Origin of the sequence: Vibrio sinaloensis (genome assembly GCF_023195835.1) — a bacterium.
Lineage (GTDB): Bacteria > Pseudomonadota > Gammaproteobacteria > Enterobacterales > Vibrionaceae > Vibrio > Vibrio sinaloensis_C.
The window spans coordinates 403,401-518,743 of the sequence record NZ_CP096199.1 but is presented as its reverse complement, the minus strand read 5'-3'; the positions used below and the strand labels follow the sequence as shown (position 1 = coordinate 518,743).

The window sequence follows — 115,343 nt, the reverse complement described above, 5'->3', positions numbered from 1 at the left end:
ATCGGAAGGGAAGTTCTCGACCCTCACCTCTTTATTACCTGAAGGTATTTTACTGGTTGAGGACGACTGTATTATCTCAGTCAACCCAGCCGCACTGAGATTGCTCGGTTTTGATTCAGCACAAGATGTCCTTGGCGAAAGCCTGTCTAGACTGTTCGTCGATGAAAAAACCAAAACCGTGTTCTCAGAGTCGCTCACCAACAGTTTGTGTGAAGCGCCGCTGGTTTGTTTAACCAGCCCGCGCTGTGGTTTCGAGCGCAAAGTACAGCTACTGGCCGATGCGACGATGATTTTAGGCAGTGACTCTCAGTTGGTTCTGATTCAAGATGCAGAGTCAGCGCCCAAGGCGCTGAGTGTCAATACCGCTGAAGATGCACATATAGACTCGCTCACCGGCCTCTATAACCGCTTCGGTTTTACTAAACGTTTGGAGCAGCTGATCCACAACGAAACGCCGTTGATCATGCTCTACCTCGACATTGATAATTTCAAAAACATCAATGACTCACTCGGCCACCATATTGGTGATAAGGTGATTAAAGAGGTCTCGTCTCGTCTTAAGCGACTGCTACCACAACAAGCGGTACTCGGGCATTTAGGCGGCGATGAGTTTGGTATTATTCTCCCTGAGCCGGAGAACAACCGGATGGCGGAGATTCTGTCCGAGCGAATCATCTCTTTGATTAACCAGCCGTTCGATCTACACCACTTCAGTAAGCGTCTTGCTTGCTCGGTCGGCAGTGTCGCCTACCCGGGCGATGGAAACGACGCGCGTATCCTACTGCAAAATGCCGATACCGCGATGTATGAAGCCAAAGACCGCGGCCGCAATCGACTGATCAAGTTCAACGATCAGATGAACAAAGAAGCGCGGATGCGTTTATGGCTAGAGATTGAACTGCAAAAAGCCCTGCAGCAAAATGGCCTTGAGGTCTGGTATCAACCTAAGGTCAATGCGCGTGATTTTAGTATTAACGGCGCAGAAGCTCTGATCCGCTGGAAACATCCTGTTGAGGGCTATATCAGTCCTGGCGCCTTTATCCCTGTCGCTGAACGCGCTGGGTTAATTGAGCATCTTGGCCGTGTGGTGATGCGCGACGTATTCACTACGGTCAAGCGCTGGAAACTGCAAGGCATCTTGCCCGGCCGCGTCGCCATCAACCTCTCTCCAGAGCAGTTTGGTAATCCTAAACTGATTGATTATATGGAGAAGCTGCTCCGCACCACCGAGCTAGACCCTAGCTGCATCACTTTTGAATTAACCGAAAGTGCCGTAATGAGTGACAGTGAACATACTTTGCAAATGCTTAACGCGATCAAAAAGCTTGGCTTTGCACTCTCTATTGATGATTTCGGTACTGGTTACTCATCGTTATCGTATTTGGCTCGCTTCCCTCTGGATGAACTCAAAATTGACCGTGCCTTTATTTCTGATATTGATAGCTTGCCCAAGCAAGTGACTGTCATCGAAAACATCATCAACTTAGGTAAGTCACTCAATCTTACCGTGGTCGCAGAGGGGGTCGAAACACAGCAACAAGCGACCCTGCTTTCCAACCTAAATTGTAACTCTATTCAAGGGTTCCACTTTTATCGCCCCCAGCCTCGCCAGGAGGTTGAGGAACTGTTTGCGCAAAACCGCCGCCACAAGAACTAACCCTATTTAAGTAATTGAGTGATAAACTCACTCAAACCTGCCTTACATCAAATTTGCCGTTCACATTTCTTCATAAAATGCTCTGCACTTTATGAAAGACTGTATTGGTAACTGCAATGGAACTCCTATGCCCAGCCGGCAACTTGCCAGCATTGAAAACTGCCATCGATTGTGGCGCGGATGCGGTATATATCGGCTTTAAAGATGACACCAATGCGCGTCACTTTGCTGGTTTAAACTTTACCGGCAAGAAGCTTGAGAAAGCGGTGCAATATGTTCATGATCACCACAAGAAGATCCATGTTGCACTCAATACCTTTGCTCACCCTAGTGGATTTGAGCGTTGGACCGAGGCGGTTGATCGCGCCGCAAACAGTGGGGTGGACGCGCTGATCGTCGCCGATATCGCAGTATTGGAATACGCGGCCAACAAATACCCTCATCTTGAACTGCATTTATCTGTACAAGCCTCTGCGACCAACGTCGCGGCGATTGATTTCTATCATCGTCACTTCAACGTCAAACGTGTGGTACTCCCTCGGGTGCTGTCGATACATCAGGTCAAACAGCTCTCACGCAACATGACAAGCGATGTGGAGCTCGAGGTGTTCGCTTTTGGCAGCCTATGCATTATGTCTGAAGGGCGCTGCTATCTCTCTTCTTATATGACTGGCGAGTCACCAAATACTGTTGGTGCTTGCTCTCCAGCCAAATTTGTTCGCTGGCAAGAGACCGAGCAGGGGCTTGAATCTCGCCTCAACAACATTCTAATTGACCGTTACAGCGAGGGTGAGAACGCCGGCTATCCTACCCTATGTAAAGGCCGATTCACTGCCGACCTTGAACAGCAAACCACGGCTTACCACGCGCTAGAAGAGCCGACAAGCTTGAACACATTGTCAATGCTCCCTGAGCTGTTCGCCGCCAACGTCGCATCAGTCAAAATTGAAGGCCGTCAACGCAGTCCCGCCTATGTTGAACAAGTTACCCGCACTTGGCGTGAAGCCATTGACCGCTACCAAGCGAGCCCGGAAAACTATCAAGTAGAGTCCAAGTGGGATGCAACTCTGGCCAATGTATCCGAAGGAAGTCAAACCACTCTCGGTGCTTATCACCGCAAATGGCAATAGAGCTTTCGTTGTGGAGAACAGCATGGAAAACAATATGAAATACGCACTTGGCCCACTACTCTATTTCTGGCCAAAACAAGATGTGGAAGATTTCTATCAGCAGGCGAAAAACAGTTCGGCTGACATCATCTACTTGGGTGAAAGCGTCTGCTCAAAACGACGTGAAATGAAACCCAACCACTGGTTCGAGATCGCTAAAGAGTTAAGCGCTGCAGGTAAACAGGTGGTGCTCTCTACCATGGCACTTCTCGAAGCGCCCAGTGAAGTCAATGTGATGAAGAAGTACATCGACAATGGTGATTTTGCTATCGAAGCGAATGACGTATCTGCGATTCAACTCGCTAGTGAAGCCAAGGTTCCTTTTGTGGTAGGCCCTGCGATCAATGCTTATAACGCTCATACGCTAAAGCTATTCCTAAAACAGGGCATGACACGCTGGTGTATGCCGGTCGAGCTGTCGCGTGAATGGCTGTCTAACGTGCTGACTCAGTGCGATGAAATAGGCATAAAAGGACAGTTTGAAGTGGAAGTGTTTAGCCATGGCTACCTTCCTTTGGCGTATTCCGCGCGCTGCTTTACCGCCCGAGCAGAGAACCGAGCCAAAGACGACTGCGAAACCTGCTGTATTAAGTACCCAACAGGGATCCAAGTCAGCAGCCAAGAGGGGCAGGAGGTGTTCAACCTAAACGGCATCCAAACCCAATCGGGCTACTGTTATAATCTGATTAACGATTTGCCAAGCATGAAAGGTCTGGTTGATGTAGTGCGTTTAAGTCCACTAGGGGTTGATGCCTTCTCGCAAGTCGATAGGTTCAGAGCAAACGAAAACGGCCAAAGCCCTGTTGAGATCGAAAGTCGTCAATGCAACGGCTACTGGCATCAACTCGCAGGCCTTGAGGTGAAAAACCTCTAGCTGCAAACGTAAAAAGGGCTCAACAGAGCCCTTTTCTTTTATGCTGTCACCTGCTGCGCAGATGTCATTTGGCAGCGCTGCACGTCTTTCCACAGCAACACCATGACCACCGCACTCAGAGCGATATTTGACAAAGGATAAGCAAGCCAGATTCCCGTTAGGCCAAATAACTTGGGCATAATGTACAGGAAGGGCAATTGAATTAGCATATTACCCACCGTCACAAACATCGCTTTGCTACCTTTGTTGATCGCTTGATAATAAGCAGAGGCAACCAATAAAAAGCCATCTAAAAACAACGCAAACATGTGCAGGCGAATACCTAGTACCGTATTTTCAATCAGTTGCTGGTCTGTTGAATTGAATACTGAGACGAATGCAGTTGGAAAAAGGTTGAGCAAGACCACAAAACCTAAGCCAATCCCAATCGAGGTGGTCATCGCTACTTTTATAAGCTTGCGTATATTCTCTTGATTGCGAGCACCATGATTGTAGCTAACCAATGGCTGCATACCATTTGCTACCCCTTCAACCGTCAGGTAGTAGACCGTTACGATATAACCTAAGATCGCATACGCACCTATCACCAACACATCGCCATATTGAGCAAATAGACCGTTGTGCAGTGCGATCATCATCGAACCATAGGCATACATAAAGAAGCTTGAGGTACCTATCGCAAAGATCTGCGGAACCGTCTTAAGCTTGAATTTGAAATCGGTAAATTTTAGGCGTAGATTCGCTTTAGACGAAAAGAAATAAGCCAACCCTAAAGCTGTCACGACCGCTTGCGCGATCGTAGTGGCGATGGCCGCACCAGTAAGCTCCCAGCCCCACAACGCTATCATGACATAGTCCATAACTATATTCACCACAGCACCCGCTATCATCAATAGCGTGGCTAAATTTGGGCTATCATCATTGCGTAGCAAAAAGGGCATTGTAATTGAGCCTAAAATAAAGACACTGGATCCAATTAAGATATGCAGATATTGCAGACCCAGCTCATACACACGCCCTTCTGCACCTTGCCAGCGTAAAAAGTCATCGGCAAACAAGTACAGGCCACCAGCAACAATTGGCATCAGAGCCAACAGCAGAAAAAGCCCTGTGGTTAAGACCTGCTTTGCCCCCACATGGTCCCCTTCACCTTGGCGAATAGAGACAAGCGCACCGGTACCGACACCAACCAGCATACCAATACCCAAAATAGTACCAATCACCGGCCAAGCCACATTGATTCCCGCCAAACCATCAGCACCAATATAGTGGCCAATAAAAATGCCATCGACGACCTGATACAAGCCGTTGACCAACATCGCGGCAATGGTCGGAATCGCATAGCGCCAAAACTGTGAATAAATTGACTTTTGCATTTTCACACCAATAGTTAGCAAGGCTAACTAAAATAATAAATTAAGATTTCAGTGACTTCGTTAAAAGTTGTACCAATTGTATGGCTTCATCATCAGAGAGTTTTGCGGTCATCGTAGACGCGATCTGCTGGTAGACCTTCTGTTCCATCGAGATTTCTTCAATCACTTTGTCTGTCAGTGCAACCCGTTTCGCTCTGGCATCTTGATAACAGTGGACCCGCTTAACAAGCCCTTTGTTTTGCAGCCGTACGACCATCGCTGATGCTGAAGGTTTGGTCACCTTCATTTCCTCAGCCAGATCAGTAATACGCACGCCTTGTGGGTAAGCTTCAATTACGCGCAAATAGTCATACTCGTTGAAACTCAAACGCGCCAAAGGATCCTCTTTTGCGTGAATCCGCCACGCTTTAGCACAAAATCGCTCAAGCTCGATCAAACTCTTTTCTAAACTCATCACAAGTCCATTTAGTTAGCCATGCTAACTATTTTAGCGCTAATCATCGGGTACTGGCAATAAAAAACCGCCATCAAAGGCGGTTTTTTATGTTTAAAGGCGACTACTGGCTGCTCTGCTCCTGTGCCATTTTTGCTTTGGCTAGCTGCTCAGCTTTGACCTGATTGTAGATTCGATTCAGTTCAAGGAAGGCGTAACGGTGCTCTACGTACTCATACACGTTAAATGAGATCGCGAGCTTGTATAGGGAGATGGCATTGGCAAAATCACCTTGAGCTTGGTAACGCTTACCTAAGTAAAAATAGGCTTCCGTTAAACGCTGTGCCAGTAAGGTGTTGTCTCTAGTGCCGGCTAAAATCGCTTTAAAGGCCTGCTCTTCGCTAACGTCACCTAAACTTATTGCTACCAGCACCCACCCCCACTGTTCATCTCGCTGTTGATATTGAGCTAACAGTTGCTCACGAGCCAACTCTGGCTGCTGCTCCATTTGAATAAGGTAGCGCCACAGAGCACGAAACGGATCACTTGGATCCTGCTCGTAATGCTTTTGCATGTCTTCAAGCGCCAGATCAATCCGATCCCCGTAATAGAGCGCTATCGCGCGATTGCGCGCGGCATAAGAGTTTTCCGGATCGAGTTCTAATGTGGAATCAAAGGCATCATAAGCCGCATCAAATTCGCCCACTTGAGTAAAAAAGACACCCAACAAGTTAAACAAGTCAGGTTGAGCTGGGTTGAGTGACAGAGACAGGTTGTAATCCAATCGAGCCAGCTCTCGTAAGCCGACACTATCGTAATAATTGCCACGCTCGTAGAGCATTTTAGCTCTGATTTCATCGGACAAGTCTGGGCGCTGCAGTAGATGAGACAGACGCGCGATTTGCACTTCTTGCTGAGCACTGGCTTGCAGTGGTACCGCCATCGGAGGGTAAATCCACTGCGTCGCGTTATTTGATGTCGAAGCACAGCCCGCTGTAATCAGCATTGCTAAGCTAAGTGTTGCGGTTTGAAACCATTTCACAAATAAATACTCCTGTAACTGAGCACTCGCTCAGTGTCATCCGCACATAAAAAAAGGGAGCGTAATGCTCCCTTTATAACATGCTTTGGGCGAATTAGGCTAATCGCCTGATTGCCCCAGATGCTCTTAGATTAAGCGTCAGCTGCTGGCTTTTCTTCCGCTGCTGCTTCTTCAGTTTTCTCTACTGCTTCTTTCATGCTCAGACGAACACGGCCCTGACGGTCAATTTCAAGTACTTTAACTTGTACTTCTTGACCTTCAGCTAGGTAGTCAGACACTTTCTCTACACGCTTGTCAGCGATTTGAGAGATGTGTACTAGACCATCTTTACCTGGAAGAATAGTTACGAATGCACCGAAATCAGCCAAACGCGCAACTTTACCTGTGTAGATGCGACCTACTTCAACTTCAGCAGTGATTTCTTCGATACGACGGATCGCTTCTTTCGCTGCAGTACCTTCAGTTGCTGCAATCTTGATAGTACCGTCGTCTTCGATTTCGATCGTTGTACCCGTCTCTTCAGTTAGAGCACGGATAACTGCACCACCTTTACCGATAACGTCTTTGATCTTCTCTGCGCTGATCTTCATGGTGTGAATGCGCGGAGCGAATTCAGAGATATCTTCACGAGCACCAGAAATCGCTTCATCCATTACCGATAGGATGTGCTTACGTGCACCTTGCGCTTGGTTAAGAGCAATCTGCATGATCTCTTTAGTGATACCTTCGATCTTGATATCCATCTGTAGCGCAGTGATACCTTCGCTAGTACCCGCTACTTTAAAGTCCATGTCACCTAGGTGGTCTTCATCACCAAGGATGTCTGAAAGAACAACGAAATCGTCGCCTTCTTTCACTAGACCCATTGCGATACCCGCAACAGACGCTTTAATAGGAACACCCGCATCCATCAGCGCCAGAGAAGTACCACATACAGAAGCCATTGAAGAAGAACCGTTAGATTCTGTGATTTCTGATACGACACGAACTGTGTATGGGAACTCATCTACCGATGGCATTACTGCCGCGATACCACGCTTAGCCAGTTTACCGTGGCCGATTTCACGACGCTTAGGAGAACCGACAAAACCTGTTTCACCTACACAGTATGGAGGGAAGTTGTAGTGCAGTAGGAAGTGATCTTTACGCTCACCGGTTAGCTCGTCGATGATTTGAGCGTCACGCTGCGTACCTAGAGTCGCCGTTACCAGTGCCTGCGTCTCACCACGAGTGAATAGTGAAGAACCGTGAGTACGTGGAAGAACACCAGTGCGTACGTCTAGCGCACGAACCATGTCTTTTTCACGGCCGTCGATACGTGGGTTACCCGCGATGATACTGCGACGTACTACTGTTTTCTCTAGATCGTGGAAGATAGTGTGGATTTCTTTGGTGTTTGCTTCTGGATCTTCAGCAAGCAGCACTTCGTTCACTTCACCAGCGATCTCGTGGATGCGGTCGTAACGAGCCATCTTCTCAGTGATTTGGTAAGCTTCAACCAATTTCGCTTCAGCGAGTTCAGCGATACGGTTCTTAAGTGCAGTGTTCTCTTCAGGAGCAACCCAATCCCAAGCTGGAGTCGCGACTTCAGCAGCGAACTCGTTGATTGCAGAGATAACAGCTTGCTGTTGATCGTGACCAAACACAACCGCTGAAAGCATCTCTTCTTCTGTTAGGTTGTCAGCTTCTGACTCAACCATCAGAACAGCGCCCTCGGTACCTGCAACCACCAGGTCAAGCTTAGACGTTTCTAGCTCAGTGTTGCTTGGGTTCAGTACTAGCTGACCATCGATGTGACCAACGCGCGCAGCACCGATAGGACCGTTGAACGGGATACCAGAGATAGCAAGCGCTGCTGATGTACCGATCATAGTAACGATGTCAGGTTGAACGTCTGGGTTTACCGACATAACGGTGGCAATAACTTGAACTTCGTTTTTGAACGCGTCTGGGAACAGAGGACGAATTGGACGGTCGATAAGACGAGCCGTTAGCGTTTCGCCTTCAGATGGACGACCTTCACGCTTGAAGAAACCACCAGGGATTTTACCTGCAGCGTAAGTACGCTCTTGGTAGTTAACCGTTAGTGGAAAGAAGTCTTGACCTTCCACCGCTTCTTTTTTACCAACAACAGAAACGAATACTGACGTATCGTCCATAGTTACCATTACGGCTGCGGTCGCTTGACGTGCAATAACGCCAGTTTCTAGAGTAACTGTGTGGTTACCGTACTGGAACGTTTTAACAACTGGTTTTTCGAACATTGTTATTCCTTGTTTCTGGGCCTCTGTAAACACAGAGCTCAGAGTGTATTGATTGATACTCAAGGCATTACAAATCGCGACTAGTAAAAATGAACTGAGCGTAGATAAAAGAAGGCAAAATTCACTTTGAATAGTCGCGACCTTTTGGTCGACGTGGTTGACTGTAATGCGATGAGCTTGTCACTCATGCTTTATAACCGACGAGGTTCAAAAGCATGCGGGCGTAGTATAGCGGGATTAATTCGATTTGGCTAAGCCATAGCAGCCAAAATAAATAACAGGCAACAAAAAAGGGGCTGAAAGCCCCTTTTTCGACAAACTGCTATGCAGTCGCTGATTAGCGACGTAGGCCTAGACGCTTGATTAGGTCTTGGTAGCGAGCTAGATTTTTACCTTTTAGGTAATCTAGAAGCTTACGACGGCGAGAAACCATACGTAGCAGACCACGACGGCTGTGGTGATCGCCTTTGTGTGCTTTAAAGTGACCTTGTAGGTGGTTGATAGAAGCAGTCAGTAGAGCTACTTGTACTTCTGGTGAACCAGTATCGCCTTCACCTTGAGCGTATTCTGCAACGATTGCTGCTTTAGTTTCTGCATTCAGAGACATAATTCTCTCCTAATAAGAGTAGGTTAATAACTGTGCCAGCCAATCTCTGATTCAGCCGACACGAGGAGCGCGAATTATAGGGGATGTACATCGCCTAAGCAATAGGTAATTGTTCGAGATTCGAGATTCGAGATTCGAGATTCGAGATTCGAGATTCGAGATTCGAGATTCGAGATTCGAGATTCGAGATTCGAGATTCGAGATTCGAGATTCGAGAAAACAATTTTTTATTAAGGCGTCGTTCTGTCAACACCTTTAACACTATTGGTCTTGTCAACTTAATACCCGCCCACCTCCAGCAGGACAAAGCCCGTTCTAAATACTCGAAGGACGAAGTCCGGTCTCGATGCTCTGAGCGAAGCGTTCTCGCCCTATCTAAACTCTCGAACGGCGCTGCCCGTTCCTATATTTCCCTTTTCTGTTACACTTAGCCTACCCAAACTTTCCTATCTGAAATTAACAGGATTCCTCATGAAAATCGGCATCATAGGTGCAATGGAGCAAGAAGTTTCCATCCTCAAAAATGCGCTAGAAAACTGTCAAACCGTCACTAAAGCTGGCTGTAACTACTTCTCTGGTCAAATCAACGGCGTTGATGTGGTACTACTTCAATCAGGGATCGGTAAAGTCGCGGCAGCAGTAGGCACAACCATTCTTCTTGATGAATATCAGCCAGACGTGGTGATCAATACCGGTTCTGCGGGTGGGTTTGACTCTAGCCTCAATGTGGGTGATGTCGTCATTTCAACCGAAGTTCGCCACCACGATGCTGACGTCACAGCGTTTGGTTATGAAATGGGACAAATGGCCCAACAACCGGCGGCATTCATCGCTGACGCGAAGTTAATGGATGTGGCTGAAAAAGCGCTACAGCAGATGGACGATACTCACGCAGTACGTGGCCTGATTTGTACTGGCGACGCTTTCATTGCCAGCGCAGAGCGACAAACGTTTATTCGCCAGCACTTTCCATCCGTGGTTGCGGTAGAAATGGAAGCGGCAGCGATTGCCCAAACCTGTCATCAGTTTAAAGTGCCTTTTGTTGTGGTCCGTGCTATCTCAGATGTTGCAGACAAAGAAGCAGGAATGAGCTTTGATGAGTTTTTGCCGCTCGCCGCTAAGAGCTCATCGGAGATGGTGATCAAGATGGTTGATCTACTCAAGTAGACCTGTTTAAGGAAAACAGCAGCATCATGGAAGATCTGTTTCAACAACTCTACTCAAATGGCGCGCTCCTGGTTCTGTGGGGCGCGCTGTTGTTCCACCTTATTCTGCCGTTTCCTCGCGAAGCTCACCCAGCGATGCTCTGGCACAAATTTGCTGAGCAATTGGCAGATAAAGTCAATACCACTAACAGCTACTCACAAAGTATCTTATCAGGCTCGCTCGCTTGGCTGTTGATGCTGCTCCCCATGCTTGCGGTATTGGTTGCGCTCAAACCCTTAGTTTGGCAACCGCAGCTTTTTGAACTGGCTTTTCTCCTTCTTGCTATCGACTGGCGAAACACCGACAAGTTTACCGCTCAATTTGTTGCCGCTTTAGCCCGAGAAGATAAACAACAAGCAAAAATGCTGCTCAAACCTTTGGTCAACCGCAACACCGAACCTCTCTCGTTACTTGGTCTAGGGAAAGCAGGCAGCGAAACCCTTATCATGAGCTACGGGCGAAATGTCATTGGGGTACTATTTTGGTACGCGCTAGCCGGAGGGATCGGCGCCTTCTTCTATCGAATGAGCGTTGAGCTCGCTCGAGCTTGGTCACCGTCGCGCCAACAGTTTTCTCCCTTTGGCATTCCCGCCATTAAAATAGTCGCCGTACTCGACTTCGTTCCGCTGCGGCTGTTTGCCATTATGATCAGTTGTGGTCAGCGCGCTTCAGCGTGCGTGCAGTTGATTCGTCAGCAGGCCCGTTCTTGGCCTTTGCCGGGGCCAGCTTGGTTGATTGTCAGCGTTGGGGCCAAGCTTGAGTTATCACTTGGCGGCCCTGCTATCTATGCAGGTCACAAAGCGGTGAGAGCCAAATTGGGTGGGCGCATTGCGCCATCCGCGATTCATGTCGCGCAAGTGCAAAAGTTACTCGCTTGGCGGATGTTTGCCTGGATCGTCATTCAAAGCCTAGCTATGGGCCTGATTTATCAAGGAATATAAATGCGCACTGTTATCGCCATTGTCTCTCTATTTATGCTGGGGATGGCTAACGCCGGCGTGCAACGGGTGGTGAGTTTAGCCCCGCACGCGACTGAAATCGCGTTTGCTGCTGGTCTCGGTGATAAACTGATCGCCGTCAGTGAGCACAGTGACTACCCACCGGAAGCAAAGCAGCTAGAAAAAGTCTCAAACTATCAGGGTATTAAGATAGAGCGCATCATCGCACTGCAACCCGACTTAGTCATTGCCTGGCCAGCGGGCAACCCAATAGGCGAACTAAAAAAACTGGAGCAGTTTGGTCTCAATATTTACTACTCACACACCCAATCTCTGCATGACATCGCGAACAATATTGAGCAGCTCAGCCAGTTTGCCGACGACCCCAGCATCGGCCAACGCGCGGCTGATGAGTTTCGCCAGCAACTCCACCAGCTTCAAACTCAGTATCAAACCGATGCAAAAGTGCGCTATTTCTACCAATTGAGCCAGCAACCCATTATCACTGTGGCGCAAAATCGTTGGCCCAGTGAGGTGTTCCAGTTTTGTGGTGGCGAGAATGTTTTTGCTAACAGCGATGCCCCCTATCCACAGGTTGGAATGGAACAGGTGATCGTACAAAATCCACAAGTCATATTTACCTCACAACATGCCATTGCCGATGGGAGCATGTGGACTCAATGGCAAACTCAGCTGGATGCGATTCAAAACAACGCTTTATGGTCACTCAATTCTGATTGGATCAATCGACCAACGCCGAGAACACTGAACGCCATTAAACAGGTGTGTGAGTATTTTGAACAGGTACGGCAAAAAGGCTAACGGTTATCGGTGAGATCTCGTACAATCCTACCTCTGTTTCTGTTCCGTTAATTTGTAAGAGATATTAGTAACATGGATTCCATGCTGCTCTACTTTATCGACTTGTTCGGTACCGCTGTGTTTGCGATTTCAGGTGTGCTTTTAGCTGGACGCCTTAAGATGGATCCCTTTGGTGTCGCCGTAATGGGCAGTGTGACGGCCATTGGTGGTGGCACAATCCGCGATATGGCGCTCGGTGCCACACCGGTATTTTGGATCACCGATACCAACTACCTGTGGACCATATTGGTCACCTGCTTGCTCACAATGATGATTGTTCGCCGCCCTAAACGTCTAGCGTGGTGGATTCTGCCTGTATGTGACGCTATAGGCTTAGCGGTATTTGTCGGCATAGGCGTGGAAAAAACCATGGCTTATCAAGACTCAGCTCTGGTTGCCATTATTATGGGGGTGATCACCGGCTGTGGCGGCGGTATCATACGTGACGTGCTGGCCCGTGAAGTGCCCATGGTACTTAGAAGTGAAGTTTATGCCACCGCCTGCATCATTGGTGGAGTATTCCACACCACGGCCTTGGCAATGGGTTATGACAGCGACAGCGCCTTCTTAGCGGGTGTGCTCTCCACGCTATTGATTCGTCTCGGCGCCATTCGTTGGCATTTATCACTACCGATATTTGCTTTGAATCGATAGCGAGAAGCGAGAAGCGAGAAGCGAGAAGCGAGAAGCGAGAAGCGAGAAGCGAGAAGCGAGAAGCGAGAAGCGAGAAGCGAGAAAACCTTGTAAGGCTTGACTGTATACATCAAGCCTTTTCTTTTAAATTCAAACATTTAAACTTAAACATTAGCCAGTACTATCGGCAATTTTCGACTCACTCATCACAAACTCGTCTCGAAGGGCGTAACCCGCTCTCGCAGCGAAGATCTCTAAAAAACAAAGGCCGCCGAAGCGACCTTTGTTAACTTATTGCTGAACTCGACGCAAGACTGCTTTCAGTGCATCAAAGTCATTGGCGAGGTCTTCAGATAACAGCTCCATCGCCGCGTGTTTTGCCAGTGGACCTGGCAAGTCGATATCTGTGCCTAAAATATCGTCTACAACTTCTTTAAACTTGGCTGGGTGTGCAGTACAGAGGAAAAGTCCTGTCTCACCGGGTTGTAACTGTTCATCAAGAAGGCGGTAAGCAATCGCACCATGTGGCTCACAAAGATACCCTAGCGCGTTTAACTCGCGGACAGACTCAGCGCTTTGCTGGTCAGACACTTTACCTTTACCTAATGTGTCTAAGCCCCAACCTTTGCGCTGACACAGCTCTTCAATGCGAGGCCAGTTATTCGGTTGGCTCACGTCCATCGCATTAGATGTGGTCGCTACGGTTGGCTTTGGATCCCATTGACCGGTTTCGAGATAACGCGGCACCGTATCGTTTTCATTGGTCGCAGCGATAAAGCGCTTAATTGGCAAGCCTAGCGCTTTGGCAAGCAAGCCTGCGGTTAAGTTACCGAAGTTACCACTTGGTACAGAAACCACTAAGTTTTCACGCTGCTCTTTAGTTAGCTGAGAAGCCGCTTCAAAGTAGTAGCAAATCTGAGCCATTAAGCGGCTGATATTGATTGAGTTAGCAGAGTTTAAGCCAATTTCTTCACGCAAAGCCGCATCATCAAAGGCCTGCTTAACTAGTGCCTGACAGGCGTCAAAGTCACCGTCAATCGCTACCGTATGGATGTTTTTACCAAGCGTACAGAATAGCTTCTCTTGAAGTGGGCTGATTTTGCCCTTCGGGTATAGAATCACAACGTTGATATCTTCCATACCATAGAAAGCATGCGCGACCGCAGCACCAGTATCACCTGAAGTCGCAGTCAAAATAGTAATCTTACCGCCGTCAGACACTGCTGCTAACGATTGAGCCATAAAACGGCCACCGAAATCTTTAAATGCGAGAGTGGGACCATGGAACAACTCAAGCGCATAAACCCCCTCTTTCACCTTGTTGATTGGAGCGGGGAATTGAAACGCCGCGTCGACCATAGCGTTAACTTGCTCTTCAGCCAGTTCGTCACCAATCAGTGCCGACAAAATCTTAGTGCTACGAGAGACAAAGTCCTCAGCTAGCAGGGCATCCACATCGTCAAACTTAGGCAGTTCAGACGGAAAGAAAAGGCCTTGATTTCGACCTAACCCTTGGCGAACGGCTTGGCCAAAGGAAACTTGTTCATCATTTTCTTTTATATTGTAAAGCTTCATAGCTCACTTCCTGTCACGATCGAACCTTGTTTGTCTAAACGACAAACATGGACGAATCCTTGTTCATTTTGTACGTAGTTCTGTTCTAACCAGCGAGCAACTCGCTCAGCGACATCTTTTTCTCTACAAATGCTAAATAGCGTCGGGCCACTTCCTGAGATCCCGGTAGCCAAAGCGCCCGCTGTTGCTGCGTATTTACGTGCATCAGCGAAGCCAGGCAGCAGTTTCTCACGATATGGTTCTGCGATCACGTCTTTGATCATTTTTGCCGCCAGTTCCGGCTGACCAGAGTGGCATGCATGAATAAAGCCCGCCAAATGACGACCGTGGGCAATAATGTCTTGTCGGCGATATTGTGACGGTAGGATCTCGCGCGCTTCCGCTGTCGAAACCTTGATGCCAGGATAAGCCATCACCCAGTACCAATCATCAAAACATGGGACTTCCTGACTAATGATGCCAAGCTCTTCCAGCATCAATTGCACACCGCCAAGATAACAAGGGGCAACATTGTCATAGTGAACGCCACCTGAGATTTGACCTTCCATCTCGCCCATTAAAGCCAACAGCTCGGTTTGATTGAGAGGTTCACCGTGGAAACGGTTTAGTGCATCCAGCGCAGCGACGATTGAACACGCGCTCGAACCTAAACCCGAACCAATCGGCATGTTCTTTTCGAGCGTCATTTCAAGGGGCAAAAGCGCTTGCCCCTTTTTATCCAGCTCGCGAGCAAATACACGCCAGCAGTCATAAACGATGTTTTCTTTAGGGTCGTCTGGCAGTTTAGAGACAAAGCTACCCGCCGTTTTCAGACTAAATGGCTCATCCCCAGCTTTAACTTGAACGCGATCCCCAAGCAGTGTGCCATCAATTGGGGACACTGCCGCCCCCAACACATCAAAACCAACACTGACATTACCGATTGACGCAGGAGCATAAACAACGACATCCATACCTCGACTCATCTCTTTATACTCCTAATTTCCAACCTAACGTACGCATAACATCGGCAAACACACCGGCGGCTGTGACTTCAGTACCTGCACCATAGCCACGAAGTACTAATGGGATCGGCTGGTAGTAACGGCTGTAGAATGCCAATGCGTTCTCACCATCTTTGATCTTAAACATAGGGTCATTTTCATTGACTGCTGCAATGCTCACTCGGCATTGGCCATCAGCGATTTCACCAACATAACGCAGTACCTTGCCCTCTTCGGCTGCTTGTGCAGAAAGTTGTTGGAAGTAGGCATCCGCTTCCGGTAGACGCTGCATAAATTCTTCTACGCTGCCTGAATCATCAAAACCAGGTGGAAGCGCTTGATCTACAATCACGTCTTCGAGCTCTAGGCTCATTCCCGCCTCACGCGCCAGAATGAGCAGTTTACGCGCGACGTCCATACCTGACAGATCATCGCGAGGATCAGGCTCGGTAAATCCGTTATCTTTAGCGATATTAGTCGCTTGACTGAGCGTCATCCCCTCGTCAAGTTTGCCGAAGATATAAGAAAGTGAGCCAGACAAGATACCACTGAAGCGCTCAAGTTCATCACCTGCAGAGATCAGGTTTTGCAGGTTTTCGATAACCGGCAGACCCGCACCGACTGTGGTTTCGTACATCAACTTACGTCGTGAGCTACGCGCCACGTCTCGAAGCTGGTGATAATAAGCCATGCTCGAGGTATTGGCTTTCTTATTTGGTGTCACTACATGGAAACCCGCAGCTAGGAAGTCTGTGTATTGATTGGCGATCGCTTCACTCGACGTACAATCAACCAGCACCGGGTTAATAATATGATTGCGCTGCACCAGCGAAATCAAGCTTGCCAAACTAAAGGCTTCTGACGCGTCCTTCATCCGGTCACGCCAGTGCTCCAATGGCAACCCTTCGCTGTCAAGGAGCAAGCCCTTGCTGTTGGCTAAACCACAAACGCGTAACACGATGCCTTTCTCCGCCAGTTTGGCTTGCTGACGACCAATTTGGTCCACCAATTCACCACCAACGCCACCGACACCGACGACAAATACATCTAAGAAGTGCTTCGAGTTAAACAGGTTTTCGTGACACGCTTTGATCGCTTCAGAAATCTTGTCTTCTGGGATCACAGCCGAAATCGCACGCTCAGAAGAACCTTGAGCAATCGCGACGATGTTGACATTCACCTCAGCTAACGAAGAGAAGAATTGAGAGGCAACACCGCGAGAAGTGCGCATACCATCACCCACTAGGGTCACGATCGCGACATCGTCGATAAACTCAACCGGCTCCAACAAGCCATCTTTTAACTCTAGCTCAAACGTCTCGCTCAAGGCTTGCTCAGCGAGTGCTTTGTCTTGCGCTTCAATACAGAAGCTGATGCTGTACTCAGATGAGGATTGGGTGATAAGCACAATCGATGCGCCCGCTGAAGACATAGCACCGAATACGCGACTCGCCATACCGACCATGCCTTTCATGCCCGGGCCAGAGACGTTCACCATGGTGAGATCACTGAGCGTAGTGATACCTTTGATCGCCAAGTTATCTTCACCGGTATCTTGGCCAATCAAGGTTCCGGCGCCTTGCGGGTTGAAACTGTTTTTAATCAGACACGGGATATGGAATTGAGCAATCGGCGCAATAGTTTTTGGATGAAGTACTGAGGCACCGAAGTAAGAGAGCTCCATCGCTTCTTGATAGCTCAAGGATTTTAATAGACGGGCATCATCAACTAAGCGAGGGTCACAGTTGTATACGCCATCGACATCGGTCCAAATTTCGCAGCAGTCAGCACGTAAACATGCGGCAAGTACCGCCGCTGAATAGTCAGAACCATTACGGCCCAAAGTGACCAATTCGCCTTTTTCATTACCTGCAGTAAAACCCGGCATGATGTTGACATGCCCTTGTGGTAAAGGCTTTTGACGGAAATTTTGCGTCGAAATCTCCACATCCACCATGGCTTCCAAATGTTCACCGCGCGCAAAAAGGTACTCAACAGGGTCGATTAGGCTCGCTGGCTGACCTTTGGCTTCTAGCACCGCTTTCATCAGTTGAATCGATACACGCTCGCCTTTACTGATAATGCGCGCATTCACATTGTCAGGGCACATTCCTAACAAATTGATACCGTGAACAAACTGTTTCAGTTGCGACAGTGATGTCTTAACTTGGTGATCGTAACCGCTGCCATCAATATTTGGCAGCACTTGTTTAATCTCTTGGAAAAGATCGCGAAATGAATCTTCTAGCTCAGCGATTTGTAACTCGGCTTGGCCATTTTTCAACGCTCCCTCGATGACCGCCACCAGCTTGTTGGTGGTTTTTCCTGGTGCCGATAAAACGACGGCAACTTCCTCTTGCTGAGCATTATTAGCAATGATATCTGCTGCTCGCAAAAAACGATCAGCATCAGCTAATGATGATCCTCCAAACTTTAAAACTCGCATCCCTTCCTCCAAAGTGTCTCAAAATGGCATAAAAAAAGGCCTGTATCTGGTTGGATACAGGCCTTTTTTTGAATTTCTTTCGCTTAGCAGCCTGCCCCAACAATTGCGATGTCGGTAATAATAATGGTTGTGGTCATTACTAGGCGTTGATGCTGCATAAGAATAATTGTTTATACGCTGTGTGTTTGCTTACCCATACGTTTAACCTATTTCTCGTGACTACGTCAACGAAAAGTTTGAATTTTTTATACTCGAACTGGTTAACTGGTGGCCAAGATACATGATGAGTATGCGCTTACATAGTAGGTAACAACAAAATCAGAGAGACATATCATAATAACGAATCGCTATATAAAAGTTGCTCCCCACTAACAGGAAATATGCTTTAATTGATCTTGCAGTGGAAAGCAGAGCAAAGGAGTGGCCGATGAAAATAACACTATGCCTATCAGCGCTCGCGTTCGCTTGCCCGCTATTTGCCACCGAGCTTCCTCCACTTCCCTCTCAACAAGAGCGTTCACCGCATAAGCTATTTATGTTGAGTGAAAACGACCAACAAGCCTTCGACTCTTGGAAAATCGACGGCGGCTATTCCTATAACGTTTTCGACAAACTGGACCTTTATATTGGTGCTCGGGTAAACAATAGCGACAACAAGATCAATGAGACGGGCTTTTTGAGTGGGGTAAGTTACCAATTCACGCCCAGGTTCTCGGTGAAAAGTACCCTCCACTCCTATAGCGACGAAAGCTCGAATGATGGTAAAGAATCATCAATCGCTGCGGAAGTATCGAGTCGCGTCAAACTCACTGATAACTTAGACATTCATGCCACTCTTGACTATCAAGAGTGGCAGAAAGGGGTTGAAGTGGGGCTAGGCTTTCGCTTTTAGCTCCAGTCAAGCAACTCAGTCGACATCAAAACACCATTCCAATCGGCATAGATGTAGTCGCCTGGCTGAATCATTTGATTGTGAATGGTTAATGTCACATTCACCTCTCCGACATCACGCTTTTCTGTCTTGAAAGGGCTAGTACCGAGTGCTTTAACCCCAAGATCCATTTCTGACATCATCGCCACATCTCGAACCGCACCGTTAACAATCACGCCTTCCCAATGGTTATCGATGGCAAGAATCGCTAGTTGATCGCCCAACAGCGCTTTTTGACAAGACCCATGCCCATCGACCACCAACACTTTACCGGTTCCATCTTGGCTGAGTACTTCTTTGACCTTTGAGTTGTCGTGGTAGCAGCGCACAGTGACAATTTCACCATAAAAAGCAAATTTACGGCCAAAGCTGTGCAAAGGCAGTTCGAGTAAGGTCACCTTGTCCTCATGCTTATCACAGATATCTGGGGTTATGTCATTCATTGTTTCCTCCTTGAACTTACAAATAATAATTCCGTTATCGACAACGATGTCGCCACTCTCCTATCAAATGTGGTGGTGTTTCATCAATACAAGAGAGCAGCAGCAACTGTTCTCCGTCGATATAGTAGATGGCATTTTGAGCATATTTCAGCCCTAGTTCCACTGCCTGTTCGAGACTGATTGGTGCGGCAAAACTTTCTTCAACCCAAGTGAAGTTTTGGTTGCCCACTAGTACGCAACTATAACCAGTATGGACCAAATCTGCAGCTAAGCATTGATTATTTCTATCATTCTCTGCTGGGGAACAGCGCACACTCGATGGGTTCCAAGCGGTAACTATGGCGAACTGCGACGCCTTTGGATACGTTGTAAAACGAAAAAAAGGCTGGCGATACGCACGCCAAAGATCAGCATCTATAGACATCATTTCTATTGTTATACATTGATTGAATACTATTAATATTTGTTACATTCTAACTCTTGATATAAATCAACAAAGTGTCTGGAATTAACATTTCTACGTTGTTAGCATGCTGTTAACATTATAAAATCCGCCTCAAAGACTAATAGAAGGCAGAGGAATATGGACCTCTAAAGGTCGAAAATGCACCAAGGATGGCGGGCAATCAAAGAGAGTGTAATTTTATAATCTTTGGTTTATTATCAACATCACATTACCTGTATGTTATGTTTTTGCCTAGAATTTAATCTATTAGCACAAATTTTTCACAAATTTAGGTACCGCCAATGCAAACCCCGCACATTCTTATTGTTGAAGATGAGCAAGTAACTCGTAACACTCTTAAGAGTATTTTTGAAGCAGAGGGATACGCTGTTTTTGAGGCCAGTGACGGTGAAGAGATGCACCAGGTGCTGTCTGATAACCAAGTTAACCTAGTTATCATGGACATCAACCTTCCAGGCAAAAACGGTCTACTGCTTGCGCGTGAACTTCGCGAACAGGCTAACGTTGCGCTGATGTTTTTGACTGGCCGCGACAACGAAGTAGATAAAATCCTTGGTCTCGAAATTGGTGCTGATGACTACATCACCAAACCATTTAACCCACGTGAGCTCACTATCCGTGCGCGTAACCTGCTCAATCGCTCAATGAACTCAAGTGCGGTTAGCGAAGAGAAGCGCAGCGTCGATAAGTATGTGTTTAACGGTTGGGTACTCGACATCAATAGCCGCTCTTTGGTAAGCCCAAGCGGTGACGGTTACAAGCTACCCCGCTCTGAGTTCCGCGCGCTACTTCATTTCTGTGAAAACCCGGGCAAAATTCAGACTCGTGCAGACCTGCTTAAGAAGATGACTGGCCGTGAGCTCAAACCACACGACCGTACTGTAGACGTGACTATTCGTCGCATCCGTAAGCACTTCGAATCCGTGTCTGGTACGCCAGAAATCATCGCAACCATTCATGGTGAAGGCTACCGCTTCTGTGGCGATCTTGAAGACTGATCGCAGATTAGATTGACAAATGGAGCCACTAGGCTCCATTTTTTATCGGTACCATAAAAAATGCTCACCACTTGGTGAGCATTTTTAATTCAAGCAAGAGTAAGGTTACCCTTTACCGCCTTTAATCGCATCAATGATTTCAGTTGTTGAACAGCCATCTTCGAAGTTAAGTACTTTCACTTCGCCACCATTGGCGATGACCTCTTTGCCACCGGCGATCTCTTCCGGTTTGTAATCGCCACCTTTGACCAACAGGTCAGGCAATACTTCACCAATTATGCGCTGCGGAGTATCTTCGCTAAATGGCACCACCCAATCAACCGCACCTAAGCCCGCTAATACAGCCATACGACGATCGGTTGGGTTGACAGGGCGACCTGGTCCTTTAAGACGCTTGACCGATTCATCGGTGTTGACCGCGACAATTAATCGATCGCCCAGCTCAGCGGCATGGTTTAGATATGACACATGACCAGCGTGCAAAATGTCAAAGCAGCCGTTGGTCATCACCACCTTCTCTCCTTTGGCTTGCGCGTTTTTCACCGCTTGGATCAGCGCTTTTTCGCTAATCACACCAAAGTCTGTATCTTGGCTACCATGCACGGCCTCTGCCAGCTCAATTGTCGATACTGTCGACGTTCCCAGTTTGCCAACCACAACTCCGGCCGCCGCGTTCGCCAATGCACACGCTTCATCCAGTGGTTTGCCAGCGGCAACAGAAGCGGCCAATACTGAAATGACCGTATCACCGGCACCGGTCACATCGTAGACTTCTTTCGCTTGAGTCGGCAGGTGGAAAGGCTCTTGGCCTCGGCGCAGCAACGTCATGCCATGTTCACTGCGGGTCACTAGTAGCGCATCAAAGTCGAATTTTTCGATCAATGCTAGGCCTTTTTCAACCAGATCTTGATCCGATTTCACTTTACCCGCGACCAGTTCAAACTCAGCCAAATTTGGCGTCAGTAGAGTCGCGCCGCGATAGCGAGAGAAGTCAGCCCCTTTAGGATCAATAAAGACCGGAACATTCGCCGCACGCGCTTTTTGGATAAACAACTGCACGTGTTCAAGTGCACCTTTGGCGTAATCCGAAAGCACCACAGCTTTCACTTTAGGTAGCGCGCGTTCCATACGGTCGAGGATTAACTCTGCATCGACGTTTTCGAACTGATCTTCAAAATCAAGACGGATCAACTGCTGGCCGCGGCTAAGTACACGTAGCTTGGTAATGGTTGGGTAGTTAGGCAAGCCTACGAAATCGCACTTAACCTTGAGCGCCGATAACGTTTCGTTGAGTACTTTCGCCGGCTCATCAATCCCAGTTAAACCAACAATATGAGCGTGACCACCAAGAGAAGCAATGTTCATTGCCACGTTGGCAGCACCACCTGGACGCTCTTCATTATTTTCTACTTTGACTACAGGCACTGGCGCTTCTGGCGAGATTCGCCCAGTCGGGCCATACCAGTATCGATCTAGCATCACATCACCAATGATCAGCACACCAGAATCACTGTAGTTCGGCAGGATTGGCTTCATTGTAGGTCTCCAAATTCTAATTCGGGCCAAAGTTTAGCATAAAGCGACTCGGTTATTCTAACCACTGATGCCATTGTTGAGTAACAAGTTCTCGCTCAGCGACGAACTTATCTTCAGCAACATCGGCATCGAGATTGAGTAGGTTTCGATGGTGAATCTGATCACGCATCTCAGTATAAGCATGAGTGAGCGCCATGGCGTCTGCTTGGTCAAGAATACCCTGAGCCGTTAAGGTTTCGATAATCCGTACATTGTCGCTCCAGCGAGTAAGTTTCGGCTTTTGCTGACTAAAGCGCAGCACCAAATACTGGACTAAAAACTCGACATCGGTGATTCCCCCGGGGTCTTGCTTAAGCATAAAGCGACCCGCTTTCTTTCCCCCCAAGTGTTCGCGCATTTTCACTCGCATCTCCGATACCTCTTTGACCAGTGTCGCCTGATCGCGTTCAAGGCATAGTATTTGATGACGAGTTTGAGCAAATGCTTGCTGCAACGGCGTATCACCGTAAATCATCCGCGCTCGCACTAGCGCTTGGTGCTCCCAAGTCCAGGCATCTTGCCGTTGATACTCATCGAACGCGTCGGTGGGACTTACCAGCAAACCCGATACACCAGAGGGACGCAGGCGGGTGTCGACCTCATAAAGAATCCCTGACGCGGTGCGAGTAGAGAAGATATGAATAATCCGTTGCGCCAAACGTAAATAGAATTGGCGACCGTCTATCTCTTTCTTACCATCGGTGTACACATGCACTGGGCAGTCGTGAAGAAAAACAATGTCCAAATCCGAGTTATAACCGAGCTCCCAGCCGCCAACTTTGCCATACCCAACAACGGCGAAACCTTTGCCATCTCGCTCTTTTACATGCGTCGGTTCGCCATATTTCTCGCTCATTTGCAGCCAAGCTTGATTGACCACAGACTCTACGATCGCTTCTGCAAGATAGGTTAAGTGATCACTTACTTTCATTACTGGCAACACGCCTGCTATGTCTGCAGCGGCGATTCTTAAGATGCAAATCTGCTTAAATTGGCGCAGCGCTTCCATTTGCTGTTCCATATCATCTTCTGGAATCCGAGCTAAGAAGTCTCGCAATTCAATACGATAGCTATCCAGAGCAATAGGGTTATAGAGTTGTTGCGGGTCAATCAACTCATCAAGCAGAATTGGATAACGCCCTAGTTGTTCAGAGATCATCGGGCTGGCTGTACACAAACGGACCAACTGTACTAACGCTGCTGGGTGTTCGTCGAGTAACTCTAGGTAGGTAGTTCGAGTGGCGATTTTGTTCAGTAGGTGCAGCACTCGGGGTAAGCCAAACTTAGCGTCTGGGTGTGCATACAGCGCCGAGAAAATTTTGGGCATCAGTCGATTCAGCACCTCACGTCCGCGTGGTCCCAAGGTCTTTTTGGCTAAATCTTGTTTGAACTGAATAATGGTCGCCGCCATCGACTGTGGTTGCTCAACCGCTATGTCTTGTTCAAGAATATGCTCAAGAACATCTTGTTTGGCGGCCATATCCCATAGTTCAATGAAGTGCTGAGCCACCTCTTGTTGCTCGTCTTCGTCATCCCCGATGAGATCAGCAAATACCGCGTGCACATTGGCCATATGGGCCTGAACATCGGCTAAAAGATCTGACCATGTTTGATAGCCCATCGCGACGGCCAGTTGCAATTGCTCCAACTCGCACTCAGGTAGGGTTTGAGTTTGCTTGTCGGCCATCGCTTGCAACAGGTTCTCTAGGCGACGTAAAAACTTGTAGGCCTCACGCAGATGCGTTGTCTCTTGTGGGGTGAGTTGTTCAAGCTCTTCAATCGCATCTATGGTGACCAATAGGCCACGTTGACGCAATCCAGGTTCACGTCCACCGCGAATAAGTTGGAACACTTGAGCAATAAATTCGATTTCACGAATGCCACCAGCACCGAGTTTGATGTTGTTACTCAGTCCACGACGACGAACCTCACTGCTGATCATCGACTTCATTCTACGCAGCGACTGAATGGCACTGAAGTCGATGTAACGGCGGAAGACAAACGGGCGCAGCATTTGGCGAAGCTCTTGGTACTGTGGATACATTTCGCTGCCCATTACCCGCGCTTTGATCATGGCATAACGCTCCCAATCACGGCCTTGCTCTTGGTAGTAATCTTCCAAGGCAGCAAAACTCATCACCAACGGACCACTGTCACCAAACGGGCGCAAGCGCATATCTACGCGATAGCAAAAGCCATCAAACGTCTGTTGATCAAGCGCTTTAATGATTCGTTGACCAAGTCGAGTAAAGAACTGAGCATTGGCAATGCTTCTGCGCACGCCTTGAGTTTCGCCGTTTTCCGGGTAAGTAAAGATTAAGTCGATATCCGAAGAGAAGTTAAGTTCACCGCCCCCCAGTTTGCCCATACCGATAATCAGCAAAGGTTGTGCTTCACCTTGCGCGTTGGTTGGGGTCCCCCACAATTGACAACATGCCTGATACTGCCATTGGTAGGTTTCGAAAATCATCGCTTCTGCCAGCTGAGAAAGATGCTGCAAACTCTGCTCTAAACACCATGAGGCGGTAAAGTCTCGCCAAGCAATATAGACCATTTCTCGATTGCGGAACTGGCGCAGCACACGATGACCTTGCTCTTCCGTATCACACTCACTCAGCAGTTGTGCCAAATGTTGTCGATAATCCTGATAACGTGACGACATGCTTAACATCTGTGGCAGTTGCTGTTGCAGGTGCTCATCGGTCGACAAGGTGTCACTAATAAACTGGCTTAAACCGGCAACATAGGTCAGTTGCTCACGTAGCGACTCTGGCCAATGCGCCAAAGTGAGTGAAGGGTTTAAAGGTTCAAGAGCCGATCGGGAGTGAGGTATGAGGCTTTCTGGCAGTTGCATGAGTCTTCCTTGTTCGAGAAATACCAGCGGGAGAACGAGTATGTTCTATTTATACCAATAAAAAACGCCCACTAGTAGCAAGTGGGCGTTTATTCATGTGACTTGAGCGTTAGACCTTAAAAGAAGTGATCTTTTTATCCAGTTCTTCGGCGTTTTGCTGCATGATCTCTGAGGTTTCTAACAGCTCAGATACCACAGTGACGGATGCCTCGACCAACTCACGAACATTAGTCAGATTCTGGTTCATCTCTTCAGCCACGCTGCTTTGCTGCCCTGCTGCGGTGGCAATCTGGAAGTTCATATCGTTAATCTGATTGACCTGATCAACAATGCCATCCAACTCAGTCCCGGCGTTAGTAACCAGCTCTACCCCTTCAGCGGCCTCAACCACACTCTTCTCCATCAAGTCGACCGCTGAGTTTGCACTGGTTTGCAACTGCGTGATCATCTCTTGGATTTCGACCGTTGCTTGCTGAGTGCGCTGGGCTAGATTGCGAACTTCATCCGCGACCACGGCAAACCCGCGTCCCGCTTCGCCGGCGCGCGCCGCTTCAATCGCTGCGTTTAGCGCCAGCAAGTTGGTTTGCTCAGAAATGCCTTGAATGGTCCCCACGACGCTACCAATCGACTCGACACTCTCTTCTACTTGATTAACCGCTTGCGCTGAAGCAGTAATGTCTTTTGAAAGCTCACTGATTTTAAGTACGGTATCTTGAACGAAACGTTGGCCGGTGGCCGCAGAGCCTGACGCATTCTCAGTCAGAGAAGAGGCATTTTGTGCATGTCCCGCCACAGTTTGCACCGTCGAGGTCATTTCACTCATCGCCGTCGCCAGTTGATCAATTTCGTTAAACTCTTCTTGTGCCGATTCTTTGGTTTCCGACATGCTGAGTGTCATCACTTCGGTCAAACCTGACAGCTCTTGTGATGCATCAATCTGCATGCGAATCATGTCTTGCAACTGAATTCGGGTCTTCTCTAGTTCGCGCGCAACATCACCGTACTCATCTTTACACGCCATCTCAATGGGTTGCGAAAGATCACGCTGAGCCATCATCTTGATCGAATCGCTCAAATACTGTGTTTGACGCAGCATCACACGCGCTGCAAACAACAATATCGCGACAAACACGATGATCAATAAACCCGTTTGCCATGCCACTTGCACAAGATAGGCATCGTAATGTTGTTGTGCTACTTGAGCATTTTGTGTCGCAGCGAGAAGAGAATCATGAAAGGTGCTCGCATCCCACAACTGCTTACCGATAATCAGTAATGTACTGAACACCATCAGCATTACCATTTTGGGCACGAGCCGAACATCGGTAATCACTCGTTCCCACGGCTTAAACGCCATCTTGGTCATTGTCCATTCTCCACTTTGTCATATTTTGAATTTTCAATGCGTTATACTAGAGTGGCAACACAGGTGCGACTCCCTCGACAGCACTGAACTATATTTATTTCGAGCCTCGTATGAATAGTGATATTACCAAAGACGATACAAAACCGATGAGCTTGCTGTCACTGATCTTGTCATTTATGGCGCTATTTGTGATCTCGGGCTTATTGTTTTTCCCATTGCAGCCAGAAACTCGACAAGTTCTTATCGGCTTGGACTTTGTTATCTGTAGCATTTTTCTTCTTCAGCTAAGTGTAGACATGATCCGTGCGACAGACCGGATGAAATTCTTGCAACGCCACTGGATCGATTTGTTAGCCAGCATTCCGATGATCGAACCGCTCCGTTATGCGCGCCTATTCTCAATTCTGAGAGTGATATTGGTGATTCGCTCGAGTCATAACCTACTGCGTCAATTACAACAGAACAAACGTGAAGCGACGCTGGCCTCTATCCTATTGCTATTGGTGGTATTGCTGACAGCGGGCTCCAGCATCATGCTGTTTATAGAGGGGCAATCGCCTGAGGCGAATATCATCGACGGCGGCGACGCGCTGTGGTGGGCGTTGGTGACGATCTCCACCGTCGGTTATGGCGATCACTACCCAGTGACCAATGGCGGACGCATATTGGCTGCCGGGTTAATCATTTGTGGGGTCGGCTTGTTTGGTATGATCTCGGGTTTAATTACTTCAATGATCACTTCACCATCTAAACTGCAAGATCTGCGCTCACAAAATAAAGAACGATTGTTGCTTGAACTGGTCGAAAAACAGAACCAGATTCTTGAGCGTCTCGACAAACTGGAACGAATCAAGGGTGAGCAACAAAAACGAGAGCCTTAAGCTCTCGTTTGGTCAACCGTTCGGGGAGATTAGTCACGCCAGTATGGCTGAGCCTCAATACAGATGATGCGTGTCTGCTCCATCGCATGCAAAATTGAAGTCTGCTGACGAATCAACCAACGTTGTAGCTGCTCACGTTCTTCCGTCTCTAACTTTTCAACCAGTTGCTCGAGCGTTTTGAGTTTGAGTAAATCATCGGTACCGTGCAGCAAATCGCTCCAAGGAAGACGGAAACTGTTACGCTCTTCATCATCATACAGACTGGCAAAACTGATACCGGTATAGAGATTTCGCATTAAGCGATACTGCTGCTCGATATAATCCTCAGCAGTGAGATTTTGCTCGGGAGGAAACGCCTCCATCAACTCAGCCCAAGTTCGGTCGAGTTGCTCTATCGAAAAGTGCTCGATATTGAGCGCCATTTTTTCACGTGCTTTGTCATCTAAAAAGGGTTGCCAGCCACGGGTCAAAATCCAGCGACTGAGATCGAGCAACAATCCGGTGTAACGCGCCGAGTTGATCAGATCCAACATCTGTTCACGCGATGGCATTTGCTCCTGGATAAGCTTCAACTCCGCGACTAAGAATTTACGTGCGTCGAGCTTGCGCAGCGCATGACCTTTGTCATCCAGCAAGTCTTCTAAATAGTCGTTATCGTGCAGCCATTCTAACTCTTGCTCTAACCACTTTAGCTCTTGACGCAAAATCGCGCTCGCTCGGCGAGGCACTACACCACCGTATACGGTTAAAATCTGGCGAATAAAACTGATGGCGTTTTTGATCTCGTGCAGAGCATGAATAGAATCGCGCTCTGCATATATTTGCTCATGATAGTGCCAATGAGATAAAGCGTGTTCCAGCGAGTTAATAAAGCAAGACTCAACCGTATCCTGTTTACTGGTGTTAACCAGCGCCAGCGGTTTCGCTTCATCCCCTGGGTAATCCATGGCGAGGCGATACCCTTTTGCCGCTTTACTTAAGTTGCCTAAGCGCATCCCCCCGTGTTCACACAAACTGCGAGCTAAGGTAAATAGCGCATCGGTTTGACCGGACTTGAGCTCAAGTTCGACTTCACAAATCGGATCTTGCTTATCATTGGCTTCCACTGCACCTTGGTCAAAAGCGACTTCGACCTGACTGCCGTCTGGCATACCAATCAACCACTGCTCGCGCGTAAAATTGGTGGAGAATAAAGGAGTAAGTTCAGATTGCAGCGATTCGATATCTTTACCTTGTGGCCATATATCGGTGGGGTGCAAATTGAGATCAGGTTGATTGCTGTTGTGTTCAGCGTTGTATTCAGGCCTTTGATGCAGCCCTGCGACCACCCGTCCAGCGGTTTTGACCGTTTGCACATAAACTTCATCAAAGCGGCGAATGCGCAAGCCGATATCGTGTTGACGTAACCAATTGTCAGGGGTATCAAAGTAGGTATTGCCCAGCTCGCGACAGCTATGCTGAAGTACTTTGGTTTCAGAAATCTTACTGCGTAAAGTCTCTGAAAAATCAGAAGAAACAAAAAACTTCAGTTCTATCTCGGTTTCCATAGTGTTACCTTTCAAAGCAGATAGAAACAGGATATTGCCAATTTTCTTACTCGGCAAGAAAGAAATATCAGCCTAATGATGATCTAAAACAGTTTTAATGAATGATTTAATGGGTTAACATGCGCGCCTTTATAGCCATCGTTCAACATTTCGCCACGAGATGGTGTATGTTACTTTTTAGGTTATAGTAATTGGGTTGAATGACCATGCCAGTAAATACAATTATGGGGTTATTTGCAAAGTCCCCTATTAAACCTTTGCAGCGCCACGTTGTGTGTGTCAACGAATGTTGCTCGCACCTAGTCAACTTCTTTGAAGTGAGTTCAAAGGGTGATTGGGAGAAAGCCGCGGAAATTCGTGCACAAATTTCTCATCTAGAGAAAGAAGCCGACGTACTAAAGCGCGAAATTCGTCTCAAACTTCCTCGTGGTTTGTTTATGCCAGTCGACCGCAGCGACATGCTGGAGCTTCTGACACAGCAAGACAAACTCGCCAACCTTGCAAAAGACATTGCTGGCCGCGTATATGGCCGCCAATTGATTATCCCTGCACCTCTTCAAGAGAACTTCATCGCTTACGTTAAACGCTGTTTAGATGCAGCAGACCAAGCGCAGAAAGTGATCAATGAGCTTGATGAGTTATTGGAAACTGGATTCAAAGGTCGTGAGGTTACCCTTGTGGCTGAAATGATCCATCAACTGGATGTGATTGAGGACGACACTGACGCAATGCAGATCGAGCTTCGCCAACAATTAATGGCGATTGAAGCGGATCTAAACCCTGTTGATGTGATGTTCCTTTACAAAATTCTAGAGTGGGTAGGTGGTATTGCCGATCAAGCGCAGCGCGTGGGTGCTCGTCTTGAAGTCATGCTATCTCGCTCATAAACATAAGTTAACCAAATAACGAAGAGCATCTAACCAGTTCACACCCCTAGCTAAGCGATAAATACTGACGCGCTTTAGGGGTTTTGTCGTGCTAAATTTTTGCTCCGCTTGTTATCAACAACTAGGTATTACGATGGATATCCTTGCGAACTATGGCACTGTCCTGATTATTATTGCAGCAGTCTTTGGCTTTATGATGGCTATTGGTATTGGCGCAAATGACGTCGCCAATGCGATGGGCACATCAGTCGGCTCTAAGGCACTTACAGTAAAACAAGCGATCATCATTGCGATGATCTTTGAATTTGCTGGCGCATATTTGGCAGGTGGCGAAGTAACCGACACTATCCGTAAAGGCGTTATCGAAACGTCACTCTTTGCTCATCAGCCTGACGTACTTGTGTTTGGTATGATGTCTGCCTTGCTTGCGGCGGGTACTTGGCTACTGCTTGCGTCCTACATGGGCTGGCCGGTATCTACCACCCACTCTATCATCGGCGCCATCATCGGTTTTGCCTGTGTATCGGTTGGTACAGAAGCCGTCGACTGGGGCAGCGTTCAAGGTATTGTAGGTAGCTGGATTATCACTCCAGTGATTTCTGGCTTCTTTGCCTACGTGATTTTTGTCAGTGCACAACGCCTGATCTTCGATACCGAAAAGCCACTATTTAACGCGAAGCGCTTTGTGCCGGTATACATGTTTATCACCACTATGGTTATCGCACTGGTAACGATCAAGAAAGGTCTTAAACACGTCGGTCTGCACCTATCGAATGGCGAAGCTTGGATGTGGGCCGCGGCGGTTTCAGCGATCGTGATGGCCGGCGGTTACGTTTACATTCAAAAGAAATTTGCTAGCCGCGAAGACGACCATGGCTTTGCCGGCGTAGAAGGTATCTTCAGCGTACTGATGGTGATCACTGCGTGTGCAATGGCATTTGCTCACGGCTCTAACGACGTAGCGAACGCGATCGGTCCATTGTCTGCCGTGGTATCTACCGTTGAACACATGGGTGAGATTTCAGGTAAAAGCACCATCGCATGGTGGATTCTACCTCTAGGTGGTTTCGGTATTGTGGTTGGCCTTGCGACCCTCGGTCATAAAGTAATGGCGACAGTGGGTACTGGTATTACCGAACTAACGCCTAGCCGTGGTTTTGCTGCGCAGCTTGCTACGGCATGTACTGTTGTGCTGGCATCCGGTACCGGTCTACCTATCTCGACAACACAAACGTTAGTTGGTGCGGTTCTTGGTGTTGGTTTCGCACGCGGCATCGCAGCCCTCAACCTAGGTGTGGTTCGTAATATCGTTGCTTCGTGGATCGTCACACTGCCTGCAGGTGCCCTACTTGCGGTAGTCTTCTTCTACGCGATTCAAGCAATGTTCATTTAATCAATAAGGTCAGTGATGTGTTAACTCACTGTCATTATTGACTCAAAACCGCAGAAAGGGAGGCTCAGCCTCCCTTCTTTGTTGCAGTCGGATCAGAAACTACTTACTATTTGGCGTTAGCAATAAAAGACAATGGGTATTAGCCCAAACAAAGACTGTTAAAGGATTTACCGTGAAAAAACTGGTTTGCTTGGTTTTAGTATCAATGCTGGCAGTTCCTGCTGCATTTGCTCAAAACCGTTATATCTCTGATAAGCTCTTCACTTATATGCACTCTGGCCCGAGCAACCAATTCCGCATTATTGGCAGCGTGGATGCTGGCGATAAAGTCAAGGTACTATCGACCAACAAAGACACAGGCTACACTCAAGTTCAAGATGAAAAAGGTCGTACAGGTTGGGTAGAAAGCCGCTTTGTCACCAACCAAGAGAGTATGGCACTTCGCCTTCCTCGCCTTGAAAAAGAACTGGCTGAAGTAAAAGAAAAATTGGCGAATTCCCGTTCGAATGCTGATCAAGAAAAAGCGGGCTTAATCGATTCCCTAGAAACGCGTAACCGCCAAATCAGTGAACTTGAGCAAGGCTACAGCGAAATGAGCCAACAACTGGCTGCCTCGCAAGAAGAGGTGCGCAAACTGCGCGCTAAGCTAGATACCCAGAAAGACGATCTGCTACTGAAATACTTTATGTACGGTGGTGGCGTTGCCGGTATCGGCTTGTTGCTCGGTTTAATTCTGCCACATATCATCCCGCGCAGAAAACGTTCGCCATCGGGCTGGGCTTAAGCTTTGAACAAATATTATAAAGGTCACGCCAGCGTGACCTTTATAATATTTAGCCTTTCCAGTCGTATAACGCTGGCACCTCGATTAAATCCCCCTCAAAGCGTATCAAGCAGGTTTGCGGTTCGATTGTGACCAGCTCAACACTGTTATTAATCCAGTCACCCTCGCTATATTCCACGCCGTTAATTTTTACCCAGCGCTTATCGGCTTTACTTGAGTACACATGAGTCTGAAAGTTCATCGCCGGAAGCTTTCCATACCAAGGTTCAGGATGATGAGAAAGATTGGTGGCTTTAGGGCTAGACTGGGTCTGCTGTGCTTGCGGCGCTGAGTTGAGTGCCGCTTCAAAGCGCTGCGCTAACTCAGGTGAAAGCTCCGACAAGTCAATCCCCTGCAACAGGTCAGACTCACCGCCATCACTGTTTGCAGCCGTGGATTCGACGTCCATTGTAGGCTCAGCAGCTAGCGGTTGACTATCCAACGGTTGTTGCATCGACTCTGGCGCTTCAATCGGGGCCTGCCTATAAGTGACAGCTAACGTGCCAAAGTCTGGCGCTGGCTCAAGCTGATACTCAAACGGCACCTCAATCGATATGGTTCGACTGACATTCGACTCAAGCCAAGACTGCTTTTGAGATTGATAGGTATACAGCGCCACTCCGGTAGCAACCACGAGTGGTGGCGCTATGGCTATAGTGATATAGCGCCAACCCCGACTGCGCCTGTTTTGTGGAGAATAGAGCTGGGTTGAAGCAAAGCTCGCAGCACCAGACTCCAGGTGACGATGCTCCGAATGTTTCAGTTGCTGCATCACTTTAGACATGGGTACTTTCCCCTTTGACCGTGAGTTTAGGCGCATCAGGCTGTGACAACACTTCGAGCAGGCGCAAGGTTTGCTGCCCAGCGATACCATCGACACTGAGTCCTTGCCAGCGCTGAAACAGCTCAACCTTCTGTTTCAGTTGATTATCGAAAAAGGGCTGCGCCGACTCGGGTTGACCCAGCACCCGAGATAAGTGGCTATCCAATAACGCGACTTGCTGACCTCTCATGCCGGATTTTAAGGTCTGTTGCCAATAACCTTGCCAAATTCGCCGGTACTCGCCTTGCCAGATAGTGGCAAGCCATTGCTGCTCAAACTCAATCAGTTGACCATTGACTAATAGCTGAACTTGCCCCTGTGACAAACCATAGAGCACCGCAAAGCGCGTCTGGCCATCGATATTTAAAGTGAGCACTACTGGGGTATTGTGCTGTGCGAGTTGAGATAAGCTTCCTTGTTCGACTGCGCAACGAAACCGCGTTTCACTCTCATCAAGGCAAAGCTGATCAAGCACAGACGCTCGATAGCCCCACACTTCATATAGAGCCGACAACGCTTGCTCTTGAGTACTAGGCTGACTCAGTGTTTGTTTTAGCTCCGCTGGAAACACTGTCTCTATATGCTCCACATTGTCTACCTGAGGGTAGGCTTGCTCAATCAGTTGCGAAAAAAGCGGCGTCACTAACTGAGGCGTAGCCACATACGCTGAGATGGACAACCCCATCGAAACACTGAACGCGATTAAGGTTTTTACCATCACTCGCTCTGCTCCAGCCGCTTGATATTGCTTGGGCTGAACCGAGGCCGTCTGAAAGCTCATGACCTCATCACAGGTTGCTCGAACCGTCGCTTGGGTCGGCGCAGGCTCACCAATGGTATACGCCCGCTTCAAACAGGCATCACAAACTAGGTTAATCAGTCTTGGGATGCCCTGAGTTTGCCGCGCGATATATTTGATAGAGGCTAAAGAAAAAAGATCGGTCGAGCCTCCCGCCAAGGTTAAGCGAAACCGGATGTAGTCACGCGTCTCATCTTGATTAAGTGGCAGTAAGTGATAGCGCCCGGTGATGCGCTGCGCTAACTGCCTTAGCTGTGGCATTTGCAATTTCTGTTGCAGCTCTGGCTGACCAATCAGTAACACTTTCAGCAACTTTTGCCGTTCGGTCTCTAGGTTAGTGAGCAGTCGCAACTGCTCAAGTACATCCGCTGACAGGTGCTGCGCTTCGTCAATCACCAGTAAGGTCTGTATTCCTTGAGCATGGTTATCTAACAAAAACTGATGAATGGCCTGGTTCAACACCTTAAGTGACGCTCCCGACCTATACTTGATGGTAAATTCATCACAGATCGCTTCGAGCAATTCGATTTCGCTAAAGGTAGGATTGAGGATCAGTGCCGAACGAGTATTCGCTGCTAGGGTATTGAGTATCGATTTCGCGATGGTGGTTTTCCCAGTCCCTACCTCACCGGTAAGCATGGCAAAACCGCCTCCTTCACCCAGACCCGACTGAATCTGATTCAGCGCTTCTTGATGACGTCGGCTCTGATAAAGAAAACGAGAGTTTGGCACAATCGAAAAAGGCAACTCGGTCAGCGCAAAATGTTGTAGATACATACTTCTCGTCTCTGGGCATTTGTTGCTAAGGAAAGTACCATTGCTGGCACGATTAGCCAATGATCAGATAAGTAAAAGGGAGAGCTAGGTGCAAAGATACCTTGTTGGTGGCGCCGTTCGCGACCAGTTGTTAAATATTGACGTCTACGATCAAGACTGGGTGGTGGTCGGCGCCACACCAGACGAATTGATTGCTCTAGGCTATACCCCTGTGGGTAAAGACTTTCCGGTATTTCTTCACCCAAAAACCAAACAGGAGCACGCTCTAGCACGCACAGAACGCAAAACTTCAAGCGGTTACACTGGTTTCGACTGTTACTTTGCCCCGGACGTAACCCTAGAGCAAGATCTTGAACGACGCGACTTGACCATCAATGCCATGGCGCAAGATCAGTACGGCAACATTGTCGATCCATTTAATGGCCAGGCCGATTTGCAGGATCGCTTGCTACGCCACGTTTCCGATGCTTTTATCGAGGATCCGCTACGAGTGCTGCGGGTTGCCCGTTTTGCCGCCAAACTACACCACTTGGGTTTTACCGTTGCACCAGAAACGTTAGAGCTGATGCGTGAGATCAGCCACTCAGGAGAGCTTGAACACTTAACGCCTGAACGCGTATGGCAGGAGTGGCATAAATCCTTGTCCACCCGTAATCCGCAGATCTTTCTCGACGTACTAAAACAGTGTGACGCACTAAAAATCGTGTTACCAGAAATCGACGCCCTGTTTGGTGTACCACAACCAGAGAAGTGGCATCCTGAGGTTGATACCGGCGTTCACACCCTTCTTGTAGCAAAACAAGCCGCACTATTGAGCGATTCCCTTCCGGTTCGTTTTGCTTCTCAGGTGCATGATTTAGGTAAAGGTATAACACCAGAATCAGAGTGGCCGAGCCATAAGCTGCATTGTCATACTGGGCTTAAACTGATTAAAAAACTGTGTGAGCGTATCCGTGTCCCCAACGAGTTTAAAGAACTGGCTCTGATGGTTTGCGAGCAGCACTCAAACATTCATAGAGCCGCTGAGCTTCGCCCAGAAACCAAGCTCAAAGTACTTAACAAGTTCGATGTGTGGCGTAAACCGGACCGCCTAGAAGACATTTTGCTGTGTTGTATGGCGGATAGCCGCGGTCGAACTGGCTATGGACAGATTGAATACCCTCAAAAGGTGCTATTTGAGCAAGCCTATCGAGCTGCTCTGTCCGTCAATGTTCAGGACATTATTAAGGATGGGTATACAGGCGCGGATATTCGAGCTGAGATGGAAAAGCGCCGGGTTGAGGCGATTAGAGCCTCTGAAGGTTAGTCCATCATTCTAAAAAGGCAGGAACGACCGCAGTTCAGAATCTAGCTAAAGCGCACGCTGTGAATAGATTCCAGATAATTCGTTCCTCATTTCTGGAATGACGAACACCTACCAACAAACAAAAACGCCCCCGAAACCGGAGGCGTTTTTTTAAAAGCTTAAGTTAAGCGATTAATTCAACTAAGAATTAAGCTTGGCCTTTAACTTCTTTAAGACCGTTGTAAGGAGCACGCTCACCTAGCGCTTCCTCGATACGGATTAGTTGGTTGTACTTAGCAACACGGTCAGAACGGCTCATAGAACCCGTCTTGATTTGGCCTGCAGCTGTACCTACCGCTAGATCAGCGATAGTTGCATCTTCAGTTTCGCCAGAACGGTGAGAGATTACTGCTGTGTAACCTGCGTCTTTAGCCATCTTGATTGCAGCTAGAGTCTCAGTTAGAGAACCGATTTGGTTGAACTTGATAAGGATAGAGTTAGCAACGCCTTTCTCGATACCTTCAGCAAGGATCTTAGTGTTAGTAACGAATAGGTCGTCACCTACTAGTTGAAGCTTGTCACCTAGTAGTTCAGTTTGGTGCTTGAAGCCATCCCAGTCAGACTCGTCTAGACCGTCTTCGATAGAAACGATTGGGAATTTCTGAGCTAGCTCAGCTAGGTAGTGGTTGAACTCTTCAGAAGAGAAAGTCTTACCTTCGCCTTTCATGTTGTAGATGCCAGCTTCTTTGTCGAAGAACTCAGATGCTGCACAGTCCATCGCTAGAGTCACGTCTTTACCTAGTTCGTAACCAGCAGCAGCAACAGCTTCTGCGATAACTTCTAGCGCTTCTGCGTTAGACTTAAGGTTAGGAGCGAAACCACCTTCGTCACCAACTGCAGTGCTGTAGCCTTTAGACTTAAGAACTTTAGCTAGGTTGTGGAATACTTCTGCACCGATACGTAGACCTTCTTTAAGAGTCTTAGCGCCAACTGGCTGAATCATGAACTCTTGGATGTCAACGTTGTTGTCTGCGTGCTCACCACCGTTGATGATGTTCATCATAGGTAGAGGCATAGAGAACTGACCAGCAGTACCGTTTAGTTCAGCGATGTGCTCGTACAAAGGCATACCTTTAGACGCTGCAGCCGCTTTAGCGTTCGCTAGAGAAACCGCTAGGATTGCGTTAGCACCGAACTTAGATTTGTTCTCAGTACCGTCTAGCTCGATCATTACTGCATCGATTGCTGCTTGGTCTTTCGCATCTTTGCCCACTAGAGCTTCTGCGATTGCACCGTTTACAGCTTCAACAGCTTTAAGAACACCTTTACCTAGGAAACGAGCTTTGTCGCCGTCACGAAGCTCAAGTGCTTCACGTGAACCAGTTGATGCGCCAGATGGAGCAGCCGCCATACCTACGAAACCGCCTTCTAGGTGTACTTCAGCTTCTACAGTTGGGTTACCACGTGAATCGATGATTTCACGACCTAGAACTTTAACGATCTTAGACATTGAATGTTTCCTTCTCGTTGAATATATAATGTCAAAATTAAAGGCAGCAGCACAACTCACGCTACTGCCTGTATTCTTTACTTCTCTGATTCGCTGCGTTGGTATTCACCAGCCGCTTTAACGAAACCTGCAAATAGTGGATGGCCATCACGAGGTGTCGAAGTGAATTCTGGGTGGAACTGAGCCGCGACAAACCAAGGGTGGGCTGGGTTCTCAATCACTTCTACCAGTTTTTTGTCTGCGGATAGGCCAGACACTTTCAAACCTGCTTTTTCAATCTGTGGACGAAGATGGTTGTTCACTTCGTAACGATGGCGATGACGTTCATGGATAGTCGCGCTACCGTAAAGTTCACGAGCTTTGGTGCCTTTTTCTAGGTGACACAGCTGTGAACCAAGACGCATTGTGCCGCCTAAGTCTGACTTCTCAGTACGCTCTTCCACGTTGCCCGACTCGTCAACCCACTCGGTAATCAGACCCACAACTGGGTACTTAGTCTCTTTGTTGAACTCTGTTGAGTGCGCACCTTCCATACCCGCAACATTACGCGCGTATTCGATCAGTGCCACTTGCATACCCAAACAGATACCTAGGTATGGCACCTTGTTCTCACGAGCGTATTGCGCGGCAAGGATTTTACCTTCGACACCACGGTCGCCAAAGCCACCAGGAACCAGAATAGCATCTAGGTCAGCAAGCAGTTCAACCCCTTTGCTTTCTAGATCTTGAGAATCGACGTATTTAATTTTTACGCTGAGACGGTTCTTAAGGCCAGCATGTTTCAGTGCTTCGTTCACTGACTTGTAAGCGTCTGGTAGTTCGATGTACTTACCAACCATACCAATCGTAACTTCACCGGTAGGGTTCGCTTCTTCATAGATAACCTGTTCCCATTCAGACAGGTTAGCTTCTGGCGCATCAATACCGAAGCGCGCACAAACGAGATCATCCAGGCCTTGAGATTTGACAAGTTGAGGGATCTTGTAGATAGAGTCTACATCCTTCATCGAGATAACTGCTTTCTCAGGTACGTTACAGAATAGCGCGATTTTCTTACGCTCATTCGCTGGGATCATGCGATCGCTACGACACACAAGGATGTCTGGCTGGATACCGATAGAAAGCAACTCTTTTACCGAGTGCTGAGTTGGCTTAGTTTTTACTTCGCCCGCTGCTGCAAGGTAAGGAACCAGTGTCAGGTGCATAAACATCGCGCGCTCACGGCCAAGCTCGACTGCGAGCTGACGAATGGCTTCCATGAAAGGTAGAGATTCGATATCACCGACCGTGCCGCCAACCTCAACGATGGCGACATCGTGGCCTTCTGAACCTGCAATAACACGATCTTTGATCGCATTAGTAATATGAGGAATAACCTGAATGGTTGCACCGAGGTAATCACCACGACGCTCTTTACGAAGAACGTCTGCGTAAACACGACCTGCTGTGAAGTTGTTGCGCTTGGTCATTTTGGTGCGGATAAAACGCTCGTAATGACCTAGGTCAAGGTCAGTTTCAGCGCCATCTTCCGTGACAAACACCTCACCGTGTTGAGTTGGGCTCATTGTGCCTGGGTCAACGTTGATGTAAGGGTCAAGCTTCATCATAGTCACTTTTAGACCACGAGCTTCTAGAATAGCCGCAAGGGATGCTGCTGCAATACCTTTACCTAGAGAGGATACAACCCCGCCAGTAACAAAAATGTAATTTGTCGTCATGTTTAACCTGAAATTGGTTGAATGAGGGAAAATGGATTTCTTCTGGACGGGATATAAATATACCAGAAGCCCTTATCCGCCACAACGTGAAATCTATCACACTGCAATTTTTTATTTTTTGCTTCAAATCAAACTGCACAAAGAGAAAACAGACATCGAGATTTTGTTCTGAGTCACATTTGTCTCATAAAAAGCATCCGCTAAATGCACCTACAAATCTGGCTCAAGTCGCTTTACTTGCTGCCAATAATCTTCTAATTGCTCCAAAGAGCAGTCGCTGAGATTACGACCCGATTGCGCCACTTTCTGTTCCACTTGACGGAATCGACGTGCAAATTTTAAATTCGCTTTGTTTAAAGCGACTTCCGGATTTGCGCCTAAATGACGAGATAAGTTGACACAGGCAAACAGCAAATCCCCCAGCTCTAATTCGACTTTTTCCTGTTCGGGTGATACCTGTAGAGCTTCGTCTAGCACCTCTTCAATCTCTTCTTGCACTTTTTCGACGACTGGTCCGATCGAGTCCCAATCAAAGCCAAATTTTGCGCACTTTTTCTGTATCTTTGTAGCACGAGAAAGTGCCGGTAGAGAGACTGGTATAGAGTCTAGGATACTTTGTTCACTTTTTCCTGCTTGGGCTTTTTCTTTGGCTTTCTCTGCTTCCCAGTTAGCATTGATCTGCTCATCGCTTTCAAACTCGGCATCAGAAAAAACATGCGGATGACGGCGAGTCAATTTTTCGTTAACGGCCTCAACCACCTCGGAAAAATCAAATAGGTTCTGCTCTTTCGCTAACTGGCTGTAGAAAATCACCTGAAACAGCAAGTCACCAAGCTCTTCTTTGAGATTGGGCCAATCACGATTTTGAATGGCATCCACCACTTCATAGGTTTCTTCAATGGTGTGCGGCACTATGGTGTCGAAATTCTGCTTCAGATCCCAAGGGCAACCGCCTTCTGGATCGCGCAGCTTTGCCATGATCTGTTCTAGCTGTTCAATCGGATGACTCATTTTCTTGTTCCTTTGATCCTTTATTTCTAAAAGAAAAAGGTGAGCGGTAAACACCACTCACCTCTATTTGCTCTCTGCCATCTTCAAGCGTAAAGCATGCTCAATGTGGCAATCTCTACCCACTTAGGTGCCCCTTCTAGGAAGGGATGACATTTTTGTTTCGCGACCTAACCCAAACGCTTGACCGACATAACATCGCGGATCTGCTCTACCCGCTTCGAAACCCGTTGTAAGATTTCAATATTGGTCACTTCAAGGTCAAAATCCATAATGGCCAGTTGACGACGATAATCGACCCGGTTTTTCATACTGGTTACTTTGATTTTTTCATTGGCAAACAGCGTGGTGATGTCTTTAAGCAATCCACTGCGCTCCATGGCCTCAACGCGCACAGTGAGAATATAGGAGCCGACAAAACCACTACCCCAAACGGTGTCAATAATACGCTCCGGTGCGTGATGACGCAGCTCTTCCAACTGCTCACAATCACTTCGATGCACTGAAATGCCCCGACCTTGAGTGATATAGCCACAAATATCATCGCCAGGGATCGGCTGACAACAGCGAGCCAGGTGGGTCATGAGGTTATCGACCCCTTCAACCACGACGGCATCTTTTTTCGGGCGGCTTTGCGCCGGTGCTTTATTAACGGCTTCTTGAAGTTTTTCCAGAGCTTGCTTGTCTTCTTCTTCCGCTGTGGGTTTGTTTACCAAGGCATTAATATGATTAATGATTTGGTTGATACGCAGGTCGCCGCTGCCCACGCCGACATACAGCTCATCGGCACTATTGACGTTAAACCGTTTCAGCGCATAGTGCTCCGCATCTTTCAGGGTAGCGCCTATTTTGGCCAGTTCATCCTCTAAAATTTCACGCCCCGCCTCGAGGTTTTTCTCTCGAGACTGCTTGCGGAACCAGGCGTTGATTTTCGCCCGAGCTCGACCAGAGGTAACAAAACCCATATTGGGGTTAAGCCAATCGCGTGACGGATTCGGCTCTTTCGATGTAATGATTTCAACCTGATCGCCCATCTGCAACTTATGGGTAAAGGGAACAATACGACCGCCGACTTTGGCTCCGATACAACGGTGACCCACTTCTGAGTGGATGTGGTAAGCAAAGTCGAGAGGCGTCGCTCCCATTGGCAGGTCAACGACATCACCACGCGGGGTAAAGGCGTAAACGCGGTCATCAAACACCTGACTGCGCAGTTCATCCAACATTTCGCCCGAGTCAGACATCTCCTCTTGCCAATCGAGAAGTTTACGCAGCCAAGTAATTTTCTCATCGTAGCCGCTGCGACCGCCACCGCCCTCTTTATATTTCCAGTGCGCAGCAACGCCCAACTCTGAGTCTTCGTGCATGTCTTTAGTGCGAATCTGGATCTCAATCGTTTTGCCTTCCGGGCCTAAAATCACGGTATGAATCGATTGATAGCCATTCGGCTTAGGGTTGGCGACGTAATCGTCAAACTCACTAGGCAAGTGCTTGTATTTAGTGTGCACCGTGCCCAGTGCGGCATAACAGTCTTGCAGTTTATCGGCGATAATCCGCACCGCTCGCACATCAAACAGCTCATCAAACGCTAAGCCTTTTTTCTGCATCTTGCGCCAAATACTGTAAATATGCTTTGGCCGCCCACTCACTTCAGCGTTGATGCCCAGCGCTTTCATTTCCGCCGTCAGATCATCGACAAAGTTTTTAATGTACTGCTCGCGCACGATTCGGCGCTCAGAAAGCTGTTTGGCGATCTGCTTGTAAGTATCTGGCTGCTGGTAACGGAACGCATAGTCTTCCATTTCCCATTTGAGCTGACCGATACCCAGACGATTGGCGAGTGGCGCATAAATATTGGCACACTCTTGCGCAGCCGCGCGGCGCACCTCATCTGGCGCTTTTTTAACCTCAACCAAATTAGCAATACGCTCAGCCAGCTTGATGATCACACAGCGAAAGTCATCGACCATAGCCAATAACATGCGACGCACGTTGTCCACTTGAGATGAAGCGGCGCTTCCCTCTAGGGTCACGTTCAGTTGGCCAAGTGCAGCCATCTCTTCGACACCATCGATGAGTTTGATGGTTTCTTTGCCGAAATCTTCTTCGAACTGAGCTCGCGGGTAAGCGCCACTTGACACTATGGGGAACAATAGCGCCGCAACCAATGTGGCTTTATCCATCGATAGAGTGATAAGAATCTCGATCATTTCACGCCCGCGCCATAGCAGCAGTGGCCCCTGATCGTTATCTTTTAGAATGGCTTCACTCTTGAGGTAAACTTCTTTTAAGCGCTTGGAAACCTTGGGATCTTGATGAAGACTATCGATCCACTTATCTAGCTCAAACTGTTCGTCTTGATTTAAATGTGCGCTTCTGACCGCAACCATTATTTTCGTCCTGTTATCTTTCTATTTTTGAACCACTCGGCGTCAGCTGTGCAGCGACTCGAGCCGTTCTTTTAATCCTTTACAAAGAGCGCCATTGATTCTAAATGGCTTGTATGCGGGAACATATCGAGCATACCTAATTTTTGTAATTTGAAGCCTTGTTTTAGTAAGCTTTGTGAATCTCGAGCTAACGTCGCTGGGTTACATGAGACATAGACCACTCGATGCGCGCCTAGCGACGCAACTTGATCAATGATACCACTGGCACCAGCCCTGGCAGGATCGAGCAGTATTTTATCAAATTTTTCTGCTGTCCAGGGCAGACCAGAGACATCTTGTTCTAAATTTGCCTGGTAAAAACGCGCATTTTCGACATGATTGAGTCGGGCGTTGGCGCTTGCCTTGTTAACCATCTCATCCACACCTTCAACTCCCACTACCTGTGACACACTTTGTGCTAGCGGTAAGCTGAAATTTCCAAGGCCGCAGAAAAGGTCAAGCACACGATCTTGCGGCTTAAGCTCTAACCATGCGAGAGCTTGGCTTACCATGCCATGGTTGACGCTTTGGTTGACCTGAATAAAGTTATTTGGTTCAAACGGAATCGTCACCCCCGACTCCTGATAATAGGGGCGTTCACCCACCACTCGATGCAACTGCTCAGCCTGGGGCATCAGGTATAGTGTCGCTTGATGCTGCTCAGCAAACTGTTGCAGCAATTGCTGTTCCGACTCAGTGAGCGATTTTAGATGACGCAACACGATGACCTTAGTGTTGTCACCTTTGACCAGCTCTACATGTCCTAACCGCTGCTGATTGGCAAAGCTTTGCAACAGCTTATGTAATGGCGCAATTAACTGACTGAGCTCCAAATCCAAGATCGGACAGGCGTCAACCGTCACTATTTCTTGGCTGTGTTTTTTACGAAAACCAAACTCCATCTGTTGCGTGCGCTTGTTGAGCTTGATGCTGATGCGGGTACGGCGGCGATAGCCTTGTTGCGGGCCAACCACTGGCGCTTCAGGGTCAATACTCTGCCCAGCAAACTTGGCCATCAGTTGGCTAAGCGTCTGCTGCTTGTAGGCGCGTTGTGACTCGATATCGAGATGCTGCATATTGCAGCCGCCACACTCTTGATAGTAAGCACAAATGGGCTCAACACGTTGCTCACTGGCTTTTTGCACCTTGATCAGGTTAGCGCGTGCATACTTACTCTTACTCTCGGTCAGTTGAGCCAGTACCTGCTCCCCCGGCAATCCGCCCTCAATAAACACCGGTTTTCTGTTTTGATAAGCGATGCCGGCACCGTGGTGATCGAGCTTTTCAATAGTGAATAACTGGTGCTTAGTGTTGAGTTGAGTTTTCTTCTTAGCTTGGAAAAAACGCGCCATAGTGGTTGCCTGTGTTGATGGGGCCAAACGGCCAATTGCTCGAAAAAGTGCTTACGTGCCAGCTTTTGTGCCTGAATCATTGTCTGAGCCGACCGAGTTGATTATGCTTAACCATTCGGCAGTCTCATCTTTTTATTGCGACTATTTTCCCATATCCACACCACGATGTTTAGACAATAATGACCAGATATGGCTTGCGCGCTCGCGTAATTACTCTCACTTTAGCTCCAACCCTGATCATTGGATTGCTTTTGAGTGCATTTTTCTCGTTTAATCGCTATCACGACCTCGAGACCCAAGTCGTCAATTCTGGCTTGAACATTATTGAACCGCTCGCCATTGCCAGCGAAGACGGCCTGAAGAACAATAGTCGCGAATCAGTGCGTCGCATTATCAGCTATGCGCACCGCAAAAACTCTAAGTTCGTACGCAGTATTGCTGTGTTCGATTACAGTCATGAACTGTTCGTCACCTCCAACTTTCACCCAAACTTTGAGCTTCTGACTTTTCCTAAAGATGCGCCGATTCCGATGCTGGTTAGCTCTGATTTAGATAAGAACACCCTTATTTTACGCGCACCGATCATTGCAGAATCGGGCGTTGTCGCGACCATGCGAGGACAAAACGCCAACCCTGCGCTCGGTTATGTTGCCATTGAGCTGGATCTCTCATCACTGCGCTTACAGCAGTATCAAGAGATATTCTCGGCGTGCTTGGTGCTGTTAATTGGCTTGGGATTATCAGCGATGTTTGCCTATCGGCTAATGCACGACGTTACCCGCCCCATCTCACATATGAAAAATATGGTCGACCGAATTCGCCGAGGTCATTTGGACGTGCGAATAGAAGGCAAAATGCACGGAGAGCTGGACTCGCTGAAAAATGGTATCAACGCGATGGCGGTCTCGTTGTCGGAATACCACGTCGAAATGCAGCACAGTATCGATCAGGCGACCTCCGACCTACGAGAAACATTGGAGCAGCTCGAAATCCAAAACGTCGAGCTCGATATCGCGAAAAAGCGCGCTCAGGAAGCAGCGCGTGTTAAATCTGAGTTTCTTGCCAACATGTCGCACGAGCTGCGTACTCCTCTGAATGGCGTGATTGGCTTTACTCGTCAGATGCTCAAAACCACCTTGACCAATAGCCAAACAGACTATCTACAGACCATCGAAAAATCCGCCAAGAACTTACTCAATATCATTAATGATATTCTCGACTTCTCTAAGCTAGAGGCCGGCAAGCTCGCGTTGGAGAATATCCCGTTCGACTTCCAAGGCTCTCTCGAAGAAGTAGTAAGCCTGCAAGCCACCAGCGCGCATGAAAAAGGGTTAGAGCTGACCCTGAAGATAGATCCAAAGATCCCGCCAGGTTTAGTTGGCGACCCACTGCGAATTCAGCAAGTATTGACCAACCTAGTGGGTAACTCGATTAAGTTTACCGAACGCGGCAACATCGATATCAGTGTAGAGCTGCGCTCCCAGCGTGATGATTTGATCGAACTGCAATTTATGGTGCGCGATACAGGGATCGGCATTTCTGAGCGCCAACAATCACAGCTGTTCCAAGCCTTTAGTCAAGCCGATGCCAGCATCTCACGCCGTTACGGCGGTACTGGTTTGGGCTTGGTTATTACTCAAAAACTGGTTAGCCAAATGGGCGGTGAGATCAGTTTAACCAGTCGTCTGCACCAAGGCTCGACGTTCTGGTTTACTCTGCGCTTAAGTGCCACTGATATGCCAGTCAGCGAATTACTGGAGACACAATCTCTACGTCAGCGCAGTTTGCTTCTGGTTGAACCCAACATGCAAGCGGCCTCGGTGATACAGCAAACGCTAGCGCAAGAAGGGCTGGTTGTCACCTATCGCTCCTCACTGCCAGAAGAGGTCGAACATTATGACTACGTGCTGCTCAATCTAGCGCCGAATCGAGACAACGATACCGCAAGCGTTGAAGCTTGGGTTGAACATGCGCTGCACTGCGCCGCCCATGTGGTGGTCGGCACCCCAAGTACCGCTCTGGCGTTGTCAGATCATCTGATTCAGAAATACCCAATTCACTGTATTACCAAGCCATTGTCGCGCCGCAAGTTGCTGCAAACACTCGTGGCCAATCAAGAGAGAGTTCCGCTGTTAGAGCCACTTCCTGAGCAAAGTGAGACCCTACCGCTCACCGTGATGGCCGTGGACGATAACCCAGCTAACCTCAAACTGATTAGCGCCTTGCTCCAAGAGCGTGTTGAACGGGTCATCACCTGTACCAATGGTGTGGATGCGGTGCAGCAAGCGCAAACACAAAAGTTTGATATCGTGTTGATGGATATTCAGATGCCACACATGGATGGGGTGACTGCGTGTAATCAGATCAAACAAACCGCGCTCAACGCCGAAACTCCGGTGATCGCGGTAACGGCGCATGCAATGAGTGGTGAACGGGATCGCTTACTCAATGCCGGGATGGACGACTACTTAACCAAGCCAATTGAAGAGCATATCTTGCAACAAGTCTTGATGCACTGGAGCCCTCATATTAGTCAACAAGCGCTGCAGAAGCTCGATATCAGCTCAGCGCAAATGGACATCCCCGCTGATGAAACCGCAGTGAATAACGAGCGCAACACCATGATTATCGATTGGCAAGCCGCTTTGAAGCAGTCAGCCAACAAAGAGGATTTGGCTCGCGATATGTTGCAGATGCTGGTGGACTACATTCCAGAAGTCAACGCTATGGTTGAAGGCGCGTTGGAAGATGAGCATTGTGATATCGAACAGTTGATTCACTACGTGCATAAGTTGCATGGTAGCAGCTCCTACTGCGGCGTGCCTCGATTAAAAAGTGTCTGTGCCGCGATTGAAAAAGCGCTGCGTTCAGGTGCTACTATTGAAGAGATCGAGCCCGAGCTATTCGAGCTACAAGATGAAATGGAAAAGGTTGTCGCCAGTGCGAAACCTTATTTAGAGAGCTAAGTGCGAGATTAACTCTCTAAGATTACCGTCGCCACTGCGTAGTGGCGCTCGTCTGAGATAGACAGGTGAATACTCGCCACCTGCTGTTGCTCGGCGATATGCTGTGCTTGCCCAGATAAGCTCAACAAGGGTTTGCCAAACTCGTCATTGGTGACTTCAAAGTCCTGAAAGGTCACTCCAGCAGCAATCCCGGTGCCAAGCGCTTTAGACGCAGCCTCTTTAGCGGCAAAGCGTTTAGCAAGAAAACGCCCTTGCTGCTTAATTTCACTGAACCTAGACCATTCGGCCTCGGTCAAAATACGTTTGGCAAACGGCTCACCACTACGAGCGAGGGCTTTCTCCACTCGCTCGATTTCAGCAATATCCGTTCCTAAGCCGACGATCGCCATAATTAACGACGCGCTTCAACCATAATGGCTTTCATATCCGCCACGGCTTTTTCAAGCCCATCAAACACCGCACGACCAATAATAGAGTGGCCGATGTTGAGCTCAAAGATCTCAGGAATCGCAGCAATCGGTGCGACATTATGGTAAGTCAGGCCATGACCTGCATTGACGGTAATACCAAGATCCGCTGCATAGCTTGCGCCGGCAGCAATCTTCTTGAGTTCATTTTGCTGATCCAGCTCAGTTTCGGCGTCGGCATAGTGACCGGTGTGCAACTCAATAAATGGCGCACCACACGCTTTAGCCGCATCAATCTGTTCACGATCCGCATCGATAAATAGCGACACCTTGATGCCCGCCTCTGCCAGCCGTTGGGTTGCCGCTTTCACTTTGTCTAAGTGCCCTGCTACATCCAAACCGCCTTCAGTGGTCAGCTCTTCACGCTTTTCTGGCACTAAGCAAACGTACTCGGGCTTTGTCTTCAGCGCAATTTCGACCATTTCGTCGGTGACGGCCATCTCTAAGTTCATTCGTGTTTGCAGCGTTTCACGTAGAATACGTACATCGCGATCTTTGATATGACGACGATCTTCACGAAGGTGGATTGTGATTCCATCCGCGCCGGCACGCTCAGCAATCTCAGCCGCATGAACTGGGTCAGGATACTTAGTCCCACGTGCATTGCGCAGTGTCGCGATATGGTCGATGTTTACACCTAGGTAAATTGAGCTCATTTTCCAATACTCCGTTTGGGAATCATACTAAGAAAGAGTTCCCTGCTTTTTAATGGTTTGCCGCCAAGATACGGCTTTAAGGCTATACGTGTAAAGCGTTTTGCCGCTTTAAGTTGCTCTTTTGTTGTAAAGCGACGCTCGCTAATAGCAATCAGTTCGTCACCGACAAAGGTCAGATTGTCATGGCGCACCGATGCGATAAAACCTTTCTGTTCTCGATAGCGATAGGTCATGTTAGGGTCAATCGGCTCTCCCGTTCCAGCGCAGTGCATAAAGTCGACCCCATAACCCAGCGCCGACAATAGCGCGAGCTCAAACCGGCGCAGTGCCGGCTCTGGGTTGTCACTTTGAGCCAGCTCAGTCAGAGCATGCAAATAGTCATGAAACAGAGCAGGCATCGCCACTTCCGCCATCAGCACCCGACCCAGTAACTCATTGACATACATGGCTGAATAGAGGTTAATCCCGGTCAGAGGCAATCCCAAACTGATGGGCTCTGCCTGCCTGAGGGTTTTCATCGAGCTGTTGCCGGACCACTTGAGCAACAAAGGGGTAAAAGGTTGTAGCGCCCCTTTTAAGTTGGATCGCTTACTGCGTGCCCCTTTCGACATCAAGGTCACACGGCCATACTCTTCGCTAAAGACATCCAAGATCAGGCTCGACTCGCTGTACGGTCGCCTGTGCAGCACAAAGCAGCGCTGTAAGCCTTCTGATGACATAAAACCTTCTAGTCGAAAAAAGGAGCCAATAGGCTCCTTTGATTGTCACTCGGGGAGCGAAGCGTCATGCCTCTCTCAGGTTAAAGATCGTCGATGTATCCCAGTGAACGCAGTGCACGCTCATCGTCTGCCCAACCTGATTTCACTTTCACCCAGGTTTCTAGGTACACCTTACGGCCAAACAACTCTTCCATATCTAGACGCGCCTCGCGGCCAATGGTTTTGATTTTTTCACCGCCTTTTCCGATGACCATTTTCTTCTGTCCGCTGCGTTCGACCAAAATCAACGCATTGATGTGGAAGCCGTCTGTGTCTGGGTTGTAATCAAAACGTTCGATTTCAACCGTCACCGAATAAGGCAACTCTTCACCGGTAAAACGCATCAGTTTTTCACGCACAATTTCAGAGGCCATAAAACGCTGTGAGCGATCGGTGACGTACTCTTCCGGGAAGTGGTGCGTCGCTTTAGGCAGATGCTCTCGCACGTGTTTGCGTAGCACATCGATATTCTTACCGTGTTTCGCAGAAATAGGCACCACATCGACGAAGTCCATCTTTTTCGACATCTCCATCATGTGCAGCATCACTTCGTTGCGGTCGGCAACGTTATCAACTTTATTGACACACAACACGACTGGGAAGTTCGACTTCTGCAGCTTAGTGAGCACCATCTCATCGTCTGCTGTCCAATGGGTTCCATCAACCAAAAATAGTACCAAGTTCACATCGCTCAGTGATGAGTTCGCGGCGCGGTTCATCAAGCGGTTGATGGCACGCTTCTCTTCAATGTGCAGACCAGGAGTATCAACATAAATCGCTTGATAGTCGCCTTCGGTATCGACACCCATAATACGGTGACGCGTGGTCTGCGGTTTACGTGAGGTGATCGAAATTTTCTGCCCGAGGATACGGTTCAGTAAGGTCGACTTACCCACATTAGGACGGCCAACAATCGCCACAAAACCACAATGCTGGTTTTCTGGAGAGCTAGGCTGTTCGTTGTTCGACGAGAAAAACGCGTCGATATCAAAATCGTTGTTATCCGTTGAATCAGTCATTGGTCAATTGCTCTAGTGCTAATTCTGCAGCCGCTTGTTCTGCCTTGCGGCGGCTGGTGCCTTTACCAATAACAGGTTGTCCAATACCTGCTACATCACACGAAACCGTAAACTCTTGGTTGTGTGCTTCACCTTTAATATTAGTCACTGTGTAAGCGGGCAGTGGTTTTCTTCGCCCTTGCAAAAATTCCTGCAAGCGTGTTTTAGGATCTTTTTGCGAAACACCAGGCTTAATCGCATCTAAGCGCGTCTGGTACCAGCTCAAAATAATGCCTCTGACCACCTCGATATCGCTATCGAGATAGATGGCACCGATGATCGCTTCCACCGCGTCAGCGAGAATGGAATCACGACGGAAACCACCGCTTTTTAATTCACCTGGACCTAATTTTAAGTGATCTCCTAGTTCGAATTCACGACCTAGTTCTGCGAGCGTATTACCACGAACTAATGTCGCGCGCATACGGCTCATGTCGCCCTCATTAACTTTGGGGAAACGGTGATAAAGATCATCAGCAATGACAAAACTTAAAATTGAATCGCCCAGAAATTCAAGACGTTCGTTATGTTTTCCATTAGCGCTACGATGTGTCAGCGCTAAACTGATCAGCTCTGCATCATTAAACTGATAGCCGAGCCTTTTCTCTAGTTTTGCAATAGGAGAATTCATGCTCTCTCATTCATTTGATTACATTCTCAAAATAATGGCGTAGTAGCCAAGCGGCCAAATAAGTTCAGATCTATGAGCATAGGTATGCTTCGGTGAACTTACGCAGCCAACCAGGCTAAAGCTTCAAATATGAAGAGAATTTAGTTAATACCACCGATGCGGTTAAACCTAACACCAGTTGGGATCCAAGACGGTAGCACGCTGTCGCTATCTCGTTCAAACTCAAAGCTTATCCAGATAGCCACGGCTTTTCCGACTAGGTTAGCTTCTGGAACAAAGCCCCAGTAGCGACTGTCTGCACTATTGTCACGGTTATCGCCCATCACAAAGTACTGACCTTGTGGTACTACCCACTCATTGACACCATTACGTGGCTGATAAAGCTCAACACGGTCACGACGAAGTGGATTGACCAAGATTTGATGGCCCACCTCTCCCAATTTTTCATCCAACTGAATCATTGGGATACCATTTTGGATAAATTGGCTCTCTTCCACATTCGATAGTTTGACCGGTTGGCATGTACTGTCGCCGGCAGACTGAATGCAGATCTCTTTTTTGCTGTTGTAGCGTACGGTGTCGCCCGGAAGCCCTACGACGCGTTTAATGTAGTCAATACTTGGTTGTGGCGGGTATTTAAACACAACAATGTCACCACGCTCAGGCTTGCCGGTTTCAACCAATTGAGTTCGCCATACCGGATCTTTCAAGCCATAAGCGTATTTCTCAACTAAGATAAAATCCCCGACCAGTAAGGTGGGCATCATTGAGCCTGACGGTATTTGAAACGGCTCATAAATAAAAGAGCGCAATACCAATACCGCAGCAATCACCGGGAAAATGGACACACTGTTCTCGATCCACCAAGGTTGCGTCTTCACTTTCTCGACCAGTGCGGCATCTAAACCATTCGTTTGCGCCTCAACGTCCGCCACCTTTTGCTGGCGCTTTTTAGCAAACACCAACTTTTCTAGTACCCAGACCACGCCGGTTACTAAGGTTACGATGACTAGGATGAGTGAAAATGTATTCGCCATTGACTTCCCTTATCTCAAAAATACGAAAGTGAAAGAGCCGAAACCCTTCCACTTGCCAATAAAACTTGCTTAGAGCAATCCCTTAAATAGTTGGTGTTACAGCTAGGCGTCAAGCAAACTCAGCCCTATGAGCATAGAGGTTCTATGTGATTAGGGCGGCCGGCGAACCGGTGAGTTTGCGCTGGCAACAACGCTGTAGCGCCAAATATGACAGGGATTAATCTTTTCCTACGTGAAGGATTGCTAGGAAGGCTTCTTGAGGCAGCTCAACGTTACCGATCTGCTTCATACGTTTTTTACCTTCTTTCTGCTTCTTCAGTAGTTTCTTCTTACGGCTCACGTCACCACCGTAACATTTGGCAATTACGTTCTTACGTAGCTGTTTTACGGTTGAACGAGCGATAATGTGGTTACCGATCGCCGCCTGAATAGCAATGTCGAACATCTGACGAGGAATAAACTCTTTCATCTTCTCGACCAACTGACGACCACGAGTCTGGGCCTGATCTTTGTGAGTAATCATCGCCAGTGCATCAACGGTGTCGCCGTTAAGCAAGACATCAACACGAACCATCTTAGACGCTTCAAAACGCTGGAAGTTGTAATCAAGTGATGCGTAACCACGAGACGTCGATTTCAGACGGTCGAAGAAGTCGAGTACCACTTCTGCCATTGGAATATCGTAGGTCACCGCCACTTGGTTGCCGTGATAAACCATGTCAACCTGAACGCCACGTTTCTCGACACACAGGGTAATTACGTTACCTAGGTACTCAGAAGGGACTAGGATATTACAGCGAGCGATAGGCTCACGAATTTCTTCAATATCATTCACGGCAGGAAGTTTAGCCGGACTATCGACATACAGAATGTTGCCGTTAGTCTCTTCCACTTCATACACTACGGTCGGTGCGGTAGTGATCAGATCAAGATCGTATTCACGCTCTAATCGCTCTTGAATGATTTCCATGTGCAGCATACCAAGGAAGCCACAGCGGAAACCAAAACCCAGTGCCGCTGAGTTTTCTGGTTCGTAGAAGAGTGATGCATCATTGAGGCTAAGCTTACCCAGAGCATCACGGAAGTTCTCGTAATCATCAGAGGATACCGGGAACAAACCTGCATAGACCTGCGGCTTCACTTTCTTAAAGCCAGGCAGGGGCTTATCACAACCGTTCTTCGCCAGCGTCAGCGTATCACCAACCGGGGCGCCTAGAATGTCTTTGATACCACACACGACCCAGCCTACTTCGCCAGTACGCAAGATATCGGTATCCACCTGTTTTGGTGTAAAGATACCAAGACGGTCAACACCCCAAACCTGGCCAGTACTCATCACTTTGATCTTGTCGTTCTTCTTCAACTGACCATTTTTGATGCGCACCAATGACACAACACCTAGGTAGTTATCGAACCAAGAGTCAATAATCAGCGCCTGTAACGGGCCATCCGGATCACCTTCTGGCGCTGGGATTGCGGATACGATGTTTTCTAGAACGTCATCAACACCTAGGCCTGTCTTCGCAGAACAGCGGGTTGCTTCCATTGCATCGATACCAACGATTTCTTCAATTTCTTCCGCGACACGCTCTGGATCGGCTGCGGGTAGGTCAATCTTGTTCAAGATTGGCACAACCTCAAGATCCATTTCGATCGCCGTGTAACAGTTAGCAAGAGTTTGAGCCTCAACACCCTGCCCCGCGTCAACCACGAGTAACGCTCCTTCACACGCAGCTAGAGAGCGAGAAACTTCGTAGGCGAAGTCTACGTGTCCAGGAGTATCGATGAAGTTGAGCTGATACGTTTCACCATCTTTGGCGGTGTAGTTTAGCGTCACACTCTGTGATTTGATGGTGATACCACGCTCACGCTCTAGATCCATTGAGTCTAGAACCTGTGCGGCCATTTCACGGTCGCTTAATCCACCACATACTTGGATCAAACGGTCTGATAGGGTCGACTTACCATGGTCGATGTGGGCGATAATCGAAAAGTTACGAATGTGCTTCATGATTTGGTGTGACTAAACTCTTTTAAATAGGGACAAGAAAGCCGCGCTTTATGCTCAGTATAGTCAGCATTGATGGCGGCATTTCGTTCAAGTTGGCAGATTCTACCCAATTTCTAGCCGGTTCGCACTAGCTAATTGGTTCGCCCAGCACCCTTAATAAGGTGACTTGTTGTGAAGAGCGTTGCTCTAATTGATAGGATAATCGTTTGGCGAACAAGATACCGGCAAACGTCGCCAGTGCCGAGACGGCGATCACTAGCCCCTCTCCCATGGCGAGCATAGGGGCAAGCCACCACTGACCAATAAAGGCACCGGCTATCATTGCAAACAAGGGAACCAAATAGACCAAAGCAGCGGATTGCAATACGCTCTTTTCTGGCAGACCAATTTCAACCACTTGGCCGGGCTTGACCACTTTATCCGTGACCAAGTACCAATTAAGCGATTTATTCCCCACCGCTTTAGAGACAATGCCTGTACCGCAGCTTTTTTGCGACGAGCAGCTGCTACAGCTGGTTTGCTGATCGCAACTCAACTCAACCTCAAACTGTTGGCCATTAGGTTCGACCTTGGCCACTGTTGCAAGTGCCGTCATCATTGCGTGGCACTCTGACTCGTTTTGAAGGTTACCGACTGCGCGATACGTTTTGCGGTCGAAGGTGGAATATCGCCAATCACCGAGACCTCGCGATCTCCCTTAACAAAACTGTGTAAGGTGCGGCGGCCTTGGCGAACCAATTGTCCTTTTAGCGATAAGTTGTCGCTGTTTGAGACGTAAACCGAGAAGCTAAACAGACCATCACTATACATCTGGCTTTCCACCATACGTTCGGTGTTGTTCATTCGGTAGCGATTCAGCTCTTTCGCCTCGAACCCATTGGGCACCCAACCTACCGTCCAATAAGACTGCATCACTTGACCCTTTGGCAAAGAGAGCACGTCGGGCAATTTCACATCACGTAAGCCACTGAGAACTTGGGCGATTTGATCATTTACACTGTAAGAAATCGTGCGGTACTGCTCGAGCACTTCACCATCTCGGTCAACGAGATCGGCGCGCAGTGGCAGTTTGCTCTTCTCGTCAACCCACAGCACGTATGAATAACGTTGACCATCTTTTGGCACCACGCGCAGTACGTGACAGGCGGCGCCCGCTTCGCGAGCACGGCCCATAGGTACAAAGTCGTAGTAGTCACTTAAACGTTCAACATCAGAATTGAGCAGCGGAATGGTCGGTGCAACGACATTGCCCGACTCAATGGTGAAAGGCTCTACACCTGGTTCGATATAGCTGACCTCGTCGCCACGACGAATCACTTCACGTACCGGGCCACTAAGATACACTAAATGAGCAAACTGCTGATCGTCTGCTCGAGCGTGACGATAGAGCAAAGGTTCGATACTGTTTTTCTTAATCAGTATGTAAGAGAGTTCGTAGTTTAAGTGCTGACTGGCTTGGTTCATTTGAAGCAACAAAGCCTCTGCAGCTTTTTCTTCTGCAAAGGCCAAGTTTGAGTTCAAACTGAACAGTGTCAGCACACTGATCAGAATTTTTTTCATTCAACTACCGTTTCAGGATTATCGCTGTGCTCAATACTCTGGCTGTTTAAGCGCAGTTGCAATTCGTAGTCTTGCAGCATGGCATGAATGCGGCGGCGCTGCTCTTGAACATTGGCTTCATTTGAGCTCGACTGCTCAACGGAAGAACGCGTCAAGCTTACCGGCTCTGCGCTCCCCGCAAATGGAATCGTCTGCAGCACTGGCAAGGCATCAGCTTCTGGCGCTGTAGCATCGCTACCACCGTACTGCTGCACTCCCAAAATAACCACAAGAGAGACACACGCAGCCATAGCCACTTGGCCAAACTGATTCAGCCAAGCAGGTAACTGACGACGCGCTTGCGCCGGAGTCGGCTGAGTTTCAATACGTTGATGTTGTTCTAACTGAGTTACTGTTGAGTGCGTTGGCTCGTTTTCTAAAGCCATTGCGACGCTTTCAGCAATATTCCATTCCGGCTTTTCCGGAGCATCGCCACGCATCACATCACCAATCAAGTGATAATGCTTCCAAGATTGCTGGCTCTGTTGGTCGTGCTCTAATTCTACAATTAGCGCCTTGTCTACCAACTCTCCATCCATGAGTGCTGAAAGTTTCTCTTTGTCAGCCATTATTTTCACCATAAAAGTTACTGGTCTAGCGTTGCATTAGCGGTTGAATCTTTTTTTCGACCGCTTCGCGAGCACGAAAGATACGCGAGCGCACCGTTCCTACAGGGCAATCCATTACCGCGGCAATTTCTTCATAGCTTAAGCCATCGAGCTCACGCAATGTCATCGCGGTTTTTAAATCATCAGGCAACGCTTCAATTGCGCTAAATACCACCCGTTTCAACTCGTTGGACAACGTCAAGTTCTCAGGGTTCGATATTTCTTTTAAAGCACTACCCGTTTCGTAATATTCTGCGTCTTCCGAATCGACATCTTGTGCTGGTGGACGCCGACCTTGAGCCACAAGATGGTTTTTTGCAGTATTAACGGCAATCCGATATAACCAAGTATAGAAGGCACTTTCTCCACGAAAACTCGGGATAGCTCGATACGCCTTAATAAATGCTTCTTGTGCTACATCGGGAACATCACCCGGATTATTCACATAGCGGGAAATAAGATTGCAAACTTTGTTCTGGTACTTAGTCACCAGTAGGTTGAATGCTTGTTTATCCCCATTCTGAACTCGCTCAATTAATACTTGATCGGTCAGTTGCTCGTTCATTCGAGCGGGTACTCCTATTGTTATTCACTCTTATCTTCTCAGACATGAGTATTAATTATGCAAAATGTAGTCTTGACACCACTGTCTACTTGAGCACTATTGTGACCTAGTCGGAAAATTTAAGTTCAATCTTTCTGCAAACTTTTTTAACACAATGACGTACTAAGCTACCTCTTACGCGATTTTGAGGTTCTGGGTACTGAAATGCAATGGCAAATTACCAGTGAATGCATTCAAGCAAAGCCTGGCTGGCAGTGCTACTATAGTCGCTTAACGCGCACTATAGCCAAAATGCAAAGGCCATTGTAAATGATTTGAGAGCGAGGTCGCTCAGTGACCTGTCATGCTGCGGTCAAATAATTGCAGTTTGACTTAGGGACAACTTAACTCGGGAATTTAACAGTTTTATGAACGCAAACCGTGAACATCAGTGTGATGTGTTGGTGGTGGGTAGTGGTGCCGCTGGTCTTTCTTTAGCCCTACGAGTTGCCGAGTACGGCAAGGTCATTGTGCTCAGCAAGGGGCCGCGCAGCGAAGGCGCGACCTACTATGCGCAAGGTGGTATTGCCGCCGTCTTCGATGAGGACGACAGCATTGAGTCTCACGTTCAAGATACCTTAATCGCAGGCGCAGGCTTGTGTGAAAAAGAGACGGTTGAGTTTATCGCTAAAAACGCCAAAGAGTGTGTGCAATGGCTGATTGATGGTGGCGTCCCTTTTGATCGAGAAGAAAACGACAGCGACGACGCCCCTCGATATCACCTCACTCGCGAAGGTGGCCACAGTCATCGACGTATTTTGCATGCCGCCGATGCAACCGGTATGGCGATGCAAACATCGCTACAAGACAATGTGCACAATCATCCCAACATTACGGTTCTCGAACGCCATAATGCCCTTGATCTTATTACCGAAGATAAAATTGGCGGAAACAATAAAAAAATCGTCGGGGCCTACATCTGGAACCGCAATCAAGAACACGTTGAAACAGTGCGCGCCAAGTTTGTGGTGCTTGCCACTGGTGGTGCATCTAAGGTGTATCAGTACACCTCCAACCCAGACGTCTCTTCGGGTGATGGTATCGCGATGGCATGGCGAGCAGGTTGCCGAGTCGCCAACTTGGAGTTCAACCAGTTCCACCCAACCTGCCTGTACCACCCAGAAGCACGTAACTTTTTGCTCACTGAAGCGCTGCGCGGTGAAGGCGCTTATCTGCGACGTCCTGATGGTTCGCGCTTTATGCCCGATTTTGACCCGCGCGAAGAACTGGCGCCTCGAGATGTGGTCGCCCGCGCCATCGACTTTGAGATGAAGCGTTTGGGTGCAGACTGCATGTACCTAGATATCAGCCACAAGCCAGCAGACTTTATCGAAAAACACTTCCCAACCATCAATACCCGTCTACTTGAACTGGGCATTGATATGACTAAGGAGCCTATTCCTGTCGTCCCTGCGGCGCACTACACCTGTGGTGGGGTCATGGTCAATCAACAAGGGCAAACCGATCTTGCTCAACTGTATGCCATTGGCGAAGTCAGCTATACCGGCCTACACGGCGCCAATCGAATGGCGTCAAACTCATTGCTCGAGTGTGTGGTTTATGCCTGGTCTGCAGCCAATGATATTATCGCCAACTTAGACAAAGCCCAGTTGCCTGACTCTCTGCCGGCTTGGGATGAAAGCCAAGTGAACTGCTCGGATGAAGAGGTGGTGATTCAACACAACTGGCATGAACTGCGCTTATTTATGTGGGACTATATGGGGATAGTGCGGACTGATAAACGCCTGGAGCGAGCGCTGCGCCGCATTCAACTGCTACAGCAGGAAACTCACGAGTACTACAGTAACTTTAGAGTTTCGAACAACTTGCTAGAATTGCGTAACTTACTGCAAGTCGCGGAGCTGATGGTACGTTGTGCTATGGAGCGTAAAGAGAGTCGCGGTCTACACTACACTCTTGACTATCCAGAACTGGCCGAACATAGCCAACCAACAATTTTGATACCTGAAAAGCTTAAAAATCAGTAATTCCAAACGGAATTACTAGCTATTAACTCAAGGGAGCTCATCAGTGCTCCCTTTTTAGTAACACCACCAATTGTCTGTAGCTCACATCAGGTAGGCTGTCGCGCCAAATGAGTCTGCGTTGGTTATCCTGTAGAACAAGCAACAATGCGAATGACATCAATGGAAACAACACCGTTTTTATCTGATAAGTGTGATTGACCGTATCGGCCTGACGAGGTGACACAAAAGTCACTTCACCTTGTAGTGCCGGGGCTAACCAAACCTGATGAGGGTGAAGCTTAGCGATTACGATTAATAGAAAGACGATGGCAATAAGCGGAAGTGGGGAAATCAGAGTGGTAAAACAGGCCAAAGTCGAGAAAATAACGTTGGCCTGCTTGGCATGTTTCGATGGCGTCAGGACAACCCTAGCGCACTTTACTGAGGTTGTGGGCGACAATTTTATCTACCATAGCAGCGTGACCTAGATTCTCACTTCGACCATGGCCCATGATCCAAGTGAACAGATCGGGATCATCGCATTCAAGCAGTGAGACAAAATCACGTTGTTCATTCTCTTGTAGGCTATCAAAACATTCTTCAAAAAATGGCATTATCACGACATCGAGTTCCAACATTCCACGTCGGCATGCCCATTTGATCCGCGCTTTTTCTTCTGCGGTATACATTGTAATTCCTCACCAAACCAGGTTGTGTGGCCCGAGTGTAACAAGCAAACCAGCCGACAACTAGTACGCCAGTCACACTCCCGACCAGAGCGTGTTTTTTCATCCTTGCTGTTGAAACAAATGGCACACAACTCAAAAGGTTGTTTATCACCAACAATAGGCGATAACATAGCAACCATTCGATTATTGTTAGGTATTCATCATGGACTGGAACAACGATTTCGCACCATTGCAACTCTCCTCCAATGACGCACTCCCTTCGCTGGCTATTACTGTACTCAATGACTGGGGGATGATCACTGCGCATGGTAACGACAGTAAGTCATATCTACAAGGGCAAGTGACCTGTGATGTTGTCACCCTAGATCCAAGTCAATCGACTGTTGGCGCCCACTGTGACGCCAAAGGTAAAGTTTGGAGCGTATTTCAACTGTTTCATCATCGACAAGGTTATGCCATGTTGCAGCCTAAAGAGTTGATTGAAAAGGAATTGGCTGAATTAAAGAAATACGCGATTTTCTCTAAAGTCGAGTTTGAGCACAGCAAAGATACCTTACTCGGGGTTATGGGCGCAGACGCCGACAGCTTAATCAATAGCCTATCTGATCAAACCGGCGAGGTGCGCTCGATTGACGGCGGCACAGCCGTCAAAATAGACGCCAATCGTTGGCTACTGGCTTTAACTGAAGAGGCAGCGAAATCATTGGTTCTTGCTAGCGATGCGCCTAAGGTCGACTCAGCACTTTGGACCCTACTCGACATCAAGGCCGGTTATCCGCGCCTGACTGCAGAACAGCAAAACGAACATATTCCACAAGCGCTCAACGTTCAGGCACTAAATGGCATCAGCTTTAGCAAAGGCTGTTATACCGGACAAGAGACGGTGGCTCGCGCAAAATATCGCGGCATCAATAAACGTGCGCTATTCATTATCGAAGGCAGTGCTGAACAAACGATTGAGGCCAACGCAGAGTTAGAGCGCGCCGTCGGTGACAATTGGCGCAGTGCGGGTAAGTTACTGGCCAGCTATCGCTACAGTGACAATAAAGCGCTCGCCATTGCTGTGCTACCGAATAACCTTGAAGCTGATACCCAGTTGAGACTGAAACAGCAGCCTCAACAGCTATGGCGCTTTGCTCCCCTTCCCTATTCGCTAGAAGACAATGACTAACATCATTTCGACCCATATCACTCAATATCTGGAGTCGCAGCAGGTTCCATTTCGCCTGCTGCCACATCAAACCCCAGCCACCACCATAGAGGATGCCGCTAGGCAGCGTGGTATTCGCCCTGCGCAGATGGTCAAGTCGATAGTGATGCGTGATATGAGCAACCGATATGCGATTGCTTGTGCGCCCGGAGATCAGGCGGTCGATCCAAAGAAAGTGCGCTCCTTACTCGATTGGCGACGCATGACCTGTGTGGGAATGCAGGAGGTCGTCAGCCTCACGGGTTACCAAGTCGGCACTGTAGTGCCGATCCTGTTAAGGACTCCGATGGTGGTAGTTTTTGATCAACGGTTGCTGACCGAGCCAGAAGTCACGATCAGCAGCGGATCAAATATGGCTGGAGTCGCATTGCGCTGTGAAGATCTAGTACAACTCTGTCAGCCTATTGTCGGGGAGATCTGCCGTGACCAATGATGATTAGCGATAACGCGCTAGATTTTGCAATGGATTACATTTTAGCATGATCAGCTTCGCATCATTGGTTTCTAATGTTTAAATTATTATTCATTATTAAAGCATAAGTAGTCACGATTGCATTTTTGCAGTATGCTGCGGCTGTTGGTTAAAGAACGCGCTGCTTACGTTTTTGCGGCGCGACACATGAATGGATTGGAAGCTCTAATCTGACAAGTGTAAATCCTTCTCCAACAAAAAAGTGAATCCACTGATTGTTTCAGGACATCCACTTTTTGTGTAATGCATCTGTGACTATTCGCCCGCAAATTTTATGCGGGCTTTTTTTTAAACTTTTTTACACAATATTCACACCACGCCGATAAAGTTAAACTATTCTTAAAACTGTCATAAACATCAGGCCTAATAGGTCACGAATCATAATCCTCACCAGTTCCAATCACAGAACATAAATGAGGGAGCTATCACAGTTAATTGGATATTTATCCGTGTTTTTGCCTACAGCAACACAAATATCCACACAAAACTGTTTTTACTGCATATTCCACCATAAGAATCACACTATTGACGGTGGCAAATACGTATAATCTGCAGTGCTTGCTAAAAAGAAGGAAGGACGTATGAGACTGTTTAAGCGCTATACACCAGGTATGATTGCTAAACACATTAGCCGGCTATTTAAGGGAAGAATATACATCTATGGTGTGGGCAAGTTTGAGTTTGATAACGGTAAACTTATCCTGCCAGAAAAAGCAGAGACACGGCATTTCAAGACCGTCAAAGAAGTGAATCAAGAGGTGATGCGACTGCGCTGCGCCTACGCTTAACGAATTCAAAAAGGGTTGGCTCTGCCAACCCTTTATCATTTAAAGCTATGGTAATACCAAACAGCATAAATATCTGATCATTCTTGCTGGTCAAAATCGCTGATAGCGTCGTTGTAGCTATGTTTTCAAGAAATGGTGTAGGTAGGTCAACTAGCTAGCTGCAATCTATGCCTTGCTCTCAACGATTTTTCCTGCGCAATTATCTGAACACCTATTTATCCCGTTTGGTATAATTTATCGCTGCGGTGATTTCAGTGGTAGCGGCTTAGCCAATTCAGGCAAGCGTCCTTTAAGCCCCAATGCACGCTTCATTATTTCATCTTTAGCGCCGGGCAAGTGACCCGCTAATTTCATTCCCAATCCGCGGATCAGCTTTTTCGCAGGGTTGTCACCTTCAAACAGATCCTTAAAGCCTTGCATCGCAGCAATCATTTTTGCCGCTTCTGCTTTTCGCCAGCGCTCATAACCACGTAAATGACGGTGACTACCAAAGTCTTGTCCGCTTCGGTGTAGTTGGATCACCTCCTGAGCTAAACTCGCTGCATCTAGCAGGCCTAAGTTTACCCCTTGTCCTGCAAGCGGGTGAATGGTGTGTGCAGCGTCACCAACCAGCGCAACACGTGGGGCGACAAAGTCTCGTGCGTAGCGCATTTTTAGCGGAAACGCGAAACGCTCCCCCACGACCTCACATAAGCCGAGGCGATGATCAAACTCAGCGATCAAGGCTTTATTGAACTCCTGCTCAGGCATACTCACCAGCCGTTCAGCTCGATTCGGATCCGTTGACCAAACAATGGAGCATAAATGACTATCGCCAAGGGGAAGAAAAGCCAACGGACCTTGAGCAGTAAAAATTTGGCGAGCAACGCTTTGATGAGGGTCTTCGGTACGAATATTGGCCACAATCGCACTATGCCCGTAGTCCCAATGCGTCAGTGGAATATCTTGTTGCTTGCGTACCCAAGAGTTAGCACCATCCGCACCCACCACCAGCTTGGCAGTCAAGGCCTGACCATCATCCAGTGTAATCCACGCTTCGCGCTCACCAATGGCCAGAGTTTGGCACTGGGCAGGTAAATACAAAGAAACATTGTGCTGCTGTTTCACTTGCTCAAGGAGCGCCAATTGAATCACTCGATTCTCAACAATATGGCCTAAATCCGGTTGAGCCAGTTGCTGCGCTTCAAATTCAATACGAGCAAAGCTATCTTGCTCCCACACTTCCATCGCAGCGTAAGGCGCAGCGCGGCGCTCAACAATACCTTGCCATGCGCCTAGATTGCGCAAAATGACTTCACTCGAGCGACTTAGCGCAGAGACACGTACGTCCGGCAAAGCTTGCAGCTCACTCTCAGGTTCACGGCTTTCGATAACCGCTATGCGCAAATCCGTCTCTTTGAGCGCAGCAGCCAAAGCCAATCCAACCATGCCACCGCCAACGATCGCGATATCAACACTTTGCATCATTTCTTGTTGTCCTTTGTTGCCACTCTTAACGAGCGACTAAACCTAACGTTCTTTGTAATAGAGGGGCTTTGAGTAACGGTAGTGTATCCATCGCCGCGAGCCCAAGATTGCGCGCAATCCGTAACGAGAGATAATCGTTGGAAAAGAGATGCACTAAGCTTGAGGTCATGGTGATGGTGGCTTCTCTATCTGCTTGGCGCGCCTGCTGATACTGTTTTAGCGCTTGATAACAACCGGGATCATCCGCAAACAGAGCGATATGCTCCGTCAAGGTAGCGACGTCGCGAATTCCTAGATTAAAGCCTTGACCCGCAATCGGATGCAAGGTTTGCGCAGCATTTCCAACGACAGCGACGCGGTGTGAGATAGTCTGCTGACGATAGCGCAGTAGTAATGGATAACTGGCGCGCTGACCAACTTTGCTAATCTTACCTAATCGCCAACCAAACGCCTGTTGCAATGCCTGCTTGAATTCATCATCACTGGCTTTCATCATGGTCTTGGCCTGATCGGGGTCAAGACACCAGACCAGAGACATTCTTCCTTGAGACATCGGCAATAATGCGACCGGACCTGAGGTGGTAAAGCGCTCAAATGCTCTACCCAAATGCGCTTGCTCTGTGGCGATATTGGCAATGACCGCCACTTGAGCATAATCATGTTGATGTAGCTCTAGGCCTACCTGCTCACAACAGGTCGACGTCGCGCCGTCGGCAGCCACCAACAATTTAGCTTCGATTTGGCTATCATCACTTAGCTCTATCTTAACGCTATGTTGATTGCGTTCCAGTCGCTGCACGGCCGCATCAATCAGAGAGATATTTGGGTTCTGCTCCGCTTGTTGACGATAGAGGTTACCCACATCGGCCAGTTCAACGACGTAACCTAACGCCTCAACGCACAGCTGCTGACGAGTGATCTCCGTCATTCCTGCATGAGCGCGATCCGAGACATGAATGTGCTCAATGGGAGTGGCGAACTTACTGAACGCCTGCCATAAACCAAACTGTTTAAGAATCGCTACGGTGCCATAGCTAAGTGCAATCGAACGAGAGTCAAAACCGGGGTGCGCTTGATGATTGGTTTGGAAAGGGTCAATCACCGCAACAGATAACGGCGTCGGAGAAAGCTTATTTAGCGCTAAGGCTAAGGTCATACCGGCCATCGCACCCCCTGCGATGACCACGTCAAACTGCTTCATAGTGCTGCCTAATTAGTGAATCGTAGGTGCCGCTTGAGCCTCGACTTTACGGCCAAATTCAGCGTGAATGGTCAACACACAGGCTTTAACATGCTCGATCACTTGCTCAAGGAGCTGCGCTTGCTCTTCCATATCATCGTCTTCATCAATGCCAAGCTTAGCGATCTCTTCGAGGTCAGCCAGCGCCTCTTTTACGTCTGCAGCCGCTTTGCCGATCGGCGCGTTGATCAACCCAACGCCCGAAATAAAGTGGTTCACCCAGTCAGCAAGCGCATCCGCCACATCAAACAGAGTCGCGCTGGCTTCTTCATCAGGCAACAGCAGCTCTAGATCCATACCGGAGCCGGTTAATTCAACCACCGAGGCATCCAATGTGGATTGCGCAAGTTGCAGCACTTTACTCGGCCAGCCCATGCCTTCACTGACATAGTCATACACCAGTGGTTGCCAACTTTTATCCGTCAGGCTCAAACCGCCACTTAGCATGCCGGCGAGTAAACCGTGTAACTCAGCAGGATTGACCGCTAACCCAGCAGACTGCAGTTCGCTGGCAAATGTCAGATAATCGGGTAACTTGGTATCGCTCATCGCATAGACCTAAATCAGAGAAAATAACCTCAATCCTACCACTTACCACAGCGAGCGAAAACGAGTGATTACGCAATTGTGAGTAGCTTTTATCCAAATTGCCCAATTACTGTGTTTTTGCCCGCTGATTTCCAGTCGTGGGTGGGGAAAAGCTTGAATCTTAATACGCGTTTTTCTATAGTTTCCCCCTCGGTGATTATCTGCTTTATCACCTCAAGCAACAGATATAGAGTCGGTATGAGTAATCAAGCGGTAGAAGTGGAAATCTTAGGCAAGCATACTCTTGTTAACTGTCCTGCAGGGCAAGAAGAGTCTTTGATCAATGCCGCCAAGCGACTTGATGAGCGCCTAAAAGAGATGGCCGCGAAAACAAAAATCACTAACGAAGTTCAACTTTTGACGTTTGTTGCATTAAACTTTTGTCATGAGCTAGACGCTCGTGACAGTGATTCAAAGCAGGAACAAGATGCCTTATCTGAGCGAATGGAACAGCTCTCAGCATCGTTAGACAACGCAATCAGTAAAGTGAAGCCAGGACAGCAGTAAGCTTTACCAACAAATTTACCCTGGAGTGTGCGTGAGGGGATTAAGTCCCTGAGCCGATAAGCAATACCTAAGGGTTAGTACTTGATAGCTACTGAGCAAGCTCGGCTTGAACCGAGAAGCCTACGGTTATCTCTGCTGATCCGCCTTGAACCAGCTGGTTCAAGGGTCGATATCTCCAACGGCACTCTGGGGTATCCCTACTCGATACCCGACTAACATGGGTACAACTATGACTGTTTCTCGTCAACAAATCCGAGCCGATATCCGTAAAAAGCGCAACCAACTGCCGAGCGATACTCAGTATCTTGCCGGTCTGGATCTAGTCCGTCAGTTCGCGCAACTCCCAGAGCTACACTATGCCCAGCATATCGCTCTGTATCTCACCGCTGATGGCGAAATCGACACCAAGCCGCTGATCGAGTGGCTATGGCAACAAGGAAAATGTACCTATCTCCCTGTCATCCACCCTTTTTCCAAAGGGCATTTGCTGTTTCTTCGCTACCAAAGTGACACACCGATGGTGCTCAACCAATATTCGATTGCCGAACCTAAGCTAGACAAGACCCAAGTCTACCCAGTGGCCAACCTAGATTTAGTGTGTACTCCGTTAGTCGCCTTTGATCGTCAAGGACAACGCCTCGGCATGGGAGGCGGCTATTATGACCGTACGCTCGCTCCATGGTTCGCAACGGGTCAAGGTCCAAAGCCCATCGGACTTGCCCATGACTGCCAGCAAGTCGAGCAACTCCCGGCGGAGTCTTGGGATGTGCCACTGCCCAAAATAGTGACCCCGAGCCGTATCTGGGATTGGGAATAAGGGTGATTTGGCGATATAATCGCGCCGCAAACCATATTACTACCGCTTTTAGGAGATGAGCATGACTCAAGATGAAATGAAGAAAGAAGCTGGTTGGGCAGCACTGAAATATGTGACCGAAGGCAGTATTGTAGGTGTTGGTACTGGCTCGACCGTCAATCACTTCATCGATGCACTTGCCACTATGAAAGAAGAAATTAAAGGTGCAGTGTCAAGCTCTGAGGCATCAACAGAGAAGCTCAAAGCGCTAGGTATCGAAGTGTATGATTGTAATGACGTCGCCAAACTCGACATCTATGTTGATGGCGCCGATGAAATCAACCCAACTCGCGATATGATCAAAGGCGGTGGTGCCGCGTTAACGCGTGAAAAGATTGTTGCTGCCATTTCAGACAAGTTCGTTTGTATCGTCGACAACACCAAAGCGGTAGATGTACTTGGTCAGTTCCCACTGCCAGTCGAAGTCATTCCAATGGCTCGCTCTTACGTGGCGCGTGAATTAGTTAAGCTTGGCGGCGATCCTGCGTATCGTGAAGGCGTGATCACAGATAACGGCAACGTCATCCTTGATGTTCACCACATGAAGATTACCGACCCGAAAGCACTAGAAGACAAAATCAACGCAATTCCTGGGGTGGTAACGGTTGGGCTATTTGCTCATCGCGGCGCCGACGTGGTCATTACTGGCACGCCAGAAGGGGCGAAAATCGAAGAGTAATATCGATTTTTTTGTTATTTCATTACAAGCGGCGCCAATTGGCGCCGTTTTTTTCATTTTACTCAAGAAAAATTATGCCTTATTCCGTAATTTTCTTACCCAAACTGTATTTTTTTTGATAACTTAATGGTCAGAAGACGCACAAGGAAAACGTTTGCGTAATATTATAAGCCGTGCAAAACGTTTGCTTTATCTGCTTTAGCCCAATGTGCGCCAGTTAAGCCCAATTTCCCCACTTTAAGGAAGAAGACAATGGCCAAAGTTTCGCTGGAAAAAGATAAAATCAAGATTCTGTTGCTTGAAGGTCTGCACCCATCATCGGTAGAGGTCCTCCAAGCGGCTGGCTACAGCAACATCGAGTACCACAAAGGCTCTCTTGCCGAAGACGAGTTGCTCGAAGCAGTAAAAGACGTGCATTTTATCGGCATTCGCTCGCGTACCAACCTATCTGAAAAAGTCATCAACGCGGCAGAAAAACTGGTCGCGATTGGCTGCTTCTGTATCGGTACTAACCAAGTTGACCTCAAAGCTGCGGCTAGCCGTGGTATCCCTGTGTTCAATGCCCCATTCTCGAACACCCGCAGTGTCGCCGAATTGGTCTTGGGCCAAATACTACTGTTGTTGCGTGGCATTCCAGAGAAAAACGCACTAGCACACCGTGGTATCTGGAAGAAAAGCGCCGACAACTCTTACGAAGCACGTGGTAAGCGCCTGGGTATCATAGGTTATGGGCATATCGGTACCCAGCTCGGTATCATTGCCGAAAACTTAGGTATGCGTGTCTACTTCTATGACATCGAAAACAAACTATCACTCGGTAACGCCACTCAAGTACACACCATGAGCGAACTGCTCAATAAGTGTGATGTGATTTCGTTACACGTCCCAGAAACGCCAGAAACGAAAAACATGATGGGCGCTGAGGAATTTGCTCGCATGAAGCCAGGGGCTATTTTCATCAATGCGGCGCGCGGCACTGTGGTAGATATTGAAGCGTTATGCCATACCTTGGAATCAGGTCATCTGGCCGGGGCGGCCATCGATGTATTCCCAACTGAGCCAAAGACCAATGCCGATCCATTCGAATCGCCGCTACAAAAGTTCGACAACGTGATCCTGACGCCTCACGTCGGTGGCTCAACCCAGGAAGCGCAAGAGAACATTGGTGTCGAAGTCGCGGGCAAACTGGCCAAGTATTCAGACAATGGTTCAACGCTATCGAGCGTTAACTTCCCAGAGGTATCGCTTCCAGAGCATCGTGATTGTTCGCGCCTGCTGCATATTCACAAAAACCGCCCGGGTATCATGACGCAAATCAACACCATCTTTGCCGAAGAAGGGATCAACATTGCTGGTCAGTACCTACAGACCGCCGCTGACTTTGGTTACGTGGTGATTGACGTTGAAACCGAACGTTCAGAAGAAGCGTTGCTGAAACTGAAAAGTATCGAAGGCACGATTCGCGCTCGTATCCTTCACTAATAGAAAAGAAGACAAAAAAACCACCGCATTGGCGGTGGTTTTTTATTGCTGTAGTTTGTTCGATTAAGGCTTGAGTGCCCGCTCTCCACGAGCGATACCCACTACCCCACTTCGGGCCACTTCAATCACTTCGGTGACTTCTGAAATAGCTTGGATAAAGGCGTCCAGCTTTTCACTGGTACCCGCCATCTGTACGGTATATTGCGAGGCCGTCACATCGACTATCTGACCGCGAAAAATGTCAGCAGTGCGCTTTACCTCAGCACGAGAAAATCCACTCGCTTTCACTTTCACCATCATCAACTCACGTTCGATATGGTCCAACTCAGTCACTTCTTGCACTTTAAGCACATCAATCAGTTTGTTGAGTTGCTTCTGGATCTGCTCAAGCTCCATATCATCAGAAATGGTGGTGATGTTCAGTCGAGATAAGGTTTCATCATCAGTAGGCGAAACCGTCAATGACTCAATGTTGTAGGCACGCTGAGAAAACAAGCCAACCACTCGGGATAACGCACCCGGTTGGTTTTCCAATAGCAGTGAAATAATGTGTCTCATATTAAGTTCTCTCCGTTTTGCTTAGCCACATTTTGTCCATACCCTCACCTTTGATTTGCATCGGGTACACATGCTCGGTTTCATCCACACTGATGTCTACAAACACGAGACGATCTGTCATCTCTAGCGCCTGCTTAAGACCCGATTCAAGTTGATCCGGGGTTTCAATGCGAATACCGACATGACCATACGCTTCCGCGATGGCAGCAAAATCGGGAACAGAACTCATGTATGAGTTAGAGTGTCGGCCTTGGTAAATAATGTCTTGCCACTGTTTTACCATGCCGAGGAATCGGTTGTTTAAGTTAATGATCTTAACTGGAATATCATACTGAAGGGCCGTCGAGAGCTCTTGGATATTCATTTGAATACTGCCATCTCCGGTCACGACGACAACCTCTTCATCCGGTTTGGCAAATTTCACCCCCATTCCCGCTGGTAGACCAAAGCCCATGGTGCCTAGACCACCAGAGTTTATCCAGCGACGCGGCTTGTTGAACGGGTAGTAGAGGGCAGCAAACATTTGGTGCTGGCCAACATCGGAAGCGACGTAAGCGTCACCATTGGTCAGCTTGTGTAATGTCTCTATTACTTGTTGTGGTTTGATGCGTTCAGCCGAGGTTTCATAGCTCAGACACTGACGATCGCGCCAGCTTTGAATCTCATCCCACCAGCAATTTAATGCCTGTTGATCGTTAGTGCTACCTTGCTCTTCCAACAAACTGACCATGCTGTGTAACACTTTGTCGGCAGAGCCAACAATAGGGAGATCCGCTTTGACATTCTTAGAGATCGAAGAGGGATCGATATCGATATGCATGACCTTGGCATTAGGGCAATACTTCTCAAGGTTATTAGTGGTACGGTCGTCAAAGCGAACCCCAACACCAAAAATAAGGTCGGCTTTATGCATCGCCATATTCGCTTCATAAAGACCATGCATTCCCAACATACCTAATGAGTTTTTGTGTGTACCAGGGAATGCCCCCAAGCCCATCAAGGTGCTAACGACCGGAAGGTTGAGTGCTTCGGCCAGTTTAAGCAAAGGCTGTTCCGCTTCAGAGATAACGGCGCCGCCACCGACATAAAGTACCGGTTTTTTCGCTTCCAGCAGCGCTTTAAGGCCTTTTTTAATCTGACCTTTGTGTCCGCTAGTGGTCGGCTTGTAAGAGCGCATCGACAACGATTTTGGGTATTCGTAAGGTAGCTTCACCAAAGGATTCATCACATCTTTTGGCAAATCAATCAATACCGGGCCAGGTCGACCGGTGGTCGCAATGTAGAAGGCTTTTTTTACCGTTTCAGGGATGTCTTCGGCCTTTTTCACCAAAAAGCTATGCTTTACGACCGGGCGAGAAACACCAACAATATCACACTCTTGAAACGCGTCATTACCAATCATGTTATTTGGCACGTTGCCTGAAATAACAATCATTGGAATTGAGTCCATATAGGCTGTGGCTATACCAGTAATGGTATTGGTCGCACCAGGGCCAGAGCAGACCAGCACCACGCCAGGATTACCTGTTGCGCGTGCATAGCCATCGGCCATATGAGTCGCAGCTTGTTCATGACGAACAAGTACATGCTTAATTTGATCATCTTTCGCGTGCAGAGCATCGTAAATATCAAGTACAGATCCACCTGGGTAGCCAAAGATCTGCTCGACGCCTTCTTCGATCAGAGATTGAACTACCATCTCAGCACCGGACAACATTGCTGCCATATTTTTTCTCCTTAACCAATCAGCCACTGTATGAGGTCGACACAATGGGTTGGTTTTTCATAGTCTAGGTCTTATTCGTAGCCTAATTCGAAATACTTCCACTTTTTCGGCTATGCCTTGCTCACAGGTAACATAAAGCAAGGTTACGCAACAAATGTAACGCTTTCTTATCAAGGGGTCTAATGCGATTTTTGTCGCAAACTGCACTTTATTCTTTCAACAGACGTTTCATAACAAAACCACTTGGCTTATTGACGCGCAATTAGTGTTATTCACCAAATACAGTTAAAAATTCGCTCAATTATTTTGACAAACATTCCAAGTAATGAAGAGTGATGACGCCTCGGCCCCTGCCACTAAAGTGCCAAAAAAATCCCCCAGCCATCGAGATGATGTACTGGGGGATATTTGTTCAATCAGAAAATTAACACATAGATAAACTACTTTTTATCGGCCTTATCTGTGTACATTTCTTCGATTTCATCCTGATATTTGTCGTTAATGACTTTACGGCGAAGTTTCTGGGTTGGCGTCAGTTCACCAGCATCCATAGAGAATGCTTTGGGCAGCAACTTAAATTTTTTCACCTGCTCGAACTTAGCCAGCTCTTGTTGCAGATCGTTGACCCGCTTTTCCAGCATCTCAACAATTTGATGATGTTTCACCAACTCAACACGGTCGTGGTATTTGATGTTAAGTTCTTTGGCATACTCTTCGAGTGAGTCAAAGCAAGGGACGATCAACGCAGACACGAACTTTCGCGTATCCGCGATGACAGCGATCTGTTCAATAAAGTGATCTTTACCAATAGCCCCTTCAATCATTTGTGGGGCAATGTATTTTCCGCCCGATGTTTTCATCAGCTCTTTGATGCGGTCGGTAATAAACAAGTTGCCATTTTCATCAATATGACCGGCATCACCCGTTTTCAAAAAGCCGTGCTCATCAAATGTTTTGGCGGTTTCTTCTGGCATCTTGTAGTAACCGCGCATCACCATAGGTCCACGAACTAGGATCTCGTTGTTGTCGCCAATCTTAACTTGAGCGCCGGGCATCGACATCCCAATAGAGTCGGGGTTGAAGCATTTGTCATCCCAGCATGAAACCGTGGCTGTCGTTTCGGTCATACCGTAGCCCAACTTAACGTTGATTCCGATAGCGTGGAAGAAGCGCCCGATGGTTTCGTCTAGCTTGGCACCACCACAGGGCATAAAGTGGATATTGCCTCCAAGCAGAGCGCGAAGCTTAGACAACACCAGCTTGTCTGCCAAAGCGTGTGATTTCTTCAATATCAGCGAAGGCTTGCGACTCTCTTGATGACACACCGCCATCTTCGCGCCCATGTTCACAGCCCAAGTGAACAGCACTTTGCGGATAAACGGCGCTTTGGCCACTTTTTCGTGTATCGCTGAGAAGATCTTCTCGTAGAAGCGAGGAACTGCACACATGACAGTTGGACGCACTTGGCTCAGCGCATCGCGTACTTGCATGGTGTCTTGTAGGTAGCAGTTGGTTGCGCCCTTGTACAGCACGTAAAACGTCCAGGCGCGCTCAAAGACGTGCGACAGCGGTAAGAAACACAATGAGATATCCTGTTGCGACAGGCTCAAGCGTTGATCGTGGCCCTCTAGCTGTGCGGCGATATTAGCATAATCTAGCATCACCCCTTTAGGCTGACCTGTGGTGCCTGAAGTATAGATAAGCGTTAACAGATCATCGAAGTTTGCTTGGTCGAGGCGAGTATCAAGCTCTTGCTGGTGCGCTTGGTTCGCTTGGGCAATAAATTGCTGCCAAGAAGTAGCAAAGCTATGCTCACCAATGTTCACATCCTCTGACATGGCGACAATCAACTCGAGATCAGGGCACTGCTCAAAAATAGAGACAGCGGCATCAAATTGCGCCTGCTCACCGACAAACAGCACTCGTACATCGGCATTTTGCAAGATGTAGGCTGATTGAGCAGCGGTATTGGTCGGGTAAATCGGTACCGAAACAGCGCGCAGCTGCATTGCGGCAAAGTCAGCGACTGTCCACTGGGGCATGTTGTTGGAAAACATTCCGATTTTGTCTTGGACTCGAATGCCTTGAGCCAATAATGCAAGCGACAGCGCATCAACTTGCTGACCAAACTGCTTCCAGCTTATGCCGTTCCACATATTGCCTACTTTATGCTTGAGGGCAATGCGATCTTTGCCTTGTGCAATCTGGTCTCGAATTCGTTTTACGATATGAAAATCTAGGTTGGCCATTTTTACTACCTTTAGCTTACACCTGTAAGCTTTAATCAGCGCACAAGTGTACATTTCAAGTTAGAAAAGGCAACTGATGGGCGTCAAAGTTATCAATATAAATAGTAAAAAACCTTGAATGGCGCACACCATTCAAGGCTTTAGACATCAGGGTTGACGACGATTAGTTCAAAGCAACCACTTCACCACAGATCATCATTAATTGGTCACGCAGCCAGATGTGTCCTTTGTCTTTTTCGCTCGACTCATGCCAGCTCAAATAACCGCTGATCTTGCTGTTTTCGAATGGGAAGATCAGTATCTGTAATTGCTCCTTATTCGCCGCGTTTTCTACCATCCAACGAGGCGCGATAGTCACAAGTTCAGATTGGCCAACCACATATAGAACGTTGCTTAAACTCGTGCCTTCGTAATAAGCCTGAACATCGAGCTCGCGATAGGCCTGTTCAGAGAAGCTGCGCTGGCCGTGCACTTTAGACAGTTTCGCATGGCGCTCATTGGCAAGCATTTCAGCGCTAACGTCACCCTGAATGCGAGGGTGCCCCTTTGAAGTCACGACCACTAACTCATCTTGAAACATCTCTGTACTTGAGAAGCCTTGCTCATCAAAGCGAGCATAATCAATCACAAAATCAATCTCTTGATAGCGCATGCGTTCGGCAAGTCGACGATCAAACTCGGCATCTAGATGCAGTTGCACATTGGGCGCTTGCTGATGGATATTGGACATGATCTTTGGCGCAAAACGCATATCACACGGGCTACAAATCGCCAGTTTAAATAAGCGGGTTGAAGTCTCTGGAGAAAATACAGAGCTTGGCAGTTCGTTGCGGATCAGTTGCAACGCTTGGCGAATAGGGCCAAACAGTTGACGAGCGCGCTGGGTTGGCTGAATACCACGCCCCTGACGCATAAACAACTCGTCATTAAACATCACTTTTAGTCGAGCGACAGCATTGCTCACCGCAGGTTGAGACATCCCCAAGTTATGTGCTGCTCGCGTAATATTTTGTTCTTGCATCACAGCATCAAACACGGTTAGCAGGTTGAGATCTACTCCACGGAGAGTGCTTTCCATACGGTAACTAGCAATAGCTCCCATAGATTCTTTCTTTTCAATCATCGGCAAAGCCTCATTAATTCATAGTCGTAAGATTTGTTCATCGAAATCGGTTTGGAATAGAAAACCTGTGTTTCGTCTATCCGTTATATTTATGTGTCAGATATGTCGTGACGAATCGTTACTATCTACGAATCATTTGTTGCTTAGCAATAAGATTGACAATTAATCAGTATTTTTTATCTGGATATTCAATTTCACCTTATAATACATAAAGTTAAGCATTGGCTAAAAAAATATAAAGCAGGCCAATTTATAGATATATATAATAATTTGCTATTGTTTCGCACAGCAGTCATCAAGGTTGCAATTATGTCCATGAGTGATGAGTGAGCTCAAGATCCAAAACGGACATCAATTATTCACCCTTAACTGCTGTCCAAGCTAAGGCTATTGTTAAACGTGAGTCGCGTAACTTGGGAAGTCCACTTGAGCCCATAACTCCCGACACAAACGTGTCTTATCATCCCAATTGCCTTGCTTTATCCACTCAACAATCGCGGCAGCCACATTCGGGTAGTTGACACTCTCCGCGCTAGCCTCATCGAGCCAACAGCGAACAACCGAAGCATCCAGGTACTCCATACAAGTGGCCAGCCCGAGCTGTTCAAGTGTGGCGACGTTGCTTATTTGTTCAAATTGTCCGCTCAGAGGTTTAAGTAATAGCTTCTTCCCCAGTGTTAGCGCTTCCGATGGCAGTTCAAAGCCACCATTAGCAATCACTCCACTACAACGCACCAGATAATGATGAAAATGCTCGACGCTGAGTGGCAAAAACTCAATGTTGTCGATACGGCTCGGCTCGATGATTTCTGGATGAAAACAGACAAATGGCTGAGTCGTAAATCTGAGCAGTAAGTCAGTAATATCATCGAGATGCTCAAACGGTAGGTAGACCAAGATCATCGACTCTTCATCTCCGCGAGTTGGCTGTGTTGAGACGATGGGGGGTAAAATGGGTTGTTCAAAGTGATACCAATGTAAACCGATATGGTGTTGGGTCGGTGCAAAATGGCGTACGATCTGCTTATCCAGCCAACTAGCGCCCTTGAGCGGTACAGAGTAACGAAACGCATTTTGATGACTAATACTGATCGACGGCACACCATGTCTCTTGGCCGCCCAAGCAGAGACAGGTTCAAAGTCATTCAACACTAAGTCGTACTGCTCTAGCTCAAGCTGATTGACGTCTTGTGCAAACTGCCAAAGATTGTTGTGTGTCGCGGTCTTTAAATAGTTCACATGACCCTTTTCGCTGACAAAAGTAAACCCGCGACGCGTGGCGAAATCGCCAAAAGGTTCCATCGAAAAATACTTCGTCGGCTCTCGGCCGGTAAAAAGATAGTCAACATGAAAACCTTGCTGCGCTAGTTCGAGAGCCATCGCGCGAGCCCGGGCAATGTGACCATTCCCCGTGCCTTGGACTCCATATAATATCTTCATCTTTTAGCCTCCAACCAAAGCTAATGCCAACTGCGCGCAGCCGAGGCCAAGCAAGGCGCCTAAAATCACATCCGTTAAAAAGTGCACGCCTAAAAGCACACGCGCCGCACCAATTAAGCTCGCCCAAACAAACACAACACCAAACATCTGCGGATAGAAATGACTGGCGATCGTGGCCATTAAAAACGCGGCGGCGGTATGACCTGAGGGCAAGCTGTAGCGATCTGAAGGCGTAATATAGGAGGTGACTAAATCGGAAAGCTCTTGTGGACGACGTCGTTTAAATAAATTCTTGCACAGCCAATACACGGGCAGCTCTATCACAAAAGCAAGCAAGGCCGCAGTGACAAAGTATTGCCCTTCTCTCTCACCGAGGCTGTAAGCCATAATGCCGAGTAGCGCATATAGATGACCATCACCGGTATGCGAGATGGACTTACTCAGCCTAGAAATAGGCGGAGCGAACTTGTGGGTCAAGCAAAAAAGAGAAAATGCCAGATCAAACTTAGCAATCGGTTCTATCGAGCGCATCCATTACTCCTTTCTCTCATTCAGATACGCTCAATCTACTGATGCACAGTGACAGATCGGTGAAAGTTTCACGCCATTTCGATGACACAATGCTCTCGAGATAAGGTGATGATTTGCAGATATCCTGCGAACGACGCGGCGAGTTGAATAAAAAAACAACTTTAGGGTTGACGTGGCAAGTCGAGTGCGGTACTAATTTGTTAACTTAAATTTGTGGATAATTTAACGCCCATCAAGGAACCGTTAACAATGATCAAGCATTTTTCTCTCCTGCTGAGCCTCCTCCTTATCGTGACCAAATCGCGCGGGTAGGCTGTGGAAGAAAAATAACCACACAGAATGACACTAAACCCGCACTCAGATGCGGGTTTTTTTATACCTAACTTTTTGCAAAGTAATGGAAGTAAACGATTAACTGATGGCAAACACATCAAGTCACTAAGGAAGCAAACATGAACGATCAAGTCATAATTTTCGACACCACATTACGTGATGGCGAACAAGCGTTGTCAGCAAGTTTGACGGTTAAAGAGAAACTGCAAATTGCCTATGCGCTTGAAAGGCTCGGCGTTGATGTGATTGAGGCGGGCTTCCCTGTTTCGTCTCCTGGTGACTTTGAATCAGTACAAACCATCGCGCGCAACATCAAGAACAGCAGAATCTGTGCACTTTCGCGTGCCGTCGCGAAAGACATTGATGCCGCCGCAGAAGCACTAAAAGTGGCTGACCAATTCCGCATTCACACCTTCATCTCCACATCAACTGTTCACGTTCAAGACAAACTTCGCCGCAGCTACGATGACGTGGTGGAAATGGGCGTTAAAGCCGTAAAACACGCTCGTAATTACACCGACGATGTCGAGTTTTCATGCGAAGATGCAGGGCGTACGCCAATTGACAACCTATGTCGCATGGTCGAAGCAGCCATCGACGCGGGCGCAAGCACGATCAATATTCCTGATACGGTCGGCTACACTGTTCCCAATGAGTTTGGCGGCATTATTCAAACCCTATTCAACCGAGTACCAAACATAGACAAGGCGATCATTTCTGTTCACTGCCATGATGACTTAGGTATGTCGGTGGCCAACTCTATCGCTGCCGTACAAGCCGGCGCACGTCAAATTGAAGGCACCATCAATGGCATCGGTGAACGCGCAGGTAACTGTTCGCTAGAAGAGATCGCGATGATCATCAAAACCCGTCAGGAGTTTTTAGGTGTTCATACTGGTTTGAAACACGAAGAGATTCACCGCACCAGTAAACTGGTCAGCCAGCTGTGTAATATGCCAATCCAAAGTAACAAAGCAATTGTTGGTGCCAACGCGTTTAGCCACTCTTCGGGGATTCACCAAGATGGCATGTTAAAGAACAAGAATACCTATGAAATCATGACCCCCGAGTCAATCGGCCTTAAGAATCAGGCGTTGAACTTAACCAGTCGCAGTGGTCGTGCGGCAGTGAAAAGTCATATGGATTCCATGGGTTATAAAGAAGAAGAGTACAACCTAGATGCACTGTATGAAGACTTCTTGAAACTGGCTGACCGTAAAGGCCAAGTATTCGACTACGACCTAGAAGCCCTAATGCACTTCTCGAACTTACGCGAAGAAGACGATTTCTATAAATTGAACTACCTAAGTGTTCAGTCAGGCAGTGTTATGGCCACCACAAGCATTAAGCTACAGTGTGGTGACGAGGAGCAATCTGAAGCCGCGGTGGGTAATGGTCCGGTGGATGCGCTATACCAATGTATCTATCGCGTCACGGGTTATGATATTGTTCTAGATAAGTTTGACTTAACCGCCAAAGGCGAAGGCGAAGATGGTTTAGGACAAGCCGATATCATTGCCAACTACAAAGGTCGCAAGTACCACGGTACTGGTGTTTCCACCGATATCGTCGAGGCATCGGGCCAAGCACTGCTGCATGTTATCAATAGCATCCACCGCGCTGACAAGATCGCCGAAATCAAACAGAAAAAAATCGCTACAGTATAACAAGAGACTCCAGGGACGTGAGTACTCTGGAGCGCAATAAAAATTAAAGGATTAACATGACAGACAAATCATACAAAATTGCCGTCCTCGCTGGTGACGGCATTGGCCCAGAAGTCATGGCGCAAGCGAACAAGGTGCTTGACGCTATCGAGAAAAAGCATGCGATTGAGTTTGTTCGCGAAGCGCACGACGTAGGCGGTATCGCTATCGACAACCATGGCTGCCCTCTGCCGGATAGCACAGTAAAAGCCTGTGAAGAATCCGATGCCGTCCTTTTTGGCTCGGTTGGCGGCCCTAAGTGGGAACACCTTCCACCGAATGACCAACCAGAGCGCGGCGCACTCCTGCCACTGCGTAAGCACTTCCAACTGTTTTGTAACCTACGACCTGCTCAGATCCATAAAGGTCTGGAAGCCTTTTCACCGCTGCGCGCAGACATCTCTGAACGTGGCTTTGATATCGTGGTCGTCCGTGAGCTCACTGGCGGTATCTACTTTGGTCAGCCAAAAGGCCGTGAAGGTGAAGGTCCAAACGAGAAAGCTTTCGATACTGAGGTTTATCACCGCTTTGAGATAGAGCGTATCGCAAAAATTGCGTTCGAATCGGCTCGTCTACGAAATAAAAAAGTCTGTTCGATAGATAAAGCGAACGTACTGCAAAGCTCTATTCTTTGGCGTGAAGTAGTCGAACAAGTCGCAAAAGATTATCCGGATGTCGAGCTGTCACATATGTACATCGACAATGCGACTATGCAGCTGATTAAAGATCCCTCGCAATTTGACGTCATGCTATGTTCAAACATCTTTGGCGACATCATCTCTGACGAATGTGCGATGATCACTGGCTCTATGGGTATGCTACCTTCTGCATCTCTGAACGAAAGTAAGTTTGGTCTTTACGAACCGGCTGGCGGCAGTGCACCAGATATCGCAGGTAAAAACATTGCTAACCCAGTGGCGCAAATCCTTTCCGCTGCGCTGATGCTTCGCTACAGCTTAGGAGAAGAAGCGGCTGCACAAGATATTGAGACCGCTGTTTCTAAAGCGCTATCAGCAGGCGAGCTGACTGGCGACCTGTCGGGAGACAAGCCGGCACTTTCGACTTCAGAGATGGGCGATAAAATCGCTGAGTACATCTTAAACTCTTAGTTCCTAAATACACAAACACAACAGATTAAAGTCGTCAGTAAAAACACAAAACCAATGGCAGAGGTACTTCCTCTAAGTCATTGGTACTGCAGCAAGGCAGCGAGAACAATCAGGCCTGGGAGTTTAGTCCACTAAATGACTAGGCTGATTGTTCGAAACTAACGCCGCTGTGGTGACAAGGACGACGAGGAAGAGCAATGGGCAAAACACTATATGAAAAGGTCTACGACGCACACGTTGCCGTAGCCGCAGAGGGCGAAACCCCGATTCTTTACATTGACCGCCATTTGGTTCATGAAGTCACGTCACCTCAAGCTTTTGATGGCCTGCGCGAAAAAGGCCGTAAGGTACGTCAAGTGAGCAAAACGTTCGCAACGATGGACCACAACGTATCGACAACGACAAAAGATATTAACGCTTCAGGTGAAATGGCACGTATCCAGATGGAAACACTGTCTAAGAACTGTGAAGAGTTCGGCGTTACCCTTTACGACATCAATCATAAATACCAAGGTATTGTCCATGTAATGGGTCCTGAGCTTGGTATTACTCTGCCGGGTATGACGATTGTTTGTGGTGACTCTCATACCGCAACTCACGGTGCATTTGGCTCACTTGCATTTGGTATCGGTACTTCAGAAGTCGAGCATGTTTTGGCAACTCAAACCCTTAAGCAAGCTCGCGCCAAAACCATGAAGATCGAAGTGAAAGGCAAAGTTGCACCGGGCATCACTGCCAAGGATATCGTCCTCGCTATCATTGGTAAAACGACGGCAGCAGGCGGCACAGGTTATGTGGTCGAGTTTTGTGGTGAAGCGATTACGGACCTTTCAATGGAAGGTCGTATGACGGTATGTAACATGGCCATTGAACTCGGCGCTAAAGCGGGCTTAATCGCGCCAGATCAAACCACGTTCGACTACATCAAAGGACGTAAATTTTCACCGCAAGGCGCCGATTTCGATGCCGCAGTGGAGTATTGGAAAACGCTAAAAACCGACGATGACGCAGAGTTTGACGCAGTAGTCACGCTTGATGCAGCTGAGATCAAGCCGCAAGTCACTTGGGGCACTAACCCAGGCCAAGTTATCGCCGTCGATCAACCTATCCCCGCGCCAGAAAGCTTTACCGATCCAGTTGAAAAAGCATCGGCAGAAAAAGCATTGGCTTACATGGGCCTAGAAGCAGGCACAGCACTGTCTGACTATTCAGTAGATAAAGTATTTGTTGGCTCTTGTACTAACTCTCGTATCGAAGATATGCGCGCCGCAGCTGAGGTGGCAAAAGGCCGTAAAGTTGCAGCTCACGTTCAAGCGTTAATCGTTCCTGGTTCAGAGCAAGTCAAAGCGCAAGCAGAAGCAGAAGGCCTAGATGTCATCTTTAAAGAAGCGGGATTTGAATGGCGCTTACCTGGCTGTTCTATGTGTCTGGCGATGAACAACGATCGCCTAGGACCACATGAGCGCTGTGCATCTACATCAAACCGTAACTTCGAAGGCCGTCAAGGCCGTGATGGTCGCACCCATCTGGTTAGCCCTGCGATGGCTGCAGCGGCTGCGATCGCGGGTCACTTCGTTGACATTCGTAACTTGGATTAAGGAGAGAGCTCATGTCAGGTTTTAAACAACACACAGGCTTGGTGGTTCCTCTGGATGCGGCGAACGTGGATACCGATGCAATTATCCCTAAACAGTTCCTACAAAAAGTCTCTCGTCTCGGTTTTGGCAAACACCTATTCCACGACTGGCGTTTTCTTGATGATGCTGGCGAACAACCAAACCCAGAGTTTGTGATGAATGCACCACGCTACCAAGGTGCTTCCATTCTTCTTGCTCGCGAAAACTTTGGTTGTGGCTCATCACGTGAACACGCACCTTGGGCACTGGCGGATTACGGCATTAAGGCGATGATTGCTCCAAGCTTTGCCGATATCTTCTACGGCAACTCGATCAACAACCAAATGGTGCCTGTTCGTCTTACCGAACAAGAAGTGGATGAGCTGTTCCAGTTTGTTGAAGCCAACGAAGGTGCCCAAGTAGAAGTCGATTTAGAAGCCAACGTGGTTCGAGCGAACGGCAAAGAATATTCGTTTGAGATTGACGAGTTCCGTAGACACTGTCTACTCAATGGATTAGACAACATTGGCCTAACGCTTCAGCATGAAGATAAGATTTCGAGTTACGAAGCGAAGATCCCAAGCTTCCTCAAGTAACCCAATCTGCAAATAGAAATAAAGGTTAGCTCAGGCTAGCCTTTTTTGTTTGCTGCTGAAACAAACACGCCATAAGCTAGGTCTAGTAGTAAATTATCACAAAGGGAATTAAACCGATGGTACGTATCGTTACTCTGCTGCTCACTCTGATCTCTTTTTATACTTTTGCAGCACCAAAATCGGAGTTGTGGCCTTTTTGGCAAAAGGCAGATCAAAGTAACCAAGCCACCATTTCACACCAGCCATGGCAAAACTTCCTCGATAACTACCTAGAAACAAGTGGTGACAATACGCTGGTCAGATATAGCGACGTATCGAAGCAAGACAAACAGCAGCTCGATCAATATATTTTAGCTCTTGCCAAAATCGACCCAAGACTTTACTCACTCGATGAACAGTACGCATACTGGGTTAACCTATATAACGCGATTACCGTGCAATTAATCATTGAGGCCTACCCCATTAAATCTATCACTAAACTTGGTGGCTTATTTAGCTTTGGCCCATGGGACGATGAGGTTATTCAAGTCTCCGGCAAACAGCTGAGCCTCAATGATATTGAGCATAGAATTCTTCGCCCTATCTGGAACGATCCACGAACTCACTACGCCGTTAACTGCGCAAGCCTTGGCTGCCCCAATCTGCAAAGCCAAGCGTTCACCGCCGAAAACACTGAGCAGCTATTAGAGACAGCAGCCAAAGAGTTCATCAATAGTGATAAAGGCGTCTTGGTCAAAGCTAACAGTCTCCGACTCTCTTCAATTTACGACTGGTTCATTGCTGACTTCGGTAATCAACAGCAGCTGGTCGATCATATTAATCACTATCGCTCTGAGCCAATCACATCAGTGAAGGACGCTAACTATGAGTATGATTGGGATTTGAATAAGCAATAGAAGCGAGAAGCGAGAAGCGAGAAGCGAGAAGCGAGAAGCGAGAAGCGAGAAGCGAGAAGCGAGAAGCGAGAAGCGAGAAGCGAGAAGCGAGAAGCGAGAAAATGTTGAAGGATTGGCACATGGCGTCAACCATTTTCTTTTTAATTCAGATAGTTAAACTTAATTATTAGCCAGCGCTGCCTGCAAATTTCGACTCGCTCATCTCAAGCTCGTCTCGAAGGACGAAGGCCAATCTCGAAGCAGAGCGTTCTAAAATGCAAAAAGCCCGTTGCGTTAGCAACGGGCTTTTCTAAATAAGTGGCGGAGCGGACGGGACTCGAACCCGCGACCCCCGGCGTGACAGGCCGGTATTCTAACCAACTGAACTACCGCTCCGCACTGGTTAGACTCTAAGTCTAAGCTTTTGCCTTTAGATTTTTCTAAAATCTAAAAACGAAATGTAAGCCTGGCGATGTCCTACTCTCACATGGGGAAGCCCCACACTACCATCGGCGCTAATTCGTTTCACTTCTGAGTTCGGCATGGAATCAGGTGGGTCCAAATCGCTATGGTCGCCAAGCAAATTTTGTTTTTGTTTTAAGCTCTCAAAGAAAGCGTAAAGCAAAATGAGTGGTGCTGATACCCAGACTCGAACTGGGGACCTCATCCTTACCAAGGATGCGCTCTACCACCTGAGCTATATCAGCATCAAGTTGTCCTGTAGGACTAAAAAAGCCCGTTTTACTAAACGGGCTCTTTAGAAAATTAAAGCCTGGCGATGTCCTACTCTCACATGGGGAAGCCCCACACTACCATCGGCGCTAATTCGTTTCACTTCTGAGTTCGGCATGGAATCAGGTGGGTCCAAATCGCTATGGTCGCCAAGCAAATTCTTTAATCTGGAAAGCTGTTATTGTGTTCTCTACACATTCAATCTGCTCTTGCTTTGAGTCCATCAAAACCCTTTGGGTGTTGTATGGTTAAGCCTCACGGGCAATTAGTACAGGTTAGCTCAACGCCTCACAACGCTTACACACCCTGCCTATCAACGTTCTAGTCTCGAACAACCCTTTAGGACCCTCAAGGGGTCAGGGAAGACTCATCTCAGGGCTCGCTTCCCGCTTAGATGCTTTCAGCGGTTATCGATTCCGAACTTAGCTACCGGGCAATGCGTCTGGCGACACAACCCGAACACCAGAGGTTCGTCCACTCCGGTCCTCTCGTACTAGGAGCAGCCCCCTTCAATCTTCCAACGCCCACGGCAGATAGGGACCGAACTGTCTCACGACGTTCTAAACCCAGCTCGCGTACCACTTTAAATGGCGAACAGCCATACCCTTGGGACCGACTTCAGCCCCAGGATGTGATGAGCCGACATCGAGGTGCCAAACACCGCCGTCGATATGAACTCTTGGGCGGTATCAGCCTGTTATCCCCGGAGTACCTTTTATCCGTTGAGCGATGGCCCTTCCATTCAGAACCACCGGATCACTATGACCTGCTTTCGCACCTGCTCGAATTGTCATTCTCGCAGTCAAGCGGGCTTATGCCATTGCACTAACCTCACGATGTCCAACCGTGATTAGCCCACCTTCGTGCTCCTCCGTTACTCTTTGGGAGGAGACCGCCCCAGTCAAACTACCCACCAGGCACTGTCCTCAACCCGGATAACGGGTCTAAGTTAGAACATCAACACTACAAGGGTGGTATTTCAAGGACGGCTCCAACGATACTGGCGTACCGTCTTCAAAGCCTCCCACCTATCCTACACATGTAGGGTCAATGTTCAGTGCCAAGCTGTAGTAAAGGTTCACGGGGTCTTTCCGTCTAGCCGCGGGTACACTGCATCTTCACAGCGATTTCAATTTCACTGAGTCTCGGGTGGAGACAGCGTGGCCATCATTACGCCATTCGTGCAGGTCGGAACTTACCCGACAAGGAATTTCGCTACCTTAGGACCGTTATAGTTACGGCCGCCGTTTACCGGGGCTTCGATCAAGAGCTTCGTCCAAAGACTAACCCCATCAATTAACCTTCCGGCACCGGGCAGGCGTCACACCGTATACGTCATCTTACGATTTTGCACAGTGCTGTGTTTTTAATAAACAGTTGCAGCCACCTGGTATCTGCGACTCTCAATAGCTCCATCCGCAAGGGACTTCACCGTCAAGAGCGTACCTTCTCCCGAAGTTACGGTACCATTTTGCCTAGTTCCTTCACCCGAGTTCTCTCAAGCGCCTTGGTATTCTCTACCCGACCACCTGTGTCGGTTTGGGGTACGATTCCAACTTATCTGAAGCTTAGAGGCTTTTCCTGGAAGCATGGCATCAATGACTTCACTACCGTAGTAGCTCGACATCGTGTCTCAGCCTTAAAGAGAGCCGGATTTACCTAACTCTCAAGCCTACGCACTTGAACCTGGACAACCGTCGCCAGGCCCACCTAGCCTTCTCCGTCCCCCCATCGCAATAAGTTGAAGTACGGGAATATTAACCCGTTTCCCATCGACTACGCCTTTCGGCCTCGCCTTAGGGGTCGACTTACCCTGCCCCGATTAACGTTGGACAGGAACCCTTGGTCTTCCGGCGAGGAGGTTTTTCACCCCCTTTATCGTTACTCATGTCAGCATTCGCACTTCTGATACCTCCAGCAAGCTTTACAACTCACCTTCAACGGCTTACAGAACGCTCCCCTACCCAATACATAAAATGCATTGCCGCAGCTTCGGTTTATAGCTTAGCCCCGTTACATCTTCCGCGCAGGCCGACTCGACTAGTGAGCTATTACGCTTTCTTTAAATGATGGCTGCTTCTAAGCCAACATCCTAGCTGTCTAAGCCTTCCCACATCGTTTCCCACTTAGCTATAATTTGGGACCTTAGCTGGCGGTCTGGGTTGTTTCCCTCTCCACGACGGACGTTAGCACCCGCCGTGTGTCTCCCGGATAGTACTTACTGGTATTCGGAGTTTGCAAAGGGTTGGTAAGTCGGGATGACCCCCTAGCCTTAACAGTGCTCTACCCCCAGTAGTATTCGTCCGAGGCTCTACCTAAATAGATTTCGGGGAGAACCAGCTATCTCCAGGTTTGATTGGCCTTTCACCCCTAGCCACAAGTCATCCGCTAATTTTTCAACATTAGTCGGTTCGGTCCTCCAGTTGATGTTACTCAACCTTCAACCTGCCCATGGCTAGATCACCTGGTTTCGGGTCTATATCCAGCAACTCGACGCCCAGTTAAGACTCGATTTCTCTACGGCTCCCCTAGATGGTTAACCTTGCTACTGAATATAAGTCGCTGACCCATTATACAAAAGGTACGCAGTCACAGGACAAAGCCTGCTCCTACTGCTTGTACGTACACGGTTTCAGGTTCTATTTCACTCCCCTCACAGGGGTTCTTTTCGCCTTTCCCTCACGGTACTGGTTCACTATCGGTCAGTCAGTAGTATTTAGCCTTGGAGGATGGTCCCCCCATATTCAGACAGGATATCACGTGTCCCGCCCTACTCGATTTCACTGATGATGAGATGTCGGTTACGGGGCTATCACCCTGTATCGCGGCACTTTCCAGAGCCTTCACCTGTCTCATTAAAAGCTTAAGGGCTAGTCCAATTTCGCTCGCCGCTACTTTCGGAATCTCGGTTGATTTCTTTTCCTCGGGGTACTTAGATGTTTCAGTTCCCCCGGTTCGCCCTGTTGAGCTATGTATTCACTCAACAGTAATACCTTATGGTATTGGGTTTCCCCATTCAGAAATCCCAGACTCAAATGGTTGTTACTACCTAATCTGGGCTTATCGCAAGTTACTACGTCTTTCATCGCCTCTGACTGCCAAGGCATCCACCGTGTACGCTTAGTCACTTAACCATACAACCCCAAAGGGTCTTACAGTCAACTAACCAAAGTTGTCTCCAATTTTTTAAACATGATGGAGACACGATTTTGCCGGACTCAAATATTAAACATCACAAGGATGTTTCCAAGAACACTTGAATGTGTGTTGGTACCTATTCAAAAGAATAGGATTTGAGAACTTTTAATTGAATAACAACGCATATCCGTAGATATGGGGATTGTTGTTATTCGTCAGCTTTCCAAATTGTTAAAGAGCAATGTTTCTTTCGAAACCATTTTTAAAGATTCTTTTGCAAGAACACTTAAAGATGGTGGAGCTAAGCAGGATCGAACTGCTGACCTCCTGCGTGCAAGGCAGGCGCTCTCCCAGCTGAGCTATAGCCCCATCAGGTGTTGATACTGTGTGCCAATTCTTCTGGGAGGAAGATTGGTGGGTCTGAGTGGACTTGAACCACCGACCTCTCGCTTATCAGGCGAACGCTCTAACCACCTGAGCTACAGACCCAGTATCGTCTCTTAACGTGTATAAACATATCAATCTGTGTGAACACTCATCGCGACTTATTTGTTTCCGCTTTAAAAAGCAGAAGCAAACTATCCGTATCGTATAAGGAGGTGATCCAGCCCCAGGTTCCCCTAGGGCTACCTTGTTACGACTTCACCCCAGTCATGAACCACAAAGTGGTGAGCGTCCTCCCGAAGGTTAAACTACCCACTTCTTTTGCAGCCCACTCCCATGGTGTGACGGGCGGTGTGTACAAGGCCCGGGAACGTATTCACCGTGGCATTCTGATCCACGATTACTAGCGATTCCGACTTCACGGAGTCGAGTTGCAGACTCCGATCCGGACTACGACGCACTTTTTGGGATTCGCTCACTCTCGCAAGTTGGCCGCCCTCTGTATGCGCCATTGTAGCACGTGTGTAGCCCTACTCGTAAGGGCCATGATGACTTGACGTCGTCCCCACCTTCCTCCGGTTTATCACCGGCAGTCTCCCTGGAGTTCCCACCCGAAGTGCTGGCAAACAAGGATAAGGGTTGCGCTCGTTGCGGGACTTAACCCAACATTTCACAACACGAGCTGACGACAGCCATGCAGCACCTGTCTCTCAGTTCCCGAAGGCACACTCGTATCTCTACAAGCTTCTGAGGATGTCAAGAGTAGGTAAGGTTCTTCGCGTTGCATCGAATTAAACCACATGCTCCACCGCTTGTGCGGGCCCCCGTCAATTCATTTGAGTTTTAATCTTGCGACCGTACTCCCCAGGCGGTCTACTTAACGCGTTAGCTCCGAAAGCCACGGCTCAAGGCCACAACCTCCAAGTAGACATCGTTTACGGCGTGGACTACCAGGGTATCTAATCCTGTTTGCTCCCCACGCTTTCGCATCTGAGTGTCAGTATCTGTCCAGGGGGCCGCCTTCGCCACCGGTATTCCTTCAGATCTCTACGCATTTCACCGCTACACCTGAAATTCTACCCCCCTCTACAGTACTCTAGTCTGCCAGTTTCAAATGCAATTCCGAGGTTGAGCCCCGGGCTTTCACATCTGACTTAACAAACCACCTGCATGCGCTTTACGCCCAGTAATTCCGATTAACGCTCGCACCCTCCGTATTACCGCGGCTGCTGGCACGGAGTTAGCCGGTGCTTCTTCTGCAGCTAACGTCAAAGATGTACGCTATTAACGCACACCCCTTCCTCACTGCTGAAAGTACTTTACAACCCGAAGGCCTTCTTCATACACGCGGCATGGCTGCATCAGGCTTGCGCCCATTGTGCAATATTCCCCACTGCTGCCTCCCGTAGGAGTCTGGACCGTGTCTCAGTTCCAGTGTGGCTGATCATCCTCTCAGACCAGCTAGGGATCGTCGCCTTGGTGAGCCCTTACCTCACCAACTAGCTAATCCCACCTGGGCATATCCTGACGCGAGAGGCCCGAAGGTCCCCCTCTTTGAGCCGAAGCTATTATGCGGTATTAGCCATCGTTTCCAATGGTTATCCCCCACATCAGGGCAATTTCCCAGGCATTACTCACCCGTCCGCCGCTCGACGCCGTTAACGTTCCCCGAAGGTTCAGTTAACTCGTTTCCGCTCGACTTGCATGTGTTAGGCCTGCCGCCAGCGTTCAATCTGAGCCATGATCAAACTCTTCAATTTAAAGTTTTGATTCCCTATATAAATAGGGGAGGCTCAATGAATACTGAACATTACATAAAGTAATGTTTGAATTGACTGTGCTGAGTCCGAAGACTCAATGGTCACTTCGTTTCATTGAAACCTAAATTGTTTCCGAAGAAACTATTTGGATTATCATCAACGAGTGCCCACACAGATTGATAGGTTTATATTGTTAAAGAGCTGTGCTTTTCGAGAAGCTTTTCTCTCAAAGCGGAGGTGAATTCTAGCTAGTTAATTTGAAGAGTCAAACACTTTTTTCAAATTATTTTCTCAGAAGCTTTTTACCTCTCTGACAACTGCTGAAGCCTTGTGGCATCTGCCGTGTCAGTGGATGCGCATTATAGGGAGTTCGATCAGGACTGCAAGCAAATTTGTGCCGTTTTCTATAAAAAAGAGCCTGATTGAACACTATTCAATCAGGCTCTAATTTATGCGCATTTAACACTCAGCTTAGTCAAAGCTTACTCACAGCTAGCTGTGGATAACTACTCATCTGAATCAAAGAAATAAGAGATGCGAGAACGGGGATTAAGATACTCTCGTACTTTATCAGGCAATTTGTTTGGCAAAATCGCATTCACTATCTTTATCTCTTTCTCCGCCAAATCGATGATAGGTGCCTGCGTTCGTGGCACGGAAGGGTCATAGATAAGAACATTTGGGAACAAGATATTTTTCGCATTGACCGAAATAACCAAACCCACCATATCGTTGGATAACTGAACCACGGTTCCCGGCGGATAGATGCCCATAAATTTGATCAACAGGTTTAGGTTTTCGTGGTTATAGAGATGTTTGCAGTTCTTATAGAGATGAGACAAAGCAACGTAAGGAATTTTTTGTTCCGAAGGAATGTTGCTGTGACACAAATTGTCGTAGGCATTAGCAACTGAAATAATTTGCGTCAACTCATCGATTTGATCTTCTTTAAGACCTTCTGGGTAGCCCGATCCATCGTTATGTTCGTGGTGCTGAGCGATCACTGTTCTCGCGCTCTCTGGGAAACTCTCCATGTTTGCCGCTATATCAAGACCGTATTTGGTATGCAGCTTGAGGTAGTTTGTCTCTGGTTCGGTCAGTGGGGTTTGTTTGCGCAATATAGCAGTAGGGATTTTCACTTTGCCCATGTCATGGAATAGAGCGGCGAAGGCTACCTCTTTAATTTTGTCTGCGCTGAGTTTTTTCGCTTTCGCCACCATCATGGCAACGACTGACACGTTGAGTGAGTGAAAGTAAATATCTTCGAACTCACTTTTGCCATTCATCAAGTGTAAGGTGACATTATCGTCACTCAGCAATTTATCGACGATGTCATTAACCAGCGAAGTTGCCTCATCAACCGCTTGCTCAGGACGGCTGCGAATTTTATTCATGACCGCGCGCATACGCGACAGTGAACGTTCGAACTCTTTTTCACAGCTGATCACTCGGCGACGGTAGGCGTTCAACCTTTCAATCCGATCCTGTTTCTCTTTCCATAGCCGCTGAGCTTCAAGATCGATTTGCTCCTCTTGAGCTTGGTCTTTATCGGCTTCTGCCCTCTCTTCAGCAGGTGGTAGAGGCTGAGTATCGCTTTGCGCTGGATTAATGAACACGTGTTTAATTCCCAAGTGGCGGATCATCTGGATCTGCTCTTGGTCTTTAATTTTGAAGCTATTAAATAGAAAAGGGTGTTCATTCCACTTAACGGGAAGCCGAACATGTAATCCAGGTTGCAACCTGTCTACGGTAATTTTGATACTCGCCACGACCTTAATACAACTTTGATAATTGAACCAATGGGTTGATTTTAGATGAAGGCGAGTTTTAATTCACCATCCATGTTTACTATTTAGTATTCAATAACCTGTAGTGATATTTTTACTCAGTTACTTAACAAGTTCACAGTGCAGCATCCAGCGCACACCAAATTTGTCCTCGACCTTACCGAACCGAGCGCCCCAAAATGTGTCTGCTAAAGGCATCATGACGTGCCCTTCTGTCGCCAATTTGTCATACAGCCGCGCTTGCTCATCTAAATCATCTAGTACCACCGATAAAGCAATATTGTTACCGCTTAGCTCTCGTGCGACCACCCCGTCGGATAACATCAACTTCATCCCGAAGGCTTCAAACTCGGCATGCATGATCCAGTTAGGGTCTGCCCCTTCAATTTGCTGAGGCGAATCTTTGAAGTACTGCTTTGATAGCACCACCCCACCAAAACAGCGCTGGTAGAAGCTTAGCGCTTCTTCACATCGTCCAGAAAAAAACAGATACGGTGTTACTTGATACATAGATGTCGTCCTTTATTGTTTTTATAAAGATAGACGATAACTTCGTAACCTGCGGAAAAATAAATAGAAAACACAGTCGATACTCTCCCTTCACACCCATGCCGATCAGATCAATAGGAATTGGCTATTAATAGGATTGATATAAGCAATTTTATTTAACCAAAGCAGCGTGGGAATATACTTTCCGAAAGCAACAAACATTGCTCATCCCAATAAACTGAAAGGAAAGTAAAGATATGATTAACACAAAAATTAAGCCATTTAGCGCAACAGCATTTAAAGACGGCGAATTCGTAGAAGTCACTGAGCAAGATGTTCTTGGCAAATGGGCGGTGTTCTTCTTCTACCCTGCAGACTTTACCTTCGTGTGTCCAACTGAGCTAGGTGACCTTGCAGATCACTATGAAGAGCTGCAAAAGCGTGGTGTTGAAGTTTACTCAGTATCAACAGATACCCACTTCACTCACAAAGCGTGGCACGACAGCTCAGACACCATCGGCAAAATTAAGTACTACATGCTTGGCGACCAAACTGGCAACATCACCAACAACTTCGGTGTTATGCGTGAAGGTCAAGGTCTAGCAGACCGTGCCACTTTCCTAATCGACCCAGAAGGTACTATCCAAGCGATGGAAATCACTGCAGAAGGTATTGGCCGTGACGCTGAAGACCTACTACGTAAAGTGAAAGCCGCGCAATACGTCGCTGCGCACCCAGGTGAGGTGTGTCCTGCAAAATGGAAAGAAGGCGAAGAAACACTAGCGCCATCACTAGACCTAGTAGGCAAAATCTAATCAAGACTGACTGTTCTTGACTGAACATTCCCGGTCATCAATAAGTTTGAGAGCGTTCTAGGTTTGATACCTGACGACCTTCGGCCTAGTTCGCTCTCCCTTTTGTTTTTATCCAGAATAACCATTTAAGTAAGGCATAATTAACTATGTTAGACCAAGCGATCCAACAACAGCTCAAACAATATCTGGCTAATGTAAAACAAGAAGTACGTTTAGTGGTTAGCCTAGATGAAAGCAAAGCATCAAACGACATTCTCGCTCTCGCCAACCAAATCGCAGAGATGTGCGATCTAATCACGGTTGAACGTGACGACAATGCAAGCGCACGCAAGCCAGTTATGGCGGTAACCAACCCAGAAAAAGGCACATCACTGCGCTTTGCGGGTTTACCAATGGGTCACGAGTTTACCTCTCTAGTATTGGCCCTACTTCATTCTGGCGGTCACCCAATCAAATTAGAGCCAGAAGTGATCGAGCAAATCGCCGCTCTAGACAAAGATCTCGACGTCGAAATTTTCATTTCCCTCTCGTGTCAAAACTGTCCGGACGTGGTCCAAGCGTTCAACATGATGGCGGCGATCAACCCGAAAGTGAAAACAACCATGATCGACGGCGCGTTGTTCCAAAACGAAGTGAAGAAGCGCGACATCATGGCGGTACCTAGCGTGTTTGTAAACGGTGAGCTATTCGGTCAAGGCCGTATGTCTCTCACTGAAATCCTTAACAAAGTGGATGACGGCGCGAGCGAGAAAGCAGCGAAAGCACTGAGCGAGAAAGATCCGTACGACGTACTTGTTGTTGGCGGCGGTCCTGGCGGGAGTGCAGCCGCTCTATACGCTGCTCGCAAAGGTATTCGTACTGGCGTGGTTGCCAAACGCTTTGGTGGCCAGGTGATGGACACTATGGCTATCGAGAACTTTATCTCGGTAAAACGCACTGAAGGTCCAAAACTGGCGACTGACTTAGCAGAGCACCTAAAAGAGTACGACGTAGACGTGGTGACTGAGCAGCAAGCTGACAAGCTCATGGGCGCAGCGCACACAGAAGATGGTTTGATTCACATCCAACTTGAAAGTGGCGCAACGCTTAAGAGTAAGAGTGTCATCCTAAGCCCAGGTGCACGCTGGCGTGAAATGAAGGTTCCGGGGGAGCAAGAGTACCGCAACAAAGGTGTCGCGTACTGCCCACACTGTGACGGCCCACTGTTTAAAGGTAAGAAAACCGCGGTTATCGGTGGCGGTAACTCAGGCATCGAGGCAGCAATTGATCTAGCGGGCATCGTTGAGCACGTAACGGTTCTTGAATTTGCCGACGTCCTTCGCGCCGACCAAGTGTTGATTGATAAAGCCAATTCACTGCCTAACATCGATATCATCACTATGGCGCAGACAACAGAAGTTATTGGTGATGGCACTCGCGTAACAGGATTGAAATACAAAGACCGCAACACAGATGAAATCAAACAGATAGAACTATCAGGTATTTTTGTTCAAATCGGTCTTGTACCCAACACTGAATGGCTCAAAGACTCAGAAGTTGCATTGTCAGCGCGCGGCGAGATCGAAGTCGGTCAACACGGCGAAACGAGTCTTGAAGGGGTATTTGCGGCAGGTGACGCAACCACAGTGCCTTACAAACAGATCATTATTGCCATGGGAGAAGGGGCCAAAGCGAGCCTAGGTGCGTTTGACTACCTGATACGCAAGCAGAACTAATGATCGATTGGGCTACTCAATAAGTACTAGATTCCCATCTATAAACTAAACTTAAAACCAACAATCTATGATTGTTGGTTTTGTTTATTTCTCCACCCCAAATGCTTGGCAGGCAAATCAGCGGAAACTCCTATGTTGAAAATTGAACAAGAACTCTCCTTCTCGCAAAAAACGTTAGTCATCGCCGTCCCCTTAGCTGCGCTATCTGTTATTTACTTTTTTCGCTATGGGTTTTCTACCCTTGACATGGTGATCACCCTAGCGCTGTTTGCTGCAGTGTTAGGCGTCAATCAACTTCAAGGCGCTCGCTATCTCCTCCCTTACCTGCTCTATGGCTTTGTTGCACTGCATATAGACCAGGCTTCTGGAGACATCATGCTTCATTTCGAAGTGTTCATCTTGCTTGCCTTGATGATGATCTATAACGACTGGCTGATGGTGCTGCATACTCTGATTGCCGCTGCGCTGCACCATGTACTGTTTTTTTGGCTACAAAGTTCAGGCTACGGCGTCTATATCTTCCCGCCGAACAGCGGATTTATGATGGTGATTGAGCACTGCCTATATGCGATCTTCCAAGCCTCAGTCTCGATCTACACTTGTATTAACTTAAACAGAAACTTGCAACGACTCGACTATGTCAATAAAACGGTCGGCCATGTTGTCCAGCAGTCTTCGTTTGACCTAGACGTGAAACTAGAAGACCGAGATCCCTTTTACCAACAATTCAATCAGATCATTACGCAATTGCAGCAAACGGCCATCATTCAGCGCCAAGCGGTACAAGAGTTAACACAGGTATCAGAGAGTTTTATTGACAAAACCACCAGCATTGATGGTGAGATATCTCGCAATAGCCAAAACATTCAACAAGTCTCCCGGACAGTTGCAGATATTAGCCAATCTTTTTCCGAGGTGGCACACACCACTCAAACCTGCCATCAAGAGGCACAGATCTCAGCCGACTTGTGTAAAGAGGCGATAGAAGAATCCGAGCAATGTAAAAGCAGCTTACAACAGATGAATCAGATCGTTGAGCAAACACAAGGGAACATCACTCAAGTGGTGAGCAATGCCGATAGTATCCACAAAATCTTGGAGGCCATTACCAGCATTTCAGAGCAAACTAACCTATTGGCGCTCAATGCTTCCATAGAAGCCGCACGCGCAGGAGAAGCTGGCCGAGGGTTTGCGGTGGTCGCGGACGAAGTGAGACAACTGGCGAATCGAACCAGTGCGAGTGTCGAAGAAATCGGCTCATCTCTGGTTCAATTGGAGCAAGCGATTAAGCTCTCGTCAGGGAATATTTCCGATATGACCGAGTTTTCACAGCATGTCTATCAAGCAGTTGAGGGCATTATCCGCACCACAGAAAACATCTCTGGTCACGTATTGGCCGTCAACCAGCAAATCGAACAGGTTGCGACCTCGGTTAAGCATCAGCACCATTCACTCGACGGTCTGCAAAACAACATGTCTGAGGTAGCGCATTCGAGCACTTTTATCGCCGAACAATCCCAAGCACAGAACACGTCGATTGGTGCCTTGTCTCAATCAACGCAAAGTCTGTCACAACTGAGTCAGCGCTTTAAACTTGCCCAATAACAATGCCCCGCCAATAGGCGGGGCATTTAATGCTGAATGAGACACTCAGCGGTTGAGTTATTGTGTTTGAACGCTTTATTTGAGATGGAATATCTGCTCGGTTTCCAGCCCCGTCATTTTGCGCACTTGACGCCAAACATAATAAAAAATGCCGATCATCATCAACATACTCGGAATGGCAATCATCGGGTAACTGTACAGGGTCATTTTACCCAATTGCTCATTAAACTCGGCGGTGCCTGCTGGGCTGGTTACGATCCAGGTGGCAAGAAAGTAGTTCATCGCCGAAGAGAACATAAAGGTGCTGGCAAATAGGTAATTTGAGGTCGACAAACAACGTTCGAAAGCCGCCTGTTTACCCGCTTGCCCTAATTTTTGCTTGATCACTTCAAGGTTCAGCAAGGTGTCGTTAAAAATGAGCTTCTTAACGACGGGATAACGAGTAAAGCTCGACCCAAACACGACTAGGCCAATCAAACCGGGGATCAATGCCTCTTTCAATGCGAGCCATTTTGTATCGAGCTCAAGTAGCCCTATACCTCCGGTTAGAAGCACACTCACAAAACCGAGTGCCGCAATAAAATTGAATTTTTTGTGGCGAATCAGCTCCATCGCGCCATAGACAGCGGGAAAGGCCAAAGCGACGATCAACGCCATGGCTGTGCCTAAGTACTCGTCTCCACTGAGCTTCATTAAAATCAGAGAAGGTAAAAGAACGTTAATTACGATCTCAAACAGTGGATTGGGTTTTCTTGCTTCAGTACTACTCATAATCTTCCATCACTTTCCGCTACATCATGCAGCTCGAAGCGGAATTGTTCCTTGCTTCAAAGCAGATGTAAAGCGCTTAGCGCTCACCCTGTGTAACGACTTGTGACGGCGCACAGAAAAATGTGCCATGTCGCGCTTACTCGGAGTAGTAAATTTTTGGAGCGCTTAAAACGACGAAAGGCCGCTACAAAAGCGACCTTTCTTTGTATGGTACCGGTGGGCGGACTGATTGGACAGGCATTCCTGCCGTCACCGCGAAGGCAACGCTTGAACGCCAGTTGAAATGTTCAAACACCTAAAACGACGAAAGGCCGCTATAAAAGCGACCTTTCTTTGTATGGTACCGGTGGGCGGACTGATTGGACAGGCATTCCTGCCGTCACCGCGAAGGCAACGCTTGAACGCCAGTTGAAATGTTCAAACACCTAAAACGACGAAAGGCCGCTATAAAAGCGACCTTTCTTTGTATGGTACCGGTGGGCGGACTGATTGGACAGGCATTCCTGCCGTCACCGCGAAGGCAACGCTTGAACGCCAGTTGAAATGTTCAAACACCTAAAACGACGAAAGGCCGCTATAAAAGCGACCTTTCTTTGTATGGTACCGGTGGGCGGACTGATTGGACAGGCATTCCTGCCGTCACCGCGAAGGCAACGCTTGAACGCCAGTTGAAATGTTCAAACACCTAAAACGACGAAAGGCCGCTATAAAAGCGACCTTTCTTTGTATGGTACCGGTGGGCGGACTTGAACCGCCACGCCCGAAGGCAACGGATTTTGAATCCGTCGTGTATACCAATTTCACCACACCGGCATCTTGGGGCTTTGCCCTTTGATGATTGGCATTATACGTATGGTAGGCGTTCGTGCAAGTGCAAAAGACTGAATTAATTGTCGTTTGCTGATAAAATCGCCACAAATCGATAAGCTGTGCGCAAGGTCTCTTTTCAGATCGAAAGCAAGACTATATTCTTGCGCCTTATTTTAGTTTGGGTAAGCCATTTTTATGTCAAAGACTGACTCTTTACCACCCGCAGGCTTGTTTCGCCGCTTGGGGGCTCTTTTTTACGATGGATTGATCATTATTGCTGTGGAAATGATGGCGGCTGGTATCGTGATTGCGATTCTGCATGCACTCATGGCGATGGGAATTTTCCAAGTTGGCAGTTATGCGGATGTCAGCGACTTCCTCACTAATCACCCGGTGTGGAGCCCTGTTTATACCGCCTATCTCGCTTTTGTGTGGATCTACTTCTTTGTCTATTTTTGGACCCGCGCTGGACAAACGCTGGGGATGCGCGCGTGGAAACTGCACTTACGCAGTGTTGATGGTCAGGCCGTCTCTGTCACACAATGTCTGATTCGCATTGCGACATCAGGATTTGGCTTAGCCAACCTATTGGTGCCGCTCGACCCGAAAAAGCGCGGATTTCATGATATTTGGGCTAAAACCCAAGTAGTGGTTTTGCCAAAAGCCAATTAATAAAAAAGGAAGGCTCAGCCTTCCTTTTTTAGTGGTTGCAATTTCTAGTCGACTTTAAGCTCTTTCAGCATCGCTTCTGGAAGCGCTAGCTCGTCGTTTTTATTGACTGAAATGCCAGCGGCCAAAATAGCTTCGGCAATCTGTTTCGCTTCATCCAAAGAGTGCATCGCTGCGGTGCCACATTGATACTCATTCAGCTCAGGGATCTTGTTTTGATTCTCAACTTTCAGCACATCTTTCATCGCCGCTAGCCAAGCGTCAGCCACTTGCTGCTCTTGTGGGGTACCAATCAAGCTCATGTAGAAACCGGTACGACAACCCATAGGTGAAATATCAATGATTTCCACACTGTCGCTGTTAAGGTGATTGCGCATAAAGCCAGCATAAAGGTGCTCTAAAGTATGAATACCTTTTTCAGACAGAATATCCTTATTAGGCGCAGTAAAACGTAAATCAAACACGGTGATGGTGTCACCCTTTGGTGTGGTCATCGTTTTTGCAACGCGAACAGCCGGGGCATTCATTCGTGTATGATCAACGGTAAAACTATCAAGTAACGGCATTGTCCTTCTCCATTTATATAACTCGCGATGAGCTATTCACTGTCTGTTTGGTAAACGGGAGAGGTGCCTCTCCCGACATTGTTCCATGTTGTGGTTGATATTGCGCGACGCGCTATACCTGCAAATAACTAAAATATTGAGCCAAGAACTCATCAAAATCTAGGGTATCTGAGGCTTCGATCTCGGCTTGTGCGGCTCGGGAACGAACCACTTCTTGCTCCATCAACTCGGCACTATAAATGCGATATTGATGATTGAGATGTCGCTCACGGTACTCATTGCCAAACGTACAGCCCACTTTACCTAGGCCACCGAGGCGCTTGGTGTCTGCTAACAACTGACCAGAAATGGTCAATTGAGGATTATCAATCCAGCTAAGCAGTTTATCGCACACAGCTTGATAAGCACCGCTACCCTCAACGGCATCCATACGCTCGGCAATTTGAGTGAGTTCAGCAAATACACGCTTAGCCCAGGCTTGCAGCGTGAGGACTTCGCCTTTGCAACCAATTTGCAGCTCAAGACCCGGCTTACGTCCTTCAACAATCACCTTGTTCCAGTTCTCTCGCCAACAAGCTTGCTCACAGTAATCCATTGGATCCGAATCACTCAATGCTGCCCAAGCGAGGAAGAGGTCTAAGAAACGCACTTGCTCTTGAGTAATACCGACCGGGCTATACGGGTTCACATCAAGCGAGCGAACTTCAATATACTCGACCCCACCTCGAGCCAAAGCTTCTGAAGGTTTTTCACCCGCTTTAGCGACACGTTTAGGGCGGATCGGTGCGTACAATTCGTTCTCGATTTGCAGCACGTTACTGTTGAGCTGACGATACTCTCCCTCCTCTTTGACGCCAATCTTGGCGAACTGTTCTGAAGGAGTGCGAATGGCTGTATTCAACCCATCTAAGTATTCTGCAAGACTATTAAAGCCAATTTTCAGCGAGCTCTGAGCACTGTTGGTATAGCCTAAATCACTCATTCGAAGCGATGTCGCATAGGGGAGATACAGAGTGCCACCGATGCTTTCAAACGGAAGTTTTGTGTCGCGCCCCTGAATGAATGAAGAGCAAAGCGCTGGAGATGCCCCAAAGAAATAGGGAATCAACCAGCCAAAGCGGTAATAGTTCCGAATCAGGCCAAAGTAGGCTTGTGACTTACTCTGCTGACGCTGCTCTTCAGTTTGGTCACCAAACAGCTGCTGCCAAAAAGACTCTGGAAACGAGAAGTTAAAATGCACGCCAGAGATGATCTGCATCAGGCTCCCGTAACGGCGTTTCAAGCCTTCACGGTAGAGTGTTTTCATTTTTCCAGAGTTTGAGCTGCCATATTGTGCCAGCTTGATGTCATCTTCACTCCCCACGTAGCAAGGCATCGAGAGCGGCCACATTTTCTCTGCACCTAACTTGGTCTGCGTAAAGTGGTGAATATCTTCAAGTTGCGAGACCAAGGTTGAAATGTCGTGGGAGACTGGGGTAATGAACTCTAATAACGACTCGGAGAAATCGGTGGTGATCAAGCTATTGGCATAAGCAGAACCCAGTGCGCTGGGGTGCGATGTGGTAGCCAAGTGACCATCTTGGTGATAGCGCAACGTTTCACGTTCTACGCCCCGTCCAAAACTCTTAAACACGTCTGGGTTTTGTGCAACTCGCTCTAGTCGCGCAGCAAAATCAGTCAAAATGAGGTTCGCTTATATCAGAGGTTTGGTATTGCTACCAAACTGGCTAAACAATGTATAAAGGGTGACCAAGGTCACCCTTCAGCTATGCACTATGTTATGTGTGCTCTAACGGATGATTTCAAGCTCTTCTATCGGAATCTGTAACTTTTCTAGCTGGGGTTTTAAGCTTTGAGCATCCCCCACCACGATAATTTGATAGTCGTCTGGACTAAACCACTTGCTCGCGAGTTGGTTTAGCGTGCCTTTTCCGACGGTCTCAACAATTTCGTTGCGCTGCTTGAGGTAATCGTCATCCAAACTATAGGCAAGGATACTACCAAGTAGTCCCGCTTTCTGTGAAGGCGTTTCATACTTTAGCGCATCTTGTTGACCGACTGCTAAGCGTAAAAATTTCATCTCATCGTCTGTCATCCCTGTTTGACTGTAGTCAGCGAGCTCTTTTTGCATTTCAATCAATGCGGGCAGCGTTGCATCTGCGCGCACTTGTGCCGAGAAGACAATCGCGCCAACCTCTCGATTAGAGGCCAAGTAGCCACTGGCACCATACGTGTACCCCTTATCTTCACGCAAGTTCTGATTCAATCGACTATTAAAGTTGCCCGCCAAATTGAAGTTTGCCAGTTGGGTTAGGAACACCTCTCCTGTGGCATCAAACGGCAACCCTTGACGCACCATTCTCACTATGGTTTGTGGTGCGCTAGGCTTATCCACCAAATAGATTTTTTGCTCCGCTATTGGTGCCACGGACTGCGCTCTGAGTAAAGGAGGGATTTTACCTTGCCACTGAGCAATAAAGTCGAGCTGTTGCCGAATTTGGCGCTTGGTAATGTCCCCCACAACGATGATTTGCGCGCCTTGTGGTGTGTAATGACGTTGATAAAACTGTTTTACGTCTTCAAGGGTAAGATTGGCGACCGAAGATTCGGTGCCATCATTGGGACGCTGATAAATCGTATCGGCAAACAGCACTTGGCGAGTCGCTTGAGAGGCTAACCAGTTCGGTCGTTGATGTTGATAGACTATACTTTCTAGCATCTGCTTTTGGATACGCTCGAAGTCTTGTTGACGAAATGCTGGCTTAAATAACACCTCTTGAGCGATTTCCAGCGTCTCAGGGAGGTGTTTCTCCAAACTAGAAACCGATAGCGTGGTGGTGTAATTACCGGCACTTACCGACAAAGTACTGCCAAGCTTATCGAGACGCGCTTGAATCTGTTCCAAGCTAGAGTCTAACGTTGCTTCTTGCATCATTGCCGCCGTCAAGTTAGCCAATCCCTCTTGACCGGGCGCGACATAGCGCTCCCCGGCTGGGAAACTAATTTCTAACTGCACGGTTGGCGTTTCCGAGCTCACAGTCCCGAGCACTTCAGCGCCATTGTCAAAGTATATTCGGTATAGCTCTGGCATTTCAGCTTTGACGGCTTCTGCCACCTCCGGCATCACTGAACGGTCAAAATCATCCTGCGCTTTACGATAAACGAGTTGGTCCTCGGTAATGGTTTGGTACTCAGGTAAAGTGCGTTCGGGAGTCTCAAAGGTCGCCGGCGCCGCCGCTAACTCAGTTTTTCCTTTAGGTACGACACTCAGCGCCACTTTGTGATGACCATTGAGATACTGCTCATAAGCCGCCATCACCGACTGTGGCGAAACAGAGCGAATCTGCTCTAGCTGAGATTGAATACGATCAGGCTGACCAAAGAAGGTTTGATTCGATGCCAACTGAGACACTTTGCCGCGCACACTTTGCAAAGCAAATACGGCATTAGCTTCTGCCATGCCACTGATTTGCTCCAAACGCTCACTATCAACACCTTGTGCCTCAAACTCATTTAAGGTTTGCATCAGCTGTTGATACAGAGGTTTTAAGTCGGCTTTATCGCCAGAAGGCGACATTGCATAGACGTAGAAAGTACAGGCCAGCTCAGCACAATCTTGGAAAGCACCGGCATCCACCGCTTTCTGCGTTTTGACCAGTTTTTGGTAGAGCAGACTGTTCGCGCCATCACCCAGTACTTTGGCTAATGCATCGAGTGATGCCTGCTGCTCAGCGCCTTTGTACTCAGTTGGCCATCCAATGAGTAACATCGGCTGCTGAATACGATCTTCTAATGTTACGTAACGATCTTCGTTTAAGGTGGCAGGTTGCTTGGGCGCTTTTTCAACCTGCGGCCCCGCGGGAATAGAGCCAAAGTATTTGTCTACCCAAGCGAGCGTCTGGTCTACATCAATATCCCCACCAATGGTCAGAACCGCGTTATTCGGCCCATACCAACGCAAGAAAAACGCTTTGAGATCGTTGACATCCACTCGGTCCAAATCCTCTACGTAACCAATGGTTTGCCAAGAGTATGGGTGACCTTCAGGGTACATGGCTTCCGCCATTTTCTCCCACATTAAGCCGTAAGGACGATTATCGTAGTTTTGCGCACGCTCGTTTTTAACCGTATCTCGCTGAATCTCAAATTTTCGCTGCGACACCGCATCGAGCAAAAAGCCCATTCGGTCAGACTCTAGCCACAGCATTTTTTCAAGCTGGTTAGACGGAACCGTCTCGAAGTAGTTAGTTCGATCGCGATTGGTGGTGCCATTAAGTGAGCCACCAGCTTCAGTGATGATCTTAAAGTGCTGCTGGTCTCCCACATTCTCACTACCCTGGAACATCATGTGCTCAAAGAAATGGGCAAAGCCCGATTTACCGACCTCTTCACGCGCTGACCCCACGTGATAGGTGACATCAACGTGAACCAAAGGATCGGAGTCATCCGGTGAGAGGATCACCGTCAGGCCGTTTTCGAGTTGATATTTAGAGTATGGGATCATCGCCTTGCCGGGCTGAGCATCGACCTCTTCAATCAGAGTGACCCCGGGTGGTAGCGACGAAAAGAATGGTACCGAAGTGAGCGTAGTATTGGTACAGCCATACAGTGCGATCAGGGAAATCGCACCAAGCCAGAACTTTCTCATGACATCCCCTTAAAACAATCCAAAATAGACCGCTGCGAGTAGGCTATAACGCAGCGCTTTACCGATTAAAATGAGCCAAAAACATGGCCAAAAACGCATTCTTAACCACCCTGCCGCCAAACACAAAGGGTCACCAATGACGGGTAACCAGCTCAGCAGGAGCGACCAATAACCGTATTTATTCAACCATAATAATGCTTTATGACCATGCTTTTCGTCTTGAGTTCGATTTGGCAGCCACAAGCCAAGCCAATAGTTAGTCAGACCGCCCAGCGTGTTACCGACCGTGGCAACGCTGATAATGACCAGAGTTGAGTATTGATTAAGAGATAGGGTGGCGATAAGCCCGGCTTCTGAGCCACCGGGCAAAAGCGTCGCACTGAGGAAACCGCTTAAAAACAGGACCCACAGTGCCGAATCGGAAAACCAGAGAGCAAATGAGGCAAAGGCGCTATTAAACGCTTCTAGCATTGCATATCAAGCAAGATTTTGCCCCTTGTATGGCCAGTTTCAATCTGTTTATGCGCATCAGCCACCTGGTCTAATGGGTACACCTGTTGAATCTCTGTTTTCACCAATCCCACGCTCACCATGTACAGTAAAGCATCTAACTGTTCTGGATTTGGGTCCACCAACATACCAGTCGCTTCGAAACCGAGTAGCTTCGCTTTCTCGCAAATCATCTCTGCACTCAAGGTCGGTACCGTAACGACTGTTCCACCATCTTTAAGACAGTTGAGCGCATCGAGTGCGGCATCGCCGCCCACTAAATCGATCAGCACATCCGCTTCTTCGACACGTTCAGAAACGGGCGCGAATTTATAGTTAACCGCATGTGCCCCCAGTGTTGCCATATAATCTAGATTGGCCTCACTACAGGTGGTGAACACTTCCGCCTTCGCTGCCACAGCCACTTGAATCGCAATGTGGCCGACGCCTCCTGCGCCAGCAAGTATCAAGACGCGTTGCCCCTCTTTGACCCCGGCTTTATCAAGCGCTTGTACCGCAGTTTGACCAGCTAACGGCAAGGCAGCGGCGGCTTCTAGCGTGACCGAATCAGGTACCTGACTCAATTCGCTCTCAGGTACGGCAATATACTGACTATAGCCGCCACCTTGCAAAGGAAAGCCGACGAAACCCGCAACCTTATCTCCAACACTAAAGCGCTCAGATTGCTCGCCCACTGAAACAATTTCGCCTGCGATGTCATAGCCAGGGACCCAAGGCAGTTTGTCTTTGTTTTCTGATGCAGCCCAGCCTAAACCAGCGCGCGTTTTAACATCGATAGGGTTGACACCAGCGAAGTGAACTCTGACCAACACTTCACCTGCCTGAGGTTGTGGTATTGGGCCGACTTGACTGACCAAGACACTAGGATCACCAAATTGAGAGATTGCGATTTGTCTGTTTTCCATTGCTTAATTTCCCTATCGATATAAAAAAGGGATGCGATAGCATCCCTTTGAATATATACCATTTATTGCGCAGTGTTGACCACTTGTGCGCAAATTAACCTCTGGCTCACATTAACCTGTTACGAACCCACCAGCGCCAACAGAATACCTGCGGCTACAGCAGAACCCAATACACCGGCCACGTTTGGACCCATTGCGTGCATCAACAAGAAGTTCTGAGGGTTGGCTTCAAGGCCGACCTTATTGACCACTCGCGCCGCCATAGGAACCGCAGATACGCCAGCAGCACCAATCAACGGGTTGATATCTTCTTTAGACAACTTATTAAGTAGCTTGGCCATCAAAACGCCGCCAGCAGTACCAATACTGAAGGCAACCGCTCCCAAAGCCAAAATACCCAGCGTTTCTACATTGAGAAACTCCTCAGCTTGAAGCTTTGAACCGACACCAAGGCCTAGGAAGATAGTCACAATGTTGATCAACTCGTTTTGCGCCGTCTTAGATAAACGCTCGACCACACCCGCTTCGCGCATTAGGTTACCGAGACAGAACATCCCCACCAGTGGTGTTGCCGCAGGCAAGAATAAGATAGTCATCAGCAATACCGCTAATGGGAACAGAATTTTCTCTGCTTTACCCACATGACGGAGCTGAGCCATCTGAATTTTACGCTCTTCAGGGTTGGTCAACGCTTTCATGATCGGTGGCTGAATAATCGGTACTAAAGCCATGTAACTGTATGCCGCTACCGCAATGGCGCCAAGTAGATCGGGGGACAGTTGGCTAGCCAAGAAAATGGCGGTTGGACCATCGGCACCACCAATAATCGCAATCGACGCCGCATCTGGCATGCTGAACTCCATACCTGGCACATAGTTGAGCAATATTGCGCCGAACAGAGTAGCAAAGATACCGAACTGTGCTGCCGCGCCCAACCATAAAGTTTTAGGGTTGGCGATCAGCGCACCAAAGTCCGTCATTGCCCCTACGCCCATGAAGATCAGTAGCGGGAAAATTCCCGACTCAATCCCAACGTAATAGACGTAGTACAGCAATCCACCTTCTTCAGTAAAGCCCGCATTAGGAATGTTAGCTAGAATTGCACCAAAACCGATCGGCAATAACAGCAGTGGTTCAAATCCTTTGCGAATGGCCAAGAACAACAGCACGCAGCCAACGAGAATCATACACAGTTGGCCGAACTCAAAATGAGCAATCCCTGTTTCCGACCATAAGATCTGTAATCCTTCCATGAGACTCCCTTACGCTAAACTCAGTAGCGGAGCACCTACCGTCACCGCATCGCCTTCTTTCACATGAAGGTCTTGAACGATGCCGCCGCGCGCTGCGCGCACTTCGGTTTCCATCTTCATCGCTTCAAGGATCAACAGTACGTCACCCTCTTCTACCTGAGCGCCGCTTTGTACGTTGACTTTAAAGATGTTGCCAGCCAACGGTGCGGGTACCATCTCTGAACTCGTCGCAGGCGCTGCCGGTGCGGCGGCTTGTGGCGCAGACGCGGCCGGCGCGACTGAGGTGAGCTGCCCTTGCGGTCCTACCTCAACATCGTAGACTTGACCGTCCACTTTCACGCTGTAGGTTTCAACCGTACCTGACGACGCCGGTGCTGACGCGACTGCAGCCGGTGCTTCTTCTAGCCACGGAGCAGGCTCAAAGGCATCCGGGTTATGGCGATTTTTAAGGAACTTCAATCCAACTTGAGGGAATAGCGCGTAGGTCAGTACGTCATCTACGGTATCTTCTGCGAGTGAAATGCCTTCTTCTTTGGCTTTTGTCAGTAGCTCTTCGGTTAACGCATTCATCTCTGACTCAAGCAGATCGGCAGGACGGCAGGTAATCGCCTCAGCACCATCGAGCACTTTTGCTTGAAGCTCTGCATTGACCTGTGCTGGCGCTGCGCCGTACTCGCCTTTCAACACGCCTGCGGTCTCTTTGGTAATGCTCTTATAGCGCTCGCCCGTCAATACGTTGATCACCGCTTGGGTACCAACGATCTGAGAAGTAGGCGTAACCAGAGGAATAAAGCCAAGATCTTCACGTACGCGTGGGATCTCTTCCAGTACTTCATCCAACTTATCAGCCGCACCTTGCTCTTTTAGCTGGCCTTCCATGTTAGTGAGCATGCCACCAGGAACTTGAGCGATAAGGATGCGTGAATCAACCCCTTTTAGCTGGCCTTCAAACTTGGCGTATTTCTTACGAACTTCACGGAAGTAAGCCGCGATAGGTTCGATTTGGTCGAGTTTAAGGTTGGTGTCGCGCTCTGTGCCTTGCAGCATAGCGACGACAGTCTCGGTTGGTGTGTGACCGTAAGTACAGCTCATTGAAGAGATGGCCGTATCAAGGATATCCACACCCGCTTCAACAGCCTTCACTGCTGTCGCTGTTGATAGACCTGTCGTTGCGTGACAATGGAGCGCCAAAGGAATGTCTGTAGACGCTTTGATTCGAGTGATCAACTCTTCCGCTTCATAAGGCTTAAGCAAGCCAGACATATCTTTGATACATAAAGAGTGACAACCCAGATCTTCGAGACGTTTAGCAAGATCCACCCAAGTGTCTGTATTATGCACCGGGCTGGTTGTGTAAGAGAGTGTACCTTGGGCATGCGCACCGACATCAACAGCCGCTTTCACCGCCTTTTCAAAGTTTCGCACATCGTTCATCGCGTCAAAAATACGGAATACATCCATACCATTGGCGTGCGCACGTTCCACGAACTTTTCTACAACGTCATCCGCATAGTGGCGGTAGCCCAACAAATTTTGCCCGCGCAGTAGCATCTGCATTGGCGTATTTGGCATCGCTTTCTTCAGAGCACGTAAGCGCTCCCATGGGTCTTCACCTAAGAAGCGAATACAAGCATCAAATGTTGCTCCGCCCCAGGTTTCAAGAGACCAATAACCGACTTTATCCAGTTCCTCTGCGATAGGTAACATATCCTCCAAACGCATGCGCGTCGCAAACAGCGACTGATGGGCGTCACGAAGGACCACGTCCGTTAAAGCTAGTGGTTTAGACATGCTCATTAACTCCTTTTAATCCTATCAAATGCTACTTAGCGGTAGAGGTACGGTACTGATGTACCGCTGCGGAAATGACCGCAACTACCTTCGGGCTAACAGCAGAAGATGGTGTTTGAATTTTGTTATTTTGATTGGGGGTCGCGATCGGCTCTGGCACTTCTTCGGGAAGCAGCTTTGACATCAACCGAACGAGATAAACAAGAATAGTGAGGAAAATAAATACGACCGACATCCCGGTAATCATCAGGGTGGCCGCATCTACTAGCAGGCTTCCAATATTATCCATTTTTGCATCCTTTCTTTGTCATCCTGACAACAGTGCTAGGTATATCGCTAAGAACCTCATGTTCCATCATGGCGCAACCTAACTTATCACCAGACATCAACTGGCTCTCTGGTAGGCAGGACTCAGAGTAAAATCCTGACAAGAGGTCTAGGATTATCTCGATTGGTTAAACTTTGTCAATTTTGTTTAAGGTGCTATTGAGGATAATGCACAAATCTAGGGAGTTATTCGTCACACAAATCACATAAATCTGCAATATCGCGCCAAACAAGCACAAATAACTGTGTCTTTTCCGACGTTAAGCGAAAAAGCGAATCAATACTGCGATAGACTTAAAAGATTGTGGAAATTAAGATTAAAAACAATTACTTGTAAAACAACGGTTTCAAAAATGTTAAATGATAGTTAATAAAAAAAGCCCTGCTATAGTTAGCAGGGCTTTGAAGAGATGGCGCGCTCGGGAGGATTCGAACCTCCGACCGCCTGGTTCGTAGCCAGGTACTCTATCCAGCTGAGCTACGAGCGCGCAATGTTTTGATATCGACGTTGTCAATATCAGGTCTCTCTATACAGAAAAACCGAGAAAAGTGGCGCGTCCTGGAGGATTCGAACCTCCGACCGCCTGGTTCGTAGCCAGGTACTCTATCCAGCTGAGCTAAGGACGCACGGGGTGTTCAAAAAGTCGATGACTGTTCAAACGAAATAATGGCGCGCTCGGGAGGATTCGAACCTCCGACCGCCTGGTTCGTAGCCAGGTACTCTATCCAGCTGAGCTACGAGCGCGCAATGTTCTCTGAAACGAGAGGTGTGAAGTATATCACACTAGTTCTTTGCTACAACAGGGCTTTAAAACAAAAAAATTGGCCATAAGCCAATTAATGGCGGTGAGGGAGGGATTCGAACCCTCGATACGGCTACAAACCGTATACTCCCTTAGCAGGGGAGCGCCTTCAGCCTCTCGGCCACCTCACCGTTTTATTCCCTGGTAAGGAAATATGGCGCGCTCGGGAGGATTCGAACCTCCGACCGCCTGGTTCGTAGCCAGGTACTCTATCCAGCTGAGCTACGAGCGCGCAATGCTTTCGTTTAAAAGCTGTTCCAAAGAACAATTCTTCAATAAAGAAGAAGCAAGAATGGCGGTGAGGGAGGGATTCGAACCCTCGATACGGCTACAAACCGTATACTCCCTTAGCAGGGGAGCGCCTTCAGCCTCTCGGCCACCTCACCGTCTTGCGGAGGCACATATTACGATTTACCAAAAATATGTCAAACATTTTCTTGGCAAAAACGGCAAAAAGTCCTTCAACCGTTGGCTATTTAATCAAAGCGATGCTAATTCGCTCTTTTTGCTATGAATAACGGTTTTTCACGCACAAAAAAGGCCGACAATTTGTCAGCCTCTCGATGTAATTAGTAGTTGCCAGAAGCAGTGTTACCATTACCTTTTTCTGCCTGAATGCGCATGTAAATTTCTTCACGGTGAACAGACACTTCTTTCGGGGCATTAACGCCGATGCGTACTTGGTTACCTTTCACGCCAAGAACCGTTACTGTGACTTCATCACCGATCATAAGAGTTTCGCCAACGCGGCGAGTTAAAATTAGCATTCTGTGCTCCTTGAGTAATCTCTGATTTATCTTGCTACTAGGCTATTATCCAACAAAAGTGATATTTTCGTAAACTCAATTGTCGCCCGAATTTAGCCCAAAAACGCTTGTTTTTGCTGGGATTCGACCGCCTGCGCAGAAGTAATGTAAGCATCATGCAGTATGTTAGCCGCTTTGTCGACATATTCAGGCGACATCACTAACATCAGCGATTGTACACCGAGCGCATAGTGCTCAACACTGATCCCCTGCTCTGCGAGTAAAGCGTACGATCTTTCCACCAATCCTTCGACTTGAAGACCAACGGCCGTTAACAAGCTGACCGTTTCACTATTGCGGATTTTATCGCCGAAAACCAGTTCCAGTTTTGCATAAGCCTCGTGTTTTATCACAACACCTGCCCATTCTGTTTGCTCGATCACATTCCAAATGGTGACACCTAGCATTTGACACTGTTTTTTCAGACCGGTTAAAGCCTCTTTTTCAATCGTGATCAAGCACATATCACGTTGAATTGCGACGCCGCAGACATCCGACTGACACACATCCCCTTTGACCAAGCTGCCTGAGTTGTTGTCGAACGTCGACAAAACCCGCAGTGGGACATTGTGCTGCCATGCATATTGGACAGAAGGAAGATGCAGCACTTTCGCGCCTTTGCGAGCCATCTCTTCCATCGATGGGAAATCGATCACCGCCAATTTCTTCGCCGACTTAACCACTCTTGGATCACACGTGTAGATACCATCAACATCGGTAAAAATCTGGCATTCATCCGCGCTTAACGCTCCAGCTAAAGTCACCGCACTGGTGTCTGAGCCGCCACGTCCTAGCGTGGTGATGTCCCCTACTTCATTGATACCTTGAAAACCCGCAATAATCACCACTTGGTCTTGCTCAAGCAGCGCCCTGATCCTTGAGGTATCAATATGTTTAATCGTCGCATCATTGTGTTGATTGTCTGTCACAATGCTTGCTTGTGCTCCGGTAAGTGAGCGAGCCGCATAACCCATTTTATTTAGCGTCATCGCTAATAGAGCCATAGACACTTGCTCACCAGCAGAGAGCAAAACATCAAGTTCTCGCGCTGTTGGTACACTGTCGACTTGCTTCGCCAGCTCCATCAGTCTATTGGTTTCGCCAGACATAGCAGAAACAACAACAACAACTTGATTACCATCATTTTTCGCCTTAATGATGTGTTCGGCAACGGTATGAATTCTTTCAATCGAACCCACAGAGGTTCCGCCAAACTTTTGCACGATAAGGGGCTTTTTCACCAGTCTTCACCTTCCCAAGACCAAAGTCTCATTGGGACTGCTTTCAATAAGTTGAATATTGATTACAGTCGTTATAACAAAAACCAAGTGGTTTAATTGAGTCACGCATGCCCCAATTAAACCACTTGGTCAATTAAAAAGAGTTACGCTCAATCAAAAAACTGATTGAGCGTTGTTGTTCATTTCGTGTTTTTACAAACGCTCTTCAAGCCAAGGCTGAACCGACTTAAGCGCTTCTGGCAGAGCAGCAACATCACTACCACCGGCCTGAGCCATATCTGGGCGGCCACCACCTTTACCACCAACTTGTTCGGCGACCATCTTAACCAGATCACCCGCCTTAACTTTGCCAATTAAGTCTTTGGTTACCCCGGCAATCAAGCCAATTTTGCCATCGTTAACATTGGCGAGCATAACTACGCCGCTACCCATTTGGTTTTTGATGTCATCAACCATGGTGCGTAGGTTTTTGCTATCAGCGCCTTCCATACCTGCAATCAAGACTTTAACGTCATTGATCAACTGAGCTTTGCCCATAATGTTGGCACTTTCAGCCGCTGCCATTTTGTCTTTCAGCTTTTGCACTTCTTTTTCAAGCGCTTTTGCTTTTGACGCTGATTCAGCCAACTTCTCTTCATACTTAGCCGCTTGAGCTTCGATTGCGTCTAATGCATATTCACCGGTAACGGCTTCGATTCGACGAATGCCCGCCGCAATGCCACCTTCAGAAATAATCTTAAACAGGCCAATCTCACCGGTATTTGCAGCGTGGATACCACCACAAAGCTCTGTTGAGAAATCACCCATAGAGAGAACGCGCACTTCATCGTCGTACTTCTCGCCGAACAACGCCATTGCGCCTTTCTTCTTCGCTGATTCAATATCCATAACATTGGTTTCAACGGTATGGTTACGGCGAATTTGCGCGTTGACTAAACGCTCAACCTGTTTGAGTTCAGTTGCAGTGACCGCTTCTAGGTGCGAGAAGTCAAAACGCAAGCCCTCTGGTTTAACTAGTGAGCCTTTTTGCGTGACATGTTCGCCAAGCACGTGACGTAATGCCGCATGAAGTAGGTGAGTTGCTGAGTGGTTAAGTGAAATTGAAGCACGGCGCTCGGCATCGACTACCGCTTCGACTTCATCACCTTTGGCCAACACGCCTTCGGCTAGGATACCGTGATGGGCAATGGCGTTGCCCAGCTTTTGGGTATCTTCCACTTGGAACAGCCCCGATTCAGTCTTCAGTACGCCAGTATCACCACATTGGCCGCCCGATTCCGCGTAGAATGGCGTTTCACCAAGAACAACAATGGCCTTGTCCCCAGCCGATAACGTTTCAGTCGCTTCACCTTCAACAAAGATTTCCGCAACTGTGCTAATGCCTTGTGTGCCAGTGTAACCACAGAACTCAGACTCGGCGTCGGTTTTGATGGTGGCATTATAATCGGTGCCAAATTGACCCGCTTCGCGCGCACGTTGGCGCTGCTCTTCCATCGCTTGCTCGAAACCTTGTTCGTCGATCGCAAAGTCACGCTCACGTGCAACGTCGTTAGTTAGGTCTGCTGGGAAACCATAAGTGTCGTAAAGTTTGAAGACGGTTTCACCGTCGAGTACTTTACCGTCTAGGTTATCCAATGCTTCGTTAAGAATCGCCATGCCACGTTCAAGGGTACGGCCGAAGTTCTCTTCTTCGATACGCAGGACTTTTTCCACAATCGCTTGTTGCTTTTTAAGCTCTTCACCTGCGCTGCCCATCACCTCAGCCAGCACGCCAACCAGTTTGTGGAAGAACACGCCTTGTGCGCCAAGCTTGTTACCATGACGAACGGCACGACGAATAATACGGCGTAGAACGTAACCACGACCTTCGTTAGAAGGCATCACGCCATCGACAATGAGGAATGAACAGGAACGGATGTGGTCAGCAATCACACGCAGTGATTGGTTAGAGAGATCTTGGTAGCCAATCACGTCAGCAGCGGCTTTGATCAGCGTTTGGAACACATCGATTTCGTAGTTTGAATGCACACCTTGCATGATGGCAGAGATACGCTCGATACCCATGCCGGTATCGACTGATGGTTTCGGTAGCGGTTCCATTGTGCCGTCTGCATGGCGGTTGAACTGCATGAATACGTTGTTCCAGATCTCGATGAAGCGGTCACCATCTTCTTCAGGTGTACCAGGACGACCACCCCAGATGTGCTCACCGTGATCGTAGAAAATCTCGGTACAAGGACCACATGGACCTGTATCGCCCATGGTCCAGAAGTTGTCAGACTCGTACTGCTTACCGCCTTCTTTATCGCCAATGCGTACAATACGATCTGCAGGAACACCGACTTTTTTGTTCCAGATCTCAAATGCTTCGTCATCGGTCTCGTAAACAGTTACTAACAGACGTTCTTTTGGCAATTTCAATGTTTCAGTCAGAAACTCCCAGGCAAAAGCGATTGCATCTTCTTTGAAGTAATCACCAAAACTGAAGTTGCCGAGCATTTCGAAGAAGGTGTGGTGGCGAGCCGTAAAGCCGACGTTTTCTAGGTCATTGTGTTTACCACCCGCACGTACACAACGCTGAGCCGTAGTTGCTCGCGTGTAGGCACGTTTTTCAGCGCCCAAGAAGCAATCTTTGAATTGGTTCATACCCGCGTTAGTAAATAGCAGGGTTGGGTCGTTATGCGGTACTAACGATGAACTTTCTACGATTTGGTGTCCTTTGCTCTCAAAGAATTTGAGGAACGCGTTACGAACCTCATCAGTGCTCATGTACATGCAGCTCTTCCTAAAAATAGTCGAGTTAGAATTTTGCGCTATTGTAGATCATGGTTAACGCTACGACTAGTTTTCTCGCAGAAAAGAGCAGATTGAATGTGGATTGCGAATCAAATCGTTAAATCGATGGGTTATTGTCGGTTAATCTTGTTCATCAGCGCCCAGTGCATAGCTAATTTGCTCAAAGCTATAGCCGCGATACTGTAGAAACCGTACTTGTTTGGCGTACTCTTTTTGGTCTTTGGCGCGATTGCCTTTAAATTTCTTCTGTGCCGCTTGTTTTGCTAACTCAAACCAATCTTGCTGCTCTTCAACTAATGCGGCCTCAACTACCGAATCTGCGACACGCTTTTGCTGCAACTCTTGTCGAATTCGTCGCTCACCATGGCCTTTGTACACATGTTGGCGAATCTGGCTTTTCGCATAGCGAAGATCATCAAGGTAGTTATGATCCTGACAAAAATTGACCGCTTGCTGAATCTCTTGCTGGTCATACCCTTTCAGGGCCAACTTTTGATACAACTCATACTCGCCGTGATCACGTCGGCTTAGTAACTGCATGGCAGCCTCTTTACTCGACAGCGTTGGCGGTTTACGTTCGAACGTCAATGCTCCTCCTAATACATTCAAGCCCTACCAATACAACAAAGCCCCGCATGTGCAGGGCTTAATTGAACCGAAATGAACTTATAGCTCTTCTTGCTCTGGCATTTGGCCTAATTCAGCATCGTCAGGCTGAATTTCCGCAGGCGAAAGCAGCATTTCACGTAATTTAGCATCGATAGCTTGTGCCGCTTCTGGGTTTTCACGCAGGAACTTGCCTGCATTCGCTTTACCTTGACCAATCTTATCGCCATTGTAGCTGTACCATGCACCTGCTTTCTCAATCAGTTTGTGTTTCACACCGAGATCGATAAGCTCACCTTCGCGGTTAAAGCCTTGACCGTACATGATTTGCGTTTCAGCTTGTTTAAATGGAGCGGCAATTTTGTTCTTCACCACTTTGATGCGGGTTTCGTTACCCACCACTTCGTCACCTTCTTTGATTGAGCCAGTACGACGAATATCAAGGCGAACAGACGCATAGAACTTAAGTGCGTTACCACCTGTGGTTGTTTCTGGGTTACCAAACATCACACCAATCTTCATACGGATTTGGTTGATGAAGATACACATACAGTTCGATTGCTTGAGGTTACCCGTCAGCTTACGCATGGCTTGAGAAAGCATACGCGCTTGAAGACCCATGTGGCTATCGCCCATCTCACCTTCAATTTCAGCCTTAGGAGTCAGCGCTGCAACCGAGTCAACTACCATCACGTCGATAGCGCCAGAGCGTGCTAATGCGTCACAAATCTCAAGAGCTTGTTCACCCGTGTCAGGCTGAGAAACAAGCAGTGCATCAATGTCGACACCCAGTTTTTTAGCATAGACAGGATCCAGAGCGTGTTCCGCATCGATAAAGGCACAGGTTTTGCCCTGCTTTTGCGCCGCGGCGATACACTCAAGTGTCAGTGTGGTTTTACCTGAAGATTCTGGACCGTAGATTTCAACAATACGTCCCATCGGCAAACCACCAGCACCAAGGGCAATATCGAGAGAAAGTGAGCCAGTAGAAATCGTTTCTACATCCATTGCGCGGTTGTCGCCAAGACGCATAATAGAGCCTTTACCGAACTGCTTTTCAATCTGACCTAGCGCAGCGGCGAGCGCTTTCTGTTTGTTCTCGTCCATCACTTTCTCCAAATGATTCATCTAGTGCTGATGACTTTATACTTAATTCTTAGTTTTAGCGTGAGGGCTAAACCATCAATGAAAGCCATTATACTGTTGATTCATACAGTGTCCATAGCTTAGCCTATTTTTTTTGACTAGCATTGCTATCTATATGATTTAGTTTGCATTTAAAGCTTTGCATTGCTCACTCGCTCAAACTAGTCAACCGTTCGTACAGTACTTTAAGTGCGATTTCAACGGCTTGTTGGCGAACCTGTCCCCGGTCACCGTCCAAGTGGTAAGTGCGACGTTCTAACCAGCCACTTTTATCTGCCCAGGCAAAACACACGGTACCAACTGGCTTCTCCACACTGCCACCACCTGGGCCTGCAATGCCGCTGATCGATACCCCAATCGTGGCAGGAGAGTAGCGTAATGCACCAGACACCATCTCTTCTACCGTAGCTTCACTCACAGCGCCGTGTTGATCTAGCGTCTGTTGCATGACACCCAGCATCTCGATTTTCGCTTGATTGCTGTAGGTGATGAACGCACGATCAAACCACTCTGAGCTGCCAGCGATATCGGTGATCGCCGCAGCGACACCACCACCCGTGCATGATTCCGCAGTCACTAACACCTGGTTACGCTGTTTTAATAACTTACCTAACTTTTCTGCCCAGCCCATTTTTTATCCTTGCCATTGCCAAATGGATCGAAAACAACACTCTATCATCAACCGCTAATTTTATGAAAATACGCGATTTGTCGTCTAAGCTTAACTTTCAATATGCAACAAAAAGCATTTAAATCTTACGACTTCGGAATCGTGTTTATGTATAAGCAACTACAACGCTCGCAACGTTCTTACCTCTTCATTGTTTTGATTGCGGTTATAGCGAACGTATTGTTAGCGATATACATTTATAGCAAGACACAAACACTGCAAACACTGCGCGATCAACTAAACAAACAGTACGTCGAGCAAATTACCATTAGCCAAACCATCTCAAGTATTGAGCGCGATCTTGGTTATGTTGGCTTTATTCACCATTTTAAAAATTATGTGATTCGACGTGACAATACTTATTTCGAACGTGCCCAACAGAAGTACCTGCGACTCAAGGAAAACATCTACCTGCTGCAAACCTTAGTAGAAGGCTCTGAGCTCAAAGCCGACGTCAATCAACTCAACG

Annotated in this window: 93 protein-coding genes, 11 tRNA genes, 4 rRNA genes, 1 other RNA gene and 1 other annotated feature (2 of these 110 cut by a window edge); of the genes, 34 read left to right on the top strand and 75 right to left on the bottom strand. The window is 48.0% G+C overall.

Annotated elements, in window-relative coordinates; translation table 11 throughout:
- The 3 genes from MTO69_RS02450 to MTO69_RS02440 form a co-directional block, all read left to right on the top strand.
- Positions 1–1,657, top strand: partial view of a sensor domain-containing protein gene (locus MTO69_RS02450; RefSeq protein ID WP_248330812.1) — the 3' portion only. Its footprint begins 383 nt before the window's first position; the window shows 1,657 of its 2,040 coding nt (coding positions 384–2,040); the start codon falls outside the window, past its left edge; the stop codon is at positions 1,655–1,657.
- A 116-nt stretch (positions 1,658–1,773) separates the two neighbouring features.
- Positions 1,774–2,787 (top strand): ubiquinone anaerobic biosynthesis protein UbiU, encoded by a 1,014-nt coding sequence (gene ubiU, locus MTO69_RS02445; protein WP_248330810.1) that lies wholly within the window; start codon positions 1,774–1,776, stop codon positions 2,785–2,787.
- 34 nt (positions 2,788–2,821) lie between these two features.
- Entirely contained in the window at positions 2,822–3,700 is an 879-nt protein-coding gene (locus MTO69_RS02440; protein WP_432715650.1) for a U32 family peptidase, read from the top strand.
- 38 nt (positions 3,701–3,738) lie between these two features.
- Here the strand turns inward: MTO69_RS02440 and MTO69_RS02435 are convergent, their stop codons facing one another.
- From MTO69_RS02435 to rpsO, 5 genes are all read right to left on the bottom strand, one after another.
- Positions 3,739–5,076, bottom strand: a complete 1,338-nt coding sequence (locus MTO69_RS02435; protein WP_248330806.1) for an MATE family efflux transporter — start codon at positions 5,074–5,076, stop codon at positions 3,739–3,741.
- A 40-nt stretch (positions 5,077–5,116) separates the two neighbouring features.
- Positions 5,117–5,530: a MarR family winged helix-turn-helix transcriptional regulator gene (locus tag MTO69_RS02430; RefSeq protein ID WP_248330804.1), complete on the bottom strand. Its 414-nt coding sequence runs from the start codon at positions 5,528–5,530 to the stop codon at positions 5,117–5,119.
- Between the two features lie 103 nt (positions 5,531–5,633).
- Complete coding sequence (nlpI, locus tag MTO69_RS02425; protein ID WP_248330802.1) at positions 5,634–6,551, bottom strand: lipoprotein NlpI; 918 nt, start codon at positions 6,549–6,551, stop codon at positions 5,634–5,636.
- A gap of 131 nt (positions 6,552–6,682) precedes the next feature.
- Positions 6,683–8,815 carry a polyribonucleotide nucleotidyltransferase gene (pnp, locus tag MTO69_RS02420; protein ID WP_248330800.1) on the bottom strand — a complete coding sequence of 711 codons (2,133 nt, stop codon included), beginning with the start codon at positions 8,813–8,815 and terminating at the stop codon, positions 6,683–6,685.
- 337 nt (positions 8,816–9,152) lie between these two features.
- Positions 9,153–9,422, bottom strand: coding sequence for a 30S ribosomal protein S15 (rpsO, locus tag MTO69_RS02415; protein WP_005380094.1), 270 nt, complete (start codon positions 9,420–9,422; stop codon positions 9,153–9,155).
- Positions 9,423–9,893: 471 nt separating this feature from the next.
- Between rpsO and mtnN the strand changes: the two genes are divergently transcribed.
- The 4 genes from mtnN to MTO69_RS02395 all read left to right on the top strand — a co-directional run bounded on the left by mtnN (position 9,894) and on the right by MTO69_RS02395 (position 13,081).
- On the top strand, positions 9,894–10,589 hold the full coding sequence (gene mtnN / locus MTO69_RS02410; RefSeq protein ID WP_248330798.1) for a 5'-methylthioadenosine/S-adenosylhomocysteine nucleosidase: 696 nt from the start codon (positions 9,894–9,896) through the stop codon (positions 10,587–10,589).
- 26 nt (positions 10,590–10,615) lie between these two features.
- A complete protein-coding gene (locus tag MTO69_RS02405; protein WP_248330796.1) occupies positions 10,616–11,569 on the top strand; it encodes a cobalamin biosynthesis family protein in 954 nt (317 codons plus the stop codon).
- Positions 11,570–12,388, top strand: coding sequence for a vitamin B12 ABC transporter substrate-binding protein BtuF (gene btuF / locus MTO69_RS02400; protein WP_248330794.1), 819 nt, complete (start codon positions 11,570–11,572; stop codon positions 12,386–12,388).
- A 72-nt stretch (positions 12,389–12,460) separates the two neighbouring features.
- Positions 12,461–13,081: a TRIC cation channel family protein gene (locus MTO69_RS02395; protein ID WP_248330792.1), complete on the top strand. Its 621-nt coding sequence runs from the start codon at positions 12,461–12,463 to the stop codon at positions 13,079–13,081.
- Between the two features lie 270 nt (positions 13,082–13,351).
- Here the strand turns inward: MTO69_RS02395 and thrC are convergent, their stop codons facing one another.
- The 3 genes from thrC to thrA are packed head-to-tail and all read right to left on the bottom strand — an operon-like array spanning position 13,352 to position 18,064.
- Positions 13,352–14,635: a threonine synthase gene (thrC, locus tag MTO69_RS02390; protein ID WP_248330790.1), complete on the bottom strand. Its 1,284-nt coding sequence runs from the start codon at positions 14,633–14,635 to the stop codon at positions 13,352–13,354.
- Positions 14,632–15,588 carry a homoserine kinase gene (thrB, locus tag MTO69_RS02385; protein WP_248334258.1) on the bottom strand — a complete coding sequence of 319 codons (957 nt, stop codon included), beginning with the start codon at positions 15,586–15,588 and terminating at the stop codon, positions 14,632–14,634. Before thrB ends, thrC begins: the two co-directional genes overlap by 4 nt.
- A 16-nt stretch (positions 15,589–15,604) precedes the next feature.
- Complete coding sequence (gene thrA, locus MTO69_RS02380; RefSeq protein WP_248330788.1) at positions 15,605–18,064, bottom strand: bifunctional aspartate kinase/homoserine dehydrogenase I; 2,460 nt, start codon at positions 18,062–18,064, stop codon at positions 15,605–15,607.
- Positions 18,065–18,093: 29 nt separating this feature from the next.
- Positions 18,094–18,212, bottom strand: a sequence feature (Thr leader region).
- A gap of 279 nt (positions 18,213–18,491) precedes the next feature.
- Between thrA and MTO69_RS02375 the strand changes: the two genes are divergently transcribed.
- Complete coding sequence (locus MTO69_RS02375) at positions 18,492–18,956, top strand: hypothetical protein (RefSeq protein WP_248330786.1); 465 nt, start codon at positions 18,492–18,494, stop codon at positions 18,954–18,956.
- On the opposite strand, the gene MTO69_RS02370 is transcribed toward MTO69_RS02375, so the two are convergent.
- Together MTO69_RS02370 and MTO69_RS02365 are read right to left on the bottom strand one after the other, a co-directional pair.
- Positions 18,953–19,438, bottom strand: a complete 486-nt coding sequence (locus tag MTO69_RS02370; protein WP_248330784.1) for a putative 4-hydroxy-4-methyl-2-oxoglutarate aldolase — start codon at positions 19,436–19,438, stop codon at positions 18,953–18,955. The genes MTO69_RS02375 and MTO69_RS02370 overlap by 4 nt on opposite strands.
- A 34-nt stretch (positions 19,439–19,472) precedes the next feature.
- Positions 19,473–19,865 (bottom strand): DUF3293 domain-containing protein, encoded by a 393-nt coding sequence (locus MTO69_RS02365; protein WP_348983337.1) that lies wholly within the window; start codon positions 19,863–19,865, stop codon positions 19,473–19,475.
- A gap of 320 nt (positions 19,866–20,185) precedes the next feature.
- On the opposite strand from MTO69_RS02365, the gene arcA reads away from it, so the two are divergent.
- A complete protein-coding gene (arcA, locus tag MTO69_RS02360) occupies positions 20,186–20,902 on the top strand; it encodes a two-component system response regulator ArcA (RefSeq protein WP_176288626.1) in 717 nt (238 codons plus the stop codon).
- A 105-nt stretch (positions 20,903–21,007) separates the two neighbouring features.
- On the opposite strand, the gene hldE is transcribed toward arcA, so the two are convergent.
- The 3 genes from hldE to MTO69_RS02345 all read right to left on the bottom strand — a co-directional run bounded on the left by hldE (position 21,008) and on the right by MTO69_RS02345 (position 26,697).
- Complete coding sequence (gene hldE, locus MTO69_RS02355; protein ID WP_248330782.1) at positions 21,008–22,438, bottom strand: bifunctional D-glycero-beta-D-manno-heptose-7-phosphate kinase/D-glycero-beta-D-manno-heptose 1-phosphate adenylyltransferase HldE; 1,431 nt, start codon at positions 22,436–22,438, stop codon at positions 21,008–21,010.
- A gap of 52 nt (positions 22,439–22,490) precedes the next feature.
- Positions 22,491–25,331 (bottom strand): bifunctional [glutamate--ammonia ligase]-adenylyl-L-tyrosine phosphorylase/[glutamate--ammonia-ligase] adenylyltransferase, encoded by a 2,841-nt coding sequence (gene glnE / locus MTO69_RS02350; protein ID WP_248330780.1) that lies wholly within the window; start codon positions 25,329–25,331, stop codon positions 22,491–22,493.
- A gap of 109 nt (positions 25,332–25,440) precedes the next feature.
- Positions 25,441–26,697, bottom strand: coding sequence for a methyl-accepting chemotaxis protein (locus MTO69_RS02345; RefSeq protein ID WP_248330778.1), 1,257 nt, complete (start codon positions 26,695–26,697; stop codon positions 25,441–25,443).
- 110 nt (positions 26,698–26,807) lie between these two features.
- Between MTO69_RS02345 and MTO69_RS02340 the strand changes: the two genes are divergently transcribed.
- Entirely contained in the window at positions 26,808–27,578 is a 771-nt protein-coding gene (locus MTO69_RS02340) for a potassium channel family protein (RefSeq protein ID WP_248330776.1), read from the top strand.
- A gap of 29 nt (positions 27,579–27,607) precedes the next feature.
- On the opposite strand, the gene MTO69_RS02335 is transcribed toward MTO69_RS02340, so the two are convergent.
- Positions 27,608–29,125 (bottom strand): inorganic triphosphatase, encoded by a 1,518-nt coding sequence (locus MTO69_RS02335; RefSeq protein ID WP_248330774.1) that lies wholly within the window; start codon positions 29,123–29,125, stop codon positions 27,608–27,610.
- A 206-nt stretch (positions 29,126–29,331) separates the two neighbouring features.
- Between MTO69_RS02335 and MTO69_RS02330 the strand changes: the two genes are divergently transcribed.
- From MTO69_RS02330 to MTO69_RS02320, 3 genes are all read left to right on the top strand, one after another.
- Positions 29,332–30,012 carry a TIGR00153 family protein gene (locus MTO69_RS02330; RefSeq protein ID WP_248330773.1) on the top strand — a complete coding sequence of 227 codons (681 nt, stop codon included), beginning with the start codon at positions 29,332–29,334 and terminating at the stop codon, positions 30,010–30,012.
- Between the two features lie 133 nt (positions 30,013–30,145).
- Positions 30,146–31,405 carry an inorganic phosphate transporter gene (locus MTO69_RS02325; RefSeq protein WP_248330771.1) on the top strand — a complete coding sequence of 420 codons (1,260 nt, stop codon included), beginning with the start codon at positions 30,146–30,148 and terminating at the stop codon, positions 31,403–31,405.
- 172 nt (positions 31,406–31,577) lie between these two features.
- The gene (locus tag MTO69_RS02320; protein ID WP_248330769.1) at positions 31,578–32,189 is read left to right on the top strand and encodes a TIGR04211 family SH3 domain-containing protein; all 612 of its coding nucleotides are present in this window, start codon (positions 31,578–31,580) and stop codon (positions 32,187–32,189) included.
- A gap of 49 nt (positions 32,190–32,238) precedes the next feature.
- On the opposite strand, the gene MTO69_RS02315 is transcribed toward MTO69_RS02320, so the two are convergent.
- Positions 32,239–33,012: a general secretion pathway protein GspB gene (locus tag MTO69_RS02315; protein ID WP_248330767.1), complete on the bottom strand. Its 774-nt coding sequence runs from the start codon at positions 33,010–33,012 to the stop codon at positions 32,239–32,241.
- Complete coding sequence (locus MTO69_RS02310) at positions 33,005–34,627, bottom strand: ExeA family protein (protein ID WP_248330765.1); 1,623 nt, start codon at positions 34,625–34,627, stop codon at positions 33,005–33,007. The genes MTO69_RS02315 and MTO69_RS02310 overlap by 8 nt, the downstream gene beginning before the upstream one ends.
- A gap of 88 nt (positions 34,628–34,715) precedes the next feature.
- Between MTO69_RS02310 and MTO69_RS02305 the strand changes: the two genes are divergently transcribed.
- A complete protein-coding gene (locus MTO69_RS02305; protein WP_248330763.1) occupies positions 34,716–35,933 on the top strand; it encodes a multifunctional CCA addition/repair protein in 1,218 nt (405 codons plus the stop codon).
- A 187-nt stretch (positions 35,934–36,120) separates the two neighbouring features.
- Here MTO69_RS02305 and eno read toward each other — a convergent pair whose 3' ends face one another.
- The 5 genes from eno to rlmD all read right to left on the bottom strand — a co-directional run bounded on the left by eno (position 36,121) and on the right by rlmD (position 43,929).
- A complete protein-coding gene (eno, locus tag MTO69_RS02300) occupies positions 36,121–37,422 on the bottom strand; it encodes a phosphopyruvate hydratase (RefSeq protein ID WP_248330761.1) in 1,302 nt (433 codons plus the stop codon).
- 77 nt (positions 37,423–37,499) lie between these two features.
- Positions 37,500–39,140 carry a CTP synthase gene (locus tag MTO69_RS02295; RefSeq protein ID WP_248330759.1) on the bottom strand — a complete coding sequence of 547 codons (1,641 nt, stop codon included), beginning with the start codon at positions 39,138–39,140 and terminating at the stop codon, positions 37,500–37,502.
- A gap of 210 nt (positions 39,141–39,350) precedes the next feature.
- On the bottom strand, positions 39,351–40,151 hold the full coding sequence (mazG, locus tag MTO69_RS02290; RefSeq protein ID WP_248330757.1) for a nucleoside triphosphate pyrophosphohydrolase: 801 nt from the start codon (positions 40,149–40,151) through the stop codon (positions 39,351–39,353).
- Positions 40,152–40,318: 167 nt separating this feature from the next.
- Entirely contained in the window at positions 40,319–42,538 is a 2,220-nt protein-coding gene (gene relA, locus MTO69_RS02285; RefSeq protein ID WP_248330755.1) for a GTP diphosphokinase, read from the bottom strand.
- 71 nt (positions 42,539–42,609) lie between these two features.
- Positions 42,610–43,929 (bottom strand): 23S rRNA (uracil(1939)-C(5))-methyltransferase RlmD, encoded by a 1,320-nt coding sequence (gene rlmD / locus MTO69_RS02280; protein WP_248330753.1) that lies wholly within the window; start codon positions 43,927–43,929, stop codon positions 42,610–42,612.
- A gap of 179 nt (positions 43,930–44,108) precedes the next feature.
- Here rlmD and barA point away from each other — a divergent pair, with 179 nt between their 5' ends.
- On the top strand, positions 44,109–46,895 hold the full coding sequence (gene barA / locus MTO69_RS02275) for a two-component sensor histidine kinase BarA (protein ID WP_248330751.1): 2,787 nt from the start codon (positions 44,109–44,111) through the stop codon (positions 46,893–46,895).
- Between the two features lie 8 nt (positions 46,896–46,903).
- Here the strand turns inward: barA and acpS are convergent, their stop codons facing one another.
- The 11 genes from acpS to rpoE all read right to left on the bottom strand — a co-directional run bounded on the left by acpS (position 46,904) and on the right by rpoE (position 56,285).
- Positions 46,904–47,284: a holo-ACP synthase gene (gene acpS / locus MTO69_RS02270; RefSeq protein ID WP_248330749.1), complete on the bottom strand. Its 381-nt coding sequence runs from the start codon at positions 47,282–47,284 to the stop codon at positions 46,904–46,906.
- Positions 47,285–47,286: 2 nt separating this feature from the next.
- Positions 47,287–48,018, bottom strand: coding sequence for a pyridoxine 5'-phosphate synthase (pdxJ, locus tag MTO69_RS02265; protein WP_248330747.1), 732 nt, complete (start codon positions 48,016–48,018; stop codon positions 47,287–47,289).
- The gene (gene recO / locus MTO69_RS02260) at positions 48,015–48,737 is read right to left on the bottom strand and encodes a DNA repair protein RecO (protein WP_248330745.1); all 723 of its coding nucleotides are present in this window, start codon (positions 48,735–48,737) and stop codon (positions 48,015–48,017) included. The genes pdxJ and recO overlap by 4 nt, the downstream gene beginning before the upstream one ends.
- Before the next feature lie 80 nt (positions 48,738–48,817).
- The gene (gene era, locus MTO69_RS02255; protein ID WP_248330743.1) at positions 48,818–49,795 is read right to left on the bottom strand and encodes a GTPase Era; all 978 of its coding nucleotides are present in this window, start codon (positions 49,793–49,795) and stop codon (positions 48,818–48,820) included.
- Entirely contained in the window at positions 49,788–50,465 is a 678-nt protein-coding gene (gene rnc / locus MTO69_RS02250) for a ribonuclease III (protein ID WP_248330741.1), read from the bottom strand. Before rnc ends, era begins: the two co-directional genes overlap by 8 nt.
- Positions 50,466–50,605: 140 nt before the next feature.
- The gene (lepB, locus tag MTO69_RS02245) at positions 50,606–51,502 is read right to left on the bottom strand and encodes a signal peptidase I (protein ID WP_248330739.1); all 897 of its coding nucleotides are present in this window, start codon (positions 51,500–51,502) and stop codon (positions 50,606–50,608) included.
- A gap of 217 nt (positions 51,503–51,719) precedes the next feature.
- Positions 51,720–53,513, bottom strand: coding sequence for a translation elongation factor 4 (gene lepA, locus MTO69_RS02240; RefSeq protein WP_248330737.1), 1,794 nt, complete (start codon positions 53,511–53,513; stop codon positions 51,720–51,722).
- A 127-nt stretch (positions 53,514–53,640) separates the two neighbouring features.
- Positions 53,641–54,111 (bottom strand): SoxR reducing system RseC family protein, encoded by a 471-nt coding sequence (locus MTO69_RS02235; protein WP_248330735.1) that lies wholly within the window; start codon positions 54,109–54,111, stop codon positions 53,641–53,643.
- On the bottom strand, positions 54,108–55,073 hold the full coding sequence (rseB, locus tag MTO69_RS02230) for a sigma-E factor regulatory protein RseB (RefSeq protein WP_248330733.1): 966 nt from the start codon (positions 55,071–55,073) through the stop codon (positions 54,108–54,110). Before rseB ends, MTO69_RS02235 begins: the two co-directional genes overlap by 4 nt.
- Entirely contained in the window at positions 55,070–55,693 is a 624-nt protein-coding gene (locus tag MTO69_RS02225; RefSeq protein WP_248330731.1) for an RseA family anti-sigma factor, read from the bottom strand. Before MTO69_RS02225 ends, rseB begins: the two co-directional genes overlap by 4 nt.
- A 13-nt stretch (positions 55,694–55,706) precedes the next feature.
- Positions 55,707–56,285 carry an RNA polymerase sigma factor RpoE gene (rpoE, locus tag MTO69_RS02220; protein WP_176288654.1) on the bottom strand — a complete coding sequence of 193 codons (579 nt, stop codon included), beginning with the start codon at positions 56,283–56,285 and terminating at the stop codon, positions 55,707–55,709.
- Between the two features lie 407 nt (positions 56,286–56,692).
- Here rpoE and nadB point away from each other — a divergent pair, with 407 nt between their 5' ends.
- Positions 56,693–58,312: an L-aspartate oxidase gene (nadB, locus tag MTO69_RS02215; RefSeq protein WP_248330729.1), complete on the top strand. Its 1,620-nt coding sequence runs from the start codon at positions 56,693–56,695 to the stop codon at positions 58,310–58,312.
- A gap of 40 nt (positions 58,313–58,352) precedes the next feature.
- On the opposite strand, the gene MTO69_RS02210 is transcribed toward nadB, so the two are convergent.
- On the bottom strand, positions 58,353–58,751 hold the full coding sequence (locus MTO69_RS02210; RefSeq protein WP_248330727.1) for a protein YgfX: 399 nt from the start codon (positions 58,749–58,751) through the stop codon (positions 58,353–58,355).
- The gene (locus MTO69_RS02205) at positions 58,720–58,980 is read right to left on the bottom strand and encodes a succinate dehydrogenase assembly factor 2 (RefSeq protein WP_167420856.1); all 261 of its coding nucleotides are present in this window, start codon (positions 58,978–58,980) and stop codon (positions 58,720–58,722) included. The genes MTO69_RS02210 and MTO69_RS02205 overlap by 32 nt, the downstream gene beginning before the upstream one ends.
- Before the next feature lie 202 nt (positions 58,981–59,182).
- Here MTO69_RS02205 and ygfZ point away from each other — a divergent pair, with 202 nt between their 5' ends.
- The 3 genes from ygfZ (at position 59,183) to MTO69_RS02190 (ending at position 61,450) form a co-directional block, all read left to right on the top strand.
- Positions 59,183–60,151 (top strand): tRNA-modifying protein YgfZ, encoded by a 969-nt coding sequence (ygfZ, locus tag MTO69_RS02200; protein WP_248330725.1) that lies wholly within the window; start codon positions 59,183–59,185, stop codon positions 60,149–60,151.
- Positions 60,144–60,623, top strand: coding sequence for an aminoacyl-tRNA deacylase (locus MTO69_RS02195; RefSeq protein ID WP_248330723.1), 480 nt, complete (start codon positions 60,144–60,146; stop codon positions 60,621–60,623). The genes ygfZ and MTO69_RS02195 overlap by 8 nt, the downstream gene beginning before the upstream one ends.
- A gap of 620 nt (positions 60,624–61,243) precedes the next feature.
- Positions 61,244–61,450: a DUF1107 domain-containing protein gene (locus MTO69_RS02190; protein ID WP_248330721.1), complete on the top strand. Its 207-nt coding sequence runs from the start codon at positions 61,244–61,246 to the stop codon at positions 61,448–61,450.
- Between the two features lie 234 nt (positions 61,451–61,684).
- Here the strand turns inward: MTO69_RS02190 and MTO69_RS02185 are convergent, their stop codons facing one another.
- From MTO69_RS02185 to MTO69_RS02175, 3 genes are read right to left on the bottom strand one after another with little or no spacing between them, the layout of a single operon-like run.
- Entirely contained in the window at positions 61,685–62,917 is a 1,233-nt protein-coding gene (locus MTO69_RS02185; protein ID WP_248330719.1) for an FAD-dependent 2-octaprenylphenol hydroxylase, read from the bottom strand.
- Between the two features lie 25 nt (positions 62,918–62,942).
- Entirely contained in the window at positions 62,943–64,118 is a 1,176-nt protein-coding gene (ubiH, locus tag MTO69_RS02180; RefSeq protein WP_248330717.1) for a 2-octaprenyl-6-methoxyphenyl hydroxylase, read from the bottom strand.
- Positions 64,119–64,130: 12 nt separating this feature from the next.
- Positions 64,131–64,706, bottom strand: coding sequence for a YecA family protein (locus MTO69_RS02175; protein WP_248330715.1), 576 nt, complete (start codon positions 64,704–64,706; stop codon positions 64,131–64,133).
- A gap of 237 nt (positions 64,707–64,943) precedes the next feature.
- Here MTO69_RS02175 and MTO69_RS02170 point away from each other — a divergent pair, with 237 nt between their 5' ends.
- The 5 genes from MTO69_RS02170 (at position 64,944) to serA (ending at position 68,269) form a co-directional block, all read left to right on the top strand.
- Positions 64,944–65,252: a cell division protein ZapA gene (locus MTO69_RS02170; protein WP_248330713.1), complete on the top strand. Its 309-nt coding sequence runs from the start codon at positions 64,944–64,946 to the stop codon at positions 65,250–65,252.
- A gap of 14 nt (positions 65,253–65,266) precedes the next feature.
- Positions 65,267–65,449: non-coding RNA, 6S RNA (gene ssrS / locus MTO69_RS02165), on the top strand.
- Positions 65,450–65,481: 32 nt separating this feature from the next.
- Complete coding sequence (locus MTO69_RS02160; protein WP_248330711.1) at positions 65,482–66,069, top strand: 5-formyltetrahydrofolate cyclo-ligase; 588 nt, start codon at positions 65,482–65,484, stop codon at positions 66,067–66,069.
- Positions 66,070–66,130: 61 nt separating this feature from the next.
- Positions 66,131–66,787, top strand: a complete 657-nt coding sequence (gene rpiA, locus MTO69_RS02155; protein WP_248330709.1) for a ribose-5-phosphate isomerase RpiA — start codon at positions 66,131–66,133, stop codon at positions 66,785–66,787.
- A 252-nt stretch (positions 66,788–67,039) separates the two neighbouring features.
- Complete coding sequence (serA, locus tag MTO69_RS02150; RefSeq protein WP_248330707.1) at positions 67,040–68,269, top strand: phosphoglycerate dehydrogenase; 1,230 nt, start codon at positions 67,040–67,042, stop codon at positions 68,267–68,269.
- Positions 68,270–68,332: 63 nt separating this feature from the next.
- On the opposite strand, the gene ilvN is transcribed toward serA, so the two are convergent.
- The 6 genes from ilvN to MTO69_RS02120 form a co-directional block, all read right to left on the bottom strand.
- A complete protein-coding gene (ilvN, locus tag MTO69_RS02145) occupies positions 68,333–68,827 on the bottom strand; it encodes an acetolactate synthase small subunit (protein ID WP_038174270.1) in 495 nt (164 codons plus the stop codon).
- 1 nt (position 68,828) lies between these two features.
- The gene (locus tag MTO69_RS02140) at positions 68,829–70,553 is read right to left on the bottom strand and encodes an acetolactate synthase 3 large subunit (RefSeq protein ID WP_248330705.1); all 1,725 of its coding nucleotides are present in this window, start codon (positions 70,551–70,553) and stop codon (positions 68,829–68,831) included.
- A gap of 440 nt (positions 70,554–70,993) precedes the next feature.
- Positions 70,994–72,802: an AMP-dependent synthetase/ligase gene (locus MTO69_RS02135; RefSeq protein WP_248330703.1), complete on the bottom strand. Its 1,809-nt coding sequence runs from the start codon at positions 72,800–72,802 to the stop codon at positions 70,994–70,996.
- Between the two features lie 163 nt (positions 72,803–72,965).
- A complete protein-coding gene (leuO, locus tag MTO69_RS02130) occupies positions 72,966–73,925 on the bottom strand; it encodes a transcriptional regulator LeuO (RefSeq protein ID WP_248330701.1) in 960 nt (319 codons plus the stop codon).
- Between the two features lie 393 nt (positions 73,926–74,318).
- A complete protein-coding gene (locus MTO69_RS02125) occupies positions 74,319–75,365 on the bottom strand; it encodes an MJ1255/VC2487 family glycosyltransferase (RefSeq protein WP_248330699.1) in 1,047 nt (348 codons plus the stop codon).
- 3 nt (positions 75,366–75,368) lie between these two features.
- A complete protein-coding gene (locus MTO69_RS02120; RefSeq protein ID WP_248330697.1) occupies positions 75,369–75,896 on the bottom strand; it encodes a phosphatase PAP2 family protein in 528 nt (175 codons plus the stop codon).
- A gap of 452 nt (positions 75,897–76,348) precedes the next feature.
- Here MTO69_RS02120 and leuA point away from each other — a divergent pair, with 452 nt between their 5' ends.
- From leuA to MTO69_RS02095, 5 genes are all read left to right on the top strand, one after another.
- Entirely contained in the window at positions 76,349–77,896 is a 1,548-nt protein-coding gene (leuA, locus tag MTO69_RS02115; protein ID WP_248330695.1) for a 2-isopropylmalate synthase, read from the top strand.
- Between the two features lie 56 nt (positions 77,897–77,952).
- Complete coding sequence (gene leuB, locus MTO69_RS02110) at positions 77,953–79,044, top strand: 3-isopropylmalate dehydrogenase (RefSeq protein ID WP_248330693.1); 1,092 nt, start codon at positions 77,953–77,955, stop codon at positions 79,042–79,044.
- Between the two features lie 197 nt (positions 79,045–79,241).
- A complete protein-coding gene (leuC, locus tag MTO69_RS02105; RefSeq protein ID WP_248330691.1) occupies positions 79,242–80,642 on the top strand; it encodes a 3-isopropylmalate dehydratase large subunit in 1,401 nt (466 codons plus the stop codon).
- Between the two features lie 11 nt (positions 80,643–80,653).
- Positions 80,654–81,256, top strand: a complete 603-nt coding sequence (gene leuD / locus MTO69_RS02100) for a 3-isopropylmalate dehydratase small subunit (protein ID WP_248330689.1) — start codon at positions 80,654–80,656, stop codon at positions 81,254–81,256.
- A gap of 116 nt (positions 81,257–81,372) precedes the next feature.
- A complete protein-coding gene (locus MTO69_RS02095; RefSeq protein ID WP_248330687.1) occupies positions 81,373–82,152 on the top strand; it encodes a DUF547 domain-containing protein in 780 nt (259 codons plus the stop codon).
- A gap of 298 nt (positions 82,153–82,450) precedes the next feature.
- Here MTO69_RS02095 and MTO69_RS02090 read toward each other — a convergent pair.
- The 10 genes from MTO69_RS02090 to MTO69_RS02045 form a co-directional block, all read right to left on the bottom strand.
- Positions 82,451–82,527, bottom strand: a tRNA-Asp gene (locus MTO69_RS02090).
- A gap of 68 nt (positions 82,528–82,595) precedes the next feature.
- Positions 82,596–82,711, bottom strand: a 5S ribosomal RNA gene (gene rrf, locus MTO69_RS02085).
- Between the two features lie 51 nt (positions 82,712–82,762).
- Positions 82,763–82,838: transfer RNA gene (locus tag MTO69_RS02080), tRNA-Thr, on the bottom strand.
- A gap of 63 nt (positions 82,839–82,901) precedes the next feature.
- A 5S ribosomal RNA gene (rrf, locus tag MTO69_RS02075) occupies positions 82,902–83,017 on the bottom strand.
- Positions 83,018–83,107: 90 nt separating this feature from the next.
- Positions 83,108–85,997, bottom strand: a 23S ribosomal RNA gene (locus tag MTO69_RS02070).
- A gap of 297 nt (positions 85,998–86,294) precedes the next feature.
- Positions 86,295–86,370: transfer RNA gene (locus MTO69_RS02065), tRNA-Ala, on the bottom strand.
- 43 nt (positions 86,371–86,413) lie between these two features.
- A tRNA-Ile gene (locus tag MTO69_RS02060) sits at positions 86,414–86,490 on the bottom strand.
- Positions 86,491–86,593: 103 nt separating this feature from the next.
- Positions 86,594–88,145, bottom strand: a 16S ribosomal RNA gene (locus MTO69_RS02055).
- The 16S, 23S and 5S rRNA genes sit together here with 4 tRNA genes alongside, the layout of an rRNA operon.
- 506 nt (positions 88,146–88,651) lie before the next feature.
- On the bottom strand, positions 88,652–89,914 hold the full coding sequence (locus tag MTO69_RS02050) for an HD-GYP domain-containing protein (RefSeq protein ID WP_248330685.1): 1,263 nt from the start codon (positions 89,912–89,914) through the stop codon (positions 88,652–88,654).
- A gap of 120 nt (positions 89,915–90,034) precedes the next feature.
- Positions 90,035–90,442 (bottom strand): VOC family protein, encoded by a 408-nt coding sequence (locus MTO69_RS02045; RefSeq protein WP_248330683.1) that lies wholly within the window; start codon positions 90,440–90,442, stop codon positions 90,035–90,037.
- 236 nt (positions 90,443–90,678) lie between these two features.
- Between MTO69_RS02045 and ahpC the strand changes: the two genes are divergently transcribed.
- From ahpC to MTO69_RS02030, 3 genes are all read left to right on the top strand, one after another.
- Positions 90,679–91,236 (top strand): alkyl hydroperoxide reductase subunit C, encoded by a 558-nt coding sequence (ahpC, locus tag MTO69_RS02040; protein WP_248330681.1) that lies wholly within the window; start codon positions 90,679–90,681, stop codon positions 91,234–91,236.
- Between the two features lie 146 nt (positions 91,237–91,382).
- Positions 91,383–92,951, top strand: a complete 1,569-nt coding sequence (gene ahpF, locus MTO69_RS02035; protein WP_248330679.1) for an alkyl hydroperoxide reductase subunit F — start codon at positions 91,383–91,385, stop codon at positions 92,949–92,951.
- A gap of 132 nt (positions 92,952–93,083) precedes the next feature.
- The gene (locus MTO69_RS02030; protein ID WP_248330677.1) at positions 93,084–94,556 is read left to right on the top strand and encodes a methyl-accepting chemotaxis protein; all 1,473 of its coding nucleotides are present in this window, start codon (positions 93,084–93,086) and stop codon (positions 94,554–94,556) included.
- Between the two features lie 75 nt (positions 94,557–94,631).
- On the opposite strand, the gene MTO69_RS02025 is transcribed toward MTO69_RS02030, so the two are convergent.
- Together MTO69_RS02025 and MTO69_RS02020 are read right to left on the bottom strand one after the other, a co-directional pair.
- Positions 94,632–95,327 (bottom strand): VC0807 family protein, encoded by a 696-nt coding sequence (locus MTO69_RS02025; protein ID WP_248330675.1) that lies wholly within the window; start codon positions 95,325–95,327, stop codon positions 94,632–94,634.
- 728 nt (positions 95,328–96,055) lie between these two features.
- Positions 96,056–96,140, bottom strand: a tRNA-Leu gene (locus tag MTO69_RS02020).
- Positions 96,141–96,332: 192 nt separating this feature from the next.
- Here MTO69_RS02020 and MTO69_RS02015 point away from each other — a divergent pair.
- A complete protein-coding gene (locus MTO69_RS02015; RefSeq protein WP_248330673.1) occupies positions 96,333–96,809 on the top strand; it encodes an RDD family protein in 477 nt (158 codons plus the stop codon).
- A gap of 44 nt (positions 96,810–96,853) precedes the next feature.
- On the opposite strand, the gene luxS is transcribed toward MTO69_RS02015, so the two are convergent.
- From luxS to MTO69_RS01915, 20 genes are all read right to left on the bottom strand, one after another.
- Positions 96,854–97,372 (bottom strand): S-ribosylhomocysteine lyase, encoded by a 519-nt coding sequence (gene luxS, locus MTO69_RS02010; protein ID WP_248330671.1) that lies wholly within the window; start codon positions 97,370–97,372, stop codon positions 96,854–96,856.
- Positions 97,373–97,484: 112 nt separating this feature from the next.
- The gene (gshA, locus tag MTO69_RS02005; protein ID WP_248330669.1) at positions 97,485–99,053 is read right to left on the bottom strand and encodes a glutamate--cysteine ligase; all 1,569 of its coding nucleotides are present in this window, start codon (positions 99,051–99,053) and stop codon (positions 97,485–97,487) included.
- A 108-nt stretch (positions 99,054–99,161) separates the two neighbouring features.
- Complete coding sequence (locus MTO69_RS02000) at positions 99,162–102,020, bottom strand: M16 family metallopeptidase (RefSeq protein WP_248330667.1); 2,859 nt, start codon at positions 102,018–102,020, stop codon at positions 99,162–99,164.
- A 9-nt stretch (positions 102,021–102,029) separates the two neighbouring features.
- Positions 102,030–102,491, bottom strand: a complete 462-nt coding sequence (locus MTO69_RS01995; RefSeq protein ID WP_248330665.1) for a YqaA family protein — start codon at positions 102,489–102,491, stop codon at positions 102,030–102,032.
- Positions 102,485–103,435, bottom strand: coding sequence for an NADP-dependent oxidoreductase (locus MTO69_RS01990; protein WP_248330663.1), 951 nt, complete (start codon positions 103,433–103,435; stop codon positions 102,485–102,487). The genes MTO69_RS01995 and MTO69_RS01990 overlap by 7 nt, the downstream gene beginning before the upstream one ends.
- Positions 103,436–103,554: 119 nt before the next feature.
- Positions 103,555–104,688 carry a sodium ion-translocating decarboxylase subunit beta gene (locus MTO69_RS01985; protein WP_248330661.1) on the bottom strand — a complete coding sequence of 378 codons (1,134 nt, stop codon included), beginning with the start codon at positions 104,686–104,688 and terminating at the stop codon, positions 103,555–103,557.
- 9 nt (positions 104,689–104,697) lie between these two features.
- The gene (gene oadA, locus MTO69_RS01980; protein WP_248330659.1) at positions 104,698–106,479 is read right to left on the bottom strand and encodes a sodium-extruding oxaloacetate decarboxylase subunit alpha; all 1,782 of its coding nucleotides are present in this window, start codon (positions 106,477–106,479) and stop codon (positions 104,698–104,700) included.
- A 31-nt stretch (positions 106,480–106,510) separates the two neighbouring features.
- Positions 106,511–106,768, bottom strand: a complete 258-nt coding sequence (locus MTO69_RS01975; protein WP_248330657.1) for an oxaloacetate decarboxylase subunit gamma — start codon at positions 106,766–106,768, stop codon at positions 106,511–106,513.
- Positions 106,769–107,217: 449 nt separating this feature from the next.
- Positions 107,218–107,294 (bottom strand) — tRNA-Arg (locus tag MTO69_RS01970).
- A gap of 62 nt (positions 107,295–107,356) precedes the next feature.
- Positions 107,357–107,433, bottom strand: a tRNA-Arg gene (locus MTO69_RS01965).
- A 41-nt stretch (positions 107,434–107,474) separates the two neighbouring features.
- Positions 107,475–107,551, bottom strand: a tRNA-Arg gene (locus MTO69_RS01960).
- A gap of 96 nt (positions 107,552–107,647) precedes the next feature.
- Positions 107,648–107,740: transfer RNA gene (locus MTO69_RS01955), tRNA-Ser, on the bottom strand.
- A 24-nt stretch (positions 107,741–107,764) separates the two neighbouring features.
- Positions 107,765–107,841 (bottom strand) — tRNA-Arg (locus tag MTO69_RS01950).
- A gap of 61 nt (positions 107,842–107,902) precedes the next feature.
- Positions 107,903–107,995: transfer RNA gene (locus tag MTO69_RS01945), tRNA-Ser, on the bottom strand.
- Positions 107,996–108,178: 183 nt separating this feature from the next.
- Positions 108,179–108,376 carry a carbon storage regulator CsrA gene (csrA, locus tag MTO69_RS01940; RefSeq protein WP_006963114.1) on the bottom strand — a complete coding sequence of 66 codons (198 nt, stop codon included), beginning with the start codon at positions 108,374–108,376 and terminating at the stop codon, positions 108,179–108,181.
- Positions 108,377–108,468: 92 nt separating this feature from the next.
- A complete protein-coding gene (locus tag MTO69_RS01935; protein WP_248330655.1) occupies positions 108,469–109,656 on the bottom strand; it encodes an aspartate kinase in 1,188 nt (395 codons plus the stop codon).
- A gap of 192 nt (positions 109,657–109,848) precedes the next feature.
- Entirely contained in the window at positions 109,849–112,431 is a 2,583-nt protein-coding gene (gene alaS / locus MTO69_RS01930) for an alanine--tRNA ligase (RefSeq protein ID WP_248330653.1), read from the bottom strand.
- Between the two features lie 141 nt (positions 112,432–112,572).
- Entirely contained in the window at positions 112,573–112,992 is a 420-nt protein-coding gene (gene recX / locus MTO69_RS01925; RefSeq protein WP_432715649.1) for a recombination regulator RecX, read from the bottom strand.
- Positions 112,993–113,118: 126 nt separating this feature from the next.
- Positions 113,119–114,165 carry a recombinase RecA gene (gene recA / locus MTO69_RS01920; protein ID WP_248330649.1) on the bottom strand — a complete coding sequence of 349 codons (1,047 nt, stop codon included), beginning with the start codon at positions 114,163–114,165 and terminating at the stop codon, positions 113,119–113,121.
- 187 nt (positions 114,166–114,352) lie between these two features.
- The gene (locus tag MTO69_RS01915; protein WP_248330635.1) at positions 114,353–114,835 is read right to left on the bottom strand and encodes a CinA family protein; all 483 of its coding nucleotides are present in this window, start codon (positions 114,833–114,835) and stop codon (positions 114,353–114,355) included.
- A 147-nt stretch (positions 114,836–114,982) separates the two neighbouring features.
- On the opposite strand from MTO69_RS01915, the gene MTO69_RS01910 reads away from it, so the two are divergent.
- Positions 114,983–115,343, top strand: partial view of a sensor domain-containing diguanylate cyclase gene (locus tag MTO69_RS01910; protein ID WP_248330633.1) — the 5' end (the start) only. The gene runs 1,166 nt beyond the window's last position; the window shows 361 of its 1,527 coding nt (coding positions 1–361); it begins with the start codon at positions 114,983–114,985; its stop codon lies off the right edge, out of view.

What these genes read in the sequence shown, in the direction of transcription:
- ubiU (WP_248330810.1), top strand. Translation starts at nt 1,774, where the DNA reads ATGGAACTCCTATGCCCAGCCGGCAACTTGCCAGCATTGAAAACTGCC.
- MTO69_RS02440 (WP_432715650.1), top strand. Translation starts at nt 2,822, where the DNA reads ATGAAATACGCACTTGGCCCACTACTCTATTTCTGGCCAAAACAAGAT.
- MTO69_RS02435 (WP_248330806.1), bottom strand. Translation starts at nt 5,076, where the DNA reads ATGCAAAAGTCAATTTATTCACAGTTTTGGCGCTATGCGATTCCGACC.
- MTO69_RS02430 (WP_248330804.1), bottom strand. Translation starts at nt 5,530, where the DNA reads ATGAGTTTAGAAAAGAGTTTGATCGAGCTTGAGCGATTTTGTGCTAAA.
- pnp (WP_248330800.1), bottom strand. Translation starts at nt 8,815, where the DNA reads ATGTTCGAAAAACCAGTTGTTAAAACGTTCCAGTACGGTAACCACACA.
- rpsO (WP_005380094.1), bottom strand. Translation starts at nt 9,422, where the DNA reads ATGTCTCTGAATGCAGAAACTAAAGCAGCAATCGTTGCAGAATACGCT.
- mtnN (WP_248330798.1), top strand. Translation starts at nt 9,894, where the DNA reads ATGAAAATCGGCATCATAGGTGCAATGGAGCAAGAAGTTTCCATCCTC.
- MTO69_RS02405 (WP_248330796.1), top strand. Translation starts at nt 10,616, where the DNA reads ATGGAAGATCTGTTTCAACAACTCTACTCAAATGGCGCGCTCCTGGTT.
- btuF (WP_248330794.1), top strand. Translation starts at nt 11,570, where the DNA reads ATGCGCACTGTTATCGCCATTGTCTCTCTATTTATGCTGGGGATGGCT.
- MTO69_RS02395 (WP_248330792.1), top strand. Translation starts at nt 12,461, where the DNA reads ATGGATTCCATGCTGCTCTACTTTATCGACTTGTTCGGTACCGCTGTG.
- thrC (WP_248330790.1), bottom strand. Translation starts at nt 14,635, where the DNA reads ATGAAGCTTTACAATATAAAAGAAAATGATGAACAAGTTTCCTTTGGC.
- thrB (WP_248334258.1), bottom strand. Translation starts at nt 15,588, where the DNA reads ATGGATGTCGTTGTTTATGCTCCTGCGTCAATCGGTAATGTCAGTGTT.
- thrA (WP_248330788.1), bottom strand. Translation starts at nt 18,064, where the DNA reads ATGCGAGTTTTAAAGTTTGGAGGATCATCATTAGCTGATGCTGATCGT.
- MTO69_RS02375 (WP_248330786.1), top strand. Translation starts at nt 18,492, where the DNA reads ATGAAAATAACACTATGCCTATCAGCGCTCGCGTTCGCTTGCCCGCTA.
- MTO69_RS02370 (WP_248330784.1), bottom strand. Translation starts at nt 19,438, where the DNA reads ATGAATGACATAACCCCAGATATCTGTGATAAGCATGAGGACAAGGTG.
- MTO69_RS02365 (WP_348983337.1), bottom strand. Translation starts at nt 19,865, where the DNA reads ATGATGTCTATAGATGCTGATCTTTGGCGTGCGTATCGCCAGCCTTTT.
- arcA (WP_176288626.1), top strand. Translation starts at nt 20,186, where the DNA reads ATGCAAACCCCGCACATTCTTATTGTTGAAGATGAGCAAGTAACTCGT.
- hldE (WP_248330782.1), bottom strand. Translation starts at nt 22,438, where the DNA reads ATGAAGCCAATCCTGCCGAACTACAGTGATTCTGGTGTGCTGATCATT.
- glnE (WP_248330780.1), bottom strand. Translation starts at nt 25,331, where the DNA reads ATGCAACTGCCAGAAAGCCTCATACCTCACTCCCGATCGGCTCTTGAA.
- MTO69_RS02345 (WP_248330778.1), bottom strand. Translation starts at nt 26,697, where the DNA reads ATGACCAAGATGGCGTTTAAGCCGTGGGAACGAGTGATTACCGATGTT.
- MTO69_RS02340 (WP_248330776.1), top strand. Translation starts at nt 26,808, where the DNA reads ATGAATAGTGATATTACCAAAGACGATACAAAACCGATGAGCTTGCTG.
- MTO69_RS02335 (WP_248330774.1), bottom strand. Translation starts at nt 29,125, where the DNA reads ATGGAAACCGAGATAGAACTGAAGTTTTTTGTTTCTTCTGATTTTTCA.
- MTO69_RS02330 (WP_248330773.1), top strand. Translation starts at nt 29,332, where the DNA reads ATGCCAGTAAATACAATTATGGGGTTATTTGCAAAGTCCCCTATTAAA.
- MTO69_RS02325 (WP_248330771.1), top strand. Translation starts at nt 30,146, where the DNA reads ATGGATATCCTTGCGAACTATGGCACTGTCCTGATTATTATTGCAGCA.
- MTO69_RS02315 (WP_248330767.1), bottom strand. Translation starts at nt 33,012, where the DNA reads ATGTCTAAAGTGATGCAGCAACTGAAACATTCGGAGCATCGTCACCTG.
- MTO69_RS02310 (WP_248330765.1), bottom strand. Translation starts at nt 34,627, where the DNA reads ATGTATCTACAACATTTTGCGCTGACCGAGTTGCCTTTTTCGATTGTG.
- eno (WP_248330761.1), bottom strand. Translation starts at nt 37,422, where the DNA reads ATGTCTAAGATCGTTAAAGTTCTAGGTCGTGAAATCATCGATTCACGT.
- MTO69_RS02295 (WP_248330759.1), bottom strand. Translation starts at nt 39,140, where the DNA reads ATGACGACAAATTACATTTTTGTTACTGGCGGGGTTGTATCCTCTCTA.
- mazG (WP_248330757.1), bottom strand. Translation starts at nt 40,151, where the DNA reads ATGAGTCATCCGATTGAACAGCTAGAACAGATCATGGCAAAGCTGCGC.
- relA (WP_248330755.1), bottom strand. Translation starts at nt 42,538, where the DNA reads ATGGTTGCGGTCAGAAGCGCACATTTAAATCAAGACGAACAGTTTGAG.
- rlmD (WP_248330753.1), bottom strand. Translation starts at nt 43,929, where the DNA reads ATGGCGCGTTTTTTCCAAGCTAAGAAGAAAACTCAACTCAACACTAAG.
- barA (WP_248330751.1), top strand. Translation starts at nt 44,109, where the DNA reads ATGACCAGATATGGCTTGCGCGCTCGCGTAATTACTCTCACTTTAGCT.
- acpS (WP_248330749.1), bottom strand. Translation starts at nt 47,284, where the DNA reads ATGGCGATCGTCGGCTTAGGAACGGATATTGCTGAAATCGAGCGAGTG.
- pdxJ (WP_248330747.1), bottom strand. Translation starts at nt 48,018, where the DNA reads ATGAGCTCAATTTACCTAGGTGTAAACATCGACCATATCGCGACACTG.
- recO (WP_248330745.1), bottom strand. Translation starts at nt 48,737, where the DNA reads ATGTCATCAGAAGGCTTACAGCGCTGCTTTGTGCTGCACAGGCGACCG.
- era (WP_248330743.1), bottom strand. Translation starts at nt 49,795, where the DNA reads ATGACTGATTCAACGGATAACAACGATTTTGATATCGACGCGTTTTTC.
- rnc (WP_248330741.1), bottom strand. Translation starts at nt 50,465, where the DNA reads ATGAATTCTCCTATTGCAAAACTAGAGAAAAGGCTCGGCTATCAGTTT.
- lepB (WP_248330739.1), bottom strand. Translation starts at nt 51,502, where the DNA reads ATGGCGAATACATTTTCACTCATCCTAGTCATCGTAACCTTAGTAACC.
- lepA (WP_248330737.1), bottom strand. Translation starts at nt 53,513, where the DNA reads ATGAAGCACATTCGTAACTTTTCGATTATCGCCCACATCGACCATGGT.
- MTO69_RS02235 (WP_248330735.1), bottom strand. Translation starts at nt 54,111, where the DNA reads ATGATGACGGCACTTGCAACAGTGGCCAAGGTCGAACCTAATGGCCAA.
- rseB (WP_248330733.1), bottom strand. Translation starts at nt 55,073, where the DNA reads ATGAAAAAAATTCTGATCAGTGTGCTGACACTGTTCAGTTTGAACTCA.
- MTO69_RS02225 (WP_248330731.1), bottom strand. Translation starts at nt 55,693, where the DNA reads ATGGTGAAAATAATGGCTGACAAAGAGAAACTTTCAGCACTCATGGAT.
- rpoE (WP_176288654.1), bottom strand. Translation starts at nt 56,285, where the DNA reads ATGAACGAGCAACTGACCGATCAAGTATTAATTGAGCGAGTTCAGAAT.
- nadB (WP_248330729.1), top strand. Translation starts at nt 56,693, where the DNA reads ATGAACGCAAACCGTGAACATCAGTGTGATGTGTTGGTGGTGGGTAGT.
- MTO69_RS02205 (WP_167420856.1), bottom strand. Translation starts at nt 58,980, where the DNA reads ATGTATACCGCAGAAGAAAAAGCGCGGATCAAATGGGCATGCCGACGT.
- ygfZ (WP_248330725.1), top strand. Translation starts at nt 59,183, where the DNA reads ATGGACTGGAACAACGATTTCGCACCATTGCAACTCTCCTCCAATGAC.
- MTO69_RS02195 (WP_248330723.1), top strand. Translation starts at nt 60,144, where the DNA reads ATGACTAACATCATTTCGACCCATATCACTCAATATCTGGAGTCGCAG.
- MTO69_RS02190 (WP_248330721.1), top strand. Translation starts at nt 61,244, where the DNA reads ATGAGACTGTTTAAGCGCTATACACCAGGTATGATTGCTAAACACATT.
- MTO69_RS02185 (WP_248330719.1), bottom strand. Translation starts at nt 62,917, where the DNA reads ATGATGCAAAGTGTTGATATCGCGATCGTTGGCGGTGGCATGGTTGGA.
- ubiH (WP_248330717.1), bottom strand. Translation starts at nt 64,118, where the DNA reads ATGAAGCAGTTTGACGTGGTCATCGCAGGGGGTGCGATGGCCGGTATG.
- MTO69_RS02175 (WP_248330715.1), bottom strand. Translation starts at nt 64,706, where the DNA reads ATGAGCGATACCAAGTTACCCGATTATCTGACATTTGCCAGCGAACTG.
- MTO69_RS02170 (WP_248330713.1), top strand. Translation starts at nt 64,944, where the DNA reads ATGAGTAATCAAGCGGTAGAAGTGGAAATCTTAGGCAAGCATACTCTT.
- MTO69_RS02160 (WP_248330711.1), top strand. Translation starts at nt 65,482, where the DNA reads ATGACTGTTTCTCGTCAACAAATCCGAGCCGATATCCGTAAAAAGCGC.
- rpiA (WP_248330709.1), top strand. Translation starts at nt 66,131, where the DNA reads ATGACTCAAGATGAAATGAAGAAAGAAGCTGGTTGGGCAGCACTGAAA.
- serA (WP_248330707.1), top strand. Translation starts at nt 67,040, where the DNA reads ATGGCCAAAGTTTCGCTGGAAAAAGATAAAATCAAGATTCTGTTGCTT.
- ilvN (WP_038174270.1), bottom strand. Translation starts at nt 68,827, where the DNA reads ATGAGACACATTATTTCACTGCTATTGGAAAACCAACCGGGTGCGTTA.
- MTO69_RS02140 (WP_248330705.1), bottom strand. Translation starts at nt 70,553, where the DNA reads ATGGCAGCAATGTTGTCCGGTGCTGAGATGGTAGTTCAATCTCTGATC.
- MTO69_RS02135 (WP_248330703.1), bottom strand. Translation starts at nt 72,802, where the DNA reads ATGGCCAACCTAGATTTTCATATCGTAAAACGAATTCGAGACCAGATT.
- leuO (WP_248330701.1), bottom strand. Translation starts at nt 73,925, where the DNA reads ATGATTGAAAAGAAAGAATCTATGGGAGCTATTGCTAGTTACCGTATG.
- MTO69_RS02125 (WP_248330699.1), bottom strand. Translation starts at nt 75,365, where the DNA reads ATGAAGATATTATATGGAGTCCAAGGCACGGGGAATGGTCACATTGCC.
- MTO69_RS02120 (WP_248330697.1), bottom strand. Translation starts at nt 75,896, where the DNA reads ATGCGCTCGATAGAACCGATTGCTAAGTTTGATCTGGCATTTTCTCTT.
- leuA (WP_248330695.1), top strand. Translation starts at nt 76,349, where the DNA reads ATGAACGATCAAGTCATAATTTTCGACACCACATTACGTGATGGCGAA.
- leuB (WP_248330693.1), top strand. Translation starts at nt 77,953, where the DNA reads ATGACAGACAAATCATACAAAATTGCCGTCCTCGCTGGTGACGGCATT.
- leuC (WP_248330691.1), top strand. Translation starts at nt 79,242, where the DNA reads ATGGGCAAAACACTATATGAAAAGGTCTACGACGCACACGTTGCCGTA.
- leuD (WP_248330689.1), top strand. Translation starts at nt 80,654, where the DNA reads ATGTCAGGTTTTAAACAACACACAGGCTTGGTGGTTCCTCTGGATGCG.
- MTO69_RS02095 (WP_248330687.1), top strand. Translation starts at nt 81,373, where the DNA reads ATGGTACGTATCGTTACTCTGCTGCTCACTCTGATCTCTTTTTATACT.
- MTO69_RS02045 (WP_248330683.1), bottom strand. Translation starts at nt 90,442, where the DNA reads ATGTATCAAGTAACACCGTATCTGTTTTTTTCTGGACGATGTGAAGAA.
- ahpC (WP_248330681.1), top strand. Translation starts at nt 90,679, where the DNA reads ATGATTAACACAAAAATTAAGCCATTTAGCGCAACAGCATTTAAAGAC.
- ahpF (WP_248330679.1), top strand. Translation starts at nt 91,383, where the DNA reads ATGTTAGACCAAGCGATCCAACAACAGCTCAAACAATATCTGGCTAAT.
- MTO69_RS02030 (WP_248330677.1), top strand. Translation starts at nt 93,084, where the DNA reads ATGTTGAAAATTGAACAAGAACTCTCCTTCTCGCAAAAAACGTTAGTC.
- MTO69_RS02025 (WP_248330675.1), bottom strand. Translation starts at nt 95,327, where the DNA reads ATGAGTAGTACTGAAGCAAGAAAACCCAATCCACTGTTTGAGATCGTA.
- MTO69_RS02015 (WP_248330673.1), top strand. Translation starts at nt 96,333, where the DNA reads ATGTCAAAGACTGACTCTTTACCACCCGCAGGCTTGTTTCGCCGCTTG.
- luxS (WP_248330671.1), bottom strand. Translation starts at nt 97,372, where the DNA reads ATGCCGTTACTTGATAGTTTTACCGTTGATCATACACGAATGAATGCC.
- MTO69_RS02000 (WP_248330667.1), bottom strand. Translation starts at nt 102,020, where the DNA reads ATGAGAAAGTTCTGGCTTGGTGCGATTTCCCTGATCGCACTGTATGGC.
- MTO69_RS01995 (WP_248330665.1), bottom strand. Translation starts at nt 102,491, where the DNA reads ATGCTAGAAGCGTTTAATAGCGCCTTTGCCTCATTTGCTCTCTGGTTT.
- MTO69_RS01990 (WP_248330663.1), bottom strand. Translation starts at nt 103,435, where the DNA reads ATGGAAAACAGACAAATCGCAATCTCTCAATTTGGTGATCCTAGTGTC.
- MTO69_RS01985 (WP_248330661.1), bottom strand. Translation starts at nt 104,688, where the DNA reads ATGGAAGGATTACAGATCTTATGGTCGGAAACAGGGATTGCTCATTTT.
- oadA (WP_248330659.1), bottom strand. Translation starts at nt 106,479, where the DNA reads ATGTCTAAACCACTAGCTTTAACGGACGTGGTCCTTCGTGACGCCCAT.
- MTO69_RS01975 (WP_248330657.1), bottom strand. Translation starts at nt 106,768, where the DNA reads ATGGATAATATTGGAAGCCTGCTAGTAGATGCGGCCACCCTGATGATT.
- csrA (WP_006963114.1), bottom strand. Translation starts at nt 108,376, where the DNA reads ATGCTAATTTTAACTCGCCGCGTTGGCGAAACTCTTATGATCGGTGAT.
- alaS (WP_248330653.1), bottom strand. Translation starts at nt 112,431, where the DNA reads ATGTACATGAGCACTGATGAGGTTCGTAACGCGTTCCTCAAATTCTTT.
- recX (WP_432715649.1), bottom strand. Translation starts at nt 112,992, where the DNA reads ATGCAGTTACTAAGCCGACGTGATCACGGCGAGTATGAGTTGTATCAA.
- recA (WP_248330649.1), bottom strand. Translation starts at nt 114,165, where the DNA reads ATGGACGAGAACAAACAGAAAGCGCTCGCCGCTGCGCTAGGTCAGATT.
- MTO69_RS01915 (WP_248330635.1), bottom strand. Translation starts at nt 114,835, where the DNA reads ATGGGCTGGGCAGAAAAGTTAGGTAAGTTATTAAAACAGCGTAACCAG.